At 45.7% G+C, this 114,156-nt stretch carries 108 protein-coding genes, 1 other RNA gene and 1 pseudogene (2 of these 110 only partly in view); 72 read left to right on the top strand and 38 right to left on the bottom strand.

All coding sequences use genetic code 11. The features are described 5' to 3' along the window. From ACFSKO_RS01080 to ACFSKO_RS01070, 3 genes are all read left to right on the top strand, one after another. Positions 1-680: the 3' portion of a toll/interleukin-1 receptor domain-containing protein gene (locus ACFSKO_RS01080; protein ID WP_380247497.1), read on the top strand. The gene continues 19 nt to the left of window position 1, outside the view; only the last 680 of its 699 coding nucleotides appear in the window; its start codon lies beyond the left edge, outside the window; the stop codon is at positions 678-680. 237 nt (positions 681-917) lie between these two features. Next, a complete protein-coding gene (locus ACFSKO_RS01075; protein WP_380247495.1) occupies positions 918-2,660 on the top strand; it encodes a hypothetical protein in 1,743 nt (580 codons plus the stop codon). A 324-nt stretch (positions 2,661-2,984) separates the two neighbouring features. After that, positions 2,985-3,953, top strand: a complete 969-nt coding sequence (locus ACFSKO_RS01070; RefSeq protein ID WP_380247493.1) for a hypothetical protein — start codon at positions 2,985-2,987, stop codon at positions 3,951-3,953. 706 nt (positions 3,954-4,659) lie between these two features. Here ACFSKO_RS01070 and ACFSKO_RS01065 read toward each other — a convergent pair. Then, positions 4,660-5,190 (bottom strand): TetR/AcrR family transcriptional regulator, encoded by a 531-nt coding sequence (locus tag ACFSKO_RS01065; RefSeq protein ID WP_380247491.1) that lies wholly within the window; start codon positions 5,188-5,190, stop codon positions 4,660-4,662. A 219-nt stretch (positions 5,191-5,409) separates the two neighbouring features. Between ACFSKO_RS01065 and ACFSKO_RS01060 the strand changes: the two genes are divergently transcribed. Continuing rightward, positions 5,410-6,180: a YdhR family protein gene (locus ACFSKO_RS01060; RefSeq protein WP_380247489.1), complete on the top strand. Its 771-nt coding sequence runs from the start codon at positions 5,410-5,412 to the stop codon at positions 6,178-6,180. A 358-nt stretch (positions 6,181-6,538) separates the two neighbouring features. Here ACFSKO_RS01060 and ACFSKO_RS01055 read toward each other — a convergent pair whose 3' ends face one another. The 5 genes from ACFSKO_RS01055 to ACFSKO_RS01035 all read right to left on the bottom strand — a co-directional run bounded on the left by ACFSKO_RS01055 (position 6,539) and on the right by ACFSKO_RS01035 (position 9,880). Beyond that, entirely contained in the window at positions 6,539-6,910 is a 372-nt protein-coding gene (locus ACFSKO_RS01055) for an alpha-ketoglutarate-dependent dioxygenase AlkB family protein (protein ID WP_380249406.1), read from the bottom strand. Between the two features lie 128 nt (positions 6,911-7,038). Further along, positions 7,039-7,527, bottom strand: coding sequence for a DUF4447 family protein (locus tag ACFSKO_RS01050; protein WP_380247487.1), 489 nt, complete (start codon positions 7,525-7,527; stop codon positions 7,039-7,041). Between the two features lie 299 nt (positions 7,528-7,826). Next, the gene (locus tag ACFSKO_RS01045) at positions 7,827-8,366 is read right to left on the bottom strand and encodes a YaeQ family protein (RefSeq protein WP_380247485.1); all 540 of its coding nucleotides are present in this window, start codon (positions 8,364-8,366) and stop codon (positions 7,827-7,829) included. Positions 8,367-8,617: 251 nt separating this feature from the next. Beyond that, complete coding sequence (locus ACFSKO_RS01040) at positions 8,618-9,100, bottom strand: hypothetical protein (RefSeq protein WP_380247483.1); 483 nt, start codon at positions 9,098-9,100, stop codon at positions 8,618-8,620. Positions 9,101-9,343: 243 nt separating this feature from the next. Beyond that, the gene (locus ACFSKO_RS01035) at positions 9,344-9,880 is read right to left on the bottom strand and encodes a MarR family winged helix-turn-helix transcriptional regulator (protein WP_380247481.1); all 537 of its coding nucleotides are present in this window, start codon (positions 9,878-9,880) and stop codon (positions 9,344-9,346) included. Between the two features lie 114 nt (positions 9,881-9,994). Here ACFSKO_RS01035 and ACFSKO_RS01030 point away from each other — a divergent pair, with 114 nt between their 5' ends. From ACFSKO_RS01030 to ACFSKO_RS01005, 6 genes are all read left to right on the top strand, one after another. Next, positions 9,995-10,597 carry a nitroreductase family protein gene (locus ACFSKO_RS01030; RefSeq protein ID WP_380247479.1) on the top strand — a complete coding sequence of 201 codons (603 nt, stop codon included), beginning with the start codon at positions 9,995-9,997 and terminating at the stop codon, positions 10,595-10,597. A gap of 73 nt (positions 10,598-10,670) precedes the next feature. Further along, positions 10,671-11,600: a DMT family transporter gene (locus ACFSKO_RS01025; RefSeq protein ID WP_380247476.1), complete on the top strand. Its 930-nt coding sequence runs from the start codon at positions 10,671-10,673 to the stop codon at positions 11,598-11,600. A 288-nt stretch (positions 11,601-11,888) separates the two neighbouring features. After that, a complete protein-coding gene (locus ACFSKO_RS01020) occupies positions 11,889-12,854 on the top strand; it encodes a CsgG/HfaB family protein (RefSeq protein WP_380247474.1) in 966 nt (321 codons plus the stop codon). Continuing rightward, positions 12,854-13,150: a hypothetical protein gene (locus ACFSKO_RS01015; RefSeq protein ID WP_380247472.1), complete on the top strand. Its 297-nt coding sequence runs from the start codon at positions 12,854-12,856 to the stop codon at positions 13,148-13,150. The genes ACFSKO_RS01020 and ACFSKO_RS01015 overlap by 1 nt, the downstream gene beginning before the upstream one ends. A gap of 22 nt (positions 13,151-13,172) precedes the next feature. Then, the gene (locus ACFSKO_RS01010; protein ID WP_380247470.1) at positions 13,173-13,532 is read left to right on the top strand and encodes a DUF4810 domain-containing protein; all 360 of its coding nucleotides are present in this window, start codon (positions 13,173-13,175) and stop codon (positions 13,530-13,532) included. Beyond that, entirely contained in the window at positions 13,529-14,191 is a 663-nt protein-coding gene (locus ACFSKO_RS01005; RefSeq protein ID WP_380247468.1) for a DUF799 domain-containing protein, read from the top strand. The genes ACFSKO_RS01010 and ACFSKO_RS01005 overlap by 4 nt, the downstream gene beginning before the upstream one ends. Before the next feature lie 89 nt (positions 14,192-14,280). Here ACFSKO_RS01005 and ACFSKO_RS01000 read toward each other — a convergent pair whose 3' ends face one another. Continuing rightward, a complete protein-coding gene (locus ACFSKO_RS01000; RefSeq protein ID WP_380247466.1) occupies positions 14,281-15,225 on the bottom strand; it encodes an AraC family transcriptional regulator in 945 nt (314 codons plus the stop codon). Positions 15,226-15,410: 185 nt separating this feature from the next. Between ACFSKO_RS01000 and ACFSKO_RS00995 the strand changes: the two genes are divergently transcribed. From ACFSKO_RS00995 to ACFSKO_RS00980, 4 genes are all read left to right on the top strand, one after another. Then, entirely contained in the window at positions 15,411-15,953 is a 543-nt protein-coding gene (locus ACFSKO_RS00995; protein WP_380247464.1) for a DUF4142 domain-containing protein, read from the top strand. 3 nt (positions 15,954-15,956) lie between these two features. Next, positions 15,957-16,322: a plastocyanin/azurin family copper-binding protein gene (locus ACFSKO_RS00990; RefSeq protein ID WP_380247462.1), complete on the top strand. Its 366-nt coding sequence runs from the start codon at positions 15,957-15,959 to the stop codon at positions 16,320-16,322. An 82-nt stretch (positions 16,323-16,404) separates the two neighbouring features. Further along, complete coding sequence (locus ACFSKO_RS00985; RefSeq protein ID WP_380247460.1) at positions 16,405-17,004, top strand: TetR/AcrR family transcriptional regulator; 600 nt, start codon at positions 16,405-16,407, stop codon at positions 17,002-17,004. Positions 17,005-17,083: 79 nt separating this feature from the next. Then, positions 17,084-17,917, top strand: a complete 834-nt coding sequence (locus ACFSKO_RS00980; RefSeq protein ID WP_380247458.1) for an SAM-dependent methyltransferase — start codon at positions 17,084-17,086, stop codon at positions 17,915-17,917. A 34-nt stretch (positions 17,918-17,951) separates the two neighbouring features. Here the strand turns inward: ACFSKO_RS00980 and ACFSKO_RS00975 are convergent, their stop codons facing one another. Next, complete coding sequence (locus tag ACFSKO_RS00975; RefSeq protein WP_380247456.1) at positions 17,952-18,923, bottom strand: zinc transporter ZntB; 972 nt, start codon at positions 18,921-18,923, stop codon at positions 17,952-17,954. 423 nt (positions 18,924-19,346) lie between these two features. Between ACFSKO_RS00975 and rarD the strand changes: the two genes are divergently transcribed. After that, complete coding sequence (gene rarD, locus ACFSKO_RS00970) at positions 19,347-20,246, top strand: EamA family transporter RarD (protein WP_380247453.1); 900 nt, start codon at positions 19,347-19,349, stop codon at positions 20,244-20,246. 93 nt (positions 20,247-20,339) lie between these two features. On the opposite strand, the gene ACFSKO_RS00965 is transcribed toward rarD, so the two are convergent. Then, positions 20,340-21,626 carry a glycerate kinase type-2 family protein gene (locus ACFSKO_RS00965; RefSeq protein ID WP_380247451.1) on the bottom strand — a complete coding sequence of 429 codons (1,287 nt, stop codon included), beginning with the start codon at positions 21,624-21,626 and terminating at the stop codon, positions 20,340-20,342. Positions 21,627-21,891: 265 nt separating this feature from the next. Here ACFSKO_RS00965 and ACFSKO_RS00960 point away from each other — a divergent pair, with 265 nt between their 5' ends. The 3 genes from ACFSKO_RS00960 (at position 21,892) to ACFSKO_RS00950 (ending at position 23,600) form a co-directional block, all read left to right on the top strand. Continuing rightward, on the top strand, positions 21,892-22,680 hold the full coding sequence (locus ACFSKO_RS00960) for an N-formylglutamate amidohydrolase (protein ID WP_380247449.1): 789 nt from the start codon (positions 21,892-21,894) through the stop codon (positions 22,678-22,680). A gap of 86 nt (positions 22,681-22,766) precedes the next feature. Next, entirely contained in the window at positions 22,767-23,066 is a 300-nt protein-coding gene (locus tag ACFSKO_RS00955) for a DUF1244 domain-containing protein (RefSeq protein WP_380247447.1), read from the top strand. Positions 23,067-23,249: 183 nt separating this feature from the next. After that, on the top strand, positions 23,250-23,600 hold the full coding sequence (locus tag ACFSKO_RS00950) for a DUF2312 domain-containing protein (protein WP_380247445.1): 351 nt from the start codon (positions 23,250-23,252) through the stop codon (positions 23,598-23,600). 71 nt (positions 23,601-23,671) lie between these two features. Here ACFSKO_RS00950 and ACFSKO_RS00945 read toward each other — a convergent pair whose 3' ends face one another. Next, positions 23,672-27,157 (bottom strand): acyl-[ACP]--phospholipid O-acyltransferase, encoded by a 3,486-nt coding sequence (locus tag ACFSKO_RS00945; RefSeq protein WP_380247443.1) that lies wholly within the window; start codon positions 27,155-27,157, stop codon positions 23,672-23,674. Positions 27,158-27,603: 446 nt separating this feature from the next. Between ACFSKO_RS00945 and ACFSKO_RS00940 the strand changes: the two genes are divergently transcribed. Further along, positions 27,604-29,220: a BCCT family transporter gene (locus ACFSKO_RS00940; RefSeq protein WP_380247441.1), complete on the top strand. Its 1,617-nt coding sequence runs from the start codon at positions 27,604-27,606 to the stop codon at positions 29,218-29,220. A gap of 93 nt (positions 29,221-29,313) precedes the next feature. Here the strand turns inward: ACFSKO_RS00940 and ACFSKO_RS00935 are convergent, their stop codons facing one another. Further along, positions 29,314-31,131 (bottom strand): AMP-dependent synthetase/ligase, encoded by a 1,818-nt coding sequence (locus ACFSKO_RS00935; protein WP_380247439.1) that lies wholly within the window; start codon positions 31,129-31,131, stop codon positions 29,314-29,316. Positions 31,132-31,305: 174 nt separating this feature from the next. Here ACFSKO_RS00935 and ACFSKO_RS00930 point away from each other — a divergent pair, with 174 nt between their 5' ends. Next, positions 31,306-33,120 carry a M3 family oligoendopeptidase gene (locus ACFSKO_RS00930; protein ID WP_380249404.1) on the top strand — a complete coding sequence of 605 codons (1,815 nt, stop codon included), beginning with the start codon at positions 31,306-31,308 and terminating at the stop codon, positions 33,118-33,120. Between the two features lie 60 nt (positions 33,121-33,180). On the opposite strand, the gene ACFSKO_RS00925 is transcribed toward ACFSKO_RS00930, so the two are convergent. Next, positions 33,181-34,269 (bottom strand): PLP-dependent cysteine synthase family protein, encoded by a 1,089-nt coding sequence (locus ACFSKO_RS00925; protein WP_380247438.1) that lies wholly within the window; start codon positions 34,267-34,269, stop codon positions 33,181-33,183. A gap of 196 nt (positions 34,270-34,465) precedes the next feature. Between ACFSKO_RS00925 and ACFSKO_RS00920 the strand changes: the two genes are divergently transcribed. The 5 genes and pseudogenes from ACFSKO_RS00920 to ACFSKO_RS00900 all read left to right on the top strand — a co-directional run bounded on the left by ACFSKO_RS00920 (position 34,466) and on the right by ACFSKO_RS00900 (position 40,733). Next, entirely contained in the window at positions 34,466-35,872 is a 1,407-nt protein-coding gene (locus ACFSKO_RS00920) for an ABC1 kinase family protein (RefSeq protein WP_380247435.1), read from the top strand. Positions 35,873-36,101: 229 nt separating this feature from the next. Next, positions 36,102-37,286, top strand: a pseudogene (locus ACFSKO_RS00915) (Re/Si-specific NAD(P)(+) transhydrogenase subunit alpha); the annotation flags it as partial. A gap of 173 nt (positions 37,287-37,459) precedes the next feature. After that, entirely contained in the window at positions 37,460-37,870 is a 411-nt protein-coding gene (locus ACFSKO_RS00910; protein ID WP_380247433.1) for an NAD(P) transhydrogenase subunit alpha part 2, read from the top strand. Between the two features lie 11 nt (positions 37,871-37,881). After that, on the top strand, positions 37,882-39,285 hold the full coding sequence (locus tag ACFSKO_RS00905; protein ID WP_380247431.1) for an NAD(P)(+) transhydrogenase (Re/Si-specific) subunit beta: 1,404 nt from the start codon (positions 37,882-37,884) through the stop codon (positions 39,283-39,285). A 146-nt stretch (positions 39,286-39,431) separates the two neighbouring features. Further along, positions 39,432-40,733 carry an Hsp70 family protein gene (locus tag ACFSKO_RS00900; RefSeq protein ID WP_380247428.1) on the top strand — a complete coding sequence of 434 codons (1,302 nt, stop codon included), beginning with the start codon at positions 39,432-39,434 and terminating at the stop codon, positions 40,731-40,733. A 160-nt stretch (positions 40,734-40,893) separates the two neighbouring features. On the opposite strand, the gene rpsU is transcribed toward ACFSKO_RS00900, so the two are convergent. Continuing rightward, the gene (gene rpsU, locus ACFSKO_RS00895) at positions 40,894-41,097 is read right to left on the bottom strand and encodes a 30S ribosomal protein S21 (protein WP_380247426.1); all 204 of its coding nucleotides are present in this window, start codon (positions 41,095-41,097) and stop codon (positions 40,894-40,896) included. Positions 41,098-41,395: 298 nt separating this feature from the next. Here rpsU and ACFSKO_RS00890 point away from each other — a divergent pair, with 298 nt between their 5' ends. Then, entirely contained in the window at positions 41,396-41,950 is a 555-nt protein-coding gene (locus ACFSKO_RS00890; RefSeq protein ID WP_380247424.1) for a peptide deformylase, read from the top strand. A 79-nt stretch (positions 41,951-42,029) separates the two neighbouring features. Further along, on the top strand, positions 42,030-42,677 hold the full coding sequence (locus ACFSKO_RS00885) for a COQ9 family protein (RefSeq protein ID WP_380247422.1): 648 nt from the start codon (positions 42,030-42,032) through the stop codon (positions 42,675-42,677). A 28-nt stretch (positions 42,678-42,705) separates the two neighbouring features. Here the strand turns inward: ACFSKO_RS00885 and ACFSKO_RS00880 are convergent, their stop codons facing one another. From ACFSKO_RS00880 to purE, 4 genes are all read right to left on the bottom strand, one after another. Further along, positions 42,706-43,551, bottom strand: coding sequence for an Nmad3 family putative nucleotide modification protein (locus ACFSKO_RS00880; protein WP_380247419.1), 846 nt, complete (start codon positions 43,549-43,551; stop codon positions 42,706-42,708). A gap of 36 nt (positions 43,552-43,587) precedes the next feature. Further along, entirely contained in the window at positions 43,588-44,427 is an 840-nt protein-coding gene (locus ACFSKO_RS00875; protein ID WP_380247417.1) for a substrate-binding periplasmic protein, read from the bottom strand. 83 nt (positions 44,428-44,510) lie between these two features. After that, positions 44,511-45,611: a 5-(carboxyamino)imidazole ribonucleotide synthase gene (locus ACFSKO_RS00870; RefSeq protein ID WP_380247415.1), complete on the bottom strand. Its 1,101-nt coding sequence runs from the start codon at positions 45,609-45,611 to the stop codon at positions 44,511-44,513. Positions 45,612-45,637: 26 nt separating this feature from the next. Further along, the gene (gene purE / locus ACFSKO_RS00865; protein ID WP_380247412.1) at positions 45,638-46,135 is read right to left on the bottom strand and encodes a 5-(carboxyamino)imidazole ribonucleotide mutase; all 498 of its coding nucleotides are present in this window, start codon (positions 46,133-46,135) and stop codon (positions 45,638-45,640) included. A 246-nt stretch (positions 46,136-46,381) separates the two neighbouring features. Between purE and ACFSKO_RS00860 the strand changes: the two genes are divergently transcribed. Then, positions 46,382-47,122 carry a GGDEF domain-containing protein gene (locus tag ACFSKO_RS00860; protein WP_380247410.1) on the top strand — a complete coding sequence of 247 codons (741 nt, stop codon included), beginning with the start codon at positions 46,382-46,384 and terminating at the stop codon, positions 47,120-47,122. Positions 47,123-47,233: 111 nt separating this feature from the next. Here the strand turns inward: ACFSKO_RS00860 and ACFSKO_RS00855 are convergent, their stop codons facing one another. Then, on the bottom strand, positions 47,234-47,449 hold the full coding sequence (locus tag ACFSKO_RS00855) for a YdcH family protein (RefSeq protein ID WP_380247408.1): 216 nt from the start codon (positions 47,447-47,449) through the stop codon (positions 47,234-47,236). Positions 47,450-47,741: 292 nt separating this feature from the next. Here ACFSKO_RS00855 and ACFSKO_RS00850 point away from each other — a divergent pair, with 292 nt between their 5' ends. After that, on the top strand, positions 47,742-48,287 hold the full coding sequence (locus ACFSKO_RS00850; RefSeq protein ID WP_380247405.1) for a TIGR02444 family protein: 546 nt from the start codon (positions 47,742-47,744) through the stop codon (positions 48,285-48,287). Between the two features lie 67 nt (positions 48,288-48,354). On the opposite strand, the gene ACFSKO_RS00845 is transcribed toward ACFSKO_RS00850, so the two are convergent. Then, entirely contained in the window at positions 48,355-48,936 is a 582-nt protein-coding gene (locus tag ACFSKO_RS00845) for a UbiX family flavin prenyltransferase (protein WP_380247403.1), read from the bottom strand. A 378-nt stretch (positions 48,937-49,314) separates the two neighbouring features. Here ACFSKO_RS00845 and ACFSKO_RS00840 point away from each other — a divergent pair, with 378 nt between their 5' ends. Together ACFSKO_RS00840 and ACFSKO_RS00835 are read left to right on the top strand one after the other, a co-directional pair. Beyond that, positions 49,315-49,485: a YdcH family protein gene (locus ACFSKO_RS00840; protein ID WP_380247400.1), complete on the top strand. Its 171-nt coding sequence runs from the start codon at positions 49,315-49,317 to the stop codon at positions 49,483-49,485. Positions 49,486-49,729: 244 nt separating this feature from the next. After that, positions 49,730-51,628: a propionyl-CoA synthetase gene (locus ACFSKO_RS00835; protein WP_380247398.1), complete on the top strand. Its 1,899-nt coding sequence runs from the start codon at positions 49,730-49,732 to the stop codon at positions 51,626-51,628. Between the two features lie 225 nt (positions 51,629-51,853). Here the strand turns inward: ACFSKO_RS00835 and ACFSKO_RS00830 are convergent, their stop codons facing one another. Both ACFSKO_RS00830 and ACFSKO_RS00825 read right to left on the bottom strand, forming a co-directional pair. After that, positions 51,854-52,510, bottom strand: coding sequence for a DUF1013 domain-containing protein (locus ACFSKO_RS00830; protein ID WP_380247396.1), 657 nt, complete (start codon positions 52,508-52,510; stop codon positions 51,854-51,856). A gap of 124 nt (positions 52,511-52,634) precedes the next feature. Then, on the bottom strand, positions 52,635-53,618 hold the full coding sequence (locus ACFSKO_RS00825; protein ID WP_380249402.1) for an NAD(P)H-quinone oxidoreductase: 984 nt from the start codon (positions 53,616-53,618) through the stop codon (positions 52,635-52,637). 164 nt (positions 53,619-53,782) lie between these two features. On the opposite strand from ACFSKO_RS00825, the gene ACFSKO_RS00820 reads away from it, so the two are divergent. From ACFSKO_RS00820 to ACFSKO_RS00810, 3 genes are read left to right on the top strand one after another with little or no spacing between them, the layout of a single operon-like run. After that, the gene (locus ACFSKO_RS00820) at positions 53,783-53,965 is read left to right on the top strand and encodes a DUF1192 domain-containing protein (RefSeq protein ID WP_380247393.1); all 183 of its coding nucleotides are present in this window, start codon (positions 53,783-53,785) and stop codon (positions 53,963-53,965) included. Next, complete coding sequence (locus ACFSKO_RS00815; RefSeq protein WP_380247391.1) at positions 53,962-54,921, top strand: AEC family transporter; 960 nt, start codon at positions 53,962-53,964, stop codon at positions 54,919-54,921. The genes ACFSKO_RS00820 and ACFSKO_RS00815 overlap by 4 nt, the downstream gene beginning before the upstream one ends. A gap of 40 nt (positions 54,922-54,961) precedes the next feature. Next, on the top strand, positions 54,962-55,750 hold the full coding sequence (locus ACFSKO_RS00810) for a 3-hydroxybutyrate dehydrogenase (protein WP_380247389.1): 789 nt from the start codon (positions 54,962-54,964) through the stop codon (positions 55,748-55,750). 546 nt (positions 55,751-56,296) lie between these two features. Here ACFSKO_RS00810 and ACFSKO_RS00805 read toward each other — a convergent pair. Further along, the gene (locus tag ACFSKO_RS00805; protein WP_380247387.1) at positions 56,297-56,758 is read right to left on the bottom strand and encodes an Hsp20 family protein; all 462 of its coding nucleotides are present in this window, start codon (positions 56,756-56,758) and stop codon (positions 56,297-56,299) included. 281 nt (positions 56,759-57,039) lie between these two features. On the opposite strand from ACFSKO_RS00805, the gene ACFSKO_RS00800 reads away from it, so the two are divergent. Next, complete coding sequence (locus ACFSKO_RS00800) at positions 57,040-57,438, top strand: DUF1465 family protein (RefSeq protein ID WP_380247385.1); 399 nt, start codon at positions 57,040-57,042, stop codon at positions 57,436-57,438. 36 nt (positions 57,439-57,474) lie between these two features. Here ACFSKO_RS00800 and rpmE read toward each other — a convergent pair whose 3' ends face one another. Next, positions 57,475-57,699 carry a 50S ribosomal protein L31 gene (gene rpmE, locus ACFSKO_RS00795; protein WP_380247383.1) on the bottom strand — a complete coding sequence of 75 codons (225 nt, stop codon included), beginning with the start codon at positions 57,697-57,699 and terminating at the stop codon, positions 57,475-57,477. 231 nt (positions 57,700-57,930) lie between these two features. Between rpmE and ACFSKO_RS00790 the strand changes: the two genes are divergently transcribed. Continuing rightward, positions 57,931-59,763, top strand: coding sequence for an ABC transporter transmembrane domain-containing protein (locus tag ACFSKO_RS00790; RefSeq protein WP_380247381.1), 1,833 nt, complete (start codon positions 57,931-57,933; stop codon positions 59,761-59,763). Positions 59,764-59,769: 6 nt separating this feature from the next. On the opposite strand, the gene ACFSKO_RS00785 is transcribed toward ACFSKO_RS00790, so the two are convergent. The 9 genes from ACFSKO_RS00785 to tkt form a co-directional block, all read right to left on the bottom strand. Beyond that, positions 59,770-61,113, bottom strand: a complete 1,344-nt coding sequence (locus tag ACFSKO_RS00785; RefSeq protein WP_380247379.1) for a peptidoglycan -binding protein — start codon at positions 61,111-61,113, stop codon at positions 59,770-59,772. A gap of 6 nt (positions 61,114-61,119) precedes the next feature. After that, on the bottom strand, positions 61,120-62,283 hold the full coding sequence (locus ACFSKO_RS00780) for a flagellar motor protein MotA (RefSeq protein ID WP_380247377.1): 1,164 nt from the start codon (positions 62,281-62,283) through the stop codon (positions 61,120-61,122). Between the two features lie 103 nt (positions 62,284-62,386). Next, on the bottom strand, positions 62,387-63,772 hold the full coding sequence (locus ACFSKO_RS00775) for an OmpA family protein (protein WP_380247375.1): 1,386 nt from the start codon (positions 63,770-63,772) through the stop codon (positions 62,387-62,389). 242 nt (positions 63,773-64,014) lie between these two features. After that, the gene (locus tag ACFSKO_RS00770; protein WP_380247373.1) at positions 64,015-64,815 is read right to left on the bottom strand and encodes an inositol monophosphatase family protein; all 801 of its coding nucleotides are present in this window, start codon (positions 64,813-64,815) and stop codon (positions 64,015-64,017) included. A gap of 59 nt (positions 64,816-64,874) precedes the next feature. Continuing rightward, the gene (efp, locus tag ACFSKO_RS00765) at positions 64,875-65,441 is read right to left on the bottom strand and encodes an elongation factor P (RefSeq protein ID WP_380247370.1); all 567 of its coding nucleotides are present in this window, start codon (positions 65,439-65,441) and stop codon (positions 64,875-64,877) included. A gap of 88 nt (positions 65,442-65,529) precedes the next feature. Next, entirely contained in the window at positions 65,530-66,183 is a 654-nt protein-coding gene (locus tag ACFSKO_RS00760) for a thiamine phosphate synthase (RefSeq protein WP_380247368.1), read from the bottom strand. A gap of 140 nt (positions 66,184-66,323) precedes the next feature. After that, positions 66,324-67,334: a type I glyceraldehyde-3-phosphate dehydrogenase gene (gene gap, locus ACFSKO_RS00755; RefSeq protein ID WP_380247366.1), complete on the bottom strand. Its 1,011-nt coding sequence runs from the start codon at positions 67,332-67,334 to the stop codon at positions 66,324-66,326. Between the two features lie 104 nt (positions 67,335-67,438). Then, positions 67,439-68,434: a class I fructose-bisphosphate aldolase gene (locus ACFSKO_RS00750; protein ID WP_380247364.1), complete on the bottom strand. Its 996-nt coding sequence runs from the start codon at positions 68,432-68,434 to the stop codon at positions 67,439-67,441. Positions 68,435-68,475: 41 nt separating this feature from the next. Next, positions 68,476-70,491 carry a transketolase gene (gene tkt, locus ACFSKO_RS00745; RefSeq protein WP_380247361.1) on the bottom strand — a complete coding sequence of 672 codons (2,016 nt, stop codon included), beginning with the start codon at positions 70,489-70,491 and terminating at the stop codon, positions 68,476-68,478. A gap of 275 nt (positions 70,492-70,766) precedes the next feature. On the opposite strand from tkt, the gene ACFSKO_RS00740 reads away from it, so the two are divergent. The 5 genes from ACFSKO_RS00740 (at position 70,767) to ACFSKO_RS00720 (ending at position 73,157) form a co-directional block, all read left to right on the top strand. Continuing rightward, complete coding sequence (locus ACFSKO_RS00740; RefSeq protein ID WP_380247359.1) at positions 70,767-70,991, top strand: hypothetical protein; 225 nt, start codon at positions 70,767-70,769, stop codon at positions 70,989-70,991. A gap of 1 nt (position 70,992) precedes the next feature. Further along, positions 70,993-71,334, top strand: coding sequence for a cell division protein ZapA (locus tag ACFSKO_RS00735; protein ID WP_380247357.1), 342 nt, complete (start codon positions 70,993-70,995; stop codon positions 71,332-71,334). 9 nt (positions 71,335-71,343) lie between these two features. Beyond that, positions 71,344-71,498, top strand: a non-coding RNA gene (gene ssrS, locus ACFSKO_RS00730) — 6S RNA. A 72-nt stretch (positions 71,499-71,570) separates the two neighbouring features. Continuing rightward, the gene (locus tag ACFSKO_RS00725; RefSeq protein WP_380247355.1) at positions 71,571-72,170 is read left to right on the top strand and encodes a 5-formyltetrahydrofolate cyclo-ligase; all 600 of its coding nucleotides are present in this window, start codon (positions 71,571-71,573) and stop codon (positions 72,168-72,170) included. A gap of 165 nt (positions 72,171-72,335) precedes the next feature. After that, the gene (locus ACFSKO_RS00720) at positions 72,336-73,157 is read left to right on the top strand and encodes a TIGR00282 family metallophosphoesterase (RefSeq protein ID WP_380247353.1); all 822 of its coding nucleotides are present in this window, start codon (positions 72,336-72,338) and stop codon (positions 73,155-73,157) included. Positions 73,158-73,253: 96 nt separating this feature from the next. Here ACFSKO_RS00720 and ACFSKO_RS00715 read toward each other — a convergent pair whose 3' ends face one another. Beyond that, positions 73,254-73,556, bottom strand: coding sequence for a hypothetical protein (locus ACFSKO_RS00715; protein WP_380247351.1), 303 nt, complete (start codon positions 73,554-73,556; stop codon positions 73,254-73,256). Between the two features lie 222 nt (positions 73,557-73,778). On the opposite strand from ACFSKO_RS00715, the gene ACFSKO_RS00710 reads away from it, so the two are divergent. The 15 genes from ACFSKO_RS00710 to glmM all read left to right on the top strand — a co-directional run bounded on the left by ACFSKO_RS00710 (position 73,779) and on the right by glmM (position 88,733). Then, the gene (locus tag ACFSKO_RS00710) at positions 73,779-74,531 is read left to right on the top strand and encodes a YebC/PmpR family DNA-binding transcriptional regulator (protein ID WP_380247349.1); all 753 of its coding nucleotides are present in this window, start codon (positions 73,779-73,781) and stop codon (positions 74,529-74,531) included. A 25-nt stretch (positions 74,532-74,556) separates the two neighbouring features. Beyond that, the gene (ruvC, locus tag ACFSKO_RS00705) at positions 74,557-75,147 is read left to right on the top strand and encodes a crossover junction endodeoxyribonuclease RuvC (RefSeq protein WP_380247347.1); all 591 of its coding nucleotides are present in this window, start codon (positions 74,557-74,559) and stop codon (positions 75,145-75,147) included. Then, positions 75,144-75,770, top strand: a complete 627-nt coding sequence (gene ruvA / locus ACFSKO_RS00700) for a Holliday junction branch migration protein RuvA (protein WP_380247345.1) — start codon at positions 75,144-75,146, stop codon at positions 75,768-75,770. The genes ruvC and ruvA overlap by 4 nt, the downstream gene beginning before the upstream one ends. Further along, positions 75,767-76,849, top strand: a complete 1,083-nt coding sequence (ruvB, locus tag ACFSKO_RS00695; protein ID WP_380247343.1) for a Holliday junction branch migration DNA helicase RuvB — start codon at positions 75,767-75,769, stop codon at positions 76,847-76,849. Before ruvA ends, ruvB begins: the two co-directional genes overlap by 4 nt. Continuing rightward, positions 76,846-77,298 carry a tol-pal system-associated acyl-CoA thioesterase gene (ybgC, locus tag ACFSKO_RS00690; protein WP_380247340.1) on the top strand — a complete coding sequence of 151 codons (453 nt, stop codon included), beginning with the start codon at positions 76,846-76,848 and terminating at the stop codon, positions 77,296-77,298. Before ruvB ends, ybgC begins: the two co-directional genes overlap by 4 nt. Before the next feature lie 33 nt (positions 77,299-77,331). Next, positions 77,332-78,102: a protein TolQ gene (gene tolQ, locus ACFSKO_RS00685; RefSeq protein WP_380247338.1), complete on the top strand. Its 771-nt coding sequence runs from the start codon at positions 77,332-77,334 to the stop codon at positions 78,100-78,102. Position 78,103: 1 nt separating this feature from the next. Further along, complete coding sequence (tolR, locus tag ACFSKO_RS00680; protein WP_380247336.1) at positions 78,104-78,559, top strand: protein TolR; 456 nt, start codon at positions 78,104-78,106, stop codon at positions 78,557-78,559. An 11-nt stretch (positions 78,560-78,570) separates the two neighbouring features. Continuing rightward, the gene (locus tag ACFSKO_RS00675; protein WP_380247334.1) at positions 78,571-79,512 is read left to right on the top strand and encodes a hypothetical protein; all 942 of its coding nucleotides are present in this window, start codon (positions 78,571-78,573) and stop codon (positions 79,510-79,512) included. Further along, positions 79,509-80,867: a Tol-Pal system beta propeller repeat protein TolB gene (gene tolB, locus ACFSKO_RS00670; protein ID WP_380247332.1), complete on the top strand. Its 1,359-nt coding sequence runs from the start codon at positions 79,509-79,511 to the stop codon at positions 80,865-80,867. Before ACFSKO_RS00675 ends, tolB begins: the two co-directional genes overlap by 4 nt. A 164-nt stretch (positions 80,868-81,031) precedes the next feature. Then, the gene (pal, locus tag ACFSKO_RS00665) at positions 81,032-81,553 is read left to right on the top strand and encodes a peptidoglycan-associated lipoprotein Pal (RefSeq protein WP_380247329.1); all 522 of its coding nucleotides are present in this window, start codon (positions 81,032-81,034) and stop codon (positions 81,551-81,553) included. Between the two features lie 155 nt (positions 81,554-81,708). Beyond that, on the top strand, positions 81,709-82,734 hold the full coding sequence (gene ybgF / locus ACFSKO_RS00660; RefSeq protein WP_380247327.1) for a tol-pal system protein YbgF: 1,026 nt from the start codon (positions 81,709-81,711) through the stop codon (positions 82,732-82,734). Positions 82,735-82,759: 25 nt separating this feature from the next. Further along, positions 82,760-84,112: a tRNA lysidine(34) synthetase TilS gene (gene tilS / locus ACFSKO_RS00655; RefSeq protein WP_380247325.1), complete on the top strand. Its 1,353-nt coding sequence runs from the start codon at positions 82,760-82,762 to the stop codon at positions 84,110-84,112. Positions 84,113-84,199: 87 nt separating this feature from the next. After that, positions 84,200-86,146 carry an ATP-dependent zinc metalloprotease FtsH gene (ftsH, locus tag ACFSKO_RS00650; RefSeq protein WP_380247322.1) on the top strand — a complete coding sequence of 649 codons (1,947 nt, stop codon included), beginning with the start codon at positions 84,200-84,202 and terminating at the stop codon, positions 86,144-86,146. A 111-nt stretch (positions 86,147-86,257) separates the two neighbouring features. Continuing rightward, a complete protein-coding gene (gene folP, locus ACFSKO_RS00645; protein ID WP_380247320.1) occupies positions 86,258-87,331 on the top strand; it encodes a dihydropteroate synthase in 1,074 nt (357 codons plus the stop codon). A 46-nt stretch (positions 87,332-87,377) separates the two neighbouring features. Then, entirely contained in the window at positions 87,378-88,733 is a 1,356-nt protein-coding gene (glmM, locus tag ACFSKO_RS00640) for a phosphoglucosamine mutase (protein ID WP_380247318.1), read from the top strand. Positions 88,734-88,754: 21 nt separating this feature from the next. On the opposite strand, the gene ehuR is transcribed toward glmM, so the two are convergent. Next, the gene (gene ehuR, locus ACFSKO_RS00635; protein ID WP_380247316.1) at positions 88,755-90,149 is read right to left on the bottom strand and encodes a MocR-like ectoine utilization transcription factor EhuR; all 1,395 of its coding nucleotides are present in this window, start codon (positions 90,147-90,149) and stop codon (positions 88,755-88,757) included. A gap of 170 nt (positions 90,150-90,319) precedes the next feature. On the opposite strand from ehuR, the gene ACFSKO_RS00630 reads away from it, so the two are divergent. From ACFSKO_RS00630 to ACFSKO_RS00620, 3 genes are all read left to right on the top strand, one after another. Further along, positions 90,320-91,672, top strand: coding sequence for a pyridoxal phosphate-dependent decarboxylase family protein (locus tag ACFSKO_RS00630; RefSeq protein WP_380247314.1), 1,353 nt, complete (start codon positions 90,320-90,322; stop codon positions 91,670-91,672). 34 nt (positions 91,673-91,706) lie between these two features. Beyond that, positions 91,707-92,486, top strand: coding sequence for a PhzF family phenazine biosynthesis protein (locus ACFSKO_RS00625; protein WP_380247312.1), 780 nt, complete (start codon positions 91,707-91,709; stop codon positions 92,484-92,486). A 63-nt stretch (positions 92,487-92,549) separates the two neighbouring features. Beyond that, a complete protein-coding gene (locus ACFSKO_RS00620; protein WP_380247309.1) occupies positions 92,550-93,014 on the top strand; it encodes a GNAT family N-acetyltransferase in 465 nt (154 codons plus the stop codon). A gap of 55 nt (positions 93,015-93,069) precedes the next feature. Here ACFSKO_RS00620 and ACFSKO_RS00615 read toward each other — a convergent pair whose 3' ends face one another. Next, positions 93,070-94,845 (bottom strand): SLC13 family permease, encoded by a 1,776-nt coding sequence (locus ACFSKO_RS00615; protein ID WP_380247307.1) that lies wholly within the window; start codon positions 94,843-94,845, stop codon positions 93,070-93,072. 247 nt (positions 94,846-95,092) lie between these two features. On the opposite strand from ACFSKO_RS00615, the gene ACFSKO_RS00610 reads away from it, so the two are divergent. The 6 genes from ACFSKO_RS00610 to ACFSKO_RS00585 all read left to right on the top strand — a co-directional run bounded on the left by ACFSKO_RS00610 (position 95,093) and on the right by ACFSKO_RS00585 (position 103,321). Further along, the gene (locus ACFSKO_RS00610) at positions 95,093-96,253 is read left to right on the top strand and encodes a phosphoserine transaminase (RefSeq protein WP_380247305.1); all 1,161 of its coding nucleotides are present in this window, start codon (positions 95,093-95,095) and stop codon (positions 96,251-96,253) included. A gap of 10 nt (positions 96,254-96,263) precedes the next feature. Beyond that, positions 96,264-97,841, top strand: a complete 1,578-nt coding sequence (gene serA, locus ACFSKO_RS00605; protein WP_380247303.1) for a phosphoglycerate dehydrogenase — start codon at positions 96,264-96,266, stop codon at positions 97,839-97,841. A 249-nt stretch (positions 97,842-98,090) separates the two neighbouring features. Beyond that, complete coding sequence (locus ACFSKO_RS00600; protein WP_380247301.1) at positions 98,091-99,248, top strand: ATP phosphoribosyltransferase regulatory subunit; 1,158 nt, start codon at positions 98,091-98,093, stop codon at positions 99,246-99,248. A 1-nt stretch (position 99,249) separates the two neighbouring features. Continuing rightward, positions 99,250-100,551, top strand: a complete 1,302-nt coding sequence (locus ACFSKO_RS00595) for an adenylosuccinate synthase (protein WP_380247299.1) — start codon at positions 99,250-99,252, stop codon at positions 100,549-100,551. Between the two features lie 262 nt (positions 100,552-100,813). Further along, positions 100,814-102,844 (top strand): protein kinase family protein, encoded by a 2,031-nt coding sequence (locus ACFSKO_RS00590; protein ID WP_380247297.1) that lies wholly within the window; start codon positions 100,814-100,816, stop codon positions 102,842-102,844. Positions 102,845-102,853: 9 nt separating this feature from the next. Next, the gene (locus ACFSKO_RS00585) at positions 102,854-103,321 is read left to right on the top strand and encodes a hypothetical protein (protein ID WP_380247295.1); all 468 of its coding nucleotides are present in this window, start codon (positions 102,854-102,856) and stop codon (positions 103,319-103,321) included. Here ACFSKO_RS00585 and ACFSKO_RS00580 read toward each other — a convergent pair whose 3' ends face one another. The 3 genes from ACFSKO_RS00580 to ACFSKO_RS00570 all read right to left on the bottom strand — a co-directional run bounded on the left by ACFSKO_RS00580 (position 103,322) and on the right by ACFSKO_RS00570 (position 106,259). Then, positions 103,322-104,032 carry a hypothetical protein gene (locus ACFSKO_RS00580; protein ID WP_380247293.1) on the bottom strand — a complete coding sequence of 237 codons (711 nt, stop codon included), beginning with the start codon at positions 104,030-104,032 and terminating at the stop codon, positions 103,322-103,324. A gap of 188 nt (positions 104,033-104,220) precedes the next feature. Then, on the bottom strand, positions 104,221-105,108 hold the full coding sequence (gene rpoH / locus ACFSKO_RS00575; protein ID WP_380247290.1) for an RNA polymerase sigma factor RpoH: 888 nt from the start codon (positions 105,106-105,108) through the stop codon (positions 104,221-104,223). A 140-nt stretch (positions 105,109-105,248) separates the two neighbouring features. Further along, positions 105,249-106,259: an RluA family pseudouridine synthase gene (locus tag ACFSKO_RS00570; RefSeq protein WP_380247288.1), complete on the bottom strand. Its 1,011-nt coding sequence runs from the start codon at positions 106,257-106,259 to the stop codon at positions 105,249-105,251. Between the two features lie 89 nt (positions 106,260-106,348). On the opposite strand from ACFSKO_RS00570, the gene ACFSKO_RS00565 reads away from it, so the two are divergent. From ACFSKO_RS00565 to ACFSKO_RS00535, 7 genes are all read left to right on the top strand, one after another. Beyond that, positions 106,349-106,714 carry a hypothetical protein gene (locus tag ACFSKO_RS00565; RefSeq protein WP_380247285.1) on the top strand — a complete coding sequence of 122 codons (366 nt, stop codon included), beginning with the start codon at positions 106,349-106,351 and terminating at the stop codon, positions 106,712-106,714. An 89-nt stretch (positions 106,715-106,803) separates the two neighbouring features. Beyond that, complete coding sequence (locus ACFSKO_RS00560; RefSeq protein ID WP_380247283.1) at positions 106,804-107,835, top strand: threonine aldolase family protein; 1,032 nt, start codon at positions 106,804-106,806, stop codon at positions 107,833-107,835. A 238-nt stretch (positions 107,836-108,073) separates the two neighbouring features. Continuing rightward, a complete protein-coding gene (locus tag ACFSKO_RS00555; RefSeq protein WP_380247281.1) occupies positions 108,074-110,017 on the top strand; it encodes a PrkA family serine protein kinase in 1,944 nt (647 codons plus the stop codon). A 47-nt stretch (positions 110,018-110,064) separates the two neighbouring features. Beyond that, complete coding sequence (locus tag ACFSKO_RS00550; protein ID WP_380247279.1) at positions 110,065-111,369, top strand: YeaH/YhbH family protein; 1,305 nt, start codon at positions 110,065-110,067, stop codon at positions 111,367-111,369. Between the two features lie 14 nt (positions 111,370-111,383). Continuing rightward, complete coding sequence (locus tag ACFSKO_RS00545; protein ID WP_380247277.1) at positions 111,384-112,931, top strand: SpoVR family protein; 1,548 nt, start codon at positions 111,384-111,386, stop codon at positions 112,929-112,931. Positions 112,932-113,162: 231 nt separating this feature from the next. Then, the gene (locus ACFSKO_RS00540) at positions 113,163-113,597 is read left to right on the top strand and encodes an Hpt domain-containing protein (protein WP_380247275.1); all 435 of its coding nucleotides are present in this window, start codon (positions 113,163-113,165) and stop codon (positions 113,595-113,597) included. A gap of 137 nt (positions 113,598-113,734) precedes the next feature. After that, on the top strand, positions 113,735-114,156 hold the beginning of the coding sequence (locus ACFSKO_RS00535) for a sigma-54-dependent transcriptional regulator (protein ID WP_380247272.1). It continues 1,009 nt past the right edge of the window; the window shows 422 of its 1,431 coding nt (coding positions 1-422); it begins with the start codon at positions 113,735-113,737; the stop codon falls past the right edge of the window.

Genomic DNA, 114,156 nt, shown 5'->3' with positions numbered 1-114,156 from the left:
CTGTGCGAGGACACAGTTCGGCCGCCGCTGCCGCAAGTTGTCCCGCATGCCGTTATAGAAGTGGCGGCTATCGCAGCAGCTACGGCTCATCATACCAATCGTATGGCAGTAATAATAGTAGTAGCTATGGAAACAGCAGCAGTGTTAGATCCACTAGCAGCGCAAGGCCCCGTTGGTCAAAGGCAGGTTCGTCGGTATCTTACACACCTGCACAAATCCAGTCACTCACTCCGGTGAGAGAAGCCGTTGAGGTTCGAGCGGCAACGCAACCTGACCTTCGAGACGCCTTCCTATGCCATGCGTGGGATGATCGCAAAGGGCCAGCTAAAGATCTGCATGATTTGCTTGAGAAGGCTGGTGTTAAAGTCTGGTTCAGCGAGAAGGACCTTGGGCTCGGTGTGCCAATGATGCGTGCCATCGACAAGGGACTAGCAAACTCTCGAATTGGACTTGTGTTGGTAACCCCTGCGATGTTGAATCGCCTACCTAAAGAAAGCGTTGCTGACAAAGAGCTTTCTGCACTACTGGCGGGTAATCAGCTTATTCCAATTGTACACAACACTTCATATGAAGCTTTACGCAATGTTAGCCCATTGCTCGCGTCCAGAACTGGCCTAGATACTACTGAAGATACAATGGCAGAAGTCGCGAAAAAAATTGCTGAACTGGTCGAAGTCTAACTTTGTGGTTTTGTGCTCAAACAAACGAAGCCAAAAGAGCAGTTAAAAGCTAGTCCTTTAAAAAACCGGTTTTGGCACCATCAGTTGGAAACGACCCGAAGTAGATATTATGCCCTCAATATTTTCCTAATATTCTAGTAAGAGTTTACGGCTAAGTTTACGAAGATAATTTATCTTTATATCAATAGATTACATGTTGGTGAAGGGATAGGTGAGGACAGAAAAGGTAATTAAATAATGATCAGCGAAATTATGATCAAGAACATCAAAGGTATCTCAAACAAGACTTTTAAGGTTCAAATACAACCTAATAAGCCCAATATCCTTGTCGCCCCAAATGGATTTGGTAAAAGCTCGATTGCCACTGCCTTCTCATCAATGAACAGTAGTCGGCTCAATCTTGATGAAAAAGATCATCATAAAGAGGACATTTCCCTCTTGCCAGAGCTTAGCGTTACACTCAAAGGGCAAAAGCTTACTGCTGATCAAACCAAGAATGATATCCGTAATGAATATGACATTTTGGTAATCAATAGTGGGCTTACGCCAAAAGCTAAAAAGGGATTCAGAGGGAGTGTTTCCTCCAGTTTGGAAGTGCAATCGATCCAAATTTGTAAGATTCCTGATAAAGCTGATTTTAGCTATAAAGTTGGCGATATTAGAGCTGCCTTTGGCACAAACGGGAAGATTCTACCAAATATATCTCAGCTCCTAAAAGATACTATTCTACCTTATGTTGTCGAAGGTATTGATTTCTCTAAATTTAGCCAAAAACGTATCAAAAATGCGATAGCAGCAGTAAAAGACAAAATTAATGAAAGAGACGGTAGTTCCGAAGCGATAAAAGGCTGGATTGGTGAGAATTGCTTCGCTGACTTTGAAGCAATAAGCCCTTTAAATGAGCTAACTGAACTTCTCAGAAAATTAGGAAAAGAAATTTCACATGTGGACAGCTTTTTAGTCACCTACCAACTTGCAGAAATACATGTCGCTGACACAAAGAAATTTAAACGTGCTATAGAATGGTTAAGATATTCGTCTATTAAAGATCATTATGATCATTTGCTGTCTAATTTCTGCAGCTCTGGATGGCAATGGGCTAAAATTAATGAGGACAAGAAAAAGAAAACTCTATCGATCATTTTTCCGAAAGCTCATCAACTCTCTAATGGGCAAAGAGATATGATAACTCTTGTCGTTCGTTTGCACAAAACCCTATACGAAGGGACAAAAAAGCCTTTAATTTTGATCATTGATGAAGTTTTTGATTACCTAGATGATGCAAATTTGGTGGCATTCCAGTACTACGTTACTTCTATTATTGAGGCTTACAAAGATCGTAAACAAGAAATCTATCCAATAATACTAACTCATCTCGATCCTGGTGTGTTCTTTGATTTTTGTTTCAATAAACACAAAATTCAGGTCACTTATTTACTAGCCGGGTCGACTGGAAAATCTAAAGACACGCTAAAATTAATTGAAGTGCGGGATACTAACGAACAACTCAAAGAGAGATTAGAGAAGTACTGGTTTCATTATCATACTGACCCGGACGAATTTCTGGGCGAAACCTGGCCAGGCAATTTGCCTGATGGGTGGAGATCTTCAAATAATTTTCATGCATACACTAATAGTGAATTGGAACGCTATCTCGGTAGCAAAAAATATGATCCACTAGCCGTATGTTTTTCAGTTAGAGTTAGCATCGAAAAACTCGCCTACGTTCGTCTTTCTCAGCAAGATGATCAAAATGAATTCATAGATAACGTTAGAAATACTAAGAAAAAAATAAATTTTGTAGCAAGTAAAGGAGCAGATATCCCTGAAATCTATTTTTTACTTGGCCTGATATACAATACAAATCTTCATTGGAAACAGGGGCGAGACTATATATCTCCGCTCGTAGCAAAGCTGAACCATCCTACGATTAAGCAAATGATAATGACAATTACAGACACAAGCGACCAAGAAGAATGAGTATTCCAAGATAAAGTTGATCAGACCATTTTTCAATCCATCAGAGTGCGAAAGAGGATAAGTCTATTTAAAAAAAAGATTTTGTTGAACTAACTTCCGCTTCTGGCACGAAACACTTATAACCATGGCCCGATTTATAGTTGCATAAAAAGTGAGCCGAGAATTATGATTTCAAGCTCATTATCATTTAATTCGAGCCGAGACTAATTGTAAGCTTCCGGTCTCCCCCGCCTATATCTCACTTTATAATCTTTAAATGTAGGCGGGGGAGACCGGATGCTTACAAATTATACATACGGATAACAGGAAAAGGAAACATAGGGCATGAAGCCAATAATAATTGATGCGGCCACTATTTTTGATCCAGCTAGGCTGTTAGCTGTATTAGCGTCTGTGGATATCAGACACTCGGAAGTGTGGGTCTCACAGCGTTATGATCACTTTAAAGAAAAAGATTTTATTACTGGATTTGGTACGGATAGCAAATTTGCCCTTCTTCCAGACAAAAATGGTAAATTCAAAGCAGACCCTCTGGATATACCGCTACCAAATGAAAAGTTAGACCCAAAGTCAAACATGACTGGCCCCAAAATATTGCGTTGGGCTCTCGACAAGGGAATGGTGGTTCCCAAAGATTTATATAAATATGAAGAACTTGCTATTGAGCTGGAAGTTGAAAACAATATTAGTCATTTGTCCGAGGCTATTATGCTTGGCCCCCCCGCTGAATATGATATTCGTGCGGGTAAAGAAAGAACTGAAGAATACCTTGAGAGAGCCGGAAAAGATACACTTGGACCTGAATACGCGTGGCGATTAGAACCTTACGGAATAGGTCATGGCTTAGGGTTAATTTTGGCCGCAGCAAAAGAGGACAATGTTGAACCATTTATCAGTCATCCAAATTTTCGCGATAATATCTCATCCCATAACTACACGTATTACAAACGCGGAAAAGAACTTGGCTCAGCATTTGGAAAAGAGACTCAGGAAACTAATTACGATATCGAAGAGTCACTCAAATTGGCCAATAAGTTACTCACAAGCCCTGAGCCGGTAGATATTTCACAGGTAGCTTTTTATTTAAGTCAAAGAGAGCGAATAGAGTCTATCGCCGGAATTATTACTGCATCCAAGGAGTTAGAAACAAGAAACAAAGATTTAGGAATCATAACAAGTAAGACTGTGGGGACTTATGTTTTCGATGTAGCATTTTTTGGAGGGATCCCAGTATCTACAGGACTAGTATCATTATATGATATTGGGGCTCGTTTTTTCAAAACAAAAAAATAGAAAAGATAGAGTTCAAAATCTGCGCCTAGGTTGAAGTTCTGAAAAAAAGGAAGACGGGGCTTTATTACGGTTCCGTTGCAAAAAAAACTCAGACTTATTCTTCAACGATTATATGTATGAATTCTTGTTCTTTTTACACTTAAATAGTGAAACAAAAAACGCTCTGGACTTATGAAACAAAGCGTTTTTACTTTTGAAACATTATTTATGGAACAAACTCAAATACAGTTCAATTTGAAACAAGAAATTTACAGGAAAATTTATAATGTTGTTTTCTTAATGTCTAACGTCCGCTTCTGGCACAAAGCGGTCCTCACTGTTCAGATGGCAGAACGACAATTCTGAGAACAACGTGACCAAACTCAAATATCGGTCAATTACTTAACTGGGCGTATTACAGACCTTCGCGCGGCCTCAAACTTTTAGGTCCAATTTTCAAAAAGCAGTTATTCGACCACCAATTGAGGAAAACTTACTGGCAATGGCGGCAAAAAACCCTTTTTTCTATATACTGCATCCAACCCGAACGGATGCTACAAGCATTAATCTGACATTACCGCGCTTGCAGGGGAGGCCATTTCCGAATTAGTCACGCACCTCAACATCTGGTTAAGCGATCCATTGGACAAGGTCTTGTTGCGATATAGCTCATTAAGCCGAATGTGATGTGCTTCGCCGAACTCATCCACTTCCAAGCCACATCTTTCTATACGGGGCCTACAGCGCGGGCTTGTCCTGCTACAACTACCGCGGCGTCCCGGATCGTGGTTGCAACAATTTCAGCAGTATCATGACTACCCAGGGCGCGAGCCATGTTCACACCACCTGTCAATATGCCCAGAAATGCCCAGGCACGTTTAAGGCGTTGTTCTGTTGTGCCGCCTTCCAACCCTTCGGATACCAAGTTGGCAATCCGTGTCATTTTTTCCAGATAGATCGCCTGTGCGCTTTCTTCGGCACGCATGGTACCCACGGTGAGCGCAGCCATAGCGCATCCGCATTCGCGATCTGTTCGATGTGCTGAATCAAGGTAATATTCGGCAAAAGCGACCAGCCAGTTCTTACCGTGATCGCGCTGACGGGCCGGCATGTTTTCAAGCACCTCGTCCAGACCGTCACCGAGGACAATTTCAAAGGCTGAAGATTTTGATCCCAGATGCGTATAGAAGGCTCCTGAAGTGACACCGGCTGCTTCTGCTATACCATCCAACGCAAACGCCAACGCCCTGAAATCCATCCCGACGAAAACTTCTGCTGGCCGCTCGCCGGATTCGTAAATTTGTTGCTTCACGTTTGCTGAGTTTTTCCATTTTTCATACAATATAACGATCGTTATTTTTATATTGACAACGATCTTACTCTCACTTACATATAAATTTATAACGATAGTTATATTTTAAAAGCTTCACAACTGCAAGCCCGTTGGTATGCAGAAAAACAGAAACGGAATATTAACATGACACAACCAAATTTTCCCACAGAACACTCAACACGGCGCAATATGCTACAAATGTCTGCGATTGGTGCGGGCGCAGCTCTATTTGGCGTAACGGCAAGCGGTTCTGCTAAGGCCACTACTCAGACTGACACATCTCAGGCGGCATTCGTTTACACCGAGGTGCAACTTTCTATACCATTCGATCAGGCACCTTGGAAAAGAATTAGTGATCAAATTCTCAAGCAGCCAGGCTTCATAAGCAAAACATGGTTGTCAGGTACGCCCAACAATTCTGTAGGTGGCTTTTATGCGTTCGATACGGTCGCGAATGCGCAGAAATTCGTAACTGGCTATTTCCCCTCAGAAGTACGGGAGTTCAGTGTCGGCCACACAACCCGGATTTTCAATGCGAATGTAGTCCGCGACGCCAGCATAGATATGGGGTCTCCGGATTTTGGAATCAAAGCCGGGGCCAAGCCGGGCGCGTTTGTCTACACTGAAGTACAGTTAATTATGCCCTTTGAGGACATGCCCTGGGGTGAGCGTAACTCTGCTCTGCAGTCGCAAAAAGGCCTAAAGTCCAAGACTTGGTTGAGCGGTTGGAACACTCAAACAATAGGTGGCTTTGATGCTTTTGATACAATTGAGAACGCTACAGAGTTCGCGGTCAATGCTTTTCCTGAAACTGCCAAAAAGCTGAATGCTGCGTTTTATACACGGGTGTTTGATGCCAACGCTACCGAGGAAGCCAGCCGATATCTTAACTCACCTTATTATGCTGCTACTTGACGTGCGTGGTAGCCATTGGGTGTTGAAGAACCCTTTCTAATCGAAGGAACGTTCATATCGTTGATGGCACAACGAGTATTCTATAGCGTTATAATGAACCACTATCGGCCGCAGCCGGTAGTGGTGATACATGCACCGAAAAGCTATGTTTTAGGTATTAAAAGGGCTCGGAGGTGTCGTTTTGTCTATTAAGGGGAATAGCCGATAAGAGACATTGCCTTAAAGTCTGAGGAGTTCGCCTAGACCAGGAATAAGTCATCCGGAAGGTCAGGCAGATGCGCTCACCTGTTGGTTTGTTGGTCTTGGGGATTTGGTGTAGCCAATAGTGCTGGGTTTCGCCCTTCATCAATAACAAATTTCACGCCTGCAAGTTGATATCGAACGGCAGGGTCACGCCTGACTTTGGCTTGAATTGGAAAACCCGATCACCGCCAAAACTGAGAGAGGCGATGGCAGGATTTATTCCCAACTCTGCCTCATCATCCGCATGCCAGGCGACGCTGTCGCGCTCATGACGGTAGAGATTGCAGAGCGCGTTATTATAGGTCAATCCAGTAAGGTGTTCTGCCCGGTCCTTGAGACGTAACAGCAAAGGCGTCATCGGTCTCGCTGGCATGTGCAGGCGTGAATAGGTATAGGGTGAATCTCCATACCTTTGTTGTAAACGGGGGGGGACGGTCCGGCCATGTAAGGAGATTTGCGCCTGTTGCCAATCCAGATCGGTTTTTATCTGCTCAAAATCTCTGCGCTTTCATTTGCCGATAGGCCTGAGGGAAACAAGAAATATCTGCTTGTGGGGCGGATATTGGGTTGGGCTTGTCACAGGCATTCTTGTTTCCACTCATTAACCTAACGGTTCTATGAACTGGCAGTCGCGGCCCAAGCGGCACGGTTGGCTTCGCTATCTTCATTTGAACCAAGGAAAACTTGATAACTCTCTGGGTCGAAGGTGACGGGCACCAATGTGATGTCTTCTCTATGAAGCTCTATGCGTGCCCGGGTGATAACTGTGCTGTAGAGCTTGTGATAGCGAAATATCTTGTATAAATCCGGTTTCCATTCTTTAAATAATTTATTGCCGAGGTATCGTATAACGGGAACGCTTTTCGGCTTACCTTTGGCTTCGACGATATCGTCGACGGTCGCGAGAACATCTTCCACATAATCCTCAACTGTTTCTTCGAGTTTGAGCAATTCTGCGGCCTTGTCATCAGGGATTTCGGAATTTCCTTTTATCCAGCTAAAAAGATCTTTTGCCTGGACTCTGAGAACGCCTGCGGCCTCCCGATGGGTCAAGCCCATTCCAAAGATAATATCATCCATTTGATCGGGGGTAAGTTTTGACAATTTATAACATCCTGTTTTCTGAAGGTGTTGTTAGAGTAACGTGAACAGTAAGAGCAATAAAGTTACAAAGCTTCATCCGTGTAAAAATTAGGGGATGGTATGAAGCCTGATTGTTCTGGCGAACCGGACGAAATCTGAAAATATTCCAAATCAAATCCAGATCAAGGGACACCTTATTTGCTTGAAGGCTATATGTAGAGAATGCCTCTTATCGTTCTGCTTATAGCAGATTTATATCCGCTCTGGGATCAGTATTATTTCCCTCGGCTAAATTTTTCAGGTTTTTAAACTTTTCAATTTCAAACTTTCCAATTTTGGGGGGTAACATGAACGATAGTATCGCCATCACTGACCATCACATCGCCGTCTTGAATATTTACCTGCAACTTCATTGAGCGACTGGCTAACTTTTCGAGCTCACTGGTGTCTGCCTTTGAAAAGTTTGTAACCTGAAGATTATCAAACCGGGTCGTTTTGTTTTTGGTTTTCTCCCACCACATCTCTGCGGTACTGCCGCCGTAACAATAGACAACCACTTTTTGGGCCTTGCCACAGGATTGTCGGACAATCTTTTCACCTGGCAGGCCCAATGCTACCCACAGCTCTATCTCGCCACTCAGGTTTTTCTGCCAGATGTCCGGCTCATCATCGGTTGAAATACCCCGGGTAAATTCCAATTGCTCATGGGCATTCAGGGCAAAGCCAAGCATACGCACCATCAAGCGTTCATCCTTTTCCGAAGGATGTTTGGCAACGGTCAGATTATGGGTCTCGTAATAGTGACGATCCATATCGGCAACGGAAAGTTCAACTTTATAAATGGTGGCTTTCTGCGCCATGTTTTGTGCCTGTTCTGATTTTGCCTGTTTAGATTAATTCCGGGATGGGAAATAATCTGGGGTCTATGATTTATATGAGGCTCTTGATTAAGGTTAGTGAAGATAGAGATGTGTAGTGGGTCTGGTGGCTTTGGGAAAGCAGATAACGACAGGGCTGGGCCAGACACGGTCCGGTTTTCGTATTCCGCTATCTAAATCCCCATCTAAATCCCCATCTAAATCCCCATCTAAATCCCCATCTAAATCCCTTGTCAGAAACTTCGGCGTTGTTTTCGTGTGTCTTTTCTATTCATGACCCAAATTCCACCAACGACGAAAGCGAAAAACAAAATATGGAGCCAAAGTTTTGGCCCGGTTTGGGTGTTTAATGCCGATAAGGTATCAAATGAAGGAAACTGTTTGGTGTTGACGAGTTTTACAACCCATTCGTTGGCAGGGGTTGCGGTAAGGGTCGTTGCCCAACCCAAGAACATGATTTGACCAAGGCTAACGAATACTGAGCGATTAAAATTAAATATGAGAACAGAAAGCAGTGTGTAAACAAGTGAAACCCCAACATGCACGCCCCAAGACAGGATAAGGGCGGTAGTATCGCCATAACCACCATGGGCAATATATGCTGCGGCATGCCGAGACGTTAAGGTTTGCATACCAAACAGAGGCTGCACCAGGATAAATGTGATGCTGGCAATAAGGCCCACCATTATGGTCGTAACAAGAATATTTTTTTGCAATGTATTCAACTCTGCTAAAATTTTAAGATCAATAGATGGTAGTGATCAGTTTAAGGAAAAGGCTTATTTGAACCTTTCCTTCAAAACTGAGATTTAAATTCACAAGTGGTCATTATACACACTGAATACTAGTCTCTGGCTCAATACGACCCTCGGGCTTAATACTAGTCTCCTGGCCTAATTTAATTGATGATTTCTTTTGTGTTCCAGATCTTAATCAGCACAGGTTTAACTAGCAAAGGTTTAACCGGTACAGACCTTAACCAGTAAAGCCCGGAGCTGATCACGCTCGACCTTTGTCAGGTTGCTCAACATATCTTCTTCGGTTTTGACGTGGGTGAGGACCATGGCATCGGCGAGGGCGAAGCCGTCATCTGTTAGCGCAACTTTGAGGCCCCTGCGGTCGTTCGGGTCCATCATGCGTTTGATCAGGCCGCGCTTTTCCAAACGGTCGAGGCGGTTGGTCATGGCAGAAGTCGACAACATCATGTCTTTGGCAAGGTCAGACGGGGACAGGGTTTTGCCGATGCCTTGTCTGCGCAGGGTCAAGATCACATCAAATCCGGCAAAGTCCAGATCGTAGTTAGACAGGTTCGCCAAAACGCCTTGGCGCAATTTTTCTCCTGCGCGCCAAATCTCTCCGCATACCGCCATTGGACTTGGATCGAGATCAGGACGCTCTCGCCGCCACTGATCCAGAATATTGTCCATGGGGCCGCCGCAATAGGATTTGTCTTGTGAAGGCTTGTTGCTGGATTCCGGGTGTGGGTCTTGACTCATAACAAAATGCATCCTATATAATTTGACGTCAAACAATTTGATATCGAATTACCATGTATCAAAATATCCTAAATAGAGATACATAAGGTTCATCTAAAAGTAAAGGAGCATGCGATGACAAAAACAATGAATGCGGACCGGATTTCTGAGTACCCGATCGAACCGCTTTTCCTCGACCGCTGGTCACCGCGGGCTTTTGAGGCCACCGTAATACCTGCTTCTGATCTTTTGACCATCCTCGAAGCTGCGCGCTGGGCACCGTCTGCGTTTAATGTGCAGCCTTGGCGTTTTCTCTATTCACAGCGGGATGACGCGCACTGGCAGCAATACCTGTCCTTGCTTGATCCGTTCAATGAAAGCTGGGCACAACATGCTTCTGCGTTGGTGTTTGTTCTCTCAGACACGGTGATTTCAGGTGATGAAAGCCGTCCGGACAGCGTGTCTAATTATAACAGCTTTGATACCGGGGCAGCCTGGGCGCAGCTTGCGTTACAGACCACAGCACTTGGTTATCAGGCCCATGGCATGGCCGGGGTCCATTTCGATAAGTTGCGCGAAAGTCTTTCCATACCAGAGCGGTACAAAATCGAGATCGCGGTTGCGATTGGCAAACGTGCTGATCCCAAGATGCTGCCGAAAGAGCTTCAGGAGCGCGAAGCTCCCAGCCAAAGGCGCGCCATTGAAGAGATCGCCTTTACGGGGGCTTTCCCCAAATAGGCCAATTACGGGCCTTTCTTAAGAATTAAGCAGAGCCAACTTACGTAGCCAGGAAATTAGAGAGTAAGCAGTTATGTCATTATCTAGTGAAAATACAGCCAAACCTTCTGGTTCAGGTGTCATGCAGAGCTCCGCTGTTCTGCTGCTTTTGACCGGCACGATGATCGGCTTCAATTTTCCACTGGGTAAAATTGCGGGGGATGCAGGCGTATCTCCCATGCTGTGGGCGCTGCTGGTTTCGCTTGGCGCGTCGGGAATGTTGCTTCCTGTTCTGTTGGTCAAGCGTCAGTTGTCTCTGCCACGGGGGCGCACGCTGCGCTACGTTGTGATCTCGGGGTTGATCTCCTTTGTATTGCCAAACTTGTTACTTTTCAGTGTTATTCCCCATGCGGGATCTGGTTATACCGGGCTGATGTTTGCCCTGTCGCCTGTCTTTACCCTGAGCCTGGCGGTGTTGTTTCGGATGAAAACCCCAAGCATATTGGGGATCGCGGGCATAACAACGGGGTTGATCGGGGCGGTGATTGTGAGCATCACCCGCGGATCTGCGCCCGAAGCCCCGGACTTGATCTGGATCGGGGCCGCGATCCTCATCCCCGTGGCGCTGGCGTGTGGAAATATCTATCGCACAATCGATTGGCCCGAAGATGCACAGCCAAACGTTCTGGCTTTCTGGAGCCATGCTTTTTCGGTTGCGGTCTTTATCGTGCTGTTGTTAATCACAAACGGATCACTGCCCATAAACGAGCTGGCCTTTGCGCCGACTGCGGCCGCTGCACAAATCATCATCGCGGGGCTGACCTTTCCAGTGTTCTTTAAACTCCAGCAAAAAGGTGGCCCTGTGCTCCTGAGCCAGATCGGCTACGTCGCCGCCGCCGTCGGTCTGATCACCGCGACATTTATCTTGGGCGAAAGCTACAGCCTGATGACCTGGGTCGGGGCAGGCGTGATCGCCTGTGGGATCGCGATAACCGTTGTGGCGCAGATTAAGGAACGGTTGTAAGGGTGATTTTGGGGTGCGCCCGCCGCGGCGGAAAATAATGATTACATAGTTGCATAAAATTGAATGTAAATATTATGAGTTACCAAGCAATAACAGAGAGATAAGTGACGTTATCTTTAAAAGAAGATTGTTGGTATTTTTACCTTGCCTATTTCAGTTTTAAGTAGAAGATCTCTCCCTGATATTTTATGCGTCGGCATTAATATTTATCGTTTGGGATATGTATTTATTGAGTGTCTGCTGTTTTTGAAGCGTGCACTTAAGTTAAAGCAGAATTGGTTAGTTATAATGATTAAAAATGTTTTTTGGATAGGGGCCGCGTCGATTTTGTTGAGCGCGTGTGCCGTTCCAGGTAAGGTCGCGAAACCTGTTGAAGCACCCGTTTCTAAGGCTGCTCAAGAAGAAGCGCAAAAGCAAACAATTGCAATTCCTGAAGTTAATCGCCTGAAGCGCAAAGTTGCAATCGCACGCTTTTCTAACGAAACAAGATATGGGAAAACCTTCCTGCGGGATGGTGAGAATGATCCCTTGGGCAAGCAGGCGACTGATATGTTGTCTTCCCGCCTGGTCGAATCTGGGAAATTCCTGGTGTTTGAACGCCCGGATATCGAGAAGGTTAAGAAAGAACAAGAATACACTCAAGCTTCAAACTTGATTGGTGTTGATACTCTTATCGTTGGATCCGTCACAGAGTTTGGCCGTAAAACTGTCGGTAAAAGCGGATTTTTAAGCTCGACCAAAAAACAAGTCGCGCGTGCCAAGGTGGAAGTTCGCCTTGTCGACAGCAAGACAGGCCACGTTTTCTTTTCTGCCAATGGTGCTGGCGATGCAAGTAACGAAGCCAACAATGTCGCTGGTTTTGGTAATCGGTCTGAATATGACGCGACTTTGAACGATAAAGCAATTGCGGCAGCGATTGCCTCGGTTATGAACGAAGTTGTTCGCAAACTTGATGAGCGTCCGTGGCGCACAGATATTTTGAAGCTGGAAGGCAAAACCGTCTTTATCAGCGGTGGAGAGCGGCAGGGGCTGTCTGTTGGAGATACCCTTGATGTCATGAAAGCCGGGGAAACTATTCGCAGTGGTCAAAGCGGATTTGATATCGAGTTGCCAGCAGCAAAAGTCGGATCCCTGAAAATAGTAAGTTTTTTTGGCACCGATGAAACCAACGAAGGGTCTGTGGCTCAGGTTGTGGACGGTGAACTTGGTAATATAGACGTAAGCGGATTTTTTGTTGCTGAAGGAGCAAACTGATGCGGACTTTTATCGTTTTACTTTCAGCAATGTTTCTTTTGTCGGCCTGTGTTCCGGCAGAGACAACGAGGACCCTTGATGAACGCCCGAGTGTTGGTTTTGCCAACGTGCCAAAAGATGCTGAGATCTTTGTGGATGGCTTGAGCATGGGCCTTGCTGGTGATTTTGACGGAGAGTCTCGCAGCCTGACTCTGATAAACGGCAGCCATAAGATTAAGCTGATGCAAAATGGGCAGGAAATCCTTTCACAGGACGTCTATCTGAACGGGCCTTCTGTCACGATTTTGCGGCCGTAAGTTATTTATTTTTTGGGGGGAAATGATGCGAAATTATATGCGCATGGGATTTCTTGTGGGAACGGCTGTTTTATTATCAGCCTGTGTCGTACAGGAAAAATATCACTGGGGAAGTTACGAGCAAGACCTGCTGACTTATTACCGCGATAGTGACAAGGAAACTGTATTGGTAACAAACCTTAGTGAGATGATCACCAAGGGCGAAGAGAACGGTAAGGTTCCACCAGGCATTTATGCGGAATACGGTTATCTGTTACTTGAGAGCGGCCAGGCCAAAGACAGTATTTTGTTCTTTACCAAGGAACAGGAAACCTGGCCTGAATCTACAACCTTGATGAGCGCGATGATACGTGTTGCTGAAGGGGAGGCGAAGAAGCAATGAGATTTATAAAATTGTTTAGCCCCATCTTGGTACTTTTGGTTCTTGGTGCCTGCCAGCATGTGGCGGAACCTTATGATTATACTAAGTTACGTGCAGAGGATCCCCATTCAATCCTTGTGGTCATGCCCGTGAACAAAAGTGTTGAAGTTGAAGCGCCTCATTATTTCCTGTCCACGATTAGCCGCCCTGTTGCGGAGAAAGGGTATTACGTTTTTCCAGTAAATTTGGTGAAACGGATCATGGAAGAAGAAGGAATGTCTGATGCTGATCTGGTCTATAACTCGGACCCGACAGTCTTAGGGGAGCTATTTGGCGCGGATTCAGTTCTCTACATCTCAATTGATGAGTGGACTTCGCAATATATTGTTTTAGATGCCCGGACCACTGTCAGCTTTTCCTATACGCTCAAGAGTGGCGAAACCGGAGAAACCATATGGGAAAGTGCTTCGACGATTTCCTATTCTCCTAATGATGGGAATTCAGGTGGCGGGCTTGCTGGCCTCATCGTACAGGTTGTTGCCTCTGCGATTGAAAAAGCATCCCCGAACTACATTCCTTTGAGCCGACGCGCTAATTTTGCTGCGGTAAATACAAAAAACCAGGGATTGCTTCCTGGGCCATACCACAAGGATTATGGTGTGGAGACACCGTTACCCTAGCCGATGGTTCGTATTTCAAATTAGAAAAGAAGGAGAAGGTTGAATTTTCGACCTTCTTTTTTTTGGGAAATTTAGTGTCGAGATGTTTATCAGCCCGCCATCTGCACTGAACGCCTGTATGTTGCTGGAGCTTTGAGGTGGTGTTTTTTGAACACACGGCTGAAAGCGGCTTCGGACTGGTACCCGACCTTTTCTGCGATTTCGATGATGGACGTATCTGTATTGGCGAGTTCTTGTCGTGCGATTTGCATGCGCCAATGGGTGATGTACCCCAGAGGTGGCATGGTGACGTATTCTGAAAAGCGAGCCACAAAAGAGGTCCGTGACATTCCTGCGATTTGGGCGAGTTCTTCAAGCGCCCAGGGATGACCCGGAGTCTTGTGGATCTCGGTGAGGACGCGGGCAATACCGGGATCGGCAAAGCCTGCCAGCACGGGAGCATTTTTGCCTTCATTTTCGAGATAAGATCTTAAAGCCTGGGCAAAGATGATTTCAGACAGTTTCATCGCGATTAAATCGCTGCCCATTTGTTCCCGGCCCGCTTCATTCCCGATAATCTTGAGGGTGTTTTCCATCCAGGCCCCGGAAACCGCGCCGTAATTTTTTATATGTATGTGGGCGGGTAGAGCATCGATCAACAGGTGTTGGGCGTCTTTCCCAAATGCAAAGTGTCCGCATATGAGTTGGGTTTCGTGGTGGGTGCCAAACTCGCCATAGACCAGCGCGCCCGCTCCGGTAAAGCCGGATTGTTCGACGACGGTATCCAGTGATGTTGCCGGGTTTTCTGTGTTGGGATCGCAAAAAAGCGTATGTGCTGCACCTCTCATGATAATCAACAAGTCACCCTGTTCCAAGAACACAGGTGGTTTATCTGGTTCAATTCGCACGAGACAACGGCCCTGATGGGCAAAGTGAAATCTGGCCACGTTTTCAAAAGAAGGGACGCGGATGCTCCATGGCGAAGTAAAGGAGGTTCGAAAATACAAAGTCCCGGCCATTTGCATGCGAGAGAGTATGTCGCTGAGTAAATCCATCTATGAGCCTTTTGTTTGTTAAGTAGACTATACCTTAAATTTTAAAATATTGATAAATTTTGGACGATTGATCAAGAATTTAGAATTTATGGTCATTCATCAAACTGAATTTATATCGTTCAATAGATTTTCTGCAGGGTGGGTTAACTAGATCTGCATCACAGAATTTACGAAGGATATTGATTATGAAGATCAAAACATCACTGCTGGCCTTTGGCCTTTCGGCTTTTCTTTTTCAGGGAATAGCTCAGGGGGATGCTCGGGCAGATGCGCCAGAAGATCTCAATGATCTTGAGATTGCGCATGTGGCATATACTGCTGATAATATCGATATCAGGTATGCGCATCTTGCTTTGGGGATTTCAAAAAATCCGGCAATTCATGAGTTCGCAAAAACGATGATCCGTGATCATAATGCGGTTAATGAGCAAGCATTGGCGCTTCTTGCCAAACTCAAAGCGCAACCGCAGGATAATTTCTTGAGTAAGACTTTGGTGTCCAATTCTGAAAAGCTCGTTGATCAAATGAGCAAACTACGTGGCGCTGAGTTTGATAAGTTTTATGCCGAAAACGAATTGGCTTATCACAAGGCGGTAAACGGGTTGGTTGAAAACGCCTTTATTCCAAACATTGAAAATGCTGAAGTTAAAGCCCTCTTCAAAGCAGGTCTTGAAATTTTCAAAGCCCATGAAGGGCATGCTGCAATGATGGTAAAAAAGGTACAATAGATCATGCAAGCCACAAGGCGACAGGTCTTGGGAAAGGCCGCGGCAGCATTTGCTGTTGCGGCTTTTGGCCCCTCCATTCTCAGTAAACGCGCCCGTGCTCAATTCCCTGAGCAACACCGTGTGGAAATCACGGGGTTTAATTTTGTACCAGATAAATTGAGTGTAAGATCTGGAGATACCATCACCTGGATCAATCATGATATCGCACCGCACACAGCCACTGCAGATGATGGCTCTTGGGACACGGGTGAGGTGGGCAAAGGTGAAGAGAGGAGCCTTTTGGTTACCACTAATATGTCTTCGACTTATTTCTGTCAGTTCCATCCCATGATGAAGGCGCGTTTAACCGTTACGGTGATTGACGGCTGACGAATATATCGTGAAACCATCTTGATTTTCATTTTATATTTCATATATTAGATCGAACGATCTTAATTGTATGGGCAATGGTATGGCGCGTGTTCGGGAGTTTGATGAGACTGATGCTTTGGAAAAGGCGATGGGTCTTTTTTGGCAAAAAGGCTATTCAGATACATCCGTCAGAGACCTCGTTGAACATACGGGGGTCGCGCACGCTGGGCTTTACACGGCCTTTGGTGGAAAACGCGAACTCTACCAAGCCACCTTGGATCACTACAATCTTACCTATGGCAACATGCTCTTTGGTCCGATGGAAAAACCGGATGCCTGTCGGGCGCAAGTTGAAGAGTTTTTCTATTTCATTCTTCGGGCTGTGAAGTCTGAAACTTTTAAAAACGGCTGCATGATGTGTAATACGGCGGTTGAGTTTGGCAATGATACTCTTGGCAACAGCGGTTCAATAGATGTGCTCGCTGTTGCCAGTGCCAATGTCGAGCGTATGACTACGGCTTTGGAAAATGCCCTCAAACGCGCCCTTGCCGATGGGGAGGTGAGAGATGATCTCGATCCTGTTGCAACGGCCAGTTTTTTTTGCACGGTGTTTTACGGCATAGCCGTTCTGTCCCGATCAAAAACCAATCCCAAGCGAATTGAGGACACGATCGATATGGCGCTGGCTACACTGGATTAACTCTGCACTTAAGAGTTACAGATGGTTGGCGTCTTTTTTTATCAATAAAAGATCAATTGATCTTAAATGGAGAATTTACATGCCAAGTTTTGAAAATGAATATTACGAGCTTAAAGGGTTACTCGGCAGGATCGAAAATGGGTTGGAGAAAATCGGGGCATCGAGAGATCAGGTATCGCTGGGCCAACTCGCCCAAGTGGATGAATTCCATTTTCGAGGGCTCGCGGCCACCAAAGAACTCATCGGGCAGTTAAAGGTCGGAACAGGAGATCATGTTCTTGATGCGGGTTCTGGTCTTGGTGGCCCGGCAAGGCAGCTGGCAGTGGCAAACGGATGTCGGGTAACGGGGGTGGATCTGAGTACAGAATACTGCGCAACAGGGCGTGCGTTAAACAAGTGGGTTGGCCTGCAAGATCTGGTGAGGCTGGATCACGGCGATGTCACGGACCTGAGCCGATATGAGGACAATAGTTTTGATGGTGCCTGGACCATACATGTTGGTATGAACGTGGAGAACAAGGCGAAATTTTACGCGGAAATTTTCCGTGTTCTCAAGCCCGGAACAAGTTTCTTGATTTATGATGTGGTGGCAAAATCAGCGCAACTGCCGCTTTATTTCCCAATGCCCTGGGCTAGAAATGAGAGCAGCAGTTTTGTCGTGACCATTGAAAATTTACGGGAGGAGCTTACAGGCGCCGGGTTTGATTTGGCTGATACCTCTGATCTGACAGCTCAAGGTACCGCATTCATTGAGCAGTTTATTGAGCAGCTGCAACAAGCCGACACACCGCCGCCTCTGGGGTTAAACCTTGTGCTTGGCCCGATCATGAAAGAAATCGTTCCCAACATGAAGCGTAACTTTGCCGAGGGACGCATTGGGTTAATTTCTCTGCTTTGTATCAAACCTGCTTAACGAACAAAGCGGGGCGGAAAGGATGATGTTCTTGTCAGAACCACTTTAGTTTCTTGAAGATTGTTATCTGGGCAAGGACAATCACGATGAGCATGCCAGTAAAAATCCAGAAGGCATTAACATTGTCTCCGCCGGGGATGCCACCAACATTGATACCAAGCAATCCGGTTAAAAAACCGAGTGGCAAAAATATTGCGGCGATAACCGACAGCACATACATGTTTTTATTCAGTTTGTCGGCGAGAATGTTTGCGAGCTCGTCTTTGATGATTTGGGCGCGTTCTCGTATGGCGTCCAAATCTTCAACGTAGCGAATAATATGGTTATAACTTTCCTGGATTTGACGTTTGTCAGTATTGTCGAGCCAATCCATGTCAGACATACGAAGTTGTCCCATCGCATCGCGCTGCGGGGCCATGTAGCGCCTAAAGATGATGGCTTGTTTCCGGATATTAATAATACTTTCACGTATGGATGTATCGGCGTTTTCTAAAATCATTTCTTCTGCGTTATCAACCCGTTCGTCTAATTCAGATAGAACAGGTTCCATATGATCAATCAAGCGTGACGCCAGCATGGAAATAAATTGACCGGCATCTTTGGGGCCTTTGCCCGCTTTTATCTTTGCTTCAATATCGTAAACAGATTTGAGTTGTCTTTTTTGTAAGCTGATAATGCGGTGGCTATCAATCCAAAATCGAATGGAAATCATATCTTCCGGGGCGGCATCTTCATTTAGGTTGACCCCGCGGAAGATGATGAGAGCGCCGCCTTCATTCTCTGTAATACGTGGTCTGGTTTCTTCGGCGGTTAAACTGTCGACGATAAAAGGATCCAGATAGGATATTTCTTTTCTAAGCCACTCTTTAGTGTCGGGATGATTCACATCCAAGTGAACCCATGCGAGTGCATCGTCTTTGAGTTGCTGGCTAATTGCATCACCTGTAAGCGGGATGCCACCACCTTCGCCATCAAATTCATATGAGAGTAGTATATGACTGCCCATTTTAATCCCCTAGTTCTCCATGGAAGTGATTGCGTGACAGCTTTGGCCAAAGAACATACTTCAAACAAGAGCTTAGTGTAACTGATCGTTGAATGAAGAACAAAATATCCCTGTTGAAACTTTTACGAAGGAAATATGAGGTGTTTCAAGGACGGTGGCAGAAATCAAGTTAAAGCATTTACTTTATAACCTAAACGATAATGTGTTTTTAATTTGTTGTAGGTGATTGAGTAAATTCGATAGCCGAGTAAAAAAACTAATGGTCAAACCCTTTTATGGGCACGGTTTGGTTAAAACTGCTTTGATACAAAAGATTAAATTGGTTTGGAATATTTTATAAAATAAATTAATTGAACAGGCTTTGTGTCTGGCTAATGCAAAAAGTGAGGCGTAAGCTGTATAAAATTTCAGGGAATTTAATTTATGACACGCGACAGCTTACAGGGTTTTTTTCTAGCTCTGGCCGCCTTTTTGTGGTGGGGACTTACACCACTTTATTTTAAAGAAATAGCTGTTGCTGATCCTTCTGAAATTTTGAGCCATCGTGTTGTCTGGTCCTTAGCTTTACTTGCAATTTTGTTGCTACTTCGAAAAAGATGGGCAGAGGTTCAGGAAACCTTTCGCAATCCCCGCATTTTGGGATGGCTCCTTCTGAGTGCTTTTTTGGTAGCAACCAATTGGTTGATTTTTATCTGGGCTATTTCCAGTGGACGCCTCGTTGAAGCCAGTCTAGGGTATTACATTAATCCCTTGGTAAATGTTCTCTTAGGTGTGGCAGTGCTGGGTGAACGCCTGAAGACGCTACAGGCTGTTGCTGTCGCACTAGCGGCACTTGCGGTCGGTTACCTGACTTATATTGGCGGAACTTTTCCTTGGATTTCAATAGCTCTTGCGTTTTCTTTTGGGTTTTATGGTCTGATTAGAAAACGGCTTCCGGTCGGAGCACAGGTAGGACTTTTTGCGGAAACTGCAATGGTTGCTCCGCTTGCGATAGGCTATCTTATTTGGGGAGAAATGAAAGGCGAGAACGCTTTTCTATCTCATGGATGGGATTTTGATTTACTGCTGATGCTGTCTGGCGTTGTGACCACGGTTCCTTTGGTTTGTTTTGCGGCGGCGGCACGACGGTTGAACTATTCTACTATTGGAATAATTCAATATGTTGGTCCGACTGTGAACCTTCTTTTGGCTGTATTCTTGTTTGGAGAAGCGTTCACTCAAGTACACGCAATATCATTTGGGGCCATTTGGTTTGCGATTATGCTTTATAGCGGACAATCGTTGCTGGATATGAAGCGGGCAAAAAAACAGGTCGCAATCTAAGAAAAAACTGGGTTTGATAATAGCTCCTGTTACGACCAGTTAACGCCATACGGATTAATCTAAACGGGCAAATTTGTTTTAACCTGATATGTTTTAGCCTTTGGGAAGAACAAGGATCGCGCGGAAGTCGTTGACATTGGTTCTTGTTGGTCCGGTGATGATAAGGTCGCCAATGGCTTCGAAGAAGCCGTATCCGTCATTATTGGCCAAGCGGGCTTTGGCGCTGGTGCCTACTTGTTTGGCGCGCGCCAGTGTGTCCGGCCGGAGGATTGCTCCGGCGTTATCTTCACTACCATCAATGCCATCGGTGTCACAGGCCAGGGCATAGATATCTGCCGCACCATCAAGTTCGACTGCGAGTGCGAGCAAAAATTCGGCGTTGCGACCGCCACGGCCATTCCCCCGAACGGTAACGGTTGTTTCTCCACCAGAAAGCAGGACACAGGGGGCTTGAGCAGGTTGACCATAGGTGGCAACTTGTCGGGCGATCCCTGCCATGACCTTGGCAACTTCTCTTGCTTCACCTTCTATTGTGTCTCCGAGAACGACAGGGGTGATGCCTTTTTCTTTGGACAGCTTGGCGGCTGCAACTAATGAATCCTGTGGGCGAGAAATCATGTGCACGGAGCAATTATCAAAGCAGGGATTGCCGGGCTTTGGTGTATCGTTTTCGTCCTGGGCGATGTGTTGTGCAACCGCAGGGGATGGCACAATGTCATACTTTTCCAAGATCGCACGGGTATCCGCAAAGGTCGTTGGATCAGGTACGGTCGGCCCCGAAGCAATAACATCAGGATCGTCTCCTGGAACATCTGATATTAACAAGCTGACAACCTGAGCAGGGGCCGCCGCGGCGGCAAGTTGACCGCCTTTAATTGCAGACAGATGTTTGCGCACGGTGTTCATTTCAATGATATTTGCGCCTGATTTTAGCAGAGCTTTGTTAATGGCTTGTTTGTCTTCCAGAGAAACGCCTTCTGCTGGTAAGGCGAGCAGGGAGGAGCCTCCACCAGAAATCAGGCAAAGAACCAAATCGTCTTGGTTTAAGCCTTGAACTTTTTCATAGATCCGTCGGGCCGCTTCGCGACCTGCAGCATCGGGGACAGGGTGTGAGGCTTCAACGACTTCAATGCGGGTGCACTTTTCACCTTCAGGCATGTCGTGGTCATAACGGGTGACGACAAGGCCATCCAGAGGCGCATCCCAGTTTTCTTCTACGGCCTTTGCCATTGCTGCGGCGGCTTTGCCTGCGCCAATAACGATGGTTCGGCCTTTGGGATAGGGAGGTAGAAAGCCCGGCACAGCAAGGCGCGGGTTCGCGGCATCTAGTCCTGCCTTGAAGAGATCACGTAAGAAACTATTAGGATCGATAGTGCTCATCTTCAGGGCCTTTGTTTAAAATGGAGGCAGGAACGATAATATTCACAGGATTTTTTTCAGATTGCCTTTATGGAAACTAAGTGTGGTCCTCGTCAAGTCTCTGATAATAAAAATAGCGTTCTTTGCCGTTGAAACGAAAGATCTGGTCGGTTTTAACCTTTGGTGATACATAAAGTTGGAAAAAATAAAGCCAAAGACTATATAGCGAATAGATAATCGGGCTCTTGAATTAAGTTAAAACACCAAACACTATCTTGGGTGAAAAATGAATATCGATATTCTGGCTTCGGATGAACCAAGCCCGGTAAATATGATCAACGAAGATTCAGAAAATCCTTTCCTGTTTCTCTGCGACCACGCATCACCCTTTATTCCGCGCTCACGTAATAACCTGGGGATTGAAGATCATCATCTTCAGCGACATGTCGCCTACGATATAGGTATCAAGGCTGTAACTGAAGGGGTTGCTAATCATTTCAGTTCTCGCGCGATTTTTAGTAATTTTTCGAGACTTTTGGTTGACCCGAACCGCAAGCTGGATAATCCGGGTTTGATGCCTGAGTTCAGTGACGGATGTCATGTTCCTGCCAATATAAACCTCTCCTCAGAGGAACGTGAAGCACGCCTAAATACATTTTACTGGCCTTATCAGAATAAGATCAGTTCTACTATTGATGAGATGATTAACTCGGGAAATGTGCCGATTATTATCTCCATGCACAGTATGACCCATGAAATGGATGGGGTGGCACGACCCTGGCCGGTTTGTGTTTTATGGAATTATGATCCTCGGATACCGTTGCCCTTGATGGAGAGTTTTAAAAGACGTGGTTTTAAGTGCGGGGACAATGTTCCCTATACTGGTCGAGATGGTCACGGCGGAACGATGGATCTGCAGGTTAACCCTCGCGGCTTGGCAAATGCCCTGATCGAAGTGCGTCAAGATTTGATCTCAACGCCTGAAGGCATTGCTGAATGGACAGCCAATCTTATTGATGGGTTCGAAGACGTCCTACACTGTCCTTCTTTACAGGAAATAAAGTACTACGGGTGATTGAAGTAAGGGCGTTGAGATAGAGAATAATTGATACTTACCATCGGCTATTTGGGCTATTGGATATTATTGGAATGAGAACGAAAATGGATAAGCAAACACAATTGGAATTAGAAGCTGCGACCTTCCGGCGTCTGGTTGAGCATTTACGGGAACGTTCAGACGTCCAGAATATTGATATGATGAACTTGGCTGGGTTTTGTCGAAACTGTCTGTCGAAATGGTATGTCGCGGCGGCGGAAGAAAAAAAGGAAGTTATTGACTACGGGCAGGCACGTGAAATTGTTTACGGGATGCCGTATGATGAGTGGAAAGCCATACATCAAACAGAGGCCACCGCAGAACAACAGGCCGCCTTTGAAAAGAATAAACCTGCGCATGATTGAAGATCGATCGATTTGAAAATCGTCCTGAAAACGTGCAGGAATATTTGACGGAAGATTTTACTAACTGTGTTTTATTTGGAAAATGAAGCCCGGTTGTTTGTTCTGGCATTGCCAAACGAGACGGCGAGCGCTAATTTCCGCAACAGATTGATTTATACCTGACAGCATAAAAGGGCCTAGAGCATGGATGATTTCGACGCAGGCTATGACGACGCAACCTCTGATGAAACGGTTTCTCATGAAACGCTGGATGCCGAAATGGATAAGCCGAAGCTTGATCCTATTCCTGGTGGTGAGATAAATGGTGTAACGGCAGACCGTCTTCGTGGATTTATTGAACGTGTCGAGCGTTTGGAAGAAGAGAAAAAAGCGATCGCTGACGACATCAAAGAAATTTACTCCGAGGCGAAGTCTCTTGGCTTTGATACCAAAATCATGCGGAAAATTGTTTCCTTGCGTAAGATCGAACAGCAAGAACGTTTAGAGCAAGAAGAGTTGATCGATGTTTATAAACATGCACTTGGCATGATTTAAGTTCTTCAAAATACCCAATAAAAAACCCACCGTCAGGTGGGTTTTTTATTGTTTGAAATCTCAGGTTTCAGTTAGGCGGTAGCGGCTTCAGATTCCGGAACGAGAAGAACTTGAAGGGATTGATAATCCGTTTTCCCGGTTCCAAGAACCGGAAGCTTGTCGAGGATTTCAATCTCACGGGGGATCATCAACTCACTGATACCTTCTTCCTTGGCTTTGCTCAGGAGATCTGGCCGGGTAGCCGTTGGGCAATCCGTTGCGAGAATTAACTGCTCACCTTTTTTTGCATCAGGGCGTGAGATAACCGCATGTTGGAATCCGGGCCAGGTTTTACCAGCAAGGTCTTCTGCGGCGGTGAGGGAAACCATTTCACCCGCGATCTTGGCAAAGCGCTTGGCGCGACCCTGGATCGAAATGAAGCCGTCGATATCGAGCACGACAATATCCCCTGTGTCGTACCAGCCCTCTTCCGGAGGTTGGAGTTGCCCCGGGGCATCTGCGCGCAAGTAGCCTTTCATGATATTGGGACCCTTTACAAAGAGCCTGCCACCCGTTGGGATGCCGGGGACGGCCTCCAATCGGTACTCCATACCGGGTAAGAAACGGCCAACGCTGCCAGCCCTGTATTGCAAGGGTGTATTGGTGGAGATAACCGGAGAGGTTTCTGTTGCGCCATAACCCTCGAGAATACGGAGGCCAAATTTTTCGGACCAGGTTTTACGGGTGCTGTCTTTGACCTTTTCCGCGCCTGCAAAAATGTGTCTGACGGCGTAAAAGTCATAGGGGTGCGCAACGCGCGCGTAGCCGTTTAGGAAAGTATCCGTACCAAAAACGATTGTGGCATTGGTATCGTAAACCAGCGCGGGAACGATCCTGTAATGCAAAGGAGACGGATAGAGGAACGTCTTAATTCCAGAAAGAATGGGCAACAAGAGGCCGCCCGTCATGCCAAAGGAATGAAAAATGGGCAGGGCGTTAAAGACGGTATCTGTTGAGTTGAAGTCCACAACAGCCGAGAGCTGGTTTCTGTTAGACAGTAAGTTATCATGGCTCAACATGACGCCTTTGGGCACGCCTTCAGAACCGGACGTAAACAGAACGACTGCGGCATCGTCGATGCCCGGTGCTTCGTTGTTGTGAATCGAGCGGGCAAAATAACTTTTGATTTTCCCCGCCAACTTGTCGCCGATAGAAATCTCTTTCTTAATGTCTTCGAGATAAATCAGTTTGCATTCTTTGCTGAGAGCGTTTGCCAAACCATCGAGGCGACCAACCTCGATAAATTTACGTGATGTAAGAATAGTTTTGATTTCTGCTGTTTTACAACAAGACAAAAGGTTCTTTTCACCCATTGTAAAGTTGAGCATAGCCGCAACACGGCTTTTTGACTGAAGAGCAAAAAATGTAACAGCCGCGGCTGAAGAGTTCGGGAGGAGTACACCGACGATTTCTTTTCTTTTTGTGAAGGTTGCAAATTTATTGCCGAGGACAAAGCTTGCCGTAATCAGCTTGTCGTAATCGAGAGGTGAGCGTTCGATGTCCTCAACCACAGGGCTTGAACCGCCATGGATATCTCTGGCGTCCAGAAGGTTCTTAAAAAGTCCTCCTTGTGCAGGGCAGGAGATAAAGGACGTCTCGCTCATAAGATCGTGAAGGCCCATACTGATGGCAGCACGGCGTTCACGTCCTCTGATATCGGTGCTGAGATTAAGTTTTTTCGGAGGGTGAATTGTAATGACCACCTTTGGAAACCAACGTTGGCGAACTTTGCCTTTTAGTCTGGAAAAGCGGCTGTACTGAGCGCCTTCAATGTTGACGGGCAGCAGGGGCGCATCGGCGTGATCGGCGATCATGCCGGGACCTTCGTGGATCTTCATCATGCCGCCCGTAACCGTGATTCTGCCTTCAGGGAAAATCACACAGCGTTTGCCGGATTTCACCACATTGATCATGGTTTTAGTGGCCATGGGGTTGGTGGGGTCAATCGGATAAAAATCAACAACGGAAAGGAAAGGCTTAACCCACCATTTTTGTGCCATGAAGGTATCAATGGCAAAGGTTGGTCGACCGGGAAGGAAAGCCGCCAGTAAAATGCCGTCTAGGAAAGACACATGATTGATAACGATTACGGCTTTGGGGCCAAGATCATCAAGGTTTTCTCGGCCCTTTACTTCAACCCGAAAGCATATTTTGAACAGAAGGCGGAAGAATAATTTGGTTGGGACTTCGGGAAGGAGTTTGCAGACATAGAGAGCAACAACGAGATTGAGAACGCCGATGATCAGAAATACATCTGGAATGGAAAATCCGAGCTTGAGCATTCCGATGGTACCAATCGCGGAAACAACCATAAACAAGGCGTTTACAATGTTGTTACTGGCAACGTTCCGGGCGCGATGGTTCTCGCTACTTTCGCTTTGCAAAATTGCATAGAGCGGCACAATGTAGAGGCCACCGCTGACGGAAATCAGGAAGAGATCGATGAGAATGCGGATGTTATCCGGGCTGGTAAAGAATTCTGTCAGACTGATTAGGGCTGTACCAGAAATGTGTACTGTATTACTGGCCGCATAAAGATCAAAGGTGAACAGCGACAGCCCCAAAGCACCAAAGGGGACAAACCTGGCTGAAACTTCACCTTTTAAAAGCTTGTTACAAAGCAGAGAGCCAACCGCGATGCCAACGGAAAATACGGTTAAAAAGAGCGTGACGATTTGCTCGTTACCGCCAATAACATCTTTGGCAAAGGTCGGAAACTGGGCGAGGAAAGTAGCCCCAAACAGCCAAAACCATGAAATACCAAGGATGGATAAGAAGACAGCGCGGTTTCCAGCACTGTGTTTGACGAGGTTATAGGTCTCAGCAATGATATTCGGGTTCAGTTTAAGTGTTGGTTCTGCGGATTCTGCGCGGGGAATAAAATAACTGGTGATCACGCCGACAATCGACAAGACGATGACCATGGCCGAAATGAAATAAATTCCGCCATCCAACAAAATGACAAGGCCGCCGATGATTGTTCCGATCAAGATTGAGAGGAAAGTTCCTGCTTCGATCAATCCATTGGCACCAATCAATTCATCCTTCGCCATATGATCGGGCAAGATGCTGTACTTGAGCGGACCAAAAAAGGTGGATTGGGTACCCATCATAAAGAGCACGACCATCAGGTAATTTGGTGAGTGGGTTATAAAGCCATAAGCCGCCAAAGCCATGATCAAGACTTCATAATATTTGATTATGCGAATGAGGCGGGATTTCTCAAACTTGTCCGCGATCTGTCCGGCAAGAGCGGAAAACAAAAAGAAGGGGAGGATAAAAAGGCCAGCAGCGAGGGTCACCATAATCTGTGGCGACAGGGCAGAGCTGTCAGCCAACCGATAAGTGATTAATACCACTAAAGCATTTTTGAAGACATGATCGTTAAGGGCGCCAAGTGCCTGTGTCAGGAAAAGAGGCAGGAACCGTTTTGTTCCCATGAGATGCATAAGGTTCTTGTTTTCCAAAGATCCGTTTTCTGAGGGCTCATTCTCAATAGATCCATTCTGTATCGACATGGATACTCCACTTGGTTATTTGGTTTGAATATCAGTTGCGGCATAGTGCCTAATAGTTGCGTAATTAGAAATAGTTTTCGCGTTGAATTATCAAATCTGCGATGTGATTCAGAAGACTAGAGCATGATTTGAAAAAGAGAATTAGTGTGAAATTGTTCCTAGTTTTGACGTTTGACGTCGTAAATTGAAATGTATTGTGGTGAGAAATTTTTAAATATTCTCTTTTGTAAAATCAGCGGACGAGAGTTCCTTTCTCTTTGTTATTGTTACCATTTTGTGAATGGCCACCATTTAAACGTCGTATAGGATATTCTTTGATATAACCAATATTGCTAACTTTCATTCAAAAAATGCTTCAAATTAAGTCGCTATTAACCATGAAAACGATTTTAATTTTCGGATTATGTCCTCGACCCAATCCGGGTCATTTCAGGGAGGTTATAATCATGAGAGCAAAATCTGGCTTTCTAAAAGGCTTGAATCCGACCATGGCAATATGGTCGAAGTTTCTCGTCTTTGCTTTGGTCATTATGGCATTTGTTGCCACAGAGGGCGTCGGTGATTTCTTCACCGGAATTAACAATTTTCTTGTTGGTACGATGAAATGGTACTACCTCGGGATTGTTGCTTTTTTCCTATTCTTTGTTATTTGGCTGTTGTTTAGTCGATATGGTAATTTACGTTTAGGTAAAGATACCGATCGTCCTGAGTTCAGCTACTTTTCCTGGTTCGCCATGTTGTTTGGCGCAGGAATGGGGATCGGCCTAGTTTTTTGGTCCATCGCCGAGCCAATTTATCACTTTCAGTCCAACCCGTTCATAACAGAAGATATGTCGCAATCAGCAGAAGCGGCTCAAGTCGCCATGCGCATCACTCTGTTTCACTGGGGGCTTCATCCTTGGGCTATTTACGTAATTGTTGCTCTTTCGCTTGCGTACTTTGCCTACCGCAAGGGATTGCCACTTACAATCCGTTCTTCGCTCTATCCGTTGATAGGTGATCGGATTTATGGACCAATTGGTCATGTCGCAGATCTTCTGGCTGTTTATGGTACAGTTTTTGGTGTCGCGACATCTCTTGGTCTTGGGGTTCAGCAGATGGCCACCGGTCTTTATGAAATTACCGGTTGGGGCTTTTGGGTTACACAGACGGTTACGGATGGTGTGACCAAGAGCGAACCTGCACTGGCAGCAATGATGGTTTTGATTGCGGTGGTTTCAGGTCTGGCAACTATTTCGGTTGTTTCTGGTATTGGAAAGGGCGTTAAGATCCTGTCCGAAGTCAACCTGTGGCTTTCTATCGCCATTCTTGCATTCTTCATTGCCTTTGGCCCAACACGTTATTTATTGGGCGCATTCCTACAGAACATAGGTGACTATATCGGAAATGTTATTCCTCTTAGCCTTTGGACGAATGCCAACGACGAAGCCAGTAAATGGCAAGGTTGGTGGACAGCGTTCTATTGGGGCTGGTGGATGTCATGGGCGCCTTTTGTGGGCATGTTCATTGCGCGTATTTCCAAAGGACGGACCATTCGTGAGTTCATCCTTGGTGTGCTGTTGGTGCCGACGTTACTTGGTGCCGTCTGGTTGACGGCCTTTGGTGGTACGGCACTTCATATTGAGCTGTTCGGAGACGGTGGTATCGTTGAGGCGGTTCAATCTGATCTGACGTCAGCTCTTTATGTCACGCTTGTGAAAATGGATGCCGGGTTTATGGGAACAATTGCCTCAATTGTGGCAACCATTCTTATTGCGACTTATTTCATCACGTCCTCTGATTCAGGTACATTGGTTGTGAATACACTACTTTCCATGGGGGATGAAAATCCACCAACAATGCACCGTGTAATCTGGGGATTAGGTGAAGGTTTTGTTGCTGCGGCCTTATTGGTTGCGGGTGGTTTGAAGGCCTTGCAAGCAGCGGCAATTGCTGCGGCACTTCCGTTTTCAATTATAATGATCTTTATGATGATTGGCTTGGTGAAATCATTGCGAGAAGAAGACCTTGGACAGGCCTATTCACCGAATGGCGAGCGGGTGAGTGGTAGTTTGAACGACTAATCCTTTCATCGTGTAAACTTAAAATGGCCCCTGAATTTGAGGTCAAATTCAGGGGCCATTTTTGTATCGATCAAAGTTAATTTCTTCCAACGTTTATTTCTTCGAACTGGGATAGAGGGCATCCAGCTGTTCTTTGTAAATTTCCAATACCTTGTGCCGTCGAACCTTTAGGGTTGGGGTCATCATTTTGTTTTCGATGCTAAAAGCTTCTTTGGCGATGATAAACTTTCGAACCTTCTCTAGGGGGGAAAATTGTTTGTTGACCTGGTCAATGGCTTTGGCCAACGAGATTTTTAAAGATGGATTGTTGTGAACCGATGCCAGAACACCCGGAATACCGCTGGCTTCACCCCATTGTTCCAAAAAATCCTCATCAGGGACTATTATCGCGGTTAAATGCGGGCGTTTATTGCCATAAACCATGACTTGATGAATGAAAGGGTGATAAGAAAGTTCCCCTTCTACGCGGGCAGGGGAGACATTGTCACCGCCAGAGAGGACAATGATATCTTTCTTTCGATCGGTAATTTTCAAACGCCCCTTGTCGTCAAATTCACCAATGTCGCCCGTGTGGAGCCAACCATCTTTTATTGTCTCTTCGGTATATTTGGGATCGTTCCAGTAACCGCTCATCAACAACTCACCCTTGGCAAGGATTTCTCCGTCCTCAGCGATCTTGATTTCGACGCCTTTAAGCTCTGGCCCAACGGTACTCATATCGATAATACCTGGCCGATTTACCGCGATTACAGGCGCAGCTTCGGTCTGGCCGTAACCTTGGAGAATAGGAAGGCCAAGCGAGTGAAAGAAAAGACCGATGTCTTCGTTGAGTGCTGCGCCGCCGGAAACCATTGCTTTTAGGCGACCTCCAAAACGCAGCCGTAATTTATTACGCACCAGTTTTTCGAGGACACGATCTTGAAGTTTCTCAATGATGTTCAATCCGTTGGAATCGTAATACTTTTTTCGCCCTAATGCTTCGGCTTTGTAAAACAGTGATCTTTTCAGAGGCTTTTCTTTATCAAGCCCGCGGGTAATGCGGCTGTACATTGATTCGTATAGCCGTGGCACCGCTGTCATTATGGTTGGTTTGGCTTCGGACATGTTGCGTAGTAAATGTTCAGCGCCTTCGCCGTAATAAATTTGTGCCCCTAATAAAAGCGGGAAAAACTGTCCGGCAGTATGTTCGTAAGCATGAGAAAGCGGAAGGAAAGAGAGGAAAGTTTCTTCCCCGAGGCCGAGGCGGTAGAGAACATCCCAAGCCCCTTCGCAATTGCAGAGGATGGCACCATGGCTGAGCATAACGCCTTTGGGTAATCCGCCAGTTCCCGATGTGTATATCAGGCAGGCGATGTCTTTTCGGGTGATTTTTTTTGCCGAAGCTTCGATGTCTTCGTCGAGCTTGTCACCTTCTGCGAGGAGATGTTCCCAGCTGTGGATTTCAAGATCACGATCTTGTTCAACGTCATCAGCAATCCCGTCGATGGTAATGACCCACTTGCATTCCGGGGATTTTTCCACTGCTGGCAGGGCCTTGCGACCAAGGGCTGCGGTTGAAATAATAATCCCTTTAGCTCCGGAATGGTTCAGGACGTGTTGATGGTTTTCAACTGTGTTGGTCGTGTAGGCGGGCACTGTTATGCCACCTGCGGCCATAATGGCGAGGTCAGCAATAAACCACTCTGGCCTGTTTTCCGCGACAAGGACAACACGGTCGCCTTTGGCCAAGCCAATAGATTTAAGGCTTCTGGCCATGGCGGTAATGCGCCGAGAGGTTTCAGCCCAACTGATCGGCCAGTAGACTTTGTTTTCCTTGAACCACAGAAAAGGCTGTTCATCGCGTTCTTGGGCGTGTTCATAAAACAGGCTGACAAGGTTTTTATAGTGGGGGGGCGTTATCGTCTGTTCCATATTCCTCGTTTAGCCTTTACCTGTTCTTGAGTTTTATTATCATTGGTCGTTTATTAGTTGAAGAATGTATTATTTGGCGATTCTCGCCTTGTTTTAAAATTCTTGATCCTAAGTTTATAGAGACATTATTTGCATTTGTAGACCGCCTTTAGCGGAATGAGAGGATTTTCCATGATGGAAGCTGGGACCGAAGCTGCTCACCCCAAAGATGTTATTGACGAAAAGCTTGGAACTCTACCTGCCTGGGATTTAACAGATCTCTACCCTTCACCTGCTTCAAGTGAGCTTGAAGCTGATTTAGTGAAGGCTGAAAAAGCTGCCATTGCCTTTAATAAAAAATATTTAGGTAAGCTCGCAAGTTTAAGCGGCGATGATCTTAATGAAGCAATTGTGACCTTTGAAAATACTCAGGAAATTATGGGTAAGGTTATGAGCTATGCCTACCTTGTTTATGCCGGAAATATGAGCGATCCTGAGGTCGGCAAATTCTTCCAATCGATGCAAGAGCGCAGCACAAGTATCTCTAAGCACATTCTGTTCTTTACGTTGGAGCTGAACAAGCTTGAAGAGAGTGTGCTAAAAGAGAAGATTGAAAACAGTTCTCTTTCGAAATATGCCCCATGGTTGAGAGAGCTGCGTGCCCAGAAAGATCATCAGCTTTCTGATGAACTCGAAGGGTTGTTACACGAAAAAAGCGTGTCAGGCCGATCTGCCTGGGTACGCCTGTTTGATGAAACGATGGCGAGCTTAAAGTTTCCGTTTCAAGGCGACAATCTTAGTTCAGCACAAATCCTCAACAAATTAAGTAATCGTGATCCTGAAATTCGTAAAGAAGCTGCGCAATCTTTGGGAAAAGTCTTGGGTGAAAACCAACGTCTTTTTGCTCATATCACAAATACGCTGGCCAAAGATAAAGAAGTCGAAGATCAATGGCGCGGATTTAAACGCCCGGTTTCTGCGCGCAACCTTGCCAATGTTGTTGAAGACGAGGTCGTTGATGCTTTGGTAAGCTCAGTATCTTCTTCTTACGAAGATCTTGCGCATCGTTATTACAAGTTAAAAGCAAAGTGGTTTGGTGTAGAGCAGCTTCCCTATTGGGACCGTAACGCTCCGCTCCCTGATGATGATGATGATGTTATTAACTGGGATACGGCACGCGAAACTGTTTTGACAGCGTATGCCGGGTTTTCACCTAAACTCGCGGCTGTCGGGAAGAAATTCTTCGATAACCCTTGGATTGATGCGCCAGTAAGATCTGGAAAAGCACCGGGTGCTTTTGCGCATCCAACCGTCCCTTGCGCGCACCCTTATTTACTTGTGAACTATCAGGGGCGTACGCGTGATGTCATGACCCTGGCCCATGAACTCGGACATGGTGTTCATCAGGTGTTGGCGGGTATTCAAGGCCCCTTGATGTCGGATACACCTTTGACGTTGGCTGAAACGGCATCTGTTTTTGGGGAAATGCTGACCTTCCAGTCGGTGCTGAAAAAGAAAACTGATGCAAAAGCAAAGCGCATTATGTTGGCGTCGAAAGTTGAAGACATGCTTAATACGGTGGTTAGGCAGGTCGCGATGCATCAGTTCGAAACCAGAGTCCATGACGAGCGTCGAAAAGGTGAGTTATTACCTGAGCAGTTGGGTGAGATCTGGATGGATACACAGCGAGAAAGCTTGGGGCCATCAATTCGTTTTGAAGATGAATATGCTTCTTACTGGTCCTATGTTCCGCACTTTATCCACGCACCGTTCTATGTTTATGCCTATGCCTTTGGGGATTGTCTGGTTAATTCTCTCTATGCAGTTTATCAACAGAGCGAAGAAGGCTTTGCCGAGAAGTATCTCGAGATGCTCTCTGCCGGGGGTACAAAACGCCATAAGGAATTATTAGCGCCCTTCGGACTTGATGCCAGTGATCCTGATTTTTGGAAGCAGGGTTTGAAAGTGGTATCTGGATTTATTGATCAACTTGAAGCCATGGAAGAATAAGGCTTAAAGCTTTTGGGTAACTGAAAAAGCACCTCTCAAATAGGGAGGTGCTTTTTTGCTTTAACTTTCGACGTTGAATTTGCCGGTTTCCATGAATTTTTTGAGGTTTTTGAGGTGAGGTTCTGTATCAAGTCCTTTTTCTTTCAACCAGCTCTCGTTGTAATAAGTCTCGAGATAGCGTTCACCTGAATCGCATATCAACGTCACGATGCTGCCTTTCTCACCCTGCGCCTTCATCTCGGACATAAGGTGGAAAGCTCCGCAAAGGTTGGTTCCTGTCGAAGCACCACATTTTCGCCCCAAAAGTTCTTCTAAAAGGTGGCTGGCTGCTATGGAAGCAGCATCGGGAATACGGATCATTCGATCGACCACAGAAGGCACAAAAGAAGGTTCAACCCGAGGACGACCGATGCCCTCAATGCGGGATCCGACAGCACTGGTGAGTTTTTTATCTCCGCTATGGTAAAAATCGTAAAAAACAGAATTTTCCGGATCAACAATGCAGAGCTTGGTTGCTGAACTACACATCATTTCGTACCGGATAAAACGGCCAATTGTTGCAGATGTTCCCCCCGTGCCGGCGCTAGCAACGACCCATTCAGGATCAGGGTGAGGTTCGAGAGCCATTTGGGAAAAGATGGATTGGGCAATGTTGTTGTTGCCTCGCCAGTCAGTTGCCCGCTCTGCATAGGTAAACTGATCCATGTAATGGCCGTTTAATGCATGGGCTAGGCGTTTGGATTCATCGTAAATATCTTTTGGGTCAACCAGATGGCATTCACCACCATAAAACTCTATCTGCGCCAGCTTTTTCCGTGCGGTTGTGCGGGGAACCACCGCGATAAACTTAAGGCCGAGTAATCTGGCAAAATAAGCTTCTGATATCGCGGTGCTGCCCGATGATGATTCGATAATCGGTGTGTCCTGCGCAATCCAGCCATTGCAAAGGCCATACAAGAAGAGTGATCTTGCCAGACGGTGTTTTAAGCTGCCTGTGGGGTGGGTGGTCTCGTCTTTGAAATAGAGATCAATACCGTGACAACTCGGCAGATCAAGTTTGATCAGGTGGGTATCCGAGGATCGATTAAAATCGGCTTCAATTTTCTTTACAGCTTGATGGACCCATAAGCGTTTATCTGTCGTTGTCATATACCGTCTCTATTTTTAATAGGGCTCTACTTTAGTCTTGAGTGTTATGATGGTAGCATCAGTTCTGACTTTTCACATGGATTTAGAGGCTTTTGATAAATATTCTGTAACGGGTATGCGTGAGAGTGCGTCAAAAAGAAAGCACCTGTGTTCACAGGTAAAAGTGTGTAGATCGTTAGGGCTGAAGGAATTTGAAGTGCCGAATGACAATAAGACGGATGATTTTGGGGATCAGGAATCTCACTTTGGCGGAAGGCTGAAACGCTATGCTCAAGTCGGGACGTCTATTGGTGGTCTGGCTGCCCAAGTTGTCGGCAACCGGGTTTTTGGTACGGGTCTAAATCGTGATAAACATTCTTCAGATTTGAAAAATGCCTTGGGCGGTTTAAAGGGCCCTTTGATGAAAGCGGCTCAAATTCTGGCCACCATTCCCGACGCCTTACCCAAAGAATACGCCGAAGAATTACGGCAACTCCAATCGAATGCGCCTTCTATGGGATGGCTCTTCGTCAAGCGTCGAATGAGAAGCGAACTGGGTGCGGGGTGGCAACGAAAATATGAAACCTTTGAACACGAGGCCACAGCTGCGGCCTCTCTTGGGCAGGTTCATTGTGCTCAAGGACACGACGGGGCCAAACTGGCTTGTAAACTTCAATACCCGGACATGGCTTCTGCGGTCGAGGCGGATTTAAAGCAACTTGGTTTGCTTTTTGGAATTTATCGGCGTTACGACAAGGCAATTGACCCCGGAAACATCCACAAAGAGTTATCTGAACGCTTGCGTGAAGAGTTGGATTATCTCCGTGAAGCTCAGAATATGAAACTCTATGAGCACATATTATGGGATGAAACCAAAATCTTTGTTCCTCAATCTATCGATGATCTGACGACCCGTCGCCTTCTAACCATGACGTGGCTCGATGGCAGCCCGTTACTGGATTACATCAAAGATCATGAAAATGATATTGAAGCGCGTAATCAGGTCGCAATGAATATGTTTAGGGCTTGGTATGTACCCTTTTACAAGTACGGCGTCATTCATGGAGATCCTCACTTAGGCAATTATTCTATTCGACAAAACGGGGATATCAACCTTCTGGATTTTGGTTGTATCAGGGTTTTTGAACCTTCCTTCGTTAAAGGGGTCATCGATCTCTATTTTGGATTAGAGCAGAATGACGAGGCGCTGGCCGTAAAGGCTTATGAGAGCTGGGGTTTTAATATTAAGAACAGGGAAATGCTCGATACCTTAAATATTTGGGCACATTTTCTTTACGGCCCGCTGTTACAAGATCGCAAACGAACGATTGTGGATGACCATAAAGGTGGTCCCTATGGTGCGAAAATTGCCAACAAAGTGCACAACGAACTTCGCCGATTGGGTGGGGTCAAGCCGCCCCGGGAATTTGTACTGATGGACCGGGCCGCTGTCGGACTTGGATCGGTTTTCATGCACTTAAAAGCAGAGATCAACTGGCACCAACTCTTCCATGATCTTATTGGTGACTTTGACCATCATAATTTATCCAGACAGCAGTCTGCTGCCCTTCAAAAATACAATCTTCCTCTATCCGGAAATCTTGAAAAATTGCCCGAAAAATAACCTGTGTATACATGAGAATCGGTGAAATTCTGTCCTTAATTTATGGGGAAGAGGTTTCCTATATGAGATATTTTCCTTACTGGAATATATCTTAATCCATTATATGTGACCGAATTAGTCAGTTATTGTGCAGTGCACACTTGCGGCATATGGTAGAAAAAAGCTTTAATAAAAATGGTATGTAGCCGGGCGCAAAGTGCCGGCTGGGGAATTCATGTGGGGAGATAAAATGAAAATTGCTATTCCCAAGGAGCGCCGTTCGAACGAAACACGCGTGGCTGCTTCTCCTGAAACGATCAAAAAAATGATCGCTCTGGGGTGTGACGTCATGATCGAAAAGGGCGCAGGGGCTTCTGCAAGCTTTACCGATGAAGCCTTCAAGGCCGCTGGCGCGACAATAGGAAACGATGCTGTAACGACGTACAAAGACGCTGCGGTCATCCTAAAGGTCCAAAAGCCGATCACCGGTGGTAAAGAGGACGAAATCAAGGGACTTGCCAAAGGTACCATCGTTATTTCTATCGCAGATCCTTATCGCTCGATTCCCGAACTGGACGCCTTTGCTAAGTCGGGATTAACGGCCTTTGCGATGGATTTCGTTCCGCGCATAACACGTGCTCAGTCCATGGATGTGCTTTCAAGCCAATCAAACCTTGCTGGTTATAAAGCAGTTTTGGATGGCGCTGCTGTATTTAACCGAGCATTCCCGATGATGATGACCGCCGCAGGTACAATCGCCCCTGCAAAAGTCTTTGTTATGGGGGCTGGTGTTGCAGGGCTTCAAGCTATTGCGACCGCACGACGCCTCGGGGCTGTCGTGTCGGCAACAGATGTACGTCCTGCCTCTAAAGAACAAGTCGAAAGTTTGGGTGCGTCTTTTGTGGCGGTCGAAGATGATGAGTTCAAGCAAGCAGAGACAGCAGGCGGTTATGCCAAAGAAATGTCTGATGGTTATAAAGCCAAACAAGCCAAACTGATTGCCGAGACCATTGCGAAAGTGGATATGGTTATTACGACAGCTTTGATACCGGGCCGTCCTGCACCAGTACTGGTGACTGCTGATATGGTTAAATCCATGAAACCTGGGTCTGTTATCGTCGATCTGGCTGTTGAAGCTGGTGGGAACTGTGAACTGTCTCAAGCAGGTAAAGTTGCCGTCAAACACGATGTATCCATCGTTGGTTATGACAATATGCCAGGGCGCTTGGCAACGGATGCCTCATCACTTTACGCCCGTAACGTATATAATTTTTTCGAGCTCTTATTTGATAAAGAAGCCAAAGAACTGAAAATTGACTGGGCCGATGAAATTATAAAAGGCACCTGTGTGACGCACGAAGGAAGTATTGTGCATCCTGCCTTGGCTCATGCTGAAAAAGCAAAGCCAGCTAAGAAAATGGATACAGTATCTAAGACTGAAACTGGTGAAGCTTCTCCGGTGAAGCCTGTTAAAAAAGCTAAAGCTCCAGCTAAAGCGAAGGCTAAATCTTCGACAAAGACCACAGCTAAAGCAAAAGCTTCATCCAAGAAAGATACGAAGCCAGCTCCAGCGAAGGCTGAAGATAAAAAAGAGGGAGGGTCTGCCTGATGTCGAGTGAAGAATTTATCAATAAGGCTACGGAAGCTGCCAATTCTGCCCGTGCTTTATCAGACGAAGTTGCATCGCTTGCTTCTGAGGCAAGCCGACTGGTGGTCGACGCATCGAGCCAAACCAGTGGATCTCCCTTTATCATGGGGCTGACGGTTCTGATCCTTGCTGTTTTTGTCGGGTATTATGTGGTTTGGAATGTGACGCCCGCACTCCATTCACCTTTAATGGCGGTTACCAATGCCATTTCTTCGGTGATTATCGTCGGGGCGCTGGTTGCCGCTGGACCTGCTGATCTTGGGTTTAGTGAGATCATGGGCTTCATTGCTATCGTTCTTGCCGCAATTAACATCTTCGGTGGCTTTATCGTCGCACAGCGTATGCTGCAGATGTTCAAGAAAAAACAATAGGGGGGCTTATTATGTCATCAGATTTATCTGCACTGTTATATCTCGCTGCCTCTGTCTGTTTTATCATGGCACTGCGCGGTCTTTCTCATCCAACGACAAGTCGCCAGGGAAATATCTTTGGTATGGTCGGAATGGCTCTTGCCATCGGAACGACCCTGGCTGCACCTGGGATTGTTAGTTTTGGTACGATCCTTCTCGGACTCGTGATTGGTGGGGCAATTGGTACTGTGATCGCGCTTCGTATCCAGATGACGGCTTTACCTCAACTGGTTGCGGCTTTTCACAGTTTGGTTGGTCTTGCGGCTGTTTGTGTTGCCTTGGCAACATTCTACAAACCCGAAGCTTATGGTATTGGCATTGTCGGGGATATTCAGGTTTCAAGTCTTGTTGAGCTTGCGATTGGTACGGCAGTCGGCGCAATTACTTTTACCGGTTCAGTGGTTGCTTTTGCTAAGCTTCAAGGCCTGGTTTCCGGGCGACCGTTGGTGTTTAAGTTTCAGCATACTCTAAATGCTGCGCTGGGTGCTTCTGTTGTTGTTCTGCTGATTTTACTTTGCACGACGCAAGAGCCGATTTATCTCTGGATATTGGTCGCGGTTACTCTGTTACTCGGCTTCTTGTTAATTCTGCCAATCGGCGGGGCTGATATGCCCGTTGTGGTGTCCATGCTGAATTCTTATTCCGGGTGGGCAGCTTGTGGTATTGGCTTTACGCTCCAGAATAACCTTTTGATCATAACAGGAGCGCTGGTTGGCTCTTCTGGTGCGATCCTGAGCTACATTATGTGTAAGGCGATGAACCGTTCTTTCATTAGTGTGATCCTCGGTGGTTTTGGTGCCGAAGGCGAAGCTGGTCCAGCAGGTGCTGATGGTGATGACGATCGCATGGTCAAATCTGGTTCAGGAGATGATGCTGCTTTCTTGATGAAAAACGCAGGCTCTGTGGTTATCGTACCGGGTTACGGGATGGCTGTTGCACAAGCCCAACACACACTTCGTGAAATGGTGGATCTTCTCAAAGCTGATGGCGTGAAAGTACGTTATGCGATCCATCCGGTTGCTGGGCGTATGCCGGGTCATATGAACGTTCTTTTGGCTGAAGCTTCTGTGCCTTATGATGAAGTCTTTGAGATGGATGAAATCAACCGGGACTTTAAGTCAACGGATGTGGTTTTCGTTATTGGTGCCAATGACATTACAAATCCTGCTGCGAAGACTGACCCTAAATCTCCGATTTATGGGATGCCAATTCTTGAGGTTGATGGAGCTCAGACAGTTCTGTTCCTCAAGCGTGGTATGTCTGCGGGTTATGCGGGAGTTCAAAATGAGCTCTTCTTTAGAGACAACACAATGATGCTATTTGGTGATGCCAAGCAAATGTGTGAGAAAATCGTCAAGGCACTTGAGCAGCTTTGATACAAATCATTACACGATAAAATATAGAAGAGGGTGCCTATTCAGGTACCCTTTTTCTTTGTCTTAAAATCAGAGCTTGAATAGTTGGCAAAAAACGATCATTTATCGCCTCCCCATTTATAACTGCATTCTTTTAGGACGAAGCCATGAGTGATTTCTCAATTGGTATCGATTTCGGTACGACCAATACTGTGATTGCTCTGGCGGAGCGGGATAAACCTGTTCGCTCTGTGAAATTTAAACACAACGATATATTTCATGACGTTTACCGAAGCCTTCTTTGTTATGAAATGACTGTTCAAAATCAACGCGCACATGTTGATGTTACGGGTGGTCCCTGGGCTCTCGATCAATATTTGACGGCGCGAGGGGAAGTACGATTTCTCCAGTCATTCAAAAGCCATATCGCGAGTAGTCTGTTCAGCGAAACTCAAATTTTTTCCAAGCGCTATACTTTACAAGACATTATGTCTGACTTTTTCCATAGATTTATGGAGGATTCAGCTGAACAGCTCGCTTGTGGGAATGCCACAGTTATTGCTGGCCGGCCTATTGTTTACGCAGGATATTCACCAGACGAAAATCTTGCGAGAGAGCGTTATGATGCAGCTTATGGCAGCATTGGTTTTACAGATGTAAGCTATGTTTATGAGCCAGTGGGCGCAGCTTATTATTACGCGCGCAAGGTTGAGCGCGAAGCGACAATTCTTGTCGCTGATTTCGGTGGGGGGACAAGCGATTTTTCCATTATTCGTTTTGAACGCAAAGGGGATCAGCTGAGCTCAACGCCTCTTGGTTATGCAGGGATCGGTATTGCAGGGGATAGTTTTGATAGCTGTTTGATTGATCATATTGTCTCTCCGTATCTCGGTAAGGGTAGCAGCTACTATTCTCTGGATCGACAGGTTCTGGATATGCCGAATAATTTTTACAATCGTTTTTCTAAATGGCACGAGCTCGGCATTTTAAAAAGTCCAACGACCATGAGAGAATTGAAAGAGCTTAAGGCGGTTGCGGTAAATCCGAAATTGATCGAAACTTTTATCGATGTTGTTGATAACGATTGGTCTATGGATATCTACGATGCTATTTCCAAAACCAAGATGGCGCTGACAACTCAAGAGGAGACAACCTTTTCGGTAGAGTTCAGTGATCAAAAAATCGAAGAAAAAGTTGTTCGTGCCGATTTTGAAAACTGGATTTCTAAAGACTTATCGGCAATTGAAAGTAAAGTAGAAAGCTTGCTCGTCGATAGTAATATGGCGGTCTCTGACATCGACAAGGTGTTTTTAACTGGTGGGACGTCTTATGTGCCTGCTGTCCAAAATCTCTTTGCCAAGCACTTTGGCCGTGACAAGCTTGCAAGTGGTAAACAGTTGGAATCTGTCGCTTACGGTCTGGCTTTGGTTGGGTTGGACCCGAATGCCAATACCTGGACAGTAAAGTAAATCCAGAAATCAAACACCCAGGAAACAAACACCCAGGAATCAAACACAAAGTGACCAGATGCAAAACAGGCTGCCATCTGAATTAGATAGCAGCCCATTCCTCTTCCATTTATAGGAAGATATCTCGCCTTAAGCGACGTTCAACAAACGCCGAACAGACTTAATAGCCTTCACGCTCCATACGCTTGCGTAGAAGTTTGCGATAGCGACGAACTGCTTCAGCCGCTTCACGCTTTCTGCGCTCACATGGTTTCTCGAAGTGACGACGCAACTTCATTTCACGGAAGACACCTTCGCGTTGCAGCTTTTTCTTTAGCGCGCGAAGAGCCTGATCAACATTGTTATCTCGAACGTGTACTTGCACGGGCGATCAGCTCCTTTCTAACGTCAGACCCTAAATGACCTGACTGAGTTTTCTCGGTTGCCCGAGTTGAACACATAAAGAACCTCCGCTATACCAAGGCATAGCAGGTTCAGGGGTGTGATTATCACAGCCTATAGCGAATGTGAAGGAAAGAATTTACGACTCTCGAGATTCTTTTGTGAGGATTTCCCTTGATTTTCACAAGATTGCGCACGCGATATAATCGCAATGAAGGTTGTGTTGAAGAATAAAATGAATTTGTTTTGACCCATGGAGTCATGAGTTACATAGTATAATCATGACGTTACTTAAAATTTCAAAAATGGGACATCCCGTACTTTGGCGTAAGGCTGATCCGGTTGATAACCCCACGAGTCCGTATATTAGCGATCTTGTCGAGAATATGATCGAGACAATGAATGACGCTGGAGGAACAGGTATTGCTGCGCCCCAGATTTACGAGTCCCTTCGGATTTTTATCTTTTTTGTTTCGAAATTACGTGCTCAATCCGAGGCCGAACGTTTGGGGATTACACTTGATAGCGATGGTAGCGTTCCTTTGACCGTATTGATCAATCCAGAGCTCACGTTTTTGGATGAAAAAATTGATGAGAGCTGGGAAGGGTGCCTTTCTATTCCGGGTCTTATGGGAAAAGTGCCTCGTCATCGGTCAATTCGCTATCGGGGATATGGACTTGATGGTAAACTAATAGAGCGTGAAGCTACGGGATTTCACGCACGTGTTATTCAACATGAATACGATCACTTGGATGGCATACTTTATCCTGAGAGAATGACAGACATGCGCCAGTTGATTTTCTCTTCTGAAGCTGCGCATCAGAAGTCTGAGTAAGACGAAATCTCAAGTTTAAGGTATCCAAGCTTAGATATGTTGTGGGACATCTTTTCATAAGGGGAAAGAAATCAAGAATATGAGTGATAAGCAAAAAGATAAATTACTGGATGCGCTTCTCCCTGTTGTTCCATTCGAAGGCTGGAGTGATTCTATCCTCATGGAGATTGGGGCAAGTTGTGAGTTGTCATCGCAAAAAATAGCCATACTTTTTCCTCGTGGTATGACGGATATTCTTCGTTATTTTAACAAGCGTTTGGATACCCATATGATGGGTGAGCTGGAAAAGCGTGATCTAGATAACATGAAGGTGAGAGAACGCATCACTTTGGCTGTGCGCATAAGGCTTGAGCTAATGGAGCCTCATCGGGAAGCTGTTCGAAAGGGGATGAGTTTTTTTGTAATGCCATTGAAAGCATCAGAAGGTATGCATAACCTTTATGATACGGTTGATGCTATGTGGCTGGCGGCAGGCGATAAGTCTACGGATTATAATTTTTACAGCAAACGGCTGCTGCTTTCAGGTGTCTATAGTTCGACGATGTTGTTCTGGCTTGAAGACAAGTCGGAAGGTTATGAAAAAACCTGGAACTTCCTTGATCGCCGTATCGCTGAAGTTCTTAAGATCGGTGGCGCGTTAGGTAAATCAATCGGGAAAATATCAAGCGTTGCGGATAGACTTCGTTCCCTATCTCCGTTTTCAAAAGAGTGGACGGGACGCTGTTAAAATCGAATTCTATTAAGGCAATACTGACTTATTGATCTTGGAAAAGCTGTTGTAGCCAGCTGTTGGCTAGTCTGGTTCTCCCTTTGGTGTTGATAACAAATTCCTGTCCTTTTGGGGCGGACTTTAATTTCCAACCTGTTCCTGATTTTACCCATTTCTCGTTCTTTAAGTGATAAGAGAGTGCGGGCGAAGGATGGGCAAACCATTTGGGAAGTTGCCAGATGGAACGCGTTGATTTTTCTGCTGTTAAAACACGCGTTGAAGTAATGTTAGAAAAAATACCCCCGCCCAGTATGTCCGTATCATGATTTTGCAGTTTAAGTTTCTCGCTTGAAGTATAAAGCGTGTTATTTGACCCAAAAGAAGCCTTTAGATGAGGGTGGTCAGCAAACTCGGGGTAGGTTTGAGCGGCTTCTCTAATATTCTCTCCAACCGTTATGATCTGGTCGACCTGTAGCCAGCCAAAAATTACGTGTAAATCAGGTTGTTTAGCAAGGGGCTTGAAATTTTCACCGACACACCGAAACCAACCGAAGAATAAAAACAGATCTCCAGCACAAACACCTTGGTTTGATAAATGTTGTTGCGCGGCACCGTACTGTCCAAAACAGGGCCGCCAACTTTCGTGTCTTGAAAGGCTGGGAGGATAGAGGTCAGGGTCTAGGTGGGTGAAATCTTTGGCGTGTGCCAATTTTGGATTTAGCTGATGAATTACGTTGCCTAAATTCCCAAAAGGAGAGGCAAGTTCTGTAAACCTGTTCGGTCCGGCGTGATGTGGAATGGGAAGTGAGTAAATACGTCCATCGGGAAGGATGGGACTCGGGCCACCGCCATATTGGGAATCAAAGCCTTTACGGCTGAGGATAATACGCATGAAGACGATACTGATTAAAAGAGGTTAAGTCGGTTGCTAGTTGAGTATTAACCCCGTCTTAGCGGCTAACACATCACAATAGTTATCCTCGTTGCGATTGTCTAATGGCGTGATGTGCGTGCCGTATCTGCTAAGCGTTGTTGTCCAAACGGGGTTATTTTCTAAGTTGTTTAGCTCTGGAATTAAATGTTTTTGTGATGAGCCTGTAATCATGATTTTGCGGGTAAAGTTATGATGTTGAGTGATCTTTAATTGTCCGACGAGGCCCTGAGTTTTAATTAAATTGCATACGCCTGCTTCAGGCATTATGCCGACGTCTACTCTCTCAGAAAGTAGCATTTGGAGTAACTGCCATTCACTGTTGGTGTTGGTTCTTCTTATTTTATTGTCTTTCACCAGTGGATCTACTCCAGCGTATTTGTAACCTCGAATACCGCCAAGTTTAGATCCAATTAAGTCTTCTGGAGCTTTGTAACTTTTGTCTTTGCCGGTTTTCCAGACATAAACACTTGAGTCCATCATGATTGGGGAAGACCAGTTTGTTTCCGGTGAAGTAAGGGTTTTAAACCAAATAGGGGTTACCCATGGAACGATGATACTCTTTTTTGCCATAAGCTCATCAAGACGCTTTCTGGGCAGGATTCTGACAGAATATTTGTGACCAGATGTGCTGTTGTGAGTTAGATGTTTGGCTAAATCATATGTTAAGCCAGTATCTTTACCCGTAACGAAGGGAGGAACGTTATGATAACTATAAAGAGTGTAGTTACCACCTGCGTAGGCGGAGGTAGACAGAAGAAACCCAAAAACAATGAGCAAGTTTTTTGCTTGAACGAGAGACGAGCTAATTTTTTTAAACCGATAACTTATTCCCACAATCTTTTCCTTGTTAAAGAACCAAGAAAAACCCCCTGCGGCAAGTTAACTGTATTCAGTTTGTGTTTAAGAGTGGTTAATTATCATTTCCTTGGAATGACTTTGGTGACGTGCCCCATTTTACGACCATCTTTAGCTTCATCTTTACCATATAGGTGAAGTTTAGCAGCAGGATCTGAAAGGATTTCAGCCCAGTTATCGACATCTTTACCAAGAAGATTTGTCATCACGGCATCAGAGTGGCGATAGACGGAGCCAAGAACCAATCCGGCAGTCGCTCTGATAAATTGCTCAAACTGGGATGTGACACAAGCATCCATAGACCAATGGCCTGAATTGTGAGGGCGTGGTGCGATTTCATTGACAAGAATCTCGTCATCGGTGGTCACAAACATCTCTACAGCCATCATTCCAACCAGTTGCATTTCCTCTGCCATATGACGTGCCAAAGCTTCTGCGCGATCGCTTATCTTTTGAGATATACGAGCCGGGACAATGGTCTGATCGAGAATATGATTTTTGTGGCGATTTTCGACAGGTATATACGCCTGGCAATCGCCCTGAATACTACGGGCGACAATGACAGAAATTTCCATCCGAAAATCAACAAGTGCTTCAATTATTGTTTCAGCTTGCTCTTTGTCGCCAGCCACAGTCTTCCAAGCTACAGCCAGATCTGTGTCGGGAGTGATAAAGGTTTGTCCTTTACCGTCATACCCCATTTCGGTGGTTTTTAAGACACAGGGACGTCCGATATCACGCACAACGCGATCAAGTGCTTCTATATTTGTTGCTTCAGCATATCGTGTCGTTGGTACGTTGATGGAGTTGCAGAAATCTTTTTCCCGCAAGCGATTTTGACAAATGTGAAGTACGTTTGGTCCCGGGTTTACCGGAACACGGTCAATGAGAAAGGCCGCTGTTTTGGCGGGAACATTTTCAAACTCATAGGTGACGACATCGACATGTTCCGCAAAAGTTGCGAGAGCTTTCTCGTCATCATATTTGGCCACAGTTGTGTACTTGGAGACTTCACTCGCGGGGCAATCTTCTTCAGGGCAAAATATATGGCAGTGATAGCCGAGTTCAGCCGCGGCCGAAGCCGCCATCCTGCCAAGCTGGCCACCGCCTAAAATACCAATTACTGAACCGGGTGCTAGAGGTGCAGAAAGAGTTTTGGTCATGACTATCGTCTCCAAGGGAGGCTGCATTAAATATCGTTTACAGGTTCAAGCGCGACGGCTTCGGACTGGTTCTTCCGCCAAGTGTCCAGTGCGTCTGCGATTTTTTTATCATTAAGGGCAAGAACAGATCCTGCAAGTAATCCAGCATTAATGGCACCAGGCTTGCCGATTGCCAATGTTCCAACGGGAACACCACCGGGCATTTGTACGATTGAAAGCAAACTGTCTTGGCCTTTCAGGCTTTTACTTTCAATCGGAACACCAAAAACAGGAAGAGGTGTCATGGCAGCAACCATACCAGGAAGGTGTGCTGCGCCACCTGCTCCGGCAATGATCACGTTTAAGCCACGATCTCGTGCCGTTGAAGCGTATTCTACCAAACGCTGTGGTGTTCTGTGTGCGGAGACTATTCTTTTCTCATAGGAGATGCCGAGGGTATCGAGTGTTTCGGCCGCATGTTTCATGGTCGGCCAATCTGATTGGCTGCCCATGATAATACCAACTTGCGGAGACTTCTCGGACATGGCTTTATCCTGCCTTATAGTGTATCGGAGCGCATTATTAAGACGTGTGGTAAGATATGGCAAGTAAAGAGAGCTCAAGTAAAGGCGCGCGTGGAAATTTATATTCAATTACCTATTCTTGGTAATAATATGTAAAATAATTTTGTATAATGTGCCTAACGAGTTCATTTGACGTTAAAAGTGCATATGATGAAATCCCGGCAGGAAGCAGGGATTAGGCTATAAAGCAAAGGGATTGCTTGACGAATGAAGGTCCAAAGACCACGTGGCGGAACGGGTTCCGTTAGCAGTGTGGGTCGGGTATCTGCTGCACCAGCAGTAAAACCAGCCCAAACTGTCGAAAGCGTAAGTGGCGTTACCACTCCTCAAGATGTTGCCACGATTGGTGGAATTCCTGAGTCCGAATTCACGCCGAAGGTCCGGGCGGCAATTGAGCAGCTTATGAAAGAAGTTCAGGACGTTCGACAAGAATTAGATCAAGCTAAAAAACGGGTAGATTATCTGGAGAAATTAGCTGATCAAGACGTTTTGACGCCAGTACTTAATCGACGCGCCTTTGTTCGTGAACTCGATCGTATGATGTCCTATAGCGAACGCTATGAGGTACCAGGAAGTGTCATTTACCTTGATGTAAATGACATGAAAGAGATCAATGATAATCTCGGACATGAAGCAGGGGACGAAGCTATCAAGCACGTGGCTTCATCATTGTTAAATAATGTGCGTTCTTCTGATATTGTTGGACGGCTTGGTGGTGATGAGTTTGGGGTTATTCTGTTGCAAGCGCCGCCTGAAATTGCGACAGAAAAAGCACAATACCTCGCTGACGAAGTATCACGACACTCTTTTGATTATGAAGGGGAAAACGTGAGCGTTCATGTTTCTCACGGGGTACATAACTTTCAGGGTAGTGATGCTGATGCTGCGCTAAAGGCAGCAGATAAGGCTATGTACGAAAAAAAGAAAGCGAAACAGGTGCAAGAGTAAGCTGTTATTTTCCTTATTATTCAAAGTTTCCAACAGAAAGTCATTAATTTGGGAGCTAAAAATAACTTTTGAGCAGAAGTGTTTGGGGAAACCTCTCTTCAGTCTGAAAGATTAGGCAATGATATCGGGTAAGAGCTGGCTTTCTAATCGATTCATCGTATCTTTTAAATTGAGCTTCTTTTTTTTCAGTCGCACCAATTGGAGTTGATCGAACGGGGCGTGTTCTTGCAGACGTGCAATAACATCATCCATGTCTCTGTGTTCTTGCTTAAGGCTTTCGAGTTCTTCGATAAGCTCTTTTCTGCTGTTGCCTGTGGTCTCTGCCAATTTATAAATGTCTCGTAAACGCACGTTATATGAAGGAAGTAGTTATACTCTGACTTTGAAAATAAGCATAGGTTTAGTATGAGAGATTCTCGTGGAGCGGGCATCTTGTCTCGAGATCTCGTGAAAATCGCCCCAGTTTAGCTAAAGATGGTGTGTTTTGATTGATAAGAGAATGTAAGAAATAAGTTTCTCATTAGGCGAATCGGCCCGATATTGATCTCTTATGTGTATATATGCCCTAACTTACCTTAACCTTGGGACCCTAGATTGCTGATTTATAGTTTAAGTAAAGATGTTTGATCAAACCCAGTTGCCGACAAATCCTTTTTGGAATTTCTCTCTTGATGTTTACGGACAACAGGGTGTCGCGCCTGCATGTATTGTCCTGCAGGATAAATATGATCTTGATGTCAATTTGCTCTTGTTCTGCTGTTGGGCAGGTTTTTGTGAAAAAGAACTGAAAACTCTTGAACTCTCAAATTTGATTTTCGGTATCGAGAAATGGCGAGATCATGTCATCCAACCTTTGCGAGATGTTCGGGTTTGGATGAAAACTGAAACGATAAATGGGTTTCGCCATACTGATGATCTGCGCCAGAAAGTAAAAGATGCTGAACTTTGGGCTGAAGCCTTACAGCAAAATTTTATGCATCTTCAATTAACATTACGCCCCTCAGAAAAGCCATGCTCAGAAATTGCAGCCAAAAATATGATCTTGTATTTGAATCTCTGTGAGATTGAGGCTATTGGAACTGTTGATTGTGCAGATTTGGCGGCAATTGTTCGGGGAGGATTCCCAGATTTGCCTCCCTTAGAAGCTGTATGGTTATTTCAGTAATATCCACGGTCAGAAGTGTCTATGGACTGTTTCAATTTGACTGTATCTAAGTTCTCAGTATTAAAGTTTAAGGGCGTTTTTTACTGTTCTCGTCCCAGCGGTTCATACCAGCTATTTCGATGTCGAAAATATCGAGTACTCTGCCCAATGTGTAATCAACCATCTCTTCAAGATTATTTGGTTTTGCATAGAATGCAGGGACTGGTGGTGCAATGATCGCGCCCATTTCTGAAAGGTTAACCAAAGTGCGAAGGTGTCCGGTATGAAGAGGTGTCTCTCGGACCATTAAGACAAGTTTACGGCGCTCTTTTAAGATGACATCTGCTGCACGGGTTAAAAGACTCGAGGTGACGCCAGTTGATATCTCTGACATGGTTCGAATTGAGCAGGGTGCGACAATCATACCCAGTGTTTTGTATGACCCGCTGGAAAGACAGGCAGCGATATCATTGATGTTATGACTTACATCAGCGATATTTTTGACATCAGAAACTTTAAGGTCACTTTCGTAAGCCAATGTTATTTCAGCTGATTTACTCATAATTAAATGAGTTTCAATAGGCATGTTTTTTAGAATTTGTAACAACCTGATGCCATAAGTGATCCCACTTGCGCCACTAATGCCGATGATGATTCTCTCTTTTGTCATAGGTAACAATCTTTCACTTTTGTGAAGAATTAATGAAGTAAATGTACCAAGCCTCTTGGCAAGCGGTTTGGACAGGTCTACCATAATCCATACGCTGTCTTCTCAAAAATGTTATAGGGTTTGGGTTGGTACAAAATTGGCAAAGTATTAGCGTTTGGGACGCTTTGAATATATCCCATACACTAAAGCCTTACATTCGGCTAGTTGCCAGTGTTCTGTCCAAACATGATTTAACAATTTTTCTTACATTACGTTTGCTTGTGACTATGAAGGGTTTTCTTCGTAGTGTTTTATGCTGGGAAAATTTTGAGAGTAAAAAATTGCCGTAGTATTTTTGGGAAGCTGTAAGTGCAACTACGGAACTAAAGGGAGACGAATATGGCCACTGCTCAACGCATTGAGTCCTTACGTACAAAACACGTTACTTTAGAGAGCGCTATCGGTCAGGAGAATCTGCGCCCGCATCCCGATGAATCCATAATTATGTCACTTAAGAAGCAAAAGCTTCGCGTTAAAGATGAAATGGAACAGTTAAATGATTCACATTAACGCAGTAACAGCTTTAGGGTAAAATGTCTTAAGCTTATAAATGATAAAAAAGCAAACCCGCTTTGTGTATTTCACAAGGCGGGTTTCTTTATGTTTTCGTATATTGTGTAAATATCTTGTAAAATAATTTTCAAGTACCGACCCTATCAAGGGACGCCATTTGATCATAAGCAAGATATACAGCAGTCTTAAGATCTGGTCTGGGAGACTGGAGAAAACAAAAATTATAAAAGTGGGACACGCCATGGGTCTTTTTGATGAAGTGCAAGCGCGCTCTTTGTCCGAACCTGAAAAATTTTGGGCAGAAGCAGCGGAGAATATTGATTGGATTAAGCCGTGTGAAAAAGTGCTCGATGATAGCGATGCACCTTTCTATCGCTGGTTTCAAGGTGGAGTGCTGAATAGTTGTTATAATGCCCTTGATCGCCAAGTTGCAGGAGGGCGAGGTAATCAGATTGCCCTAATTTATGATAGCCCGGTTACAGATTCAAAAGAGAAGATTACCTATTCACAGCTTTTGGCGAGGGTCGAGAAATTCGCTGGGGCATTGGATGGCCTTAATGTTCAAAAAGGTGATCGCGTAATCATCTATATGCCGATGATACTTGAAGCAGCCGTTGCCATGTTGGCATGTGCCAGAATTGGCGCTGTTCATTCTGTTGTTTTTGGTGGTTTTGCTGCAAATGAATTGGCGACCCGAATAGATGATTGTCAACCGAAGGTGATTATTACGGCATCGTGCGGCATCGAGGTCAGTAAGGTAATCCCCTATAAGCCACTCCTTGATCAAGCAATTGAGTTATCGTCGCACAAGCCTTCATATTGTATTGTTTGGCAACGTCCTCAAGTTGAAGCCTCAATGATTGACGGACGAGATCTCGATTGGGTTGAGGTGGAAAGTCAGGGGCCTGTAAAAGATTGCGTTCCTGTGGCCGCAACTGACCCTCTGTATATTCTCTACACTTCTGGTACAACAGGGCAACCCAAAGGCATTGTGCGTGACAATGGCGGCCATGCTGTTGCTCTCTATTGGTCCATGAAAAATATTTATAATGTTTCCCCTGGTGATGTTTTTTGGGGGGCCTCTGATGTTGGCTGGGTTGTTGGGCATTCCTATATTGTTTACGGTCCGCTCATGTATGGGGCGACATCGGTTATGTACGAGGGAAAGCCTGTTGGTACTCCCGATCCTGGTGCTTTTTGGCGTGTGATATCAGAACATAAGGTCTCTGTTCTCTTTACTGCGCCGACTGCTTTTCGAGCCATTCGGCAACAAGATCCTGATGCGACATATCTTGATAAATACGACCTTTCTTGTTTCAAAACCCTTTTTCTTGCCGGCGAACGCTGTGATCCCGATACTCTCAATTGGGCGTTGGAGAAACTGAAAGTCCCGGTTATTGATCATTGGTGGCAAACTGAAACGGGGTGGCCAATTGCCTCGAATTGTTTGGGGATTGAACAGTTACCGATTGTCGCGGGATCGCCAGCAAAGTGTGTGCCTGGGTGGGATGTCCGCATTCTTGATAGTGAACATAAGGAAGTGGGAGCGGGTGATATAGGGGCAATAGTGTGTACCCTGCCTTTGCCGCCGGGTACTTTCTCAACCCTCTGGAATGCACCTGAGAGACACCACGAAGCTTATCTCAGTACTTTTCCGGGATACTATGAAACCGGTGATGCGGGATACAAGGATGAAAACGGCTATATTTTTGTGATGTCGCGAACTGACGACATCATCAATGTAGCTGGTCACCGCCTATCAACTGGGGCAATGGAGGAGGTACTAGCTGCGCATGATGATGTTTCGGAATGTGCTGTAATCGGTGTTGCTGATAAGCTGAAAGGACAATTGCCCTTGGGGTTTATGGTTTTAAAAGCTGGAGCCAATCGGTCTCATGATGAAGTCATTGGAGAGGTCGTGCAAAAAGTCCGTAAAGAAATTGGCCCTGTTGCTGCTTTTAAACTTGCCGCAGTTGTTGATCGATTACCAAAAACCCGTTCAGGGAAGATCCTTCGTGCAACAATGAGGAAGATTGCTGATTGCGAAGAGCATAAAGTACCGGCAACGATTGATGACCCTGCAATTCTTGACGAGATAACCATTGCACTTAAGGGGCTTGGTTACGCTGCTTCTGCTTAAGTTAGGTTTTATCCTTCTTTCCATCATGATTTTTCATGAGGGAATACCCGAGTACAGGTTATGTGATCCTGTACTCGGAAAGCTCCATTAGAAGTGTCTTATGGAGCTATCGCCAGACTTGCCCGATCAATATTTGGTCGGGCTTTTTTTTGAATAAAAAAAGGCCTCTTCATTGAAGAGGCCTTTTTAAAACTCGAATGCAATTTTCGAGTGTAAGTCATGATATTAATCGTCAGTCTTTTTGAATGCCCGTGTAAAGGCCTCGTAAGGATCCTCAACAACCACTGGTGCGGGCTCCATCGGAACGATCTCTTCTTCAATAGGCTCAGGCTTTGGAATAATACGGCCTGCTTTTTGAGCTTCTTTAATCGCTTTGTCGATGGTCAGGTTCAAATCAACCTGCTTGCAAAGGCCCAACAATACAGGATCTCTTGGGCGAATATTACTGATGTTCCAATGGGAACGATCTCTGATCGCCTGAATGGTCTTCTTGGTCGTACCAATAAGCTTTGATATATGGTTATCAGTTAATTCCGGGTGATGCCGAACCAGCCAGGAAATTCCGTCAGGTTTGTCCTGGCGCTTTGCAATAGGTGTATACCTAGGGCCTTTTGTGCGCTTGGAAGGCTGCGGAAGTCCTTCTTGCTGATAAAAGCGAAGTGTTTTTGTTAAATCTTTTTCGCAACGTTCAATTTCTGCGCGTGTCAGCTGAGAACTAGCAATCGGGTCCATACCCCGAATACCTACAGCGACTTCTCCGTCAGCAATTCCTTGGATTTCCAAGGTATGAAGCTGACAGAATCCGGCGATCTGTTCGAAACTTAACGATGTATTCTCGACCAACCAAACGGCGGTCGCTTTTGGCATTAGTGGCTGAGACATTGTTTCTCCTAATCGTGCCGTCGGCTAATGGTCCGCTGGCTACGGTAATAAATACCCAGCTGGTGGCTTACCCTGAATATCCCCTGAGGCCAAGCAGGAAATAAAGATATGGGGTGATTTTTTCTCAATCCGTCACCTTTAACATGATTTTTCCTATATGTTTTGATGATTCCATCAGTTTATGAGCATCACATGCTTTTGAAAGAGGGAGGGTTTTATAAAGAACGGGCTGAAGTTTATTCTCGGCGAGAAGAGGCCAAACCTTTTCGTATAAATTACGGGCGATACCCGTTTTAAAATCTTTGGATCGCGCACGTAAAGTCGATCCTGTAATTTTAAGACGCTTGAGCATGACGGGCATAAAATTCACTGAGGCCTGAGGGCCACCTAAAAAGGCGATAAAACAAAGTCGACCATCCATAGCCAGGGCAGAGATATCTTTTTGAATATAATCTCCCCCAACCATATCAAGAATGACATCGACCCCTTTTTCATCAGTGAAGATTTTTGACTTTTCAACGAAGTCATCGGTTTTGTAGTTGATTGCTAAATCCGCGCCAAGTTCCAGACAGGCTTTACATTTTTCATCACTGCCTGCTGTCGTAATAACCTTTGCACCAAAGGCCTTTGCGAGCTGGATGGCGGTTGTGCCGATACCGGATGTTCCGCCATGAATTAAAATGGTCTCACCATGTTTGAGCCCGCAGCGGTCAAAGACATTACTCCATACCGTGAAGTAAGTTTCTGGAATAGCCGCTGCTTGTTCAAGGCTAAAGCCTTCTGGAATTGGAAGGCATTGTCCTGCGGGGGCTGTACAATATTCGGCATAACCACCTCCACCTATTAAACCAGTAACGTTGTCACCGACCTTAAAGGAAGTAACATTGATCCCTGTTTTGACAACGACGCCTGAAATCTCAAGGCCTGGGATATCCGATTCTCCCGGAGGAGGAGGGTAAAGTCCGCGGCGTTGGATAACATCGGGACGATTAACGCCAGCATAAGCTACTTTTATAAGGAGCTCACCTTCAGATGGTTCTGGTACTGAGCGGGTTGAGGGAACGAGTTGATCCGCATCTCCGAACTCTTTGATTTCTACGACAGACATTTGTTTTGGAATTTCGCGGGACACGATTTTACCTCTGGTTACAGATGGTTTCAGGACGTTATGAGAATATTTATCCTGTTTTTCTCTTTACGGAACAGTCTAATATGCTCGCGATGTAGTTACTATTAAATAAAACGAACAGGCAGTTCGATCGGGAGATAATTATGAATTTAGATGATTTGGAACCTATAAAAACTAAAACCAAGGTTAAGGATCTGGAACCGATGGGATTGGAGGAACTTAACGAATATATTGAAACGTTGGCATTAGAGATTGAGCGGGCGCGGATAGAAATTTCCCGGAAAGAAAAGCATCGCCAAGGCTTAGACGGGTTGTTTAAGGCATGATCACCAGCCTTGAAATCGTTTTACCTATATTCGCGATTATTCTTTGTGGATATTTTGTCGGTCGTAAAGAGTGGGTTACAGCTTCTGCACTCAAAGGCCTATCCCACTTTGTTTATTATCTTGCGATCCCAGCGTTATTATTTAGAACCATGGCTCGGGGAAACATTTTAGCTGATCTCGATTTTTCGTTGATTGTCTCTTTTTATAGTGTGTCGCTACTTGTCTTTGCGTTTAGTGCTCTTCTTGGTCGTTTTTATTATGGACACCAGCTAAAGGAAGCCGCAGTCATGGCGATGGGAGCGACCTATGGCAACTTGTTGTTGTTAGGGTTTCCATTGATTTATTCTGCTTTTGGAGATGAAGGCATGGTTCCTCTAACCATGCTTATAGCCTTTCAAGCGCCAATTTTGATGGCGTTAACGTCAATGCTAACGGAATACGACCTTTCTCGAGAACGAGGAGGGGGGGATGGGGCTAAAGCAATGGGGAAGGCGCTTGTAAATTCGATTGTCAAAAACCCTATTATTATTGGATTAATCACGGGCGGGCTTTACCAGTTCTCTGGTTTGGAATTCTTTGCTTTATTGGATCGTTTTACATCAATGCTCGGAGGAGCCGTTGTTCCGTGTGCGCTTTTTTCACTTGGTGTATCGCTTACAGGGTTCAAATTAGCCGGAGATTTGAAACAGAGCTTTTTGATCGTGGGCCTTAAGACGCTTGTATATCCTCTTTGTGTCTCAATCCTGGTCTTCTATGTTATAGATGTTCCACCACTTTGGGGCGCAGTTGCTGTTATTCTTGCGGCTCAACCGACTGGGGTAAATGTTTTTATTTTGGCGCAACAATATGGTGTTTTTAGTGCGCGAGCTGCGTCAATTGTGTTGTCTTCGACTATTCTATCTGTTGTCACTGTTACGTTATTGATCGCATACTACATCCATATTCTTCCCAAATAATGTCCACAATCACACCTAATAGATATAACAGGAGATGCTTATGCCCAGCCTTAAAGGGAGAGCAGCAGTCATTACAGGTTCGACCAGCGGTATTGGTAAAGGCATTGCAGAGCGATTAGCTGCTCAAGGTGTTGATATCATGCTTAATGGTTTTGGTAATCGCGATGAGATTCTAGCTTTGGAAAACAAACTAAAATCTGAGTTTGGAGTTCAGGTTGCCTATTCCGGTGCTGACATGACAAGGCCAAATGAAATCCGGGAACTTATTCAACAAGCTCAGGATCTGTTTGGGAGTGTTGATATTCTTGTGAATAACGCAGGAATTCAAAATGTTTCTCCTGTTGATGAATTTCCGGAAGATCGCTGGGATGCCATTATCGCCATTAATCTTTCTTCGGCCTTTCATACAATTAAAGCGGCGTTGCCTGGTATGAAAGAAAAAGGGTGGGGAAGAGTTATCAATGTTGCTTCTGCGCATGGATTAACAGCTTCTGCAAATAAGTCTGCTTATGTAGCGGCAAAACATGGTGTCGTCGGTTTAACGAAGGCAGTTGCCCTTGAAGTTGCAACACAAGGCATAACTTCAAATGCAATTTGTCCGGGGTGGGTTCTTACGGATCTTGTTAAGACGCAAATTGAAGCCAGGGCAATGAAGAGTGGGCGTAGTTTTGACGAGGAAAAACGAGTTATGGTCTCTGAAAAGACTCCAACACAAGATTTTTCCACTCCAGAACAAATTGGAGATTTGGCTGTGTTTTTATGTAGTGATGCTGCTTCTCAGATGACTGGTGCGCCTTACTCAATAGATGGTGGTTGGATGGCTCAATAATTCTCAAGTTATTATTATAATTGCTTATTTATGGTTCAAATCAAGACTGATAAAGGGAAGCTCTTTTCTTGAGATTCCCTTTATTTTTTACACTTGAAATTCAAAAAAATGTTCCTAAATCTATATTATGAGAAATGTTATTTCTAATCTTAACCAATTTTTAGTTGGTTTGTTTTAAGTTGGTAATATCAATACAGAGCTTTAGTTAGATTATTATACAATTTAGTTTAATTTACGATGCCTCCCTGTTGACTTGCCGCCGGTTTAAACCGGCGGTCTTTTTTTTGACCAAAATTATATTGTGAAAAAAAGGCATTCTTTGTCTTAAAAGTGTCAAAATTTGAAACAAGACCTTGACTGTAGCTCCGAGTCTACATAACCTCTTGCGTAACAAAGGCAAGTTGACAGGGTGGACAAAAGACTACGAGGTTATAATCGTAGCGTTTGTTGAAAATATGCCAAAAAAATACTGGCCGGGCTTTAATAAGCCCGGCCTTTGGTGTTTTTGACATCTCGTATGATCATGAATAATGCGAGAAAAAGCTTCTAGCCCTTATTGATCAATCCAGTTTTGTTCCCGTTTGAAGATAATATAGGAATATTTTTGGGCTTTTTAGCTTCTGGAATTTCTCGCGCAAGATCTATGACGAGCAAACCATTCTCTAAGTTCGCTCCGGTTACTTTGATGTGATCTGCAAGATCAAAGGTCTTTTGGAAAGATCTATTGGCGATGCCTTGGTGCAAAAAGGTAACGTTTTGCTCGGTCTCTTTCTCTTTTTGCCCCGTAACAAGCAGGGAGTTTTCCTTGATAGTTACTTCGAGCTCATTTTCAGAAAACCCGGCTAGGGCCATGGTTATCCGATAGGCATTCTCTTCAACTTTTTCAATATTGTAGGGCGGGAAGCTTGAGGCTGTACTATCCAAACGCTTTGCTGTGTCGAGCATATTCATCATACGATCGAATCCAACAGTCGCACGAAATAAAGGGGTAAGGTCACGATGGTTCATTGCTTGTTCTCCATTGAGCAACATGCTTCATATTTGGCTCACCTTAATGGTCAAGCCGACGAGTGTAAGTGAAACCCCGTAGGCATTTCTCTTAACTATCGAGTTAAGTGTAAAAAAAATGTTTTCAAGATCTGGGTGTAAAAATATCAAATCTTGAAAGTTGAAATTATCGGTGATCACTGCGTACCAATATTTTGTTAAGGCACTGAATGTTAGAATGAAGAAAAAGTGCGTAGGACTCTTTTATAGAGGACGCGCAAGTAAGAGTCGTCAGGCAGGATATGGTCACTTTTCTCGATTCGACATACCAAGAAGCATTATCGCTAACGCGTGAAGCCCGCGATTATATGGCTGCACGATCCCGTAATCGTCATTCTTGGCTTCGCCCGGAGGATCGTCTGCAAATATGTTGTGAAAGCATGCGCTTAACGACAAGGCTTACCCAAGTGATGGCGTGGTTATTGCTACAACGTGCCGTGTTATCTGGAGAAGTATCTATGGATGTAGCTGCGAGGCAAGAAAATCGTTTGGCGGGTCAAAACATTTGTGACGTGCCAGATGAACTTCCTACTGGTGCAGACCCTAGAATGGTGGATCTGATGGGTCGCAGTCATTCTATCTATTTAAGAGTTATGCGACTGGATTCTCAATTGGATCGAGCGAAAAAAAAGGCCCCGTAAAACGGGACCTTTTCTTATCGCATAACAGAAAACGGCTTAGTTCTTAATGCCGAAAGCTGCAAAACGCTTGTTGAACTTAGCAACTTGACCGCCAGTATCAACCAAACGGTGTTCGCCAGTCCAAGCTGGATGACTTTTTGGGTCAATATCAAGACGCATAGTATCGCCTTCTTTGCCCCAAGTTGATCGTGTTTCGAATTCACTGCCATCAGTCATAACAACTTTGATCGCGTGGTATTCTGGATGAATGTCTTTTTTCATAGTCCTGTATCCCCATAGGAAGCGGGGGCTTTGTAACTGACCCTGTACCTAGTGGCAAGTAGAAAACCTCGAATCGGGGTTAAACCACTTAGCTAGGTCATAGGGTCGCATTGAAGCCTTTAATAATTTGTGGTTTCTCACACTGGAGTGGAAAGGTCAATTCAGTTATTAGATATCTAAGAATAATTTTGATTACTCCTCTGACTGAGGATTGTAAGGCAGGAATAAAATATGAGTCGCAACAGCGCCCGCAAAAAATCAGAAACGCAAAGCGCGGATCGACCGACCAGCAAAGAACTCAAACATCTGCTATTGCTTTGGCAATTTGTCCGTCCTTATAAGCTTCAGATCTTTGGTGCAATGATTGCTTTGATCGTTGCAGCAGGAACAGTTTTGGGGTTGGGGCGAGGACTTAAGGCGCTGATTGATCAAGGTTTTTCAAGCGGTGATAGCGCTTTGTTGGATCAAGCGGTTATCGTTCTTTTTGGTGTAACCGTGCTTTTGGCGCTTGCCAGTTATTCCCGTTATTATCTGGTTTCCTGGATAGGGGAACGCGTGGTTGCGGATATAAGAACGGCCGTATTTAGTCACATTATCAAGATGTCTCCGGCCTTTTTCGAAGTCACACGTAGTGGAGAAATCTTATCGCGACTCACAACAGATACCACTTTGTTGCAAGTTGTCGTCGGCTCCTCCTTTTCAATCGCTTTACGTAACATCCTGATGTTTTTTGGTGGCTTGACGTTGCTTGTTATTACGTCTCCGAAATTAACGGGATTTGTTGCTCTTGTGATCCCTTTCGTATTGATTCCAATACTTTTTTTCGGACGTAAAGTGCGCAGTTTAAGTAAGGATAGTCAGGACCGTATTGCTGATGTAGGTGTCTTTGCTGATGAAACAATTGGGGCGATTCGAACCGTTCAGGCTTTTAGTCATGAAGAAATTGATCGTGGATTTTTTTCCAGCCGTGTTGAAGATGCTTTTGGTACTGCGGCGACCCGAATCCGTTTTCGGGCCCTTTTAACTGCTGTTGTGATTGTATTGGTCTTTGGGTCCATCAGTGCGATTTTGTGGATGGGCGGGCGTGATGTTCTTGAAGGCACGATTTCTGCTGGAGAATTATCTTCCTTTGTTTTCTACGCGATTGTTGTCGCTGGTTCTCTTGGTGCTTTTAGTGAGGTCATTGGGGATTTACAGCGTGCTGCTGGCGCAACGGAAAGATTGTTGGACCTTCTTGCAATGGAAACGGATATTGCGGCACCCGAGAATCCAAAAAATCTCCCACCCAAAATCATGGGATCGGTTTCTTTCAAAGAGGTGAGTTTTAATTATCCGTCTCGCCCAAACCAAGCTGCCATGATTAATTTTACCGCTGATATTAAAGCGGGAGAGAAAGTGGCTATCGTGGGGCCGTCGGGAGCGGGTAAAACAACTGTTTTTCAACTGTTACTGCGTTATTATGACGTGCACAAGGGTGATGTTTCTATAGATGGCATACCGGTAAGAGATCTTGATCCTGTTGAGATGCGTCAGCACATTGGCATGGTTTCCCAAGAACCTGTAATCTTCTCTACGACAGCCTTGGAGAACATTCGATACGGTCGGCCAGGGGCAAGCAAAGAAGATATCGTCGAAGCTGCAAAAGCTGCGTCCGCGCATGAGTTCCTCAAAGATCTTCCTGATGGTTACGAGACTTTCCTTGGTGAAAAAGGGGTGCGCCTATCTGGTGGACAGCGGCAGCGTCTGGCAATCGCGAGAGCTATCTTGCGTGATCCTGAGATTTTATTACTGGATGAAGCGACGTCTGCATTGGATTCTCAAAGCGAGAAAGCGGTTCAACAGGCTCTGGATAATCTTTTGGAAGGGCGGACGACTTTGATGATTGCACACCGCTTGGCGACAGTTTTAAAGGCAGATCGTATATTGGTCATGGATCAAGGTAAGATCGTTGCTAGCGGGACGCACAATGAATTAATTAAGCAGGGCGGTCTCTACGCTAGTCTGGCTGAGTTGCAGTTCGGTGTCGATATGAATCCAACCATCGAAACCCAGGTTGCGAGCTAAATTTATTTAGCGTTGAGTTAATTTAAGTTCGATGCGGCGGTTGCGCCTAAAGGCAATCTCGTCGCGACTGTTGTCTAACGGTTGAAACTGCCCGAATCCGGTTGCTGCAAGTCGTGAGGCAGGAATGCCTTGGCTAATAAGATACTTCACCACCGATATCGCACGTGAAGTTGAGAGTTCCCAGTTTGAGGGGAACTCTGGGGTGGAAATGGGTTGTACGTCGGTGTGACCATCTACCCTTAATATCCAGTCGATTTCGGTCGGGATGGTTGCTGAGAGCTCTCTAAGCGTGTTTGCAAGCTGTCCCAGTTGGTTTCTTCCTCCCTCTTCAAGTGTGGCTGAGCCACTTGTGAAGAGAACCTCGGATTGAAAGACAAAACGGTCTCCGACAATCCGAATGTCTTGTCGGTTGCCAAGTACTTCTCTGAGGCGGCCAAAAAACTCAGATCTATATTTTGCCAGCTGTTGAACTTTTGTTGCAAGGGCAACGTTCAGGCGCTTACCAAGATCTATGATTTGAGTTTCTTGGGCTGCATTTATTGCTTCGGTTATATCCAGAGTGGCCGAGATATCCGAAAGCTGTTTTCGAAGGGCAGCTATTTGTTGGTTGAGGAGAACAACTTCGGTTTGAGCCTCTGTTGTGAGTTTTTTCTGTCCAGTGATATCACTTTCTGCATTGGTAAGCTTTTGTGTCAGGTTATCTCTTATTTCTTTGAGTAGCGCGATCTCAGCGAGTTGAGTTTCAATCTTTTCTCTATCTGCCTCAACGACCTTGTATGCATCTTCCAGTTCTGCGTTAACACGAGCGGATTCAGCAGAAAGTTTTGCAGCAGCAAGTTCAAGAATGGAAAGTTGTTCTTCAATAGATTTTTTGCTGTCAAGAAGGTCGTCTTTTTCGGATTTTAAGACTTCTTTGTCTTTCGCGAGCAAATTTTTATCAGCTTGAAGCAAGGCATGTGCACTGATCAGGTCTTTTAATTTGCTGCTGACAGAAACAAGCTCTCCTTCAAGATTCTCTTTATCCTGAGACAGGGAAGCGAGTTGATTTGCAAGGCTGTCACGTGAAGATATCGAACTCTGTAATTCGGTTGTGAGTTGCGTGACACTGGTTCTCAGTCGGGTATTAGCAGATTTTTCCAGTGAAAGAAGCTCAGCAAGTTCGCTAATTTCTCTGTTTAAATTACTAAGGGCTTTGTCTTTCCCGCTCAGGGCATTGCTCAGGGTGAACTGTGCAACCATAAATACCATTAGAACAAAAATAATGACCAGCAGAAGTGTTGCTAAAGCATCCACAAAGCCTGGCCATATGTTGATGGATCTACGGTTGCTTCTGCGACTTGAGAAAGACATTAAAGCTTATTCCCCTTCTGCAAGGGCTGCCAATGTTCGTGTTAATAAACGGATTTCACTCCGAATTTCTTGAATAGCACTTTCCCGACCACTGTTGATGTCTCCTGAAAGTTGCTCCAGCCTCAGATCCATGTTTCGTAAGTGTCCGCGGGAAGCTTCGTCAATTCCATTATTTGCGGGAGGACGTACTTGTACTTGTGCGAGTTGCCCTAATATGGGTTTTAGCTGGGCTTGTGTCTCAGCAATACTAAGCATCACACTTTGTTCTGCCCGCATATGATCGGTGAGCGTGGACATGCGTTCTGTCAATGTTATCAGACTTTGATTGGATTTGACGCGTTCGTCTTCATCTCTGGACATGGTGCGTTCAAGTTTTTCTAAACTTTCAGCGGTTTGTTCTAGTAATGCGGAGATATAGGCGGGAACAGATTGGTCCCCATCAATTCCCGGACCTCCACTTGATAGCTTGGTTATGCCTGAAAGCCATTCTTCGAGATAGTTTAAAAAGCGATTGTGAGCCTGACCTGCCTGTAACTCAAGAAAACCAAGAACTAGCGAGCCGGCTAGGCCAAATAAAGATGAACTAAAAGCCGTTCCCATACCGGATAGTGGTGTTGCAAGGCCTGCCTTTAACTCATCAAACATGGCTGAAGGGTCATCAGCCGTCGTACTCAGGCCTGAAATTGTTTGTCCAACCGCATTGACGGTATCCAGCAACCCCCAGAAAGTGCCCAGTAGTCCAAGAAACACTAAAAGGCCGATCAGATAGCGTGAAATGTCATGGCTTTCTTCTATCCGGCTTGAAATGCCATCCAAAAGAGTCCTCATTGATAGGGTGGAAAGGCTGAGTTTTCCTTTTTTTTCGCCAAGCATCGTTGCCATGGAACCGAGCAACCTAGGTTGCCTGATTTCGTCAAAGGTTCCCGCGAAGACAAGGCCGCCCTCAGTTTCACGTTTGAGGTTTTCCAACCAGGCAAGTTCAGGCTTTAGAGAGAGAACCTGGCGAAATATATATATAATACCAAAGAAGAGAACGCCCAGAATCATCCCATTCATCACTGCATTCGCAAGGAAAGCTTCTTGAAGACTGGGAGCTAGTGCTGCAACCGCAATTGTAACGATGCCCAGAAAGATACCCATCCGGATGAGATAACGTGTTGGCCGTTTCATACGTGAGGCGCCTCTTGTAAATAAATAACTCTGCGCAGGTTACATATGCGGTTAGGCGAAACTAAGGCTAAGCAAGTGCAACCCTTTTAAAGTTTATGGTCGATTAGTTCTTAACCGGAATGATTTCGACGCGATCGGGATTGCCGTCTTTCGACTTGTTTCCAAGGGCGCGGACATGCATTCGAGTACTTTGGATGCCGCGTTCCATTAAAACACCCCTTACGGCCAATGCGCGTGACAGAGATACCCGGCGGGCTTGCGCACCACTTTCGTTGTCGCTAGCGTAAGCAAGAAGTTGGATAATTCTGGAATCATCTGCAAGGAGCACATCTGCTAATTGATTTAGCTGAGAGCGTGCGTCGTTGCTGAGGTCCGCTTGGTCAGGCTGAAAGAACAACTTCATTGGTTTTAGCGGAGCACTAAGGTCAATAGCTGCGGTTTCCGTTGTCGGAGGATTTAACGGTGCAGGAGGGGGCGCTAATTCCGCGGTGCTTTCAACCAAGCTAGGTTCTGCAATTGCCGGAGCACTAGGGATGCTCGAGGTTGCGTCTGCCGTAACTGGAGCAGGAACGGGTGGGGGAGCTAGTACCGGTTCGCTTGTGACTGTTTCAATTACGGGTGCCGGTGCCGGGGATTTTGTAACCTCTGGCTTCGGAGGAGCGACAACCTTAGCTGTAACTGTTTCAAGTTTTGGAGGTGTCGGTGCTTTTGCGACAGGCTCCGGCTTGGGAGGTGTCACTTCCACAATTTTTGGGGCTGGAGGGGTGATAGGACTTGGTACATTGTTCTTTTGTGTGGGGGTTATCTGTAGCGGAGCTTCTACCGTCTTTGGAGCTTTTGGTGCTGCAGGTGGTGTCACATCGATAATGGTCTTTGGTGTTGACGGTGCAGGTGTCGAGGCTATTGAGGCAGTGTTCGTTGTTCTTGCCGGTGTTGCTGTCTGTGCTCTTCCTGCAGGAGGTGGCACAAGGAGTTGAGACTGCGGTTGGAAAGCAGGAACCTGAGTCGGATACTGTGGCAGGCCACCTGTGCTGGCAACACGTGTTTTAGACACTTGTGCTAGAGGAACCAGGGGTTGGCCATAGGGGTTATACAGACTACTACCAGATGCTAATCCGGGTTGATGATAACCCTGTGGGGAATAAGCCGAGGCGCTGTACCCTTGATTATTGTAACCTTGGGTGCCATTGCCTTGTGGTGCATATCCTGATGTTTGGAAGTCAGAAAAGTTTTGTATTGTAATCTGACTGTGCGGGTAATTTTGCGGAGGGTAAAGAAGGTTTCCAGGACGGTTCAGGTACTCACTTCCCGTACTACCTGGATATCCTGACGGGATGTTTCCTGGGCCAGATCCATAAGAATAACTGTTGGAATAAGCTGGGGCAGATCCGATCAACTGCTCGTTGATATAGACCCCTGAACTACCCGACCCGCCAATGATCATCGTGTTTTGGGCCAATGATGGTGCCGTAGTACTTAAAAGTGCCACGCCAGAGCATCCTGCAAGTAGAATTGCAGAGCGATTAATATATCGATTTTTTAACATATAGCGCATAGGCTTGAACAACTTATATCCCCCAGGATGATTCCCAACGTGAACCTTGACGCGTAGCTTAATGCTGATAAGCGGATACGACAATAGATAAGGCAAAAAGAAGAAAGGGGTTCGTATAAACGAACCCCTAATTTTTTTGAAAATTGTGCTGGAAACCACAGATTTCTTAACTCTGATTAGTCTTTAGCAGCATCTTTGAGCAATTTAACCATTTTAGGATGCAAGTCGATATTTGCACATAGAATGCTTTTGTTCTCGAGTTTGAACTGGCGACCGTCAATTTGGGTCACAGCACCACCCGCTTCACTCACAATTAACATCCCCGCGGCGACATCCCATGGAGACAAATCGCGTTCCCAAAAAGCGTCATACCGACCTGCTGCTACATAAGCGAGATCAAGCGCTGCGGCACCCCAACGGCGAACACCCGCGGTCTGAGCCATTACAGCGTTAATTTCACGAAGAAAAGGACCGCGATCACCGTGACCAAGGTAAGGTGTACCTGTTGCTACGACGACGCTATCAAGGCTTACTCTTGCGGAAACACGTAGACGTTTGTCGTTTAAATAAGCGCCTTTACCTTTTTCTGCTGTGAACATTTCATCTTTGATCGGGTCATAAATCAGAGCTGCTACAATTTCACCACGTACTTCGAGAGCAATTGAAATGGCAAAATGAGGAAGGCCGTGTAGAAAATTGGTTGTGCCATCCAGAGGGTCAATAATCCAACGTTCGTCTTGGCTTTCGCCTTTTTCAACACCAGCTTCTTCTGTTAGAAATCCAAATTCAGGACGTGCCCATTTAAGCTCGTCGATAAGAATTTTTTCTGCTTTTAGATCGGCTGTTGAAACGAAATCAGCAGGGCCTTTTTTAGATACCTGCAGATTTTCGACTTCACCAAAGTCGCGTTTGAGGCTTCGGGCGGCTTTTTCTGCTGCGCGGACCATAACGGTTATGCGTGGTGAACGATATACCATCGAAGTTACTTTCCGTAAGTTTGTCAAAAAGCACAATCAAAGTGCTTTCGTGTGATGTCTTAATCTTTTGCGCGTTCTACGTAACTGCCGTCAGCAGTATTCACGACAATTCTTGTGCCCGCCGCAATATGTGGCGGAACCAGGATGCGTACACCATTATCCAGCACACCAGGCTTGTAAGAAGACGATGCTGTCTGACCTTTAACCACAGCATCTGCTTCTACAACTTCGCAGGTTACAGTGTCAGGTAGAACAACAGAAATTGGTTCTTCTTCAAAAAGTTCGATTGTAACAGCCATGCCGTCCTGTAGGAATATTACAGGTTCGCCAACCATGTCTTCATGCAGGGCAATTTGCTCATAAGATTCATTGTTCATGAAATTGAGCATATCTCCGTCACGGAAAAGGAACTGGTATTCAATTTGATCCAGACGTACACGATCAACATCCTCACTTGCGCGGAAACGTTCGTTCATTTTGGTACCATCGCGGATATCTCTGAGTTCCACTTGGAGGTACGCACCACCTTTGCCCGGCTGTGTATGTTGAGTTTTCATCGCACGCATCAAGCGGCCTTTGTACTCAATAATATTGCCAGGGCGAATGGCATTTCCGTTAATTTTCATGATCAGTGCCCATCTTCAGTTGTCAAATAACATAATAATTAGGTGTGTCGTATTCGTATCCGCAGGGAACCTATCAGTTACCGACGTTTCAGGCAATTGCCTCATTAATTTCTGCTATAGCTATAGCTGGATCAGCGGTGTGTTGCCAAACTGCATTTTGAACGGCGACGAAATCTGCCCCGGCTTCGGCATGCAAGACTGCGTCAGCTATCGAAACATCATCCATTGACACACAAGGCGGTGTCATCATTGTTTGCCACCAGGTCAATAAATCAGATCCTCTTGGGCCACCTTCTTCGAACGCACGGACATCGGGATCATCAATTTCGGGTAATGGCTTGCGGTTGTTAAAGGCGACGTAATCTGCACCAGCCTCTCCAACAAGAATTGCATCATGTCTGGAAATCCCGCAATCAACGCCAACAATACTGTCGTCTCCCAAGAACTCCCGCGCGTCTTTGAAATTTTCTGCTGAAGTCAGGTGTACACCATCACAACCGAGAGAAGCTGCGAGTTTGAAATGGTCCTCGATTAGAAAGGCAATGTTTCGTTCTTGTACCAAAGGGCGCAATGTTGAGGCGATCTCTTGTAAGAAAACCTCTGAATTTGCCGTTCCAGAGAGTAGAACACAGGAAACAGGGCCTCCGTCCAGTGCCTTTAAGAGCGAAGGTACGAATTGATCTATTGCGAGTTCACCGCTCAGGACTTCTGGAGGGGTAAGAAGGTAAATTTCAGAATTCATAGCTCTTCATACCTAAGGAGTTACAAACTGGCAATGGGCGACAAAGTATAGCTCATATCCTAAAAGCGAATAGCTGATTTGGAACTTAATAAAAAACGGGATTCTTGTGAACCCCGTTTTTTATTAAGACTTATATGTGTTTAAAGGCTTTTTGCCATGGCGGCCGCGGTATCCAACATGCGAAGGCTGAAGCCCCACTCGTTGTCGTACCAGGCGAGAACACGGACAAAATTTCCACCGATGATCTGTGTTTGGGTGGTATCAAACACAGATGAAAATGGGTTGTGATTGAAATCACAAGAAACCAAAGGCAGTGCGTTGGTGCCAAGAACACCCTTTAGGTAGCCTTTAGAGGCTTCGATCATTGCATTGTTGATCTCTTCAACAGTGGTATCTCGTTCCGCGGTGAAGGTCAGATCAATACAGCTGACATTCGCAGTCGGTACGCGAATGGCGTTGCCTTCAAGTTTACCTTCCAAAACGGGAAGTACTTCCCCAATTGCGCGGGCAGCGCCTGTGGATGTTGGGATCATGGAAACGGCAGCAGCACGTGCGCGGCGGAGATCCTTGTGCTTTGAATCGACGGTTGTTTGGTCACCAGTATACGCATGGGTGGTGGTCATAAAACCATTTTTGATGCCAATGGTATTCTGTAGAACATCGACAACTGGTGCGAGGCAGTTTGTTGTACAAGAGGCATTGGAGACGATCTTATGATCGGCTGTGAGTTTCTTGTGATTGACGCCGTAAACGACAGTCAGATCGCAGCCCTTTTTAGCGGGGGCGGAAATCAGAACTTTCTTTGCCCCACCAACCATATGCAGAGAAGATCCCTCGACATTATTAAAGGCGCCGGTGCATTCCAGAACAATATCAACGCCATAATCACCCCAAGGTAATTTGGCCGGATCTCTATCGTGAAGCATTTTGATTTTTTTGCCGTTGATGATGATGTGTTCATCATCCGCATCAACATCGGCATTGAGTGTGCCGTGCACAGAATCGAATTTAAGCATGTGGGCGTGTATGGAAGGATCACCCGATGCATTGATGGCAACGATTTCGATATCATCACGATTAGTCTCAATAGCTCCGCGAAGAGTAAGGCGACCAATACGACCAAAACCATTGATTCCAACTTTAACTGTCATAATTTGGAACCTATTTTTTTATATTTAGTTACGTTTTGTGGAGCTTTTGCCCCTTAGTACAACGCCCCAACCTTGCGGTCGGGGCGTTTCTTTTTTGAAGATTTTTAGTAAGTGCCTGTCGAAGCTTTACTATTGTCTTCTGCTCTCTTTAGGAACGCGCTCTGCATTGCAGATCCGTTCTCTTTTTTTCCGGCCCAAGCTTTGAGGGGGGCCGCTTGTAGCGCCCGGCCATATGAGAAGCTGAGCTTCCATGGTAGGTTACTGTACATTTTGTTCATCGCATTCAAGTGCTCAGTTGACTGTTCATCGGTTTGTCCGCCTGAAAGGAAAACGATACCGGGAACAGCCGCAGGTACACAGCGCAAGAGGGTTGCAACGGTGCGATCTGCGACTTCTTCTACTGAATCTTGGTCCGGACACTTCTGCCCAGCAATAACCATGTTGGGTTTCAGCAAAATACCTTCTAGTTCGACTTCTTGATTGGCCAGTTCTGTAAAGACAGAACGAAGAACTTCTTCGCTCACAGCTTGGCAAACATTGATGTCGTGATCGCCATCCATGAGAATTTCAGGTTCAACAATCGGCACAAGACCTGCTTCTTGAGCAAGCGCGGCATAGCGTGCCAAGGCGTGAGCGTTGGCGTGAATAGCCGCAAGGCTCGGGGATTGATCTGTAATGTGATAGACCCCGCGCCATTTCGTGAACTTTGCACCTAATTGGGCATATTCGTTCAAACGCTCACGAAGACCATCAAGGCCTTCTGTGATTGTTTCATCGGGATGTCCGGCAAGCGGTTTTGCTCCGAGATCAACTTTAATACCAGGGATGATGCCTTGATCCTGAAGAACCTTGCTTAAAGGCGTTCCATCAGCGGCATTTTGGCGAAGCGTTTCATCATAAAGAATGACACCGCTAACATATTGGTTGCCACCTTTAGCGCGAAAAAGAAGCTCGCGATAATCACGGCGTGAATCTTCTGTTGATTCTGCAGAAATAGAATCGAAACGTTTCTTTATCGTTCCAGTGCTTTCATCTGCAGCAAGGATGCCTTTACCCGTAGCAACGAGGGCCTGGGCGATATCGGCAAGTGTGTCAGTCATCGTTTTTCCTAACAAAGTTCTTGTCTAATCTACAGCCGATTTTATAGGCGGGCTTTGACAGCGTTGACGATAGCTTCAGGGGTGATTTTGAACTTCTTGTAGAGCTGATCAATCGGTGCCGATGCGCCGAAATCAGTCATGCCAACAAAAGCACCTTGTTGTCCAATCCACTCGTGCCAGCCAAAAGGAAGTGCGGCCTCAACGGCAACAGTCAATGTTCCAGGTGAGAGAACTTCGTCACGGTAATGCTGAGGTTGCAGTTTGAAAATTTCCCAGCAAGGCATGGAAACAACAGCAGTGCCGATTCCCATTTCTTCCAATAATTTCTGACCAGCGATCGCAATCTCAACTTCTGATCCAGAAGCAAGCAGCGTAACCTGACGATCCAGAACAGATGGGTTCAGGATATAAGCGCCGTAGCTGGAATAGTTATCAGAAAGATCTTTCCGCTGAGCAGGAAGACCCTGGCGCGTCAAGGCAATCACAGAAGGTGTGTCTTCGCTTTCGAGGGCAAGTTCCCAGCATTCTGCAGTCTCAATAGCATCCGCTGGACGGAAGACGTTGAGGTTTGGAATGGCGCGAAGCGATGCAAGATGCTCAACAGGCTGATGTGTTGGTCCATCTTCACCAAGGCCGATAGAATCGTGGGTCATCACATAGATGACACGTTGTTTCATAAGGGCTGACAGGCGGATTGAAGGGCGACAATAATCGGTAAAGACCAAGAAAGTGCCACCGTATGGAATGAAGCCACCGTGAAGGACCATGCCGTTCATAGCTGCGGCCATCGCGTGTTCACGGACGCCGTAATAAACGTAACTACCGGAATAATCAGAAGCCGTTACCGGACCCTGGCTTCCGGATTTGGTGTTGTTAGATCCTGTAAGGTCAGCAGAGCCACCAATCATGTGTGGAATCAGTGCTGTTAACTCGTCCAAAGTATTCTGTGAAGATTGCCGGGTAGCCAACTTAGGGGCTTCCGCAGCAACTTTGGTTTTGTAAGCGCTGAATGAATCTTTCCACCCTTCAGGAAGTTTTCCAGCCATTTGATCTTCAAATGTCTTGCGTTGATCAGCAGGCAGTTTGGCAAACTTTTCATCCCATGCCGCGGAATGAGCTGCACCACGTTTGCCGGAGGCTCTCCAGGCTTTGAGAATGTTTTCCGGAATTTCGAAAGGCGCATGCGGCCAACCGATTTTCTCACGGGTGCCAGCGATTTCTTCATCACCAAGGGGGGCGCCGTGGGTTTTGGACGTACCTGCTTTGCTTGGCGCGCCATAACCGATGACCGTTTTACAGGCGATCAATGATGGTTTGTCACTGTTACGGGCAGCTTCGATGGCTTTTGCAATTGCTTCTGGATCATGACCATCAATAGCGACGGCATCCCAGCCACAGGCTTCAAAGCGCATCAGCTGATTATCAGACACAGACATGTCTGTAGAGCCGTCAATAGTAATGCCATTGTCATCAAAAAGAACAATAAGTTTATTGAGCTTTAGATGACCAGCAAGCGATATTGCCTCATGGCTAATACCTTCCATTAGGCAGCCGTCACCTGCAATCGCGTAGGTATAATGATCGACAATGTCGTTGTTGTAACGAGCATTAAGCATCCGTTCGGCCAGAGCCATACCAACAGAGTTTGCAATTCCCTGACCCAGAGGGCCAGTTGTTGTTTCAATGCCGGTAGCGTGGCCAAATTCAGGGTGACCAGCTGTTATGCTGTCGAGTTGACGGAAATTCTTCAACTGTTCCATCGTCATATCCGGGTAACCGGTCAGATGAAGCAGAGAATACATCAACATTGATCCATGACCTGCGGAAAGCACGAAGCGGTCGCGGTCGGCCCAGTCTGGGCGCAGTGGATCGAATTTCATAAAGCGACTAAAGAGAACAGTAGCAACGTCGGCCATGCCCATGGGCATTCCTGGATGTCCAGAGTTCGCGCGTTGAACGGCGTCCATGGAAAGAGCACGAATGGCATTAGCCATATCCGTGTGGTTGCTACCTGGCGCGGCGTCCGCAGCAGATACGGGAAGGCGCAGTGCAGTCATATTCAAGGTCCCCAGTTGGGTTCAGATTATCCTGCCCAGTTATTAGGACAGAGGGCCATTAACGGCGGCAAAATGCCCCTTTGCTTAGCCGAGGTCAATAAGGTTGTCTGGAATAGCTGTCATAACATAGATTTAATCGTTATATAAAGAAGAACAAAAAGACTTCTGTGACAGCCTATTGATCTTACTGACAGAAGGTCCATATTCTGTTAGTCATTGATCCTGCCCAGTTATTGACTAGGCAACCATATATCAGCAAGTGGCTTATTTTAGATATGACAAGAATTTTGAAAGCTGTTGGTCGCCTTACGGCTGCCGTTGAAGCATTAGAAAAAAGTGTGGATACAAGGTTGCGCGACTCCAGCGGATCAATTTCGAAGTTGCAACATGATCTTGAGTTGAGTGTGAAAGAAAATTCGGAACTCAAAAATTTAAAGCAGGACGTCGGGGATCGTCTCGATTCTGTGATCGGCCAACTTTCTGAAGCACTGGAGAAATAAGATGGCGCAAGTAACACTTAATGTGAATGGACGCCGTTATTCAGTCAGTTGCCAAGATGGCCAAGAAGATCATCTCTTGGGTCTGTCCAAATACATTAATCAAAAAATTGATGATTTGAAGGGCAGTATGGGGCAAGTGAGCGAGGCGCATTTACTTTTGATGGGAAGCTTAATGCTTGCGGATGAGCTTCATGAAGCTTACATCAAAATTGATGATGGAAAGTCAGAAGAGGATCGTAAATCTTCTGTTGATGACGAAGTTGAGGTAGAGAAAGTCGCTACAGCGCTGGAAAGTTGTGCTGATCGGTTGGAATCTATTGCCGCCCGTCTGGAAAGTCAGTAAAAGATCAAACAGGTGCTACGGAACGCGTGGGGTTCGTAATTTCCCTGGGGCCTAAATTCTTCTTCGGGAGCTGTCCCTGCTGAGATCGTGGTCTTGGTATATGGCGCCCACCTGCACTGCAGGCCACAAGAGGACTTGGAACTAACGGTTACTGTGGCACCACTTGATCCCTTTCGGGTTATTGAAAAATTGCAATAGCTTATGACTCTCAAGTTTGAGTCAGTGAGGGGGAAACGATGACAGATATAGATACCCACGATATTGATCAGTTAAAAAAAGCACTTCGAAAAGACGCGAAAAAGAAGCGTGCAGAGGCTTTTCATCTTTTACCTAATGCGGCTGATGAATTATGCCGTAAGTTATTTAACACCATTGATTTTCCTGAAGGTGCGATTGTATCTGCTTATTGGCCCCTTGGTGATGAGTTGGATCCGATGCCCCTGCTTAATGCGTTGCACGACAAAGGCTATCGACCTGTGCTGCCGGTTATGCTTGGTGCCGGAAAACCCCTTATTTTTAGAAGTTGGACGCCGGGCGACGCGCTGAATGATGCTGGTTTTGGGACTCGCGAACCTCAGGATGATAAAGAAGTGCTGGAACCCGATGTTTTATTTGTACCGCTTTTAGCTTTTGACCGGGCTGGATACAGACTCGGTTATGGTGGTGGGTTTTATGATCGAACCCTTGACAAACTGAGAGCAATAAAATCTATAACGGCTATTGGTATTGCTTATGCCGCACAGGAAATGGATGCGGTTATTCGCGGCCCTTACGATCAACCTCTTGATTGGATCGCAACCGAAGAAGAAGTCATATCTTTAGGGGCAGGCACCTAATATTGATTGGTGGCGGAGAGGCGGCTCTCCTCATCTTGCCAGAACAAATCTCGTAATAGTCCTTGGTTCAGACGCACAGAAACCTTATACCTTCTGCAAGATTATAAATGTGACAGTGTGCCGAGATGCTTTGGGTATTTCTTGGCGTACTCTGAAGGAAGTAAAATGAGACTGTTGTTCTGTGGTGATGTCGTTGGTCGCTCTGGGCGTGATGCTATTGTTGCACATTTGCCTGGTTTACGTCGTGATTTGAAGTTGGATTTTGTCGTTGTAAACGGGGAAAACGCTGCTTCGGGTTTTGGCGTCACAGAAAAAATCTGTAAGCAGTTCTTTGACTGTGGAGCAGATGTCGTCTCAGGCGGGAATCACAGCTGGGATCAGCGTGAGTGCATTACTTATATAAATAATGAAACACGCCTTCTACGTCCTTTAAATTTTCCAGAGGGAACGCCAGGGCGTGGTGCTGCTTTGTATGAAGCTCCCGGCGGACGCAAAGTCATGGTTATGAATGCGATGGGGCGTGTCTTTATGGACCCATTGGATGATCCTTTTGCCGCTATTTCAAAAATACTAGACCGTTACAAAATGGGACAACAAGGGCTCTCAGCCGTTATTGTTGATTTTCACGGAGAAGCCACCAGTGAAAAAATGGCTATGGGACATTTTCTGGATGGTAAAGTTAGTCTTGTCGTTGGAACTCATACCCATGTTCCGACTGCTGATCATACTGTTTTACCTGGCGGTACGGCGTATCAGAGCGATGTAGGGATGACCGGGGACTACGATTCTGTGATCGGGATGAAAAAAGAAGTGCCGATCGCCCGCTTTGTTCGAAAAATGCCTACAGAGCGTATGAGCCCTGCTAGCGGGGAGGCTACTTTATCGGCGATATATGTGGAAACGGATGATCGCACAGGATTGGCCATCCGCGTAGAGCCTGTACGAATCGGCGGCAGGCTTTCTCAAACAGTACCTCAACTTGAATGATGACAGGCAATCTTTGAACGTTAGTGGTTATGAAGTTGGGGAAAACTTAAAAAGTGCAAACCTCGCGGGGAATGCTTTATCTCACTCATACTAAATTTAACTGTGTTTTGCTATTTCTGCTGACAAAGTTTTGAACCGTCTCACTTCATCAATCATCAGGCTTGCTTGCGCCAAAGTATCCGAAGCAATGGCACCTGCCTGTTCGAGAGGTGTGGACTGTGCGGGAATTATTGCTGGCTCTCCCTCTGTGATAGAGAGTAAGGTGTTGAGGGCATCAAGTCCTGCATGAAAAGAGTAATCTTCAGTTAATTCGGCAGCATTTTTTGCGATTTTAGAGAATTCCTTAGCATCGATATGATTATCTTCTGGAAAGTCGATAATATGAAATTCTTCTGCCATGATATTTACCGATCAAAATGAGGAAATACCAATATGGGCCCTCTATTGTCGCTCAACAATAGCGATTTTAGCTTAAACTTTAGTTAATACTTTACTTTGATACGGTCAAAAAATGACCAGAAATGTTAAAATAGAACCTATTAGGGGTTCTTCTGTCCAAGAAATCCTGCTAGATAAACATTGAAATGTTTCGTTTAATTATCTGAGCTAGGAAGTCTGCTCATGGCAGGTCATTCACAATTTAAGAACATCATGCACCGCAAAGGTGCTCAGGATAAAAAACGGGCTAAGATATTTGCGCGTCATACCCGTGAAATTATGGTTGCTGCCCGCTCTGGGATGCCCGATCCTGAACAAAATTCTACATTACGTAATGCAATTATTGCTGCGCGTGCCGCAAATATGCCCAAGGATAACATCGATCGTGCTGTAAAGCGGGTTGCTGGCGGTGAAGAAGTCGCGAACTATGAAGATGTCCGGTATGAGGGATACGGTCCTGCGGGTGTTGCGGTAATTGTTGATGCTTCAACTGATAATCGGAATCGCACTGCTTCTGAAGTTCGAACCGCGTTTGCTAAGCTTGGGGGGAACCTGGGTGAAACAGGTAGTGTTTCCTTTATGTTTGATCGTGTTGGATCCATTATTTATCCTGCTGATGTCGCTGATGCAGATGCGATGTTTGAGGCCGCTGTAGAAGCTGGTGCCGAGAACGTCGAGAGCACAGATGATGATCATGAAATTATCTGTGAACCAGACGATTTTGCTTCAGTACGTGATGTTTTGATGGAAAAATTTGATGCGCCTACGGAATCTGGTCTCGTTTGGAAACCCCAGAACACAATCGCACTCAATGAAGATCAGGCATCTACGATGCTCAAGTTGATTGATGTTCTCGATGATAATGATGATGTTCAAAGCGTCAGTGCGAATTTTGAAATCGATGATGAAATTATGGCCAAGCTTACGGCTGGTTAATTAGTGGAGGCCGGGTCTAAGAATAATGCGGATCATTGGAATAGATCCCGGCCTTCGTTTTACCGGGTGGGGTATTATCGAATCTGAAGGCAATCGACTACACCATATTGCCAATGGTGTGATCAAAACGCTTTCTACCAACGAATTACCTAAACGTCTCGTGGAAATCCATGATGGTATTCAAGCTGTTCTAAGTGATTATCAACCCGATGAAGCGGCTGTTGAAATTACGCTCGCCAATAAAAATCCCAGTTCGACCTTAAAGCTTGGTATGGCCCGTGGTATTGCCTTGATTACACCTGCGCTTGTGGGCCTACCTGTTGGCGAGTACCTGCCTATGATTGTCAAAAAATCAGTTGTGGGCACTGGGCATGCAACCAAAGAACAAGTCCTGATGATGGTTGAAAGGTTGCTGCCTGGATGTAAGGCAACTTCGACAGATGCCGCTGATGCATTGGCAATTGCGATCTGTCATGCCCATAATGTCTCAACAGGGCGTAAATGGGCTGCGGGAGTTGAAGATCCAATAGTGGCTGCTTTAAAAAAAGCAGGTATCGCTGACCCCCGATTAGCAAAAAAGAAGCCCGGTAGGGCTGGAGGGAAGAAGTTCCGATGATCGGGAAGCTGACGGGAAAAGTAGATTCCACAGGTGATGACTGGGTCATGCTTGATGTTGGTGGTGTCGGGTATATCGCTTTTTGTTCAAGTCGAACGCTCTCGGCTCTTCCTGAAGAAGGTGAAGTTACAAGTCTTTTGATCGAAACCCATGTTCGCGAAGATCATATACATCTTTTTGGTTTTGCTACTCAGGCTGAAAAAGAATGGTATCTCATCCTTGGCACGGTCCAGGGTGTTGGAGCTAAAGTTGGATTGGCTATTTTGTCTGCGATTTCTCCCGATGAACTTTCTGTTGCGATTGCAGCTCAAGATAAAACGACACTGACACGTGCGAGCGGTGTCGGCCCTAAGCTTGCTGTTCGGATTGTTAACGAACTTAAAGATAAAATAGCGAAGCTTTCTCTTGGAGTATCGGGGCAAGTCGTCAACACGTCTTCAGAGAACAAAGGAAACGCAACACCGGCTCTTGCCGTTTCGGAAGATGCGGTTTCTGCCTTGGTTAATTTAGGTTATCGGCGTTCAGAAGCTTATAGCGCGGTTGCTAAAGTATCTAGCGAGCAGGGGCTTGATGCGCCGCTTGAAAAACTTATTAAAGGTGGTTTATCGGAGTTAATGCGTTGAGCGAAGACAGATTGGTCTCAAATGAATTTTCTGAAGGTGACGGTGCCGAGAAATCACTGCGCCCTCTTAGCCTCGGAGAGTTTATTGGCCAACGTCAGCTCAGAGAAAATTTACATATTTTCATTGAAGCTGCAAAACAACGCGGTGAAGCGCTCGATCATGTTCTGTTTTTTGGTCCTCCGGGGCTAGGGAAAACGACCCTAGCGCAAGTCGTAGCAAGAGAGCTTGGGGTCGGGTTCCGTGCGACATCGGGACCTGTGATTGCCAAGGCTGGAGATTTGGCGGCGATTCTCACGAATTTAGAATCTCATGATGTATTGTTTATCGATGAAATCCACCGGCTATCGCCCGTTGTCGAAGAAATTCTTTATCCGGCGATGGAAGACTTTAAACTTGATCTTATAATTGGTGAAGGACCTGCAGCCCGGTCTGTTCAGATTGATTTACCGCCCTTTACATTGATTGGGGCAACCACCCGATCAGGATTAATATCTACCCCCCTTCGAGAACGTTTTGGCATTCCACTACGGCTTCAGTTCTATGAGCCTGAAGAATTACAACAAATCGTTGCGCGTGGAGCCAGAATTTTGGAAGCGCCGATGAGTGATGATGGTGCTTTTGAAATAGCGCGTCGCGCAAGGGGCACGCCGCGCGTGTCCGGACGGTTGTTACGACGCGTACGAGACTTTGCATCTGTCGCTGGCGTCGAGTTAATTGAGGCTGCTGACGCCGATGTCGCACTCCGGCGTTTGGATGTTGATGAAAAAGGTCTTGATGCAATGGATCGCAGGTACCTGCGTGTCATCGCAGAGAATTATGGCGGCGGTCCCGTCGGCGCGGAAACTTTGGCCGCTGCGCTATCCGAACAACGAGATGTTATTGAAGATGTTATTGAACCCTACCTGATTCAACAGGGGCTTCTTCAACGTACACCCCGAGGACGCATGCTGAGCAGTACGGGATATAAATACCTTGGCTTGAATGAGCCTGTTGAAGTGTCTTCACGTCGATCTACACAGATGGATTTACTTTCTGGAAATGTACCGGAAAGTGGAACAGCGGACGCAAAGGAAGAATGACGGTGAAGCAAATTTGTGACCTTCCTCTGTCTGGTGCTTTGGAAAATAATGTCCACCATTTTCCTGTTCGGGTGTATTACGAAGACACTGATAATGCGAAAATAGTCTATCATGCCAACTACTTGAAGTTCGCAGAGCGCGCTCGAACGGAGATCCTTCGACTCCTTGGGCTTGAACAAACAGAATTAAGTCAGCGTTTTGGCCTTTTTTTTGCCGTAAAAGATTGCTTTCTTAAGTTCGTACAGCCTGCGTATCTTGACGATCTGTTGGAAGTCCGGTCGCGTGTTATTCAGATGAAGGGCGCTAGCTTTTCATTTGAACAGATCATCCTGCGAGGGGATGAGACGTTGGTACAGTGTGATATTCGTATTGCCTGCGTCAGTGAGAAGGGGGGGGCCGCAAGGATCCCGGCTGAAATTAGCCAAACCCTGATGTCTTTTGGGGAATAAGTTTTAGGGTTCTAAAGGGAGCTGCCAAAAAAAATGGCAAATGAAGTAATTGAGACAGTTGAGACCGTAGGTCTTGGTGGTGATGTTGTTGATTCAGTCGCTCTTGGTGGTGCTTCTGCAATTCATGATATGAGCGCTTGGGGACTATTCCTTCAGGCTGATATTATTGTCAAAGTCGTGATCTTTATTTTGGTCATTGCATCGATTTGGTCTTGGGCGATCATGATTGATAAGATTGTTAAATTACGCAGTCTGCGCAAACGGGCTGACCAATTTGACGAAGCTTTCTGGTCTGGTGGGTCGCTTGACGACTTGTATGATCGCATAGAAAAGCGTCCCTCAGACCCTGTATCGAGTATCTTTATTTCTGCGATGCGTGAATGGCGACGCGCCAGTAGTCGCGGGAACAGTAATCGAAGTGATCATGCGCGGGTAAGTCTGCAACAGCGTATCGATAGAGTTATGGACATTAGCCTTAATCGGGAAATGGATATTCTGGAACGGGGAATGGTTTTTCTTGCCTCAGTAGGGTCTTCTGCTCCCTTCATCGGTTTGTTTGGAACCGTTTGGGGGATCATGAATGCCTTTACGTCTATCGCCGCATCAAAAAATACCAGTTTGGCGGTTGTTGCTCCGGGGATTGCCGAGGCACTTTTTGCTACAGCACTGGGCCTTGTTGCTGCTATTCCTGCGGTTTTGGCTTACAACAAGTTATCAAGTGACATTGGCCGTTACGGGGCAAGACTTGAAGTTTTTGCCGGTGAATTTAGCGCGATTCTCTCCCGTCAGTTAGAGGAGCACTAATATGGCGGCTCCGACATTAAGTGGCAGCGGTGGGAAAGGAAGTCGGCGGTGGAATCGCTCTAACCGTAAACCGATGAGCGATATTAACGTCACACCTTTTGTCGATGTGATGTTGGTTCTTTTGATCGTTTTCATGGTGACTGCACCGCTGTTAACTGTCGGAGTGCCTGTTGATTTACCTAAAACACAGGCAAAGACTTTGAACGCTTCGGAAGAGCCTCTCGTCATTACCGTTAATGCCAAGGGTGAGCTGTTTATCCAAGAAGCCAAAATTGAAGAAGATCAGTTGGTACCTCGTCTGAACGCGATCACCGAAAATAAACCTGATACACGGGTTTATGTGCGCGGTGATAAGACGATTGATTATGGTCGAGTTATGCAGGTCATGGGCTTGGTTAATCGTGCTGGCTATGACAGGGTTGCCTTGATCGCCGAACTCCCTCAAGAAGAGAAGTAGTCGCGAATATCATGCGTATGGGCGTTGCTCTTTCTTTATTTTTACATATGGCGTTATTGGCGTTTGCGATCTTTGGATTGCCACGCTTCAACAAGCCGTTTCTTGCTGAGCAGGTGGTGCCGGTAGAATTTGTTGTACTGGCAGATTTGGCGGAAGAAACGACGCCCGTCCCTGAACAGGAAGAGCCGGAACCCGAGCCAATAGAACCGCCGAAACCAGAGCCCGAACCTGAAGAGGCTCCGAAACCGGAGCCTAAGCCAGAGCCTAAGCCAGAACCCGAGCCTGTTCCGGAACCTGCCCCAGAACCGGAACCTGTACCTGAGCCAGAGCCTCTTAAAGTAGAAGCCCCTGAGCCTGAAATTATTCAAAATGTTGAGCCTGAGCCGGAACCTGTTCCCGAACCAGAACCTACGCCCAAGGTAGAAGAAGCGCAAAAAATTGTGCCGCCTAAACCTAAGTTGCGGCCCAAGCCACCGAAGCGACCTGAACCAAAGGTGGTTGAGGAAAAAGAAGAGCCTAAGCCCAAAGTGGACGCGCTTACGTCTATTCTCAAGAACGTTGATAAGCTTAAGTCGAGTCCTAAAAAGACGACCACGACAGGGAAGACGAACAATAACCCAAGTAGAAAGCGGGCTTCTGCGTCACAAATAAATGATATTCAGCGCTCTTTGCAGCAGCAGATGAAAAGGTGTTGGCGCGTGGATGCTGGCGCTTTGCAGGCTGAAGAAATGATGGTCGAAATATCAGTCGATTTACGACGTGACGGGAGTGTCAGTGACGTACGAGTTGTTGACCAGAATCGATTTAACAAAGACGCTTACTTTAAAACAGCGGCTGAAAATGCCCGAAGAGCGGTAATTAGCTGCGCGCCTTATAATCTTCCAATTGATCTGTATGATGATTGGCAGACAGTGAATTGGAACTTTGATCCGTCAAAAATGTTCGGACAATGAACGGGAGAAGAATAGTGAATTTATTAAAGGCAACGCGCGGTATATTTCTTGCCGTAGCTGGGACTCTGGGAGTTGTTGTCGGCACTTTCCCTGCGCTGGCCGAAATCAATGTGAATATTACGGAAGGTTTTGTTGAGCCTTTGCCCGTAGCAGTCGCTGATTTCCACGGAGGGCAACCGGAAGAACAGTTACTTGGTCATGATATGGCTGCTGTTATCTCTGCAAATTTAGAGCGAACAGGTTTGTTCAAGCCGATCGACGATAAAGCTTTCATCCAAGATCGCGACTCGCTCAGAGTGGGTGTGCGTTTTGGTGACTGGCGCCTGATTAATGCTCAGGCTTTGATAACCGGTAAGGTTCAGGTTCAGGGGGACGGTAAGGTAAAGGTCGAGTTTCGTCTCTGGGATGTCTATGCCGAGAACATGATGACGGGATTTTCCTATACATCGACACGCACCAACTGGCGCCGCATTTCGCACCGGATATCTGATGCTATCTATAAACGTCTGACTGGTGAGAGTGGGTATTTCGATACCCGGATCGTTTACGTATCTGAAACCGGACCCCAGAATCGGCGCCAACGTCGTCTGGCGATTATGGATCAGGATGGTTTTAACCATAAATTCCTGACCAATGGTCGTTTTGATGTCTTTACGCCTCGTTTTTCACCAACATCGCAAGAGATCACATATTTGTCATTTGAGGGTAATGTTCCAAAAGTTAAGCTCCTGGATCTTCAAACAGGGCGGGAAGAAACACTTGGAAACTTTAAGGGCATGAGCTTTGCTCCTCGCTTTTCTCCCGATGGTAATTCAGTGGTTATGAGCTTGGCAGACCGGGGAAATACAGAGATTTATTCCATGGACCTTCGGACAAGAAAGTTCAATCGACTGACGAATGATCCTGCGATTGATACATCACCGTCTTATTCGCCAGATGGATCTAAGGTTGTGTTTAACTCTGATCGTGGTGGGAGCCAGCAGCTTTATGTAATGGATATCACGGGTGGTAATGTTAAAAGAATCTCTTTTAACAAAGGACGTTATGCGACACCTGTGTGGTCACCGCGTGGAGATCTTATTGCTTTCACACGTCTCTCTGGTAGAAAGTTTTATATCGGTGTTATGAAGCCAGATGGTTCTGGAGAGCGTATGCTGGCTGAAGGATATCACGTGGAGGGACCAACGTGGTCACCAAACGGTCGTGTGCTGTCATATTATAAACAGGGTAAGTCTGATAGTCGTGGTAAGGTGAAGAGCAACGTTTATACCGTTGATCTTTCCGGTTATAACGAGCGGCAGGTTGTTACACCTCTTGATGGTGTAGACCCTGCATGGTCACCACTGCTACAGTAAGCTGAATTACTTGATAAACCTCTGTTATATCGTTATAGTCATGGGCGTTTCCCGATTTAATCGGTGTAACAGGGGGTTTTTAGAGTTTCTTCGTTGGTCCGATATTTCTTACGGATCATCTTAACAATTTAGTATCCGGGTATTACTCGAGAGGGCGAAACAAAATGCGCTTTAAGTTGATTACCATGTTTGCCGCGGCACTTTTCCTAAGTGCTTGTGCTAGCAATTCCGATGACACAGCAGGGGGGTCCAATGACGGGGCGTCTGCGACAACTGGTACAACTGACCAGTCTTCTTCTGTTGATTCTTCTTCCATCCAAGGACCTCAGCCAGGTTCACTTGAGCATCTCGTCGTTAACGTTGGCGACCGTGTTTTCTTTGGTTATGACCAAAATGATCTTCAAGCTGAAGGTCAGAAAACAACCGAAGCTCTTGCTGTTTGGCTTAACAGCTACCCATCAGTTACTTTGACTGTTGAAGGTCATGCTGATGAGCGCGGCACACGTGAATACAACCTTGCGCTTGGTGAGCGTCGTGCTAATTCCGTACGTGATTACCTTGTTGCTTTGGGTGTAAACCCTAATCGTCTTCAGGTTGTAAGCTTCGGTAAAGAACGTCCAGCTGTATTGGGCTCTACTGATGAAGCTTGGGCTCAGAACCGTCGTGCTGTCTTTGTTGTAAACTAAGCGCATCGATTGTTATTTAAAAATCCCGTTTGGTTGTAACAAACCGAACGGGATTTTTTCGTTTTGGATTTGAATTCCCTAACGCGTGCCACATTGTTACCAATATGGCGCAGTATAAGGGAGGCTGTAATTTATTGTTCGAGGGTGTGAAAAAGATGTCATTGATAGCCGTTCATTGGAAAACCTTCCGCATGGTTGCCGGTGCCGTTGTAGTTTTGCTGGCTTTTCCGGCAAATTCCTGGGCACAAAATTCTGAAGTTCAAGGGCTGGTTAACAAGATTGATCGCTTGCAACGTGAACTCGTGACCCTCCAACAACACGTCTACCAAGGAAAAACACCTTCTGCGGCTGATCTGGCTGCTGTCGGATCGGATACGGGCGGAGGCGTAAATTCTGGACGAGTTGAGTTGCGCTTGTCGCAAGTTGAAAATCAGATGCGTAAACTCACCGGACAATTTGAAGAGGTCAACTTCCAACTCAGTCAGATTGGAAAGCGTCTGGATAAGTTGGTGGCGGATACGGATCTACGGTTACAGAATCTTGAAAACGGTAATACGACCGGGCAAAATCAAGTCTCCAACTTGAATACTTCTCAAACAGGAACACCGCAACAGCCACAAGCCTCTGGCCAACCGGGCGTACTTGGGACGGTGAATGCGGATGACTTAAATAATTTTAACACGCAACAACAAGCCACAACCGCACCGAATACTGCTGTTGATAGTGCTTCACCACAAAGCCTTATTCAGGGCGGGCTACGGTCTGATGAAGTTGGTGCTTATAATCTTCCTGGCGATACGCCTAAACAACAATACGATTATGCTTTTGGATTATTGCGTCAGGCCAGATATGACGATGCCGAGCAGGCGTTCTCAACTTTTGTTGAGCGCCACCCAGAAGATTCTCTTGCGGGAAATGCGACTTACTGGTTGGGGGAAACTTACTACGTTCGTGGTGATTACCAGCAAGCAGCGATCACTTTTGCTGACTCGTTTCAACGCTACCCGAGCAGTTCCAAAGCGCCGGATAATTTGTTGAAACTTGGACTGTCCCTTTCGTCTCTTGGCAATACAGCAGATGCTTGTGGAACGTTTAGTGAATTGTTGAACCGCTATCCGAATTCAACGGCGATCATCAAGCAGCGCGCCGGCCAAGAAACTCAACGACTAAACTGCCAATAATATTAATTAACACAGTGAGTTAGCCGTGATTGACGGCAAGTCGACATTATTGCCTCGAGAGGGGCCTCTTAACGGGGAAGAGTTTGCAGGTTTAATGTCTGCATTTACTTTTCCCCGTGCGCCATTGAGACTTGGCCTCGCTGTGTCTGGTGGGGCCGACAGCATGGCTCTGTGTCTCCTTCTCAAAGAATGGATTGATGCTCAAGGTGGTAACCTCTTTGCGGTTACGGTGGACCACGGACTGCGTTCTGAATCTGAATTTGAGGCAAGTTGGGTTGGTGCTCGACTGGCTTTTGAAGGAATAGAACACCAAATTTTGAACTGGGAGCGAGAACCGGGCGCTAAGGGAAGCATCCAAGTTCAGGCAAGAGAAGGTCGATACCAAGCGATTGCAAAGTGGTGTGAAGCTAATGAAATTTCCTATTTGGCTTTGGGGCATCATCATGATGATCAGATTGAAACGTTCCTGATGCGCTTACTTCGTCAAAGCGGTGCTGATGGCCTTGCGGGGATGTCAGCATTGCGGCAAGACGACGGGGGCTTGAGTTTTGTCAGACCTTTACTCTCTATCCCCAAAAATAGGTTGCTTGAAACATTGAGGAACCGAGGATGGGGCTGGATAGAGGAGCCAAGTAATCATAAGGGCGACTACCTCAGAAACCGATTGCGTCAGCATCTTCCTGTTATGGAACGCCAGGGGCTTAAAGGGACTGCACTTACCCGAATAAATCGTAACCTGGGTCGAATACGTCGCAATTTGGAAATCCGAACAAACAATTTTATTGATCGCTGTGTAATTATTAACTCTGTGGGGTTTGCCGAGATTGATATCAGCGAATCGACAACAACTAATCGTGACATTCTTGCGCGGGCGTTAGAAAAAGTCCTCATGACGATCGGGGGAGGAAATTATTCTCCCGGACTGGTGAAAGTTGATCGTTTGGTTGAAGACCTGCTGAGTGGATCTGAGGTCAAATCAACTTTATCGGGGTGTCAGATCATCGGGTCTATTGAGAAAATAACTGTGGTGCGTGAAACCAGAAAGTTACCACAAATTTCTTTGAAATCGGATTCTGAGTTTCTTTGGGATAACAGATTTTATGTTCATATTCATAAGGCTATGGAGGATAAGGGATTGGTCCTGCAAGCCTTGGGCGAGAGAGGGTGGCAGAAGCTCTGCGAAGCGAATCCTCTGCTCAAGAAAACAGGAGTACCGTTTGATGCCCGTTATAGCCTTCCCGCAATTTTTCTTGGGGATAAAATCATAACTGTTCCACACTTAGAGTACCTCGATCCGGCTTGGATAGACAAATTACCGATAAAAATACGTTTTAATCCGAAAAATAAATTAATTCAGCACGCCTTTACGGTTGCTTAGGCGCGCAAGCGCACTATCTTCTAGAAAGAACTGATTCATTTTGCTGCGCTTTTGAGAGCGCAGCCTAAATTTTGGAAGGTCGTTACCTTGAATTTCAGCCGTAATGCAGCCTTATGGATTGTTGTGGGCCTGCTTTTGTTTGCTCTCTTTAACCTTTTTCAAGGTCCATCAACCTCGACGGGGCAACAGCCGCTCGCTTACTCCGAGTTTTTGGCCCAAGTGGAAACAGGGCAAATCTCAAATGTCACTATCCAGGGGCAAGACATTAAAGGCCACTATAGCGACGGGAGACAATTCTCAAGCTATGCGCCTGAAGATCCCAAGCTGGTCGAGACCCTTCGTAATAATGGCGTTATTGTAAAAGCAATGCCTTTGGATGAAGGTAGTACTCTTATTCAGATACTGATCTCCTGGTTTCCTATGATCTTGCTTATCGGCGTATGGATTTTTCTATTCCGCCAGATGCAGGGTAATAGTGGTAAAGCAATGGGCTTTGGAAAAAGTAAAGCCAAACTGCTTACTGAAAAACAGGGGCGTGTCACCTTTGATGATGTCGCGGGTATTGATGAAGCAAAAGAAGAGCTGGAAGAAATTGTAGAATTTCTAAAAGACCCTCAAAAATACCAACGTTTGGGCGGTAAAATCCCTAAAGGATGCTTGCTTGTTGGGCCTCCTGGTACAGGTAAGACGCTTCTCGCACGTGCTATTGCCGGGGAAGCTAACGTTCCTTTCTTTACGATTTCAGGTTCTGACTTTGTTGAAATGTTTGTCGGCGTCGGTGCAAGCCGTGTTCGTGACATGTTTGAACAGGGTAAAAAGAATGCGCCTTGTATTCTCTTTATTGATGAGATTGATGCTGTCGGTCGTCACCGTGGTGCCGGTATGGGCGGTGGCAATGATGAGCGCGAACAGACACTGAACCAGCTCTTGGTTGAGATGGATGGTTTTGAATCAAACGAAGGCGTGATTATCATTGCAGCGACAAACCGTCCTGACGTACTGGATAATGCGCTGTTACGCCCAGGTCGTTTTGACCGTCAGGTAACTGTTTCGAACCCGGATATTCTTGGTCGTGAAAAAATTCTCAAAGTTCATTTAAGAAAAGTACCTTTGGCACCTGATGTTGATGCACGTGTTATTGCGCGTGGAACACCTGGATTTTCTGGTGCTGCCTTGGCAAATCTCGTGAACGAAGCGGCGCTATTGGCTGCGCGTGCGGGCAAACGTGTTGTTACGATGTCAGATTTTGAGAATGCGAAAGACAAAGTCATGATGGGGGCGGAACGTCGCTCTATGGTTATGACGGATGACGAAAGAGAAATGACAGCTTATCACGAAGCTGGCCATGCTCTTGTCGGTATCCATGTTGCTGGGAATGACCCGCTGCACAAAGTAACGATTATCCCGCGCGGCCGCTCTTTGGGTGTGACCATGAACCTGCCTGAACGGGATCGTTTGGGATATAAAGTCATGGAACTTAATGCCAAACTTGCGATGACGTTTGGTGGTCGCGAAGCTGAGCTTTTGATTTATGGGGCAGATAACGTAACAACAGGTGCTGGTAACGACATTCAACAGGCCACCAACATGGCGCGTGCTATGGTGATGGAATACGGGATGAGTGAGAAGCTTGGTCGTCTTCGTTATGTATCTCGCCAGGATGATCCGTTTAACTACGGTGGTGGTGGTGATAATGGTCTCAGCGTTTCTGGGGCAACCCAGAAGATGATTGATGACGAAGTTCGTAACATCGTTGAGAGTGCGGAGTTGTTGGCACGAGACGTTTTGACGAAACACAAAGATCAACTTGAGCTTATTGCAAAAGCCCTGCTTGAATACGAATCTTTGAGTGGCGATGACGTTACCCAGCTTCTTAAAGAGGGCAAGATTGATCGTAATGATGACAGTAACCAGAGTAACGGTTCTGATATTCCAAAGTCATCAGCTCCAAAAAGCGGGAAGTCTGCTCAAGAAGATACAAGTGATAAGGAAGATAAAGGCGGGGCAACTCCTGAACCGCAGCCAGAAAGCTAAGGCAACAGCTTTTCGGGTTTCTTAAACCTTATGCAAAAAATCTTGATACAACCAAGGCCTCACCAATGTGAGGCCTTGGTAATTTTAACAGGTTCTTACGGAATTTGAACAATGGCTGCCAGGCTTTATATTCGTCCACTACAGATCTCCAGTGCCTCGGCTGCAATTGGTAAGGCAGTCCCTTTCTTAGGAACGCTAGACCGCTTCTCCGCTGTGGAAATAACGATAAGGTCTGTTGCGGGAGATATCACTGAGCGACACGTGTTACCAACAAGTGAGCTTTTGTTTTGGCTGGAAGCCAATCAACCAGATTTTAAGGAAATGGCGTCGAGCCTACTTGATAGATTAAGTGAACCTCGATGTTCTTTTGCTGGGTTGGATATGCAGAAACCTCATATCATGGGCGTTTTAAATGTGACCCCGGATTCTTTTTCTGATGGTGGGGATCGCTTCGATACTTCGAAAGCGGTCGCTGATGGCCTGAGGATGATAGAGCAAGGTGCGACCATTCTGGATATCGGTGGAGAGTCAACAAGACCTGGAGCTGCCCCAGTTACTTTGGATGAAGAGCTTCGCCGTGTCGTTCCGGTCGTGAGAAAGTTGGCTGAAGCAGGTGCACTAATCTCTATTGATACACGACATGCAAAGGTTATGACCGAAGCTGTAGCAGCAGGGGCTGGGATCATAAATGATGTTACAGCTCTTGAAGGGGACGCAGAGAGTTTGGAAGCCGCAGCGGCTGCTAACGTTCCTGTGATATTGATGCATATGCAAGGAACACCGCAGACGATGCAGAGTAATCCCACCTATCAGGATGTGGCACTCGATATTTATGATTATTTAGAACAGCGTGTTGCTGCTTGTGTTGCTGCAGGTATTCCTAAAAACATGATAGCGATAGATCCGGGCATTGGTTTTGGTAAAACAGTTGAACACAACCTTAGACTCTTGGATGCCTTAACGCTTTTCCACGGCACAGGTTGCCCTGTATTGTTGGGAGTGAGTCGGAAAGGATTTATTGCAAAACTGTCTCGTGATGAAGAGCCTAAAGATCGTGTGGCAGGGTCGCTTGCTTGCGCGCTGGCTGGATTGCAACGAGGTATTCAGATGTATCGGGTGCATGATGTGGCAGAAACTTCGCAAGGCTTTGCGATTGCACGGGCAATTTCAATCCCTGTAATGTAGTTTAAAGTACGATAAAAAACAGTACGACGTTGGAGAATTAAAGTAGATGAGTCGCAAGTATTTTGGAACCGATGGTATCCGTGGAAAAGCTAATGAAGCCCCAGTGACAGCAGAGATAGCATTGGCTGTTGCCAAAGCTGCGGGGGCACATTTCCTACGGGGAAGTCATCGCCACACTGTGGTGATTGGTAAAGATACACGGCTCTCTGGTTATCTGCTTGAACCGGCCCTTACTGCAGGCTTTGTGTCTGTCGGGATGGATGTTGTTATTCTTGGACCTATGCCGACACCCGCGGTTGGAATGCTAACGCGTTCTATGCGTGCCGACATGGGAGTGATGATTTCTGCATCACATAACCCATATGAAGATAATGGTATTAAGTTATTTGGTCCTGATGGCTTTAAGCTTTCCGATGCGGTTGAGATGAAAATTGAACGCCGTTTACAGGATATTGATTCAATTCCTGTCGCAACAAGTGCCAAGCTTGGCCGGGCAAGACGCCTTGATGATGCTCTTGGGCGTTATATCGAGTTTGTCAAAAACACCTTCCCAAAAGACTTGCGCCTTGATGGCCTGAAAGTCGTAATCGATTGTGCGAATGGTGCCGCGTATAAAGTGGCGCCAACCGTTCTCTATGAACTTGGCGCGAATGTCATCCCTGTTGCTGTTACGCCGGATGGATTTAACATCAATAAAGATTGTGGCGCGACTTCGACGGCCTTGATGCAAGAAGCTGTTGTGGCGCATGGCGCAGATATTGGTATTGCGCTTGACGGTGATGCTGATCGACTCATTCTTGCGGATGAGCATGGTCAGATTGTTGACGGTGACCAGGTCATGGCGTTGATTGCGAAGACATTACAAAGCGCTGATCTATTGAAAGGCGGAGGGGTTGTTGCAACGGTTATGTCGAATATGGGGCTTGAGAATTATCTTAAGGACCTTGGCCTAGATTTGATTCGCACCCCTGTGGGGGATCGGTATGTGGTGCAGGCAATGCGCGAGCAGGGATATAATCTAGGCGGCGAACAATCTGGCCATATGGTGATGAGCGATCACACTACTACAGGGGATGGTCTTATTGCAGCGCTTCAGGTGTTGGCGGCTCTTATTCGGGCCGATCGTCCAGCCAGTGAAGTTGTCCGCGGTTTCATCCCACTTCCTCAGTTGCTCGAGAATATACGTATTACGAGTGGCGTACCTTTGGATGATGTTTTGGGACTTTCTGTCGTCAAAGAAGCCATCCTAGCTGGAGAAGCGCAACTCAACGGTTCGGGAAGAGTTTTAATCCGTAAATCGGGCACAGAACCTTTAATACGAGTGATGGCAGAAGGAGAGGATTCCGACTTGGTGAGGACTGTCGTCTCAGAGATTTCAGCCACGATTACGTCTGCGTCTTGAGTTATTTTTCTCGTTTCTGACTTAGAATACGGAATTACCAACATCTGGACCTTTGCTAAGAATCTCAGCTAGAATCTCCAGGCCACGGATGAGTTTTTCATCCGTGTCGGTTTGGCCGAGACAAATTCGTACGGCATGCGGTGGAGCTTTACGCCCAACAATGAAGGCTTCAGACGCTGATATGGTCACACCTGCACGGCTAGCGGCATGGGTAAACTGGCTAGAGCGCCAAGGAGCAGGTAAATAAAGCCAGACATATATGCCAAGTGTTTCGCTCTCCATTTCATAATCAGCAAATATTTTGCGGGCGATTTCTACTCTGCGCCGCGCGCTTATCTTTCGCGCCTCAAGTATCCGGTCTGCAGCGCCGCTCATTATCCATCTTGTGGCAATTTCTGCTGTAATAGGTGAGGCCATCCAGCACGTGGCTCTTACTGCTCCGATAAGGTTTGCAATACTATGTTGTGGACCTGTTAAGTATCCAACGCGTAAGCCTGGCGCGATGGTTTTAGCAAGCGAGCTTATGTAGTAACACCGCTCAGGCGCCATATTTGTAATCGGAGGAAGGGCGTTCTCAACGACAAGTCCAAAGACGTCATCTTCAATAATGGATACTTTGTAGCGTCTGGCGATGTCGGCAATAGCAAGGCGACGATCCATGGGAAGCAGACGTGTTGTTGGGTTTTGAAAGTTCGGCACGCAGTAAAGGAACTTTACATCTCCAACTTTGCAAGCTTCTTCAAAAGCTTCGGGCACTATGCCGTGTTTGTCCATCTCCAATCCGTCGAGCCTCAATCCAAGCATCCGGCATACGGATTGGATACCCGGATAGGTCATTTCTTCACAAAGAACACGGTCTCCTGGTCGAGCTATTGCTGCCATTGTAACGGCAATGGCATGGTGGGCGCCTGCTGTCAGTATGACATGATCGGGGTCAACAGTAAGGCCGTTGAGCTCAAACCAGTGAGCGCCTGCTTCTCGGTGGTGGGGTAGGCCTGAATGCGGTTGATAACTCAGTAGTGTTGATATTTTTGAATCAGCAGAAATTGCTTGTAATGTGGAGGCCATTTCCTTTTCTTCTACGCCGCCCGGAGGGGGGTAGGCAAAGTCCATGGGAATGAGGTTTTGATCAGCGAACCTGGATTGGTTGAGCATGTGCCGTTCAGCAGGAGAGGGGCCATGGACAAATGTACCTCGGCCAACTTCCCCAAAAGTAAGCCCTCTTCGTTCGGCCTCTGCGTAAGCACGACTAACGGTTCCGACAGTCACGCCGAGATGCCAGGACAGATCCCTGTGTGTCGGTAAACGGTCGCCCTGTTGCAAGAAGCCATTGCGAATATCTTCAGCCAAGGCGTCAGCAATGGCCATATAGCGAGGACCAGTGCCGAATTTTACTTTTGGAAGCCAATTTGTCATGGTGACAATGTAATCATTGACCCCCTATAAGATCAATAATTAAATAGGACAATTAATGTGATTAATTGTTTTATAAAAGCAAAATTTAGTAAAAATTGTTTTTATTCAAATGGTTGTTGTTTTGTTGGTTACATTTAACTGTTCAGTAAAATTACTTGATGGAGGGTACAATGTCACGAAATTTACTAAAAGACGCTTTTAATAGAGGGGATAATTATCTCTCAATGATTGATGAGCGTCGGGTTTTTCCTGATGTGCAAGCTCTTTCGGCTTTGGCCGGGTTTGATGAGCCTCTGTCTCAAAAAGGGGATGATCCTGCTAATATACTTCGGATGTTGGATGAGTTAGGTGCCCCTGCCACAGTAGCTTCAGCAGGTAGTCGTTATTTTGGCTTTGTCGTCGGCGGTAGCCTACCTGTTACGGTTGGTGCTAATTGGATCGCAACAGCCTGGGATCAAGTTGCATCATCGGCAGTAACATCTCCTGTCGCAGACAAGATCGAAAAAGTTACTTCTGGGTGGTTATTGGATGTCCTCGATTTGCCGCGGCATTCGGCTGTTGGGTTTGTTACTGGTGCAACGATGGCCACGTTTACCGCACTGGCCGCAGCAAGACACAAACTTTTGAAAAGGCAAGGTTGGAACGTAGAAGAAAACGGTCTCTTTGGTGCGCCAGAAATCAAAGTTATTGTCAGTGAGGAAGTTCACGTTAGTGCTTTGAAGGCGCTTTCCATGCTTGGCTTGGGAAAGGATCGCGTTATCAGAATTCCAACCGACGCAAATGGGGTTATGGATATTTCACATTTGCCGGAGTTAGATGGCAGTACCATTATTTGTACGCAGGCGGGAAATGTGAACAGCGGAGATTTTGATCCGATCGGTGAAATTTGTGAAAAAGCTAAAGTGTCAGGTGCTTGGGTACATGTTGATGGTGCTTTTGGTCTTTGGGCGAGAGCTTCAAAAAGCCGGGCGTATTTGGCGAAGGGCGCGGAAAAAGCGGATTCATGGGCAACAGATGGACATAAATGGCTTAATACACCATATGACTGTGGCGTTGTAATTTGCCGGGACGTGGAAGCTTTATATAATTCGATGTCAGTATCTGCGTCCTATTTACGAGAAATTGAGACAGCGGCTCAGAACTTTATGCCAGAGTTTTCTAAACGCGCCCGAGGGATTGAGATTTGGGCCGCTTTAAAGTTCCTAGGGCGCGATGGTGTTGATGATCTTATTTCTGGCTGCTGTGACTTGGCGATCTATTTCTCAGAAGGTTTGGAGAGGCTTGGTCTCACAGTGTTGAATGACGTGGTGGTCAATCAGATCGTGGTGTGTTGGGATAGTGCCGAGAAAACGGAAAACTTGATGCAGGCGGTACAGCAAGAAGGCACCTGTTGGTTTGGTCCAACAGTTTGGAAAGGACATAATGCGTTCCGGTTATCAGTTTCCTCTTGGAAAATCAGTAAGGGAGATATTGATCTTTCTTTACAGGCGATCGGTAATGCGATGAAAAGTTTAGAAAAATAATAATTTCGGGCCGGGACCCTTTAATGAGATGAACATGGAAATTGGACTTTATCAGGTTGATGCATTTACGGATGAAGTCTTCAAAGGGAACCCTGCTGCGGTCTGTCCGCTAGATGCTTGGTTGCCAGACGAGGTTCTTTACAAGATCGCAGCGGAGAATAACCTCTCGGAAACTGCTTTTTTTGTCCCCGAAGGCGATGGGTACAGGTTGCGTTGGTTTACACCGACGACTGAGGTGGATCTCTGTGGGCATGCCACGCTTGCAACGTCTCATGTCATTGCAACGGAACTTGCGCCGGGCATAAAAGATATTCGCTTTCTGTCTAAAAGCGGGGAGCTCAAAGTTTGCTGCGAAGAGGGCCGCTATACCTTGGATTTTCCGGCACGCCCTCCCATTCCTTTTGATGGCGTGGATATGGTGGAAGACAGTATTGGTATACGCCCTCTAGTGACTTTAAAATCAAGTAAGCTTATGGCTGTTCTTGAGGATGAAGCTGCGGTATTGGCTGTTGAACCTGACTTTGATAAAGTTGTCGCCCTTCCTGGAGATGGTTTGATTGTAACTTCAAGAAGTGAAAATTATGACTATGTCGCGCGATATTTCGGTCCCCATTGCGGTATTCCTGAGGATCCTGTGACAGGGTCAGCACATGTTGTTATGGCCCCGTACTGGAAAGGTCAGCTTGGCAAAAGTAAGATGATAGCCAAGCAGGTATCCCAAAGAGGGGGAGTCCTTTGGGTCGAGGATAGAGGTGATCGTGTATTGATGAGCGGATACGCTGTTTTGTATCTTAAAGGTACAATTTATATATAAATTTTGAGAAATGGCGAAATAAACACCATTGGTTTTCGTGGAGCAGAATATGTTAAATAGACGATGTTTATAAAAACAGCGGTAACAACAGACGATTTTAATCAGGCGCGTTCGCTTTTCAAAACTTATGAGAGCTGGGCGGAAGTTTGCCCTTGTTTTGAAGGGTTTGAACGTGAGTTATTAGAGCTTACTGAGCGCTATTCTCTTCCTCAAGGGCAGTTGTGGTTGGCTTTTGATGATCGAGAGCCAGAAATTGCGATCGCTGTTGTTGGCGTGAGGATTGTCGATAATCAGACCTGTGAACTAAAACGTCTTTGGGTTGATCCCAAGGGGCGCGGCCAGAAGGTTGGGGGCGCTTTGCTGGTGAACGTTATAGAGTTTGCGCGCAATTTAGGTGTAAGTTCTCTCACTCTTGAAACTGTCCCTGGTATCATGGATACCGCGATTGATTTATATTTGAGGTTCGGTTTTTCACCCAAAAAAGAACCAGCAAATAAAAGTACTCTGGAAATGACATACGCATTATAAAAGTCGAAGCTTTTTTGGCACTTATTTGAAACGCTTTAATCTTTGGTTTGTGTCTTCAAAGAGGCCAAATCCAAAGAATCAAGGGGACAGATACAATAAGTATCAGGATGTCCAAGGGCAGCCCCATACGCCAATAATCACCAAATTTATATCCACCCGGCCCCATAACCAAAAGGTTTGACTGGTGTCCAATCGGAGTGAGGTAGGTAGAGGAGCTCCCTATTGCCACGGCAATCAAGAAGGTGTCGATATTGGCGCCAAGGCCGTGAGCAATGGAGATGCCGATAGGGGCCATTAGTACAGCAGTAGCTGCATTATTCATAACATCTGAAAGCATCATGGTGATGAAAATCAGTAGAGCGAGAATGGCCCAAATCGGAATGATGTCACTTAAAGCAATCAACGGGGAAGCGATAAGGGCTGTGCCACCAGTTGCTTCCAAAGCAAGCCCAACAGGAATCATCGCCCCCAAAAGAACGATGATCGACCAATCTATGGATTCGTAAAGATCTCTGAGATTGAGTTCGCCTAAGAGAACCATTGTGCCAACGGCACCAAGGAAAGATATTTGCGGTGGGAGGATACCGAAAACAACTAGTGCAATCGCAACCGCAAATAACAAGGGGGCAACAATTGAGCCTTTTTTAGGCGTGAGAGAGAGTTCTCTTTCCGCTAGAGGTAATAGCCCCAGAGAGGCAAGAGCTTCAGGCATTTCTTCTCGAATGCCCTGGATGAGTAGTACATCGCCTGCAACAAAACGAACTCTCCCGATTCGTTCATTAACAGGTTGCCCCTGACGGGCCACGCCGAGAGTGTTTATGCCATGGTGGGTATGGAGTTGCATGTTGTGAGCCGTACGGCCTTCAAGCCGTGAACCAGGTGTTACGACGGCCTCTAATATACCAACGCGGTCCGATTGTAAGGCTTGCGTACTATCGCCAGCAGATCCGATGATTTCCAAATTGGCTTCATCGACGACCTTTTGTAGAATGTCAGTGTCGGCCTCTAGAGTGAGTATATCGTTTTCTTTGAGGCGCATGTATCCCGAGGGAGCCAGCATACGATCTTCTTTGCGTACAAGAGCAACCACGGCCACGTTACCCTGTGCCAGAGTTTCCAAATCGACAAGGCGATGGCCTATATAAGGAGAGTTTTCCGGGATTCGAACATCGGCAATATAGTCTTCAATCTGAAAAAGACTTTTCTCGCTATTATTAACGGAACGCTTAGGTAATAAACGCCAACCGATGAGTGATATAAAGAGGATGCCCGCGACTGCAACGCCTAATCCCACAGGCATAAAATCAAACATTGCAAAGCTTTGGCCCGTTTCAGCCTGGCGGAAGCTTGAAATGATGATATTTGGGGGAGTGCCAATTAGTGTTGTTAATCCACCCAGCAAAGAGCCAAAGCTAAGGGGCATTAAAACTTCGCTCGCCGGACGTTTGCTGCTGTAAGCACTTCCGATTGCGATCGGAAGCATTAAAGCCAAAGCACCGACGTTATTCATAAAGGCTGAGCAAATTGCGACAACAGCTGTCAGAGCAAAGATGTGTAGAGTTGGGTGCCCCGCGGCGGGTTGGAGAAAGCGTGTTGCCAGTTCTACGACGCCAGAGTTGCGGAGTGCATGTGAGATGATAAGCACCGCTGCCACGGTAATGACGGCAGGGTGACCAAAGCCTAAAAAGGCGGTGTCAGCAGGAACAACTCCCAAAATGACGGCTCCGATAAGAGCCATCATTGCTACGACGTCGTACCTAATTTTACCCCATATGAAAAGAATCAATGCGAGGCCAATTATGGCAAAAACGATAATCTGATCGGTATACATCCCCACCTAACTTTGCGAAGTTATTCATGTTAAGTGTATTGAAAATATTCTTCTTTGTCCCACACTACAATGCTGTGCACATGCAAAATGTTCATTTCTATTAAAAACAGTGCAAAATAAGCAAGGATTTTGCGGTGCAATATGTTTATGATGCGCTTGCGACCTGAAAAAGTCGGTTTGCGACCCTGAAAGAAGGGTGGTTATTGTAGCGCAGTCAAAAGAACTGCCATACTGGAGTTACGTGTCCATGAATGAAAAACCTAGTGAACGTCCCTTAAATCCACGATTCTCTTCCGGACCTTGTGCTAAGCGTCCTGGATGGTCTGTGGATTCACTAGGCTCTTGCTGGCATGGTCGATCTCATCGCGCAAAAGGCGGAAAAGCCAAACTGGCGCAAGTGATCGAGCAGTCACGCAAAATCCTTGGTATCCCTGAAGACTATCGTATTGGAATTGTCCCAGCTTCCGATACTGGTGCTGTTGAAATGGCACTGTGGTCTCTCTTGGGCCCGCGGGGAGTTGATATGCTGTCATGGGAAAGTTTCGGCAAAGGTTGGGTCACTGATGTGATCAAACAGCTGAAGCTCGATGATGTTCGTACTTTTGAAGCTGACTACGGCCAGCTTCCTGATTTGTCTCAGGTTTCCTGGGATCGTGATGTCGTCTTTACCTGGAATGGTACGACGTCTGGTGTTCGTGTGCCAAATGGAGAGTGGATCAATTCTGATCGTGCGGGACTTTCTATTTGTGATGCGACCTCAGCAGCTTTCGCGATGCCTCTACCCTGGGATAAACTCGATGTGACAACGTGGTCTTGGCAAAAAGTTCTGGGGGGCGAAGCTGCCCACGGAATGATTGCTTTGAGCCCGCGTGCGGTTGAACGGTTGGAGAGTTATGAACCGTCCTGGCCGATGCCTAAAATTTTCCGTCTGACCAAAGGTGGAAAACTCAACGAATCCATCTTTACAGGCGCGACAATTAACACGCCATCGATGCTGTGTGTCGAAGATGCTATTGATTCGTTGAATTGGGCAGATTCCATTGGGGGCCTAGACGGTCTTGTTGGAAGATGTAACGCTAATTTAGCCGTGATTTCTGACTGGGTTGCTAAAAGCGACTGGGCCGCATTTCTGGCTGAAGATGCATCAATTTGTTCAACGACATCAATTTGTTTGAAAGTTAAAGCCTGTTGGTTCGAAGCATTGTCTTCTGAAGATCAGGCAAAGGCTGCCAAGGCGCTGGCTTCGAAGATGGAAGATGAAAATGTCGCTCTTGATATTGGTGCTTATCGTGATGCTCCTGCAGGTCTGAGGATCTGGGGCGGTGCAACGGTTGAGACGTCAGACATCGAGTTGCTTTTGCCCTGGTTGGATTGGGCGATCGAAGAAGTACGTGCAGAATTCGAATAGAGTTGGAAAAATGGTAAAAGTATTAATCAGCGACAAACTAAGTCCGAAGGCTGCGGACATCTTTCGTAATCGTGGCATTGAGGTGGATACCAAAGTTGGTCTCTCTCCTGAAGAATTGATCAGCATCATTGGTGAATATGACGGTCTTGCAATTCGTTCCGCGACAAAAGTTACCCCAGAAGTATTGGAAGCGGCGACAAATTTAAAGGTTGTTGGCCGTGCGGGTATCGGTGTCGATAACGTAAATATCGACGCGGCATCTGGTAAAGGTGTGGTTGTTATGAACACGCCACACGGAAATTCTATCACGACAGCAGAGCATGCAATCGCAATGATGTTTGCTGCAGCGCGTCAAATCCCGGAAGCGAATGCGTCAACTCAGGCTGGTAAGTGGGAAAAATCCCGTTTTATGGGCTCAGAACTGAACGCGAAAACGCTAGGTGTTATCGGTTGCGGTAATATTGGTGCAATTGTTGTCGACCGAGCTCAAGGTCTGAAAATGAAGGTCATCGCCTTTGACCCATTCCTTTCTCCGGAACGGGCTAATGATCTTGGTGTTGAAAAAGTTGAGTTGGACGCGCTTCTTGCCCGGGCCGACTTTATCACTTTGCATGTTCCTCTAACCGATCAAACACGCGGCATTATCAATGCTGAGGCCATTGCAAAAACTAAAAAGGGTGTGCGGATTATTAACTGCGCGCGCGGCGGTCTTGTTGTCGAAGCCGATTTGAAGGTTGCGCTTGAAAGCGGTCATGTGGCTGGTGCTGCGAGTGACGTTTTTGAAGTTGAGCCAGCCAAGGATTCTGTCTTGTTCGGTGTTCCAAATTTTGTGGCAACGCCACACCTTGGGGCTTCTACCGCTGAGGCACAGGAAAACGTTGCTCTTCAGGTTGCTGAGCAACTTTCTGATTATTTGCTGACAGGCGCTGTGACCAACGCGCTTAACATGCCATCTTTGACGGCTGAGGAATCAAATAAACTTCAACCTTATATGATGCTGTCTCAACAGCTGGGAAGTTTTGCTGGTCAATTAACTCGTACAGGCCTTAAAGCAATTAAGATTGATTATGAAGGTTCTGTTGCATCGTTGAATTGCCGCCCACTGACGCAAACAATTGTAGCCAGTCTTCTGGCGCCAATTATGGATTCTGTGAATGTTGTGAGCGCTCCTGTTATTGCGCGCGAACGCAACATTGATGTCAGTGAAGCCAAGCATGAAAGAGATTGTGATTTCCAAACGATGATCCGGTTAACGGTTACTACTGAACAAGGGGAGCGTTCTGTTGCAGGTACTCTCTTTGGCGGTAAACGCCCGCGCATCGTGAACATTAAGGGAATTGAGATTGAAGCTGAGCTAGGCAAACATATGCTTTATCTCACCAATGAAGATACTCCAGGTTACATCGGGGCCTTGGGGATGCAATTAGGCGAGGCGGGTGTAAACATTGCCACCTTCCATCTTGGCCGAACAGCGCCGGGACAGGATGCAATTGCGTTGATTGAGCTTGATAGCCCGCTTGATGCAGCACAGCTTGAAAAAGTTAAGCAGCTGCCTCAAACCAAACAGGTCACTCAACTTAAATTTTAGTTGAAGCGATAATGTGAAAAGAGGGCCGCTGGGTAATTCCGCGGTCCTTTTTTGCGAGGGAAAGATCCAATAAAAACCTTGTGTTTAGCTCCTAATTTTGAATTTTCGCGCAATAAATAAGGGAATCCTGTTGCTCTGCGGGGGGAAAACCTGTAGTCAGTCACCGAAAGAGCCCAAGGTTCGGACTTCCGGTCGTTGTAGGTTTTTTCGCATCGTAATGAGCTTAAAAAACCAACCGGAATACAGATTATGAAAAAGAATGGGAACCAGGCCTTATTGCCCGCTGGCTTACAGGATTTATTAATGCCTGCTGCCGCGCATGAAGCTGAAGTCGTTCGACGCTTAATCGATTGTTTTTCCTCTGAAGGATATGACCGTATCAAACCTCCGCTTCTGGAGTTTGAAAACGCCTTGCTATCTGGTGCGGGCGAGACGCTTTCGGATCAAATTTTTCGCCTAATGGACCCTTCCAGCCATCGGATGATGGGGGTACGGGCTGATATTACTCCACAAATTGCACGTATTGCAGCATCACGTCTGCAGAATGCACCGCGTCCGTTGCGTTTGTGTTATGGCGGAGATGTTCTTCAGGTCACGGGTAGTCAACTCCGTCCCGAACGACAGTTCACTCAGGTTGGTGGAGAGTTGATCGGGGTTACAGAGGATGCTGCTGACGCGGAGGTTATTCTCGCTGCGGTGACCGCACTTGAAAATGTTGGCGTTAAAGATCTCAGCGTGGATATAAATCTTCCCACTTTGGTACCTGCTATTGCTCAAGAACTTGGAATTGATAAGGAAGCCGCTTTAGAGTTACGTGTTGCTTTAGATAGAAAAGATGCCGCCGAAGTAGAAGTACTTGCTGGTGAAAATGGGGCTTATTTTTTGAAGCTTTTGAATGCTGCGGGAACCGCGCAAGAAGTTTTGGATTATGCTAAAGGTCTTGAATTTAAAGGGATAGCAAAGAGCGAGTTTGATCGTCTTGTTAACGTTGTCGACCTGGTAACAAAGGCCGCACCTAAATTAACAATTACGCTTGATTTGGTCGAACATCGGGGTTTTGAATATCATACGGGAACGAGCTTTATCTTTTTTGCCAAAGGTGTTCGAGGCGAACTTGGACGCGGTGGACGATACGATTCTGTGAGTGTTGATAATGTAACGGAGCCTGCAACAGGCTTCACGCTCTTTATGGATACTGTACTTCGCGCACTACCAAAACCAAAAATCGCCCGCCGTATTTTCCTTCCATTTGCTACACGTCGAGAAGACGGAAATGCCTTGCGTGCGCAAGGATGGGTTACAATTTCTGGCCTTGAGCTAGTTGAGAATGATCGCGCGGAAGCGCTGCGTTTGTCCTGTAGTCATCTCATAGAGAATGGCCACATACATGAGTTAGGAAATAACTGATATGTCCAATGTTGCAGTTGTCGGCTCCCAATGGGGAGATGAAGGTAAAGGTAAGATCGTAGATTGGTTGTCTGAACGGGCTGATGTCGTCGTTCGCTTCCAAGGTGGTCACAATGCGGGGCATACACTCGTAATTGACGGAGCAGTTTATAAATTGTCTCTGCTTCCCTCCGGCATCGTCCGTAAAGGAAAAATGTCGATTATTGGTAATGGTGTTGTTGTTGATCCTTGGGCCTTGCTTTCTGAAATCGAACGTTTGCAAGGACAAGGTGTTACCATTACTTCAGAAAATCTGAAGGTTGCTGAAAACGCTGCTTTGATCCTGCCAATTCATGGTGAAGTAGATCGTGCGCGTGAACTCGCAGCTAAAGGTGAAGCAAAGATTGGTACAACGGGACGAGGTATCGGCCCTGCTTACGAAGACAAAGTTGGACGTCGCGCAATTCGCATCTGTGATTTGGCTGACGAAAATTTCCTTCGCGAGCGGGTACAAGGGCTGCTTTTACATCACAACGCTCTACTTCGTGGACTCGGTCAGCCTGAAATCAATGGCGATGGTCTGGTTGAACAGCTTTTGGAAATCGCACCTAAAATTCTTCCTTTCGTTGATGTTGTTTGGCAGCGTCTTGATGAATGCAGGAAGACCGACAAACGCGTACTTTTCGAAGGTGCGCAGGGTGCTATGCTTGATGTCGATCACGGAACTTACCCTTTCGTAACATCGTCTAATACAATTTCAGGTCAAGCTTCCGCTGGCTCGGGTGTTGGTCCAAGCTTTGTTGGTTATGTACTAGGTATTACAAAGGCCTACACAACACGCGTCGGATCAGGTCCTTTCCCAACTGAACTCTTCGATGAAGTTGGTCAGCGTTTGGGCGAACGCGGTCATGAATTTGGCACCGTAACGGGTCGCCAACGTCGTTGTGGTTGGTTTGATGCTGTGATGGTTCGTCAAGCCTGTAAAGTGGGTGGTATCACGGGGATTGCTTTGACCAAGCTTGATGTTCTTGATGGATTTAAAGAGCTTAAAGTTTGTGTCGGGTACCGTATCGACGGTGAAGAATACGACCACCTTCCTTCTCTTCCGAGTAAACAGGCAAAAGTAGAGCCGATTTACGAAACTTTGGAAGGGTGGGATGATAGCACCTATGGTGCACGTTCATGGGCAGACCTTCCTGCGACGGCAATCAAATATATTCGTCGCATTGAAGAGCTGATTGAAGTTCCTGTTGCGCTGTTGTCCACTAGTCCGGAACGCGATGATACAATCTTGGTTCAAGACCCTTTTCATCCTAAATCATAATCTAAACCATTAACGGTTTAGAAAATTTTTTAAAGGCGTCATCATTTGATGGCGCCTTTTTGTCTCGTATTTTGATATTTTTCATGATGAAATTAATGGATAGCATAAGAGATTGATAGATAGAGAAGCTTGTCTCGTTTTGTTCGCTTTCTATATGTTTTGTTAACTATCTTTTTTATCTTTCTCTGTTATAGCTCTTTAAAGTTATTTACGAATAAAATTGAGAGGGCCACAGAGGGCCCGTGCTCATCTAGAGGAATGTATGCCCGCTTATCTAAGGGAAATAGCTAACGAGTTAGATCATCTTCAACAGCCTGTAGAGCTTGAAGAGCGGTATCGACTATTACCTGCTGAACGGTTGCCGGATCTCCAGTCGCCAGGAACGATGGCTATTGGCGCCACCGGTGTTAAAAATAATAGCCGGTCCCTTTTCGCATTGATATGTCAAAAGGAGGCGGCACCAAGATTTTCAATGATTCGTCTTATGTCGCGGGTTAATTGCTCGGCAATGATGACGCCAGTGACTTCAGGAACGGTTGTTTTTCCAGAAGATAATGTTCGTAGATTCGTCTTGGTGTTTGAACGGCCCAGTGGAAAGAAACTCATTTCTTTAAGTGGTGATTCTGTACCAAAAATGGGAGAAGAAGAGATTATTACGGGGGTAATTCATAATTTACTTCCCGCCTTTAGGGAGCTTTCTACAAGGACCTTAATGCACAGAGCTATTCGGTCAGATAATGTGTTTATGACCACTGATGGCCGGGCAGTTCTTGGTGAATGTCTTTCAACACCAGCTGCTTATGCACAGCCTGTTCTTTATGAACCTATTGATTCCGGGATGGCTAATCCTTCTGGGCGAGGGGACGGGAGTGTGCTTGATGATTTGTATTCCCTGGGTGTTCTTCTTGCCGAGCTTGCAATGGGGGGGACATTGCTAAATGGAAAAAGTGATGAGCAAATTATTGAAGCCAAAATTAAATTGGGGTCATATGGGGCTTTACTTGGACAAACGCGCGTTCCATTAAAATTAATGGAGCCACTCAGGGGGTTGTTGAGTGATGACGCGAATGAACGTTGGAGCATGCCTGACCTTGATATGTGGTCAAATGGACGTCACTTAAGCCCCAAACAGGTCCCTTTGCCGCAAAAAGCCGTCAGATCGATTTCTTTTGCAGGAAAAGAGCATCTTACTGCTCCGGCGCTTGCTAATAGCATGCGAATGCACTGGGATGAGAGTAAAAAACTAATTAAGTCAGATCATTTGGATTCCTGGGTTCGCCGTGCACTGTCTAATGATGAGATGGGAGATTTAATTCTCCTTGCCGAACGCATGTCCAGTGGTTTGGCCGTTACGGGATCAGCCGATGATAGGACTGTGTCGGCTTCAATTATGGCTTTAGATCCCTCTGCACCGATTATCTATAAGGGGGTTTCCGCAAGAGTAGATGCGGTTGCTCAGGCACTTGCGATAGATTTTAATAAACCGAATAATGTAGAGCAAATACTGGATATCATCCGGATGAAATTGTCTCAGGCTTGGGTGACGTCTCAAACCCGTACCAGACCCGAGTTTGTTGCTATTATCAAGCAGATAGAATCTCTGTCGCAAAATGTTAAAAACATGGTGCCGGGCTATGGAATGGAGAGAACGGTATATTCGGGCAATGAAGGTTGGCCGTGTATGTCACCATTGGTCGGTGATAACTACGTGGACGATTTAAAAGACTTGTTGCCAGCGTTAGAAGACATGGTTGCAGCAGGACGGATAGAAGGTGCGCCGGTTGACCGACATCTTCTCGCCTTTGCCATGAACCAAATGCGCGGTAATTTTGATGCTCTATTGAAACGCTTTGAAGATCCTTTTCAGCGTGAGGTTTATAATCGCGCTGCGTTAAGGTTTTTGTCTGACTTACAAAAACAATACGGACCAGCAAAATTACCCGCGCTATCAGCTCATATGGCTGATCTGTTAATTGATGCTGTTGAAAACTTTCATAACACCACATTTCGTGAACAGTTGAGAGAAGCCGTCAATAACGCGAAGCAAGATGGAAAACTCATAGCTTTACAATCCATTTTAGATAATTCTGAAATTCAAGGGCAGGATCAGGCCGGATTTGATCAGGCTCAGGCAATTTTTGCCAATTTGGAAGCACAAGCCACTTGGTTGGAAAGTGGGGGGCTTGTTTCGGATGAAAACGTTCGTAGGGTGAGTGATAAGACGTCAGCAGTGGTCTCTGGAGTTTGTTCTAGTCTGGCATTGGTGTTCATTACATTATCTTGGGTATTATAAAGGTTTTTTATGGGACGCTTACCACTTTTAATAATTGTTCTCTTGCTTGCAGCAGTCCTCATGCCTTCAGCAATACTGATGTGTGTGTTGATGGTGCCGAGTATCGTCGCTTTCGTTGTTGATCGTACTCCGCAACGTTATCTAACCATGACAGTCAGTTTACCAAATTTTTGTGGAGTATTACCTGGTTTGGCGGCTCTATGGGAACGGGGCCAAACATTTGATGGGGCTTTTAATGGGATTGCAGATCCTTGGAATATGATGGTTGCCTACAGTGCTGCGGGGATGGGGTGGGTGATATTTTTTGCAACCCCCCTTATTGTTGGAAGTTATCTCAACATATCCACGGAAGGGAAAATTAAGTCCATTCGAAGATATCAAGACGTTCTTATCGAGGCTTGGGGGGAAGGCGTAAAGCAGACGACCTCAGTACAGGTCGATGAAATCAATGAAGATAAAGAGCAGGAAGTGATTTAACTAAGGCGCTGACTTATTATTTAGCCGTTGCCAAAAAACGATAAGGTATAAAAGAATAAAGAGAGCGAAAAAGAGCTCTTGAACTTCACTCGCTCTTTGGAATATTCGAAAAGGGGCATCTAATGCAGCTAGTAATCGCTCAGTCATTCTGGCGATTTCAGAAATAATTGCTGTCGGTAGAAGAACCAATGTCGGAACGATAAACGTAATCGGCCTCTTTCTTAATTCCGGTTTGTAGTGGAGGAGGATGGGGAGGATGATTCCGCCGAAAATAATTCCAATTTCGAGAATTGTCCGCGGTTTTTGATCAAGCCAAGAGCTTGTGTTGTGAAAGTTGGTTTCTCCCTGATCATTAATTGCGGCCCATTCGCTGGATGTGCTCCATTGAAACCAGTGTTGCCCCCAGCTCGCCTCTTCTCCTGACATATAAAAACTGCCCAGTGCTGCAATCAAAATCCAAAACCAAAGCCAGGTGAAGTTTTTCAAATTCTTGTGTGCAAGTAACCGGATCGCGACAAAAAAGGAAACTGCGGGGATGATGGCATGAGAGGTTTCAAGAAGACCTGTACGTTCATTTCCAATCCATTGGCTGTAGAGCTCGCCTGGCAGGAATAAACCTGTGAGGAGAAGGGCAAGAACCAATACTATAGGTGTCCAGAGCCACAGCCAAACAGGTAATTTATCGCTTATGATATGATTTTCAGGGGTCATTGTAGATTCTGCCAACACAAATAAAGATCTGTGTGTGGAACCTAGCTTTTCAAAAGACAGGTAGCCAGAAAAAATTGGGTTTTGTTGTTCTGAGTAAGTTTAGGATAGGTTTTTTGAAACATAACTGCTTGGCGAGACACAAAAGCCGACGCAAGAATCGTCGGCTTTTGTGTTGCTTTGGGCTTAATTCAGGAGATAGCGAGCTTTTGCTCTATCGCGGCATTCTTAATTGCTTTTTGCAATTTTTCAAAAGCGCGAACTTCAATCTGTCGAACACGTTCCCGGCTGATATCGTACACATGAGAAAGATCTTCGAGTGTGGTCGGATTATCTTTTAATCGGCGTTCTTGAAGAATGTGTTTTTCTCTATCTGTCAGAGTATTCATAGCTTCTTCGAGAAGTACGCGTCGTTTTGTAAGTTCTTCTGATTCTGCATAAACAGTCTCTTGGCTGTCAGTCTCATCGACGAGCCAATCCATCCACTCACCATCACCATCAATACGAAGAGGCGCGTTCAGAGAGTTGTCCGGACCAGCAAGGCGTCTGTTCATTTGAACGACGTCATCCTCTGATACTTTCAGCGTATCTGCAATATGGGTAACTTGATCAGGAGCAAGATCTCCCTCATCAATTGCTTCCATTTGTCCTTTCAATTTACGAAGATTGAAGAACAGTTTTTTCTGAGCCGCGGTTGTTCCCATTTTAACAAGGGACCAGGAATGAAGTACGTACTCTTGAATAGAAGCGCGGATCCACCACATCGCATAGGTCGCAAGACGAAACCCTTTTTCAGGATCAAATCTTTTTACGGCCTGCATCATTCCGACGTTTCCTTCAGAAATCAGTTCTGAAACAGGAAGACCATAACCGCGATAACCCATGGCAATTTTTGCGACAAGACGCAGGTGGCTGGTAACAAGAGTATGAGCGGCATCTACATCATCGTTTTCACGCCAACTTTTCGCGAGCATATATTCTTGATTTTGCTCAAGCATAGGGAATTTGCGGATATCTTGTAGATAACGCGACAGATTGCCCTCTGGGGTTAGTGCTGGAATTCTTGGTGATGCGACCATTTTATTATCCCCTCTTGTTACTTGCAGCCAAGTTAAATACCACTCAGCGCATAACAGCATTTCTCTACGAATAGCTTATATGGGGACAGATGCCGCACTGCACAAGGGGTATTCAAATTGTGGGTTGCGATTTTTAATTATTATAAACTATTTATCAAATCTTTCAAATCTATTGATAGTTCACTGGTGAAAATTAAGTTTTCTTTTGTAATGGGGTGAATAAATCCCAATGTTTTTGCGTGTAGAGCCTGCCGTTCGAATGATTTCATTTTCTCTTGTGCATCAGTGGGCAGGTTCTTTAATCGGCTCTGGCTTTGGCTTCCATAAAGAGGATCGCCCAGTAGAGGGTAACCCGCGTGTGTCATATGAACCCGGATCTGATGGGTTCTTCCTGTTTCCAGTCGACACTCTATAAGACTTGCGACGCCATTTGAAAGGACCTTAAGTGTTTTGTAATGGGTGATCGCGGTTTTTCCTCCTCGAGGAACCACAGCCATTTTCTTTCTGTTTTTAGGACTTCTGCCGATATTCCCTTCAATTCGGCCTGTGGCAGGTTTGGGATATCCCCAGACGACGGCGTTATAGCTACGTTCAATATCATGTGCAGCAAACAGCTGTACCAAGCCCTGGTGACACTCGTCGGTTTTAGCGACCACCATTAATCCGCTTGTATCTTTATCTATACGATGAACGATCCCAGGACGTTTAACACCACCAATTCCTTTGAAATCTTCACCGCAATGATAAAGTAAAGCATTCACAAGAGTACCATCAGCATTACCTGGGGCCGGGTGAACAACGAGGCCAGAGGGTTTGTTTATAATAAGGAGATAAGGATCTTCAAAAACAACATCGAGCGGAATGTCTTGAGCAACAGGCTCAGGATCAACCGCTTTTGGGATTTTTAGGTCAATAATCTGGCCAATTTTTAAACGATAATTGGGGGTTTCGATAATAGTTCCGTCAACCTGTAGGCATTTCTGACTAATCAGAGCTTGTAAACGGCTGCGTGATAAATCCGGGAGGCGAAGAGCCAGAAATTTGTCGAGGCGGTTTTTTTTTTCTGTTTCTTCAACAACCAACGTGTAGTCTTGTTCCGTACCGTTGTCTTTGGCTAAATCAGGGCCTAAATCGGGGCCGGTATTTGGCATGAATGGTCCTCTTAAAAGATATCTCTGACTTGTGGTGCCGATAAAGCTCGCCTATTACAAGGCATCCTTTTACTCGTGGGTTGATCAAGATGAAAGCTATTAAGATAGCCGTTATAGCTATGAGTGTACTACTCGTTGTTGGCTTTGGTGTTGTTATTTACACTATTTCCACGCGTGTAAGCGATGGTACGCTGTCAAAAAGTTCGGTTAAAACACCCGTCGAAGCGGTTTCAGCCGAAACAAGTAAACCTGATTTATACAGTGTTTTTGGTAAGTCATCGATTAAAATATCTCCAGGATGTCGACTTGTTGATGCCGAGTTACAATCTGGCAATGTTTTGATGAGATTTGATGGTGCTGTTGAGCGCGGTTGCCAAAAAGTAATGCTTTTCTCATCAAAAACAGGGGCGTTACTTGGGGAATGGTTTGTGGCAAATTCGGCATCAAATCCTTAATCAACCTTGTCTGAAAGTTTCCACAATGTTGGAAATCGTATTGGATACGGCTCTTGATATGGACATACTCGTGTAAAGAGAAAGCGGTTATGACAAATTTTGCTTCTGATAATGTTACCGGGGTTGCGCCAGAAATAATGGACGCGATCTTGCGTGCTAATGATGAACACGCTGCAATGAGCTATGGTGCTGACAATTGGACTGACAGGCTGAATGAAAAAGCTTCAGCCATCTTTGAAAAGGATGTCAGTGTATTCCCGGTGATTAGCGGAACTGCAGCAAATGTACTGCCAATTTCTTTCTTAACGCCACCTTATGGTGCCATTTATTGCCATGAAACTGCGCATATCAATACGGATGAATGTAACGCAAGTGAATTTTATACTGGTGGAGCAAAACTGATCCCACTTTCTGGTGTACATGGAAAGTTTACTGCGGATAGCCTTTCTGCGGGTATTTTTGGTAAAGGCGTTCCCCGTCATTCTCAACCTGCGTTGGTCAGTATTACCCAAACTACTGAAGCGGGCACTTTATATAGCCTGAATGAAATATCTGAAATTACAGCTGTTGCACATAATCATGGTCTGAAAGTGCATATGGATGGTGCTCGCTTTGCTAATTCCGTTGCCGGATTAGGAGTATCGCCAGCAGAGATGACTTGGAAATCGGGGGTCGACGTTCTTTCTTTTGGCGCAACTAAAAACGGTGCAATGGGGGCTGAACTTGTTGTTTTCTTCAACAAGGTTGATACGCGAGAGTTGGAACATCGGCGAGTTCGGGGCGGTCATTTTCTCTCAAAAATGCGATTTGTTTCAGCTCAATTGTCTGCGTACCTCGATAATGATTTGTGGTTGAGGAATGCAAACCATGCAAACGCAATGGCTACAAGAATAGCAGAAAATTTACAAAAAAATCCTTCAATAAGTTTTGTTCATCCTGTGGAAGCCAATATCCTATTCATTCGGATGCCACGGGGCTTGGTTTGTGATTTAAAAGCTGCTGGATTTGAATTTTATGAAATGTCTACGGATGATCCAACTTTGGTACGCTTAGTTTTATCTTTTAACTCTCGCATTGAGGATGTTGATAATTTTACGAAGATTGCTCAGAAGTACTCTTAGAAAATTTTATATACTGTGACTACCAAAACCCCGCTGTCTTTTGCAGGGTTTTTTCTGTTTTGAGCTCCAAAGAACAATTATTTTTTAAATTGTTAATCCAGCTTCGTTTGCGCTGCGTAAAAAATATAAGAGCATTTTCAGTCAAGTAGAGCTTTGTTCGTAGGGCGAGCAAAGGTTGAGGCTGATGATTAGAGGGAATTGTATCACAAGTTAAAGGCGATATATAAAGGAGGCCATAATGCCCAAAACGGATGTTTTCGACGTGTATACGGAGCAGTATGATAGTCGGCAAGAATGCGAAATGTCGTTGAGGGATTACTTGTCTGGGTGTCGCGATGACAAGGGTATGTACGCCTCAACTGCAGAACGAATGCTGGATGCGATTGGTGAGCCCGAGCTTTTTGATACCAGCCAAGATGAGCGTATGGGGCGGATTTTTATGAACCGTACCATTAAGCGCTATACCAGCTTTAGCGAATTTTATGGAATGGAAGAAACCATTGAGCGGATCGTGGGTTTCTTCAAACATGCATCTCAAGGGTTGGAAGAGAAAAAACAAATTCTGTATTTGCTTGGGCCTGTCGGGGGTGGGAAGTCTTCGATTGCAGAGCGCCTCAAAACTTTAATTGAAAACCGGCCTGTATATGTTCTTAAAGGCGGTGATCAAGTCAGTCCCATTTTTGAGTCTCCGCTGGGATTGTTTGATCCCGACAAAATAGGTGATCTTCTTCAAGATAAGTATGGAATTTCTAAACATCGCCTTCCCGGATTAATTTCACCCTGGGCTTTGAAGAGACTGGAAGAGTTTGAAGGTGATATTTCGAAATTTACCGTTCTGAAAATGTATCCCTCAAAACTTAAACAAATCTGTGTAACCAAAACTGAACCCGGGGATGAAAATAACCAGGATATATCCTCGTTGGTGGGGAAAGTTGATATTCGGAAATTAGAATATTATAGCCAGAACGATTCCGACGCCTATTCTTATAGTGGTGGACTGAATATGGCGACACAGGGGCTTCTTGAATTTGTGGAAATGTTCAAGGCGCCGATCAAGATGTTACACCCTCTTTTGACGGCAACCCAGGAAGGGAATTATGTCGGAACTGAAAATCTGGGGGCTATACCTTTCCAAGGCATTATTTTAGCACATTCGAACGAATCAGAATGGCAAAACTTTAAAAACAATAAAAACAACGAGGCTTTTATCGACCGTGTCTGCGTCACCAAGGTGCCATATAGTCTGCGTGCTATCGAAGAAGCCGAAATTTATCACAAGCTTATTCGTACCAGTGAGCTGAATGAAACACATTGTGCGCCAGCAACATTAGAAATGATGTCTCAGTTTAGTGTTATGACCCGCTTGAGAGAACATGAGAACTCAAATATATTTTCAAAAATGCGGGTGTATAACGGGGATAATTTAAAAGACGTTGATCCCAATGCGAAGCCAATTCAGGAATATAAAGAAGCTGCAGGCCAAAATGAAGGCATGAGTGGGGTCTCTACGCGATTTGCCTTTAAGATTTTGGCTGAAACTTTTAACTATGATGCGAACGAGATTGCTGCTGACCCGGTGCATTTGATGTATATTCTGGAGCAGGCTATCCAACGTGAGCAATTCGCCGAAGAGGTTGAAAAACGCTATGTTGAGTTCATCAAGGGGTATCTATCCCCTCGTTATGCAGAATTCATCGGTAATGAAATTCAAAAAGCTTATTTAGAATCTTATTCTGATTTCGGACAAAATCTTTTTGACCGTTATATCTCTTATGCCGACGCTTGGATTGAAGGGCATGACTTTAAAGATCCAGATACAGGGCAATTATTAGATCCCCGGATCTTGGATCAGGAACTTTCAAAAATTGAGAAACCCGCTGGAATTTCTAACCCCAAAGATTTCCGCAATGAAGTTGTTAAATTTACGTTGCGGGCTCGGGCAAATAACAAAGGACATAATCCGCGTTGGACCTCTTATGAAAAGCTTCGAGAGGTTATTGAGAAGCGGATGTTCTCTCAAGTTGAAGACCTCCTGCCCGTCATTTCCTTTGGTTCTAAAAAAGATAAAAAAACAGAATCAAAGCACAATGAATTTGTCGCCCGGATGGTAGATCGTGGCTATAGCAAGCGGCAGGTGCACAGGCTTGTTGACTGGTACATGCGCGTTAACAAGGCAGGGTAGCTGCACTGTTATCTCAGGGAGGAACAACCGAACGGATAAACATTATTATGATGCATTTTATCGATAGGCGCCTAAATCCCAAGGGCAAAAGTTTACCAAATCGACAACGGTTTATGCGTCGCGCACAGTCTCAGATCCGTAAAGCGGTAAAAGAAGCTGTAAGCGGGGGTAAGATTACAGATATTGGCCACAAAGGACGCATTACAATCCCTTCTAAAGGGCTCAGCGAGCCTCGGTTTAAATATGATTTCACCAAAGGGAAACACGACCGCGTCCTGCCCGGTAATAAAGAGTTCTCTGCGGGAGACCAAATAAAAAGACCCCCAAGTAGTGCTGAAGGAAAAGGTGGAAAGAAAGCGAGTGATGATGGTGATGGTGAAGATAATTTTCAATTTTCTCTTTCTCGGGAAGAATTTTTAGAAGTTTTCTTTGAGGATCTTGAATTGCCGGATTTGGTGAAAACATCTTTGAAAGAAGAAGTTGAATTTGAAAAACAGCGTGCCGGCTATGTCCGGGTGGGGTCTCCAAGTAATTTGGATTTAAAACGGACTATGCGTCATTCACTTGCACGTCGCATTTCAATGAAGCGTCCTGGAAGTAATGATATCGACGAATTACGATCGGAAATATTGGCCCTTGAGGCAAAGGGAAAAAAGACAAAAAAGCTAAAAGAACTTCAGGAGAAACTTGAAGCCCTGGAATATCGTCGCCGTTTTATTCCTTATATTGATCCTTTGGATGTACGTTTCAAATCTTATACTAAATTCCCGAAACCAAATACGCGTGCCGTTATGTTTTGCCTGATGGATGTCTCTGGGTCCATGAGCGAGGGAATGAAAGATCTCGCAAAGCGGTTCTTTATGCTTCTTCATCTCTTTTTATCCACTCAGTATGAGCGGGTGGAGCTTGTTTTTATTCGCCATACCCACATGGCCAAGGAGGTAGATGAGGAAACATTTTTCTATTCTCGCGAGACGGGTGGAACCATTGTGTCATCTGCACTGGAAGAAATGCAAAAAGTCTTGTCTGATCGTTACCCAGTCGGGGAGTGGAATATCTATGCAGCACAAGCATCAGACGGCGATAATTTTGCTAGCGATCGGGAAAAATGCTTATCGATTATGCAAGAAACCATTTTGCCAGCTTGTCAGTATTTTTCTTACATAGAGGTAATGGACGAACAGGAGTTAGAAATTTTCAAAGACGAGCAAAATATGACAGACCTTTGGAAAATTTATGCACAACTTACGCCTGATTTTAATAATTTTGCGATGCGTCGCGTCGTGAAATCTAATGATATTTTTCCTGTGTTTCAGGATTTATTCTCTAAAGAACACGCAAAAGGCGCGTGAAGTTAGGAGGACGTATGGGACGGGCGCGCAAAGCACAAGAGCCCCTTTATGATGGCGCAGAGTGGAGTTTTGAAAAGCTTGATACTGTTTATGATGCCATAGAGGAAATCGCGAACAAAGAATTGGGGTTAAATGTTTACCCTAATCAGATCGAAGTTATTACTTCCGAGCAAATGCTGGATGCCTATTCGGGAATAGGCATGCCTTTGATGTATAACCATTGGTCATTTGGTAAAAGCTTTGTTCAAGATGAGTTTTATTATCGCAAGGGTATGCGGGGTCTCGCCTATGAGATTGTCATTAATTCAAGCCCTTGTATTAGTTACGTCATGGAAGAAAACACCATGACAATGCAGGCTCTAGTCGTTGCCCATGCGGCCTTTGGACATAATCATTTTTTCAAAAACAATCACTTGTTTCAGCAATGGACAGATGCCGAAGCTATTCTTGATTATATGCACTTTGCAAGAGAATACATTAGCAAGTGCGAGGAGCGTCACGGCGTTGAAGCCGTTGAAGAAATTCTTGATGCCGCGCATGCTCTTCGTGAAAATGCGGTCAATCACTACTCAAGACCCGTGCCATTATCCAAAGAAATGGCGTTGCAAAGAGCCGCTGATCGGGAAGAACATGCGCGTACCGACTACCGTGATATTTGGAGCACGCTTCCACTGGATTCAGAAAGTGAGGGAGACGAGAAGGCAAAAAGCCATTCTCAGGAGGCTAATATGGTCAAGTTTGATCTACCGGAAGCAAATCTTCTGTATTTTTTTGAAAAACACAGTCCAATCTTGCAAGAGTGGCAACGAGAAATTCTTCGTATCGTTCGAAATATTGCCCAATACTTTTATCCTCAAAAACAAACAAAGGTTATGAATGAGGGATGTGCCTGTTTTTGTCATTATTTCATTATGAACAGGCTGTACGACAAGGGCTTGATTACAGAAGGTTCTATGTTGGAGTTCATCGATTATCACACACGTGTTGTTGCGCAACCTGAATTTGATGATCAAAGGTGGAATGGACTTAATCCATACGCTTTGGGCTTTGCGATGATGCAGGATATCTATCGTATTTGTCACGAACCTACGGATGAGGACAAAACATGGTTTCCTGATATTGCCGGGAGTAACAAGGGGATTGAGGTTCTCAAGGATGCTTGGGAAAATTATCGAGACGAAAGTTTTATCCTTCAGTTTTTGAGTCCAAAAATCATCCGGGACTTCAGGCTGTTCCAAATTCATGATAACTCAGCCTTACCCCATCTCAAAGTTGAGGCCATCCATGACGAACGTGGGTATAGAAAAGTTCGAAGCGCCCTAGCAAAGTCCTATACCGTATCGGCTATGACACTGGATATACAGGTTGCTGATGTCGAGTTTGAAGGCGATCGTGCGATTACGTTACGTCATATGGTTCATGATGATGTTCCTATTGACGGAAAAGAAGCTGAGCAGGTTATGCAACGTATCGCCCAGCTTTGGGGCTATGATGTCGGGCTTTATTGTGAAGATGCGGTGACCGGAAAAATTCTCGCTACCTATGACGTTACAACGTCTTAGAAACTTTGTTTCTACTCAAGGCACCAAGATTATCGGGACACCATGATTATCGGCGGTGGCAGGAAAAGTTATCAAAGGTTTCATTTGTCTCTTTTATCGTCAGTAAGGTTTTGGTAGCAGTTAGCTTATATAATAAACCTTGATACGGTCACTCTGTGTTATCGGGTGTTGCCAAAATTACCCCATACACATCGTATCTTCCAAGTCGGATGACAATATAGGACAGCAATAGTGTGGCCGAAAGTTGCTGAAGTTTCATGTCCGACGCTAAAAGGGGAGCACAGAACAATTAGCCAAGCGATAGAACAGGACCTGTCGAGCCGAAGTAATGAATTTCCTATTCGTGATGACTGCGTAATTCAAGCCCTGTCTGATGAGGTCGGAGCAGATATGATACCCTTTCTTGTGGAGCGTTTTCGGTGTGATCTTCAAATGCATCTGGATGGGGTCGTTGGTGCCGTAAATGATACTGATGGCGAACAACTGGAACGCGAAAGTCATACTCTAAAAAGTGTTAGTGGCACTTTTGGCGCTGTTCGGCTGCAACAACTTATGACAGAGATAAATGAATGTTGCCGAAGAGACGAAGTTAAAAAAGCATTAGAACTAGCTGGGAATGTAAAAACTATCGGTCAGCTCACAATGAAAGCCTATCTGAAGGATTAAGGACTTCTTCATTTAAAAGGTCTTTGAGGGTATATACCCGTGCCCGCATGTTATTTGTGTTTGGGTAAATGGTTGCGTTTGGCGCGCTAAGAAGACTATGGTTTAGGATAATTAATCATCGTCTTTGTTAGTACTGAATGACTGATACTCCTTCTATCCTTCTTGTCGAAGATACTGCATCGCTTTCCGCGGTATATACGAGCTATCTTCAACGTTCTGGTTATGATTCTACCCAAGTCGCATCTGGTGGCGATGCTCTCATCGAGCTCGATCGAGGAGGGTATAGGGTGGTTTTACTGGATTTGCAGCTGCCTGATATGGATGGTATCGAAATTTTGCGTATGGTGCAGGAGCAAAAACTACCTGTTGCTGTCGTGATTATTACATCGAATGCTTCTGTAAATGTTGCTGTCGAATCAATGCGATTAGGGGCATATGATTTTTTAGAAAAACCCTTTTCCGCTGATCGTTTGATCGTGACTGTGCGCAATGCCCTTAAACACATGCAACTATCCGAGATGGTTGAGGCGATTAAGGAGCGAACACATTTTTATGGGTT

This window comes from Kiloniella antarctica, assembly GCF_042682825.1.
Taxonomy (GTDB): Bacteria; Pseudomonadota; Alphaproteobacteria; order Kiloniellales; family Kiloniellaceae; genus Kiloniella; species Kiloniella antarctica.
The sequence above is the reverse complement of the archived record's forward strand: the minus strand, read 5'-3'. Positions and strand labels throughout refer to the sequence as shown.

Excerpts from the sequence above, each read along its gene's own strand:
- pal (WP_380247329.1), top strand. The coding sequence starts at position 81,032 with ATGCGCTTTAAGTTGATTACCATGTTTGCCGCGGCACTTTTCCTAAGT.
- ACFSKO_RS00935 (WP_380247439.1), bottom strand. The coding sequence starts at position 31,131 with ATGGAACAGACGATAACGCCCCCCCACTATAAAAACCTTGTCAGCCTG.
- ACFSKO_RS00725 (WP_380247355.1), top strand. The coding sequence starts at position 71,571 with ATGACAGATATAGATACCCACGATATTGATCAGTTAAAAAAAGCACTT.
- ACFSKO_RS00975 (WP_380247456.1), bottom strand. The coding sequence starts at position 18,923 with ATGGGCAGTCATATACTACTCTCATATGAATTTGATGGCGAAGGTGGT.
- ACFSKO_RS01020 (WP_380247474.1), top strand. The coding sequence starts at position 11,889 with ATGATTAAAAATGTTTTTTGGATAGGGGCCGCGTCGATTTTGTTGAGC.
- ACFSKO_RS00560 (WP_380247283.1), top strand. The coding sequence starts at position 106,804 with ATGACAAATTTTGCTTCTGATAATGTTACCGGGGTTGCGCCAGAAATA.
- ACFSKO_RS00925 (WP_380247438.1), bottom strand. The coding sequence starts at position 34,269 with ATGACAACGACAGATAAACGCTTATGGGTCCATCAAGCTGTAAAGAAA.
- ACFSKO_RS00960 (WP_380247449.1), top strand. The coding sequence starts at position 21,892 with ATGAATATCGATATTCTGGCTTCGGATGAACCAAGCCCGGTAAATATG.
- efp (WP_380247370.1), bottom strand. The coding sequence starts at position 65,441 with ATGAAAATTAACGGAAATGCCATTCGCCCTGGCAATATTATTGAGTAC.
- ACFSKO_RS00990 (WP_380247462.1), top strand. The coding sequence starts at position 15,957 with ATGCAAGCCACAAGGCGACAGGTCTTGGGAAAGGCCGCGGCAGCATTT.
- ACFSKO_RS00840 (WP_380247400.1), top strand. The coding sequence starts at position 49,315 with ATGGCCACTGCTCAACGCATTGAGTCCTTACGTACAAAACACGTTACT.
- serA (WP_380247303.1), top strand. The coding sequence starts at position 96,264 with ATGGTAAAAGTATTAATCAGCGACAAACTAAGTCCGAAGGCTGCGGAC.
- ACFSKO_RS01065 (WP_380247491.1), bottom strand. The coding sequence starts at position 5,190 with ATGGATTTCAGGGCGTTGGCGTTTGCGTTGGATGGTATAGCAGAAGCA.
- ACFSKO_RS01010 (WP_380247470.1), top strand. The coding sequence starts at position 13,173 with ATGATGCGAAATTATATGCGCATGGGATTTCTTGTGGGAACGGCTGTT.
- ACFSKO_RS00740 (WP_380247359.1), top strand. The coding sequence starts at position 70,767 with ATGACAAGAATTTTGAAAGCTGTTGGTCGCCTTACGGCTGCCGTTGAA.
- ACFSKO_RS00615 (WP_380247307.1), bottom strand. The coding sequence starts at position 94,845 with ATGTATACCGATCAGATTATCGTTTTTGCCATAATTGGCCTCGCATTG.
- ACFSKO_RS00885 (WP_380247422.1), top strand. The coding sequence starts at position 42,030 with ATGAGTGATAAGCAAAAAGATAAATTACTGGATGCGCTTCTCCCTGTT.
- purE (WP_380247412.1), bottom strand. The coding sequence starts at position 46,135 with ATGTCCGAGAAGTCTCCGCAAGTTGGTATTATCATGGGCAGCCAATCA.
- ACFSKO_RS00570 (WP_380247288.1), bottom strand. The coding sequence starts at position 106,259 with ATGCCAAATACCGGCCCCGATTTAGGCCCTGATTTAGCCAAAGACAAC.
- tolQ (WP_380247338.1), top strand. The coding sequence starts at position 77,332 with ATGGCAAATGAAGTAATTGAGACAGTTGAGACCGTAGGTCTTGGTGGT.
- ACFSKO_RS00625 (WP_380247312.1), top strand. The coding sequence starts at position 91,707 with ATGGAAATTGGACTTTATCAGGTTGATGCATTTACGGATGAAGTCTTC.
- ACFSKO_RS00940 (WP_380247441.1), top strand. The coding sequence starts at position 27,604 with ATGAGAGCAAAATCTGGCTTTCTAAAAGGCTTGAATCCGACCATGGCA.
- ACFSKO_RS00835 (WP_380247398.1), top strand. The coding sequence starts at position 49,730 with ATGGGTCTTTTTGATGAAGTGCAAGCGCGCTCTTTGTCCGAACCTGAA.
- ACFSKO_RS00620 (WP_380247309.1), top strand. The coding sequence starts at position 92,550 with ATGTTTATAAAAACAGCGGTAACAACAGACGATTTTAATCAGGCGCGT.
- ACFSKO_RS00900 (WP_380247428.1), top strand. The coding sequence starts at position 39,432 with ATGAGTGATTTCTCAATTGGTATCGATTTCGGTACGACCAATACTGTG.
- ACFSKO_RS01045 (WP_380247485.1), bottom strand. The coding sequence starts at position 8,366 with ATGGCGCAGAAAGCCACCATTTATAAAGTTGAACTTTCCGTTGCCGAT.
- ACFSKO_RS00810 (WP_380247389.1), top strand. The coding sequence starts at position 54,962 with ATGCCCAGCCTTAAAGGGAGAGCAGCAGTCATTACAGGTTCGACCAGC.
- ehuR (WP_380247316.1), bottom strand. The coding sequence starts at position 90,149 with ATGACAAATTGGCTTCCAAAAGTAAAATTCGGCACTGGTCCTCGCTAT.
- ACFSKO_RS00780 (WP_380247377.1), bottom strand. The coding sequence starts at position 62,283 with ATGAAACGGCCAACACGTTATCTCATCCGGATGGGTATCTTTCTGGGC.
- ybgF (WP_380247327.1), top strand. The coding sequence starts at position 81,709 with ATGTCATTGATAGCCGTTCATTGGAAAACCTTCCGCATGGTTGCCGGT.
- ACFSKO_RS01015 (WP_380247472.1), top strand. The coding sequence starts at position 12,854 with ATGCGGACTTTTATCGTTTTACTTTCAGCAATGTTTCTTTTGTCGGCC.
- tkt (WP_380247361.1), bottom strand. The coding sequence starts at position 70,491 with ATGACTGCACTGCGCCTTCCCGTATCTGCTGCGGACGCCGCGCCAGGT.
- ACFSKO_RS00845 (WP_380247403.1), bottom strand. The coding sequence starts at position 48,936 with ATGACAAAAGAGAGAATCATCATCGGCATTAGTGGCGCAAGTGGGATC.
- ACFSKO_RS00585 (WP_380247295.1), top strand. The coding sequence starts at position 102,854 with ATGGGACGCTTACCACTTTTAATAATTGTTCTCTTGCTTGCAGCAGTC.
- rpmE (WP_380247383.1), bottom strand. The coding sequence starts at position 57,699 with ATGAAAAAAGACATTCATCCAGAATACCACGCGATCAAAGTTGTTATG.
- ACFSKO_RS01025 (WP_380247476.1), top strand. The coding sequence starts at position 10,671 with ATGTCATTATCTAGTGAAAATACAGCCAAACCTTCTGGTTCAGGTGTC.
- rarD (WP_380247453.1), top strand. The coding sequence starts at position 19,347 with ATGACACGCGACAGCTTACAGGGTTTTTTTCTAGCTCTGGCCGCCTTT.
- ACFSKO_RS00545 (WP_380247277.1), top strand. The coding sequence starts at position 111,384 with ATGGGACGGGCGCGCAAAGCACAAGAGCCCCTTTATGATGGCGCAGAG.
- ACFSKO_RS00955 (WP_380247447.1), top strand. The coding sequence starts at position 22,767 with ATGGATAAGCAAACACAATTGGAATTAGAAGCTGCGACCTTCCGGCGT.
- ACFSKO_RS00610 (WP_380247305.1), top strand. The coding sequence starts at position 95,093 with ATGAATGAAAAACCTAGTGAACGTCCCTTAAATCCACGATTCTCTTCC.
- ACFSKO_RS00800 (WP_380247385.1), top strand. The coding sequence starts at position 57,040 with ATGGTCACTTTTCTCGATTCGACATACCAAGAAGCATTATCGCTAACG.
- ACFSKO_RS00905 (WP_380247431.1), top strand. The coding sequence starts at position 37,882 with ATGTCATCAGATTTATCTGCACTGTTATATCTCGCTGCCTCTGTCTGT.
- ACFSKO_RS01060 (WP_380247489.1), top strand. The coding sequence starts at position 5,410 with ATGACACAACCAAATTTTCCCACAGAACACTCAACACGGCGCAATATG.
- ACFSKO_RS01035 (WP_380247481.1), bottom strand. The coding sequence starts at position 9,880 with ATGAGTCAAGACCCACACCCGGAATCCAGCAACAAGCCTTCACAAGAC.
- ACFSKO_RS01070 (WP_380247493.1), top strand. The coding sequence starts at position 2,985 with ATGAAGCCAATAATAATTGATGCGGCCACTATTTTTGATCCAGCTAGG.
- ybgC (WP_380247340.1), top strand. The coding sequence starts at position 76,846 with ATGACGGTGAAGCAAATTTGTGACCTTCCTCTGTCTGGTGCTTTGGAA.
- ACFSKO_RS00600 (WP_380247301.1), top strand. The coding sequence starts at position 98,091 with ATGAAAAAGAATGGGAACCAGGCCTTATTGCCCGCTGGCTTACAGGAT.
- ACFSKO_RS01000 (WP_380247466.1), bottom strand. The coding sequence starts at position 15,225 with ATGGATTTACTCAGCGACATACTCTCTCGCATGCAAATGGCCGGGACT.
- ACFSKO_RS00820 (WP_380247393.1), top strand. The coding sequence starts at position 53,783 with ATGAATTTAGATGATTTGGAACCTATAAAAACTAAAACCAAGGTTAAG.
- ACFSKO_RS00985 (WP_380247460.1), top strand. The coding sequence starts at position 16,405 with ATGGCGCGTGTTCGGGAGTTTGATGAGACTGATGCTTTGGAAAAGGCG.
- rpoH (WP_380247290.1), bottom strand. The coding sequence starts at position 105,108 with ATGGTCGCATCACCAAGAATTCCAGCACTAACCCCAGAGGGCAATCTG.
- ACFSKO_RS00595 (WP_380247299.1), top strand. The coding sequence starts at position 99,250 with ATGTCCAATGTTGCAGTTGTCGGCTCCCAATGGGGAGATGAAGGTAAA.
- ACFSKO_RS00710 (WP_380247349.1), top strand. The coding sequence starts at position 73,779 with ATGGCAGGTCATTCACAATTTAAGAACATCATGCACCGCAAAGGTGCT.
- ACFSKO_RS00815 (WP_380247391.1), top strand. The coding sequence starts at position 53,962 with ATGATCACCAGCCTTGAAATCGTTTTACCTATATTCGCGATTATTCTT.
- ACFSKO_RS00675 (WP_380247334.1), top strand. The coding sequence starts at position 78,571 with ATGCGTATGGGCGTTGCTCTTTCTTTATTTTTACATATGGCGTTATTG.
- ACFSKO_RS00790 (WP_380247381.1), top strand. The coding sequence starts at position 57,931 with ATGAGTCGCAACAGCGCCCGCAAAAAATCAGAAACGCAAAGCGCGGAT.
- ACFSKO_RS00760 (WP_380247368.1), bottom strand. The coding sequence starts at position 66,183 with ATGAATTCTGAAATTTACCTTCTTACCCCTCCAGAAGTCCTGAGCGGT.
- ACFSKO_RS00805 (WP_380247387.1), bottom strand. The coding sequence starts at position 56,758 with ATGAACCATCGTGACCTTACCCCTTTATTTCGTGCGACTGTTGGATTC.
- tolR (WP_380247336.1), top strand. The coding sequence starts at position 78,104 with ATGGCGGCTCCGACATTAAGTGGCAGCGGTGGGAAAGGAAGTCGGCGG.
- ACFSKO_RS00890 (WP_380247424.1), top strand. The coding sequence starts at position 41,396 with ATGACGTTACTTAAAATTTCAAAAATGGGACATCCCGTACTTTGGCGT.
- ACFSKO_RS01030 (WP_380247479.1), top strand. The coding sequence starts at position 9,995 with ATGACAAAAACAATGAATGCGGACCGGATTTCTGAGTACCCGATCGAA.
- ACFSKO_RS00945 (WP_380247443.1), bottom strand. The coding sequence starts at position 27,157 with ATGTCGATACAGAATGGATCTATTGAGAATGAGCCCTCAGAAAACGGA.
- ACFSKO_RS00825 (WP_380249402.1), bottom strand. The coding sequence starts at position 53,618 with ATGTCTGTCGTAGAAATCAAAGAGTTCGGAGATGCGGATCAACTCGTT.
- ACFSKO_RS00980 (WP_380247458.1), top strand. The coding sequence starts at position 17,084 with ATGCCAAGTTTTGAAAATGAATATTACGAGCTTAAAGGGTTACTCGGC.
- ACFSKO_RS01005 (WP_380247468.1), top strand. The coding sequence starts at position 13,529 with ATGAGATTTATAAAATTGTTTAGCCCCATCTTGGTACTTTTGGTTCTT.
- ACFSKO_RS00870 (WP_380247415.1), bottom strand. The coding sequence starts at position 45,611 with ATGACCAAAACTCTTTCTGCACCTCTAGCACCCGGTTCAGTAATTGGT.
- ACFSKO_RS00555 (WP_380247281.1), top strand. The coding sequence starts at position 108,074 with ATGCCCAAAACGGATGTTTTCGACGTGTATACGGAGCAGTATGATAGT.
- ACFSKO_RS00850 (WP_380247405.1), top strand. The coding sequence starts at position 47,742 with ATGTTTGATCAAACCCAGTTGCCGACAAATCCTTTTTGGAATTTCTCT.
- ACFSKO_RS00930 (WP_380249404.1), top strand. The coding sequence starts at position 31,306 with ATGGAAGCTGGGACCGAAGCTGCTCACCCCAAAGATGTTATTGACGAA.
- ACFSKO_RS00720 (WP_380247353.1), top strand. The coding sequence starts at position 72,336 with ATGAGACTGTTGTTCTGTGGTGATGTCGTTGGTCGCTCTGGGCGTGAT.
- ruvC (WP_380247347.1), top strand. The coding sequence starts at position 74,557 with ATGCGGATCATTGGAATAGATCCCGGCCTTCGTTTTACCGGGTGGGGT.
- ACFSKO_RS00965 (WP_380247451.1), bottom strand. The coding sequence starts at position 21,626 with ATGAGCACTATCGATCCTAATAGTTTCTTACGTGATCTCTTCAAGGCA.
- tolB (WP_380247332.1), top strand. The coding sequence starts at position 79,509 with ATGAACGGGAGAAGAATAGTGAATTTATTAAAGGCAACGCGCGGTATA.
- ACFSKO_RS00550 (WP_380247279.1), top strand. The coding sequence starts at position 110,065 with ATGATGCATTTTATCGATAGGCGCCTAAATCCCAAGGGCAAAAGTTTA.
- ACFSKO_RS00580 (WP_380247293.1), bottom strand. The coding sequence starts at position 104,032 with ATGACCCCTGAAAATCATATCATAAGCGATAAATTACCTGTTTGGCTG.
- ACFSKO_RS00910 (WP_380247433.1), top strand. The coding sequence starts at position 37,460 with ATGTCGAGTGAAGAATTTATCAATAAGGCTACGGAAGCTGCCAATTCT.
- ACFSKO_RS00770 (WP_380247373.1), bottom strand. The coding sequence starts at position 64,815 with ATGGTATATCGTTCACCACGCATAACCGTTATGGTCCGCGCAGCAGAA.
- ACFSKO_RS00630 (WP_380247314.1), top strand. The coding sequence starts at position 90,320 with ATGTCACGAAATTTACTAAAAGACGCTTTTAATAGAGGGGATAATTAT.
- ACFSKO_RS00880 (WP_380247419.1), bottom strand. The coding sequence starts at position 43,551 with ATGCGTATTATCCTCAGCCGTAAAGGCTTTGATTCCCAATATGGCGGT.
- ACFSKO_RS00950 (WP_380247445.1), top strand. The coding sequence starts at position 23,250 with ATGGATGATTTCGACGCAGGCTATGACGACGCAACCTCTGATGAAACG.
- folP (WP_380247320.1), top strand. The coding sequence starts at position 86,258 with ATGGCTGCCAGGCTTTATATTCGTCCACTACAGATCTCCAGTGCCTCG.
- ACFSKO_RS00590 (WP_380247297.1), top strand. The coding sequence starts at position 100,814 with ATGCCCGCTTATCTAAGGGAAATAGCTAACGAGTTAGATCATCTTCAA.
- ACFSKO_RS00860 (WP_380247410.1), top strand. The coding sequence starts at position 46,382 with ATGAAGGTCCAAAGACCACGTGGCGGAACGGGTTCCGTTAGCAGTGTG.
- ACFSKO_RS00785 (WP_380247379.1), bottom strand. The coding sequence starts at position 61,113 with ATGTCTTTCTCAAGTCGCAGAAGCAACCGTAGATCCATCAACATATGG.
- ACFSKO_RS01075 (WP_380247495.1), top strand. The coding sequence starts at position 918 with ATGATCAGCGAAATTATGATCAAGAACATCAAAGGTATCTCAAACAAG.
- ACFSKO_RS00565 (WP_380247285.1), top strand. The coding sequence starts at position 106,349 with ATGAAAGCTATTAAGATAGCCGTTATAGCTATGAGTGTACTACTCGTT.
- ACFSKO_RS00750 (WP_380247364.1), bottom strand. The coding sequence starts at position 68,434 with ATGACTGACACACTTGCCGATATCGCCCAGGCCCTCGTTGCTACGGGT.
- ACFSKO_RS00735 (WP_380247357.1), top strand. The coding sequence starts at position 70,993 with ATGGCGCAAGTAACACTTAATGTGAATGGACGCCGTTATTCAGTCAGT.
- ACFSKO_RS00830 (WP_380247396.1), bottom strand. The coding sequence starts at position 52,510 with ATGTCTCAGCCACTAATGCCAAAAGCGACCGCCGTTTGGTTGGTCGAG.
- ACFSKO_RS00995 (WP_380247464.1), top strand. The coding sequence starts at position 15,411 with ATGAAGATCAAAACATCACTGCTGGCCTTTGGCCTTTCGGCTTTTCTT.
- ruvA (WP_380247345.1), top strand. The coding sequence starts at position 75,144 with ATGATCGGGAAGCTGACGGGAAAAGTAGATTCCACAGGTGATGACTGG.
- gap (WP_380247366.1), bottom strand. The coding sequence starts at position 67,334 with ATGACAGTTAAAGTTGGAATCAATGGTTTTGGTCGTATTGGTCGCCTT.
- glmM (WP_380247318.1), top strand. The coding sequence starts at position 87,378 with ATGAGTCGCAAGTATTTTGGAACCGATGGTATCCGTGGAAAAGCTAAT.
- ACFSKO_RS00715 (WP_380247351.1), bottom strand. The coding sequence starts at position 73,556 with ATGGCAGAAGAATTTCATATTATCGACTTTCCAGAAGATAATCATATC.